Raw genomic sequence first — 113,481 nt, forward strand, 5'->3', positions numbered from 1 at the left:
GTCGAAGGATCTCGTGGCGGCGCGCGGGCAGGTCGAGGACGCGCTCGCCGACATGCTCGACTTCGCGAGGCAAGCCAAACTGCCGCTGGCGATCGAGCCGTTGCATCCGGCCTATGCCGCTGACCGTGCCTGCGTGAACACGACAAAGCAGGCGCTCGACATCTGCGACCGGCTCGATCCCAAGCGTACCGGCATGCTCGGCGTCGCGCTCGACGTCTATCACATCTGGTGGGATCCCGAGCTGATGGACCAGATCGCCCGCGCCGGCAAGGATCGCCTGCTCGCCTTCCACGTCTGCGACTGGCTGGTGCCGACCAAGGACATCCTCAACGACCGCGGCATGATGGGCGACGGCGTCATCGACATCAAATCGGTACGTGCGGCCGTCGAAGCGCAGGGCTTCGCCGGCTATTCCGAGATCGAGATCTTCTCCAACGACTGGTGGGGCAAGCCGATGGAGGAGGTGCTGCGCACCTGCATCGCGCGGCACAGGACGGTGGTATAGTTAACACAAGCGCCACAGCGTTCCCTCGTTCCTCGAAGTGAGAGAACGCTCCGACAAGCACTTTGGAGGCGCCCGAACCGTGCAGCAGGTAGATCGTCTACGAGTGCAGCGGTCGGATGTTCTGGTTCATGTGGAAGAAGTTCATCGGATCGTACTTGGCCTTCAAGGCGGCGAGGCGGTCGTAGTTGTCGCCGTAAGTGGCCTTAAGTCTGCTGTCGTCTCCATCCTCCATCATGAAATTCACATAGCCGCCGTCAGCCGAGTAGGGGTGCACGGCCTCCCAATAGTCCTTGGTCCAGCGCGTGATTTCGCCTGCTTTTTGCGGATTGGGATCGATACCGGCGATGACCATCGACCAGGTCGCGTCGCGCGTGTTCCAGGCGGTCTCGCTCTTGCCGACGCGATGGACGGCGCCATCGATCGGATAGAGATGCATGAGCGACAGCGCGCTCGGTGCTTTGCGGGCCTGCGAGATATGGGCGTCGATTGCTTCGTCGGTCAGTTCCTTCACGAAATCGCCGCGCCAGTACCACTGCAGACCTTTCGGGAAGAACGGATCGAACATGGACTGGAGGGCCGGATAGGGCATTTCGCCCATCCAATTGAAGAGCGGCGGGGGCAGCTCACCGAGCAACCCCGCTATGACCGCCTTGCCGTCTTCTGTCGGACCATTGTAGCAGGCAATGATGGCGCAGGCGCGCTTGCCCTGATGATCCGGCGGGAACGGGTCCATCGGCGGAACGGTCTTCAAGCCGACAAAGGCCCCGAGCTCCTCGGGAGCGCTGCGGAGGAAATCCCTGTACTTCTGCATCACGGTCCGGGCATTTTCGAGATCCCAGAAGATCGGACCGGCATATACCATCGTCACAGGATGAGCCTGGAACAGGAAGCTCGTGACGATGCCGAAATTGCCGCCGCCCCCGCGCAGTCCCCAGTAAAGGTCGGCGTTCTCCGACTTGTTGGCGGTGACGATGCGTCCATCCGCGAGCACGACATCCGCCTCGAGGAGATTGTCGATGGTGAGGCCATGCTTGCGGGTCAGGTATCCCGTGCCGCCGCCGAGCGTAAGGCCGGCGATCCCAGTGGTCGATACAATGCCGGCCGGCACGGCAAGCCCGTAGATGTGCGTGGCGTGGTCGACATCGCCTTGCGAGCAGCCGGGTCCGACGCGGACGGTACGAGCGCCGGGATCGACCCGCACGCCTTTCATCATCGACATGTCGATCATCAGTCCGTCTTCGACACTGCTGAGGCCCGGCCCATTGTGGCCGCCTCCGCGGATCGCGACCTGGAGATCATTGTCCCTTGCAAAATTGACCGCTGCGACGACGTCAGCGACGTCGGCGCATCGCGCGATCATCATTGGACTCTTGTCGATCATACCGTTGTAGAGGCTCCGCACGGCGTCATAGTCGGCATCCATTCGCCTGATAACCGGGCCGCGCATATTGCCGATGAAGGTTTCGGTGGCCATGCTCTGCATGATGTCCTCCTATTCCACCCATGATCGGTCATTGGGTCGGAGGTTGCTCGCAGGGCTCCTCGAGCGTTCTCCGCCCGTTATGAAAAGGTAGATCAAGCGCAGCGCGATAGCCATCGCAAATCGACTACGCGTATGGGCAAGCCGATGAACGAGGTGCTGCGCACCTGCATCGAACGGTACGGGAAGGTGGTGTGCCTCCGCTTTCGGCGGTCGAACGGACATTGGTTGGACTTGCTGTCCGATCGACCCAGTTGCGAATGCGAAGCCGCGAGTTGGTGGGAGTACCACCAATGATGTAGTGACTGCCATCAGCTTTCAGGCAGAATATCATCCCGATGCCGCTGCCCCGCCACAGTCTGTGCCAGATCGGAGGTGGTAATCAGCGGCCTCAACGGTCAGCAGGCGCGGCGGATGCACCCATGCCTGTTGATTTTGCATGGCCCCGACGTGCAACCGTCGGGGCCATTGTTGTGATCGCGTGACGAGGCTGGCGAGCTTTGCCGAACGGCGCACTTTATTGCGGGGAAAGACCGCCAAGGACGATCTTGCAATTTAATGCGCCGGGCCGAACTGGTTTCAGATCAAATTTTGCCGGGGCGCGCTTTGTTCGGTGAATAGTCAGACGATTGCGCTGTCATCGATTCACCGCCAAACACCGGGCTATCACTCGTCAATTCGATCTGCGAAGCTGTGACAACACAAATGCGCTTGTAAGCAAGCAAGCGCGAGGGGAGGTTCGCAGTGGATCAAGTGCGACGCATGCGTGCGATGGGCTCATTGTGCCGCCAACAGGCAGCCTACAACAGCATGAACAAGTGGAAGCTGCTCGCAGAAGCAGAGTACTGGGATCATCTGGCCGATCTTGCGGTGTCGTCTCACTTCCAGCAATGCAACGCCATTGCCTCGAATGAGGCCGAGCAGTCTCAATCGATCACAAACGCGAGTGATGCTGGGTCGACGACGATTTCCGTCGCGTGAGGTCAGAAAGGCCGTGCACCCATGAAAGGAAGGTCGTCTCTGAGTGCTGATCGTCCAGAGCATGACTGCTTGTGACCCCACAGCCGAGTTGACTCGTGTTCAGTTCCAATAACGCAAGTAGAGGGTTGCCGTGTCACCCGTGTGCTTGCTGTGGCAACGTCTGAAGTTTGGAAAAGCGCGATCATGGTCGGGTAAGCTCCTCCATGAGCGCCTTGGCGGAACGAAGGTCCGGCGTTTCGAAGCCTTCCGTAAACCAGCCGTAAACCGAGCCAAGAAGGCGCCGCGCGTCGGCCGTCCTGCCCTGGTCGCGCCAAAGCCGAGCCAAACTCATTGCAGCACGTAATTCAAAGGACTTTGCGCTCTGTCTTTGGGCGACCTTGAGTGCAGTTTGCAAATACCCCTCGACCTCGTCAGCTGGAGCGCCACGAAAGCGGTGCAGTTCACCGTCGATGCATGCAAGTTCTGCCTCCCACATATGCTCGCCGCTGCGCGCGGCAAGGGCCTTTGCTTCGGCAAGGGCAGCGACGCCGTTGTCGTAGTCGCCCAAGTGGAGGTAGGTGGCCGCGAGCATCCACAAGTACCGAACCTGGTACCAGCTGGCTCCGAGCCTGTTCCGCTCGTTCAGACTGAGGCGCATGAGCGCCAGGCCGGCCTCCACGTTGCCCTCTTGCGCCATTGCCCAGCCCCGCAGGATGAGGCCGCTCACGCGCCAATAGTTCAAGCTGTTCTGATCGGCGAGATGGATGATGGCGTCGGCGTGCGCATGTACGGCCGCCACGTTTCCCATTAGCTCCGCAAGAGCCGCCTCGCCATAGACCTGCACATGCGCGGTAAGGTTCGTCTGATTCAACTCCATGGCGTATTGAGATGCGGCACGGCTAGTCCGCTGAGCCTGTTCGGGGTAACCAAGAACCCAAAGCACAATCGCCAAGTAGGGTAGCGCCGAGGCCTTCGGGTCATGTACGTAGTGCACAGGCGGCGGCCGATGCTCCTCTGGCTGATAGCGACTCAAGATCGTTTCGAGCTCCGAGCGTGCGGTCAGAAAATCACCGGAATGCATTGCGGTGAGCGCGGCCAGACGATGCGCAGCCAATTCCAGTGCTGTGTGCCCGGTGCGCTCGGCGGCGCGCTGCGCTTCGGCAACGAGGCTCTGCATGGCAGCAAGGTCGCCGCGCACGAAGTGGAAAATGAATTTGCCGCTAAGGGTGGAAAACAAGGCATCCGTGTCGTCGAGCTCATAGCAGAGCGCATGAGCCCTGCTGAAGGCTGTGCCAAGCTGCGGAGCCGTGTATCCGTGGATGGCAATCAGTGGACCTCCGATTGCTGTTTGCAGAGCGAGTTCCTGGCGATCGCGCTCCGGCCCTTGTGGATTGGACTTGAGTGCCTCCAGTCCCCTTGTGAGATGAGTGATCGCTTCGAGATTGGCGGAACGCGCAGCCGCAATACGGCCGGCCCGCAGCCAGTAGTCCACCGCCTTTCCTGCCAGTCCACCCTCGGTGAGATGCAGAGCGATCGTCTCCGGCTCCGCCTCCGCACGGGCAGGATAATGTTGTTCGAGAGCTGCAGCTATGCGGGCATGGATCTGCTGCCGCTTGCTCTTTAGGAGGCTCTCGTGCGCGATGTCCTGCACCAGCGCATGTTTGAAGCTGTAGCCAACATTCGGAGGTGCGCCACGACGGAATATCAGTTCCGCGGCCAATAGATCATTGAGAGCATGCTGGAGCGCGTGCTCGTCGAGCGCCGTTACAAGGCGCAGAAGATCGTGTCCGAATTCGCGTCCGATGCAAGCTGCAATCTGGGCAACTTCCTTTACCGGCGCCAATCGATCAAGGCGGGCCATCAAGGAGTCCTGCAGCGTCGTCGGGATCGCCAGCGGCGGTAATGGGCCGATCAACTCATAGCGGCTGCCCTGATCTTTTAGCAGCCCGGATTCGACGACGGCCTTGGTGAGCTCCTCGACGAACAACGGCACGCCGTCGGTCTTGGCCAAAATCTGCTCGAGCACCTCCTGAGGGAGCATTTTGCCGCCCGTGATCCGGTCAACGACTGCCGCCCCTTGCCTACGTCCCAGTCGGCTTAGAAAGAGCGCTGTCACGTGTCCATGACCCGTCCAGCGCGGAATGAACTCGGGCCGGAAGGTAACGATCATCAAGATCGGAAGTCGCTGCGCCTCGTCGACAAGCCGATCGAGAAGTTCGAGCATAGAAGGGTCTGCCCAATGGACGTCCTCGTAAACGGCAAGCACTGGCTGTCTTGCCGCTAAGCCTTGTATCTGTTCCAGAAGGGCCTGGAAGGTTCGCTCCTTCTTCTGGTGCGGACTAAGTGCAAGGGGTGGGTATCTCTCTCCGGTCGGGATTGCCAAGAGATCCGCGAGAACCGGCGCGCTCTCATGCACATCGTCCGCACCAAGAGCAAGCATGGCCTCGAGTTTATCGAGTTGTTCGTCGGAAGCGTCCTCCCGCCGTATTGCCGCTGCCCGTTCAAGGAGGCCAACGACGGGATACAAGGCGGTGTTGGTATGAAATGGTGAACAGAAATGGCTCAGCGGCGTGTGCGGCACACGTGCGACCTGGTCGCGTAAGGCTCGCACGAGCCGCGACTTGCCAATGCCGGCCTCGCCGCCGAGCAGGACGATCTGTCCTTCCCGCTCTTTCGCCCGCTCCCAGCGATCCAGGAGCAATGCAAGTTCTTCATTCCGTCCGACCAGTGCGGTCGTTGCCATGCCATGCTGGGCCTCGAACCTGCTCTCTGCTGCGCCTTCACCAATGACAAGCCACGCCTGCACCAGTTCCGGGAAACCCTTGAGAGGCACCGTGCCGAGGTCGTGGTACGTGAAAGCTTCGCCGAGTAGGCGGCGGGTCGACTCGGCAATCACCACATCACTCGGCTTGGCCAGACCTTGCAGTCGGGCGGCTAGGTTTGGTGTTTCGCCGATGACTGCGCGCTCGCGAGCCTCTCCCTCGCCAATCAGCTCGCCGACCACGACCAGACCGGTTGCGATGCCGACGCGGGCGGCGAGCGCTGCACCACCCGGTTCGGTAAGGGATGCGACCGCCTTGGTCACTCGAAGCCCAGCGCGAACGGCGCGCTCCGCCTCATCTTCGTGCGCCCGCGGCCAGCCGAAATAAGCGAGAACGCCATCGCCCAGGAATTTGGCTATGTGGCCTTCGAATCGGTCGATCTCGCCCACCACGGTGTTATGGTAGGCCTGCAAGAGGTCACGCAGCTCCTCGGGATCGCGCCCTGAAGCAAGTGCCGTCGAGCCGACCAGGTCGACGAACATGACTGTGAGCTGCCGACGCTCCGCGTCCGAAGGGATCGATGGCTTCGCGTAGTCGGCAGGTCCATTGGCCTCGACAGCCACCCGAGCAATCGGCGGAGCGAGTGCATGGATTGCCCTTAGCAAAGCCTTGCGCGGGCCGAGTGGCAAGCCAAGCTCCCGCAGGTCGGCTTCGGTCAGTTCTGGCAAAATCTCGGACGTGATTTCAGCGTCGCGAAACGTCTTTATGTAGCGCTCCAGCCCGAGACCGCGAAGCCATTGCGCGATATCCACGATAAGCCTCCTCGTGCCGCATCAGGCAACGGTCAGCTCAATTGAACGTATGCAACTTCAGCTTCAGCGAACCATCTGCCTGACGCTCAAACACGTGGGTTGCTATCCCGCCTGCAGGTTGGCTGGCGCCATCCGCTGTCTTACCGTTGGCGCTCCAATGGGCCGTGCCGTAGACGATATTCTCATCTCCACCGGCGTCGATGACGACTAACCTGTGATCGGTGAATCCGCTTGAAAACAGCCCAGCAAAGAAGCTCTCGATCGCTGTCGGACCGGATATCACTTGATGCGTCGGCGGCAACAATTTGGCGTCTGACACGTAAGTCGCCGCGATAGCCCTGGCATCTGCTTTGTTGAATGCCAAATCCCACGCGGCGTACGCCGCAGCAATGTCGTGTTTTATGGAGGAAGCTAATGCTGTCATGATCCCTCCCTCAATCGCGGGGTTGCCTTCGCAGGAGACCGATTACGTCACCTGACGTCGTTCGACCGCTGCGCAAGATGCAACGAGAGAACGCGACGTCCTCACGGGCCTGCGACCTGTTGCAGCCTGTTGAAGCGCGCCTTCTGCTCGCTGCTCAGCGTGGCATAGAATTCGTCCAGGGCCGGCTCGACCAGCTTCGCGGCCGTCAACATGGCCTCAAGCCGGTGCTGCATCGTCTCGAGCCGTCCAATAGGCGTCAGCGGCGCATCGTTCGGACAGGCCGCCTGGAGGCCCTCAACGCCCTTCGCCGTCGCTTCGCTGAGCCGATCGAGCGCCTCCTTCTGCTTACCAGCGGGGTGGAGCACGGCTTCGATCCTCTGGATCGGCAGCTGCGTCAGGCTGGACTTCGGATCGCCGCAGCCCTCGCTACTCGCCTCCTGCTGCTGCGGAGAGCGCTCGCCGACATTGGGACCGAGCGCGTTGAAGCGGGCCTGCTGCTCGTCACTGAGCGAGTTGTAGAAATTCTCCAGCGCCGGCCTCACGATCTTGACGGCTTCAAGCGTCGCGCTGATGCGGTTCATCATCGCGCGCAAGCGGCCAGGGGGAGTCAGTGCATAGGTCTCCGTGCACGAGTCCTTGAACACACCGGCAGCGTTGGCCGCCGCCGTCTTGAGCTCGTCCAACAATGCGCGTTGCTCCGGCGTCGGCCGCACCGCCTGTGCGATATCGGCAAGCGGCCAGGCGGTCACGCCCTTGTCCGGTGTGGCGCACAATTGCTGAAGCATCTGCGGGCTCACGCTGGCGCGCTGGCGCGCGCGGTAGCTGCCGCCGGCTTGCGGAGTGTCATACGGGTAGGTGCTGGCATAAGCGGAGTAAGGGCCGTCACCGCCCCAGAACACGGTGTCGACGAAGTCGTCATAGGCGTACGCCCAATATCCGGGCTCGTAGGCATAGGACCAGAACGTGTAGTTGAAAATGTCGGAATAGGCGTAAGGCCAGAACACGGGCCCAAGCCAAGCCACGAACACCGCGGGATGACGGTGACGCCAGGCCTGTCGGGGAGCCCAGCCGCTTTGGCGGGCGGCGAGCGCCGCCTGGGTCTGCGGAGTGGCCTGGTCGCGGAAGCGCTCGGCAAACCGGCCGCGCTGGGTGGCCTGCGCAGCCGCAAGTGTCGCAGCGCGCTCCGCCGGGGCCTGCAATCCAAGCCGCTGCTGGCGCGCCAGGTCAATTTGCTGCGCGCGCTGCTCTCGGCCGAGCAAACGGTTCTGCGCCTGGAGCGTCCGTTGCTGCTCGCGCAACGCTCGCACGCCTTCGGGCTTTTGCGACTGCAATTGCTGCACCCGCTGCTGCAGGCGTTCGATGCGGGCCTGGCGCTCCGTTGTCTGGCGCGTCAGCATGTCGCGCTGGCGCTGCTCGACCTGCTGCGAGCGCTGTTGGACACGTTGCTCGCGCTCAAGAAGGCGGCTCTGCGACTGCAGCAACCGTTGCTGCTGTTGTCGCGCCCTTGGGTCTTCCGTCTTCTGCGATTGCAATTGCTGCACGCGCTGCTGCAAGCGGTCGATGCGGTCTTGGCGTTCCGCGGATTGGCGCGAAAGCATCTGGCGCGGCGGTCCCGATCGCTCGCTCACGGCCGGGGGTGCACTTGGGCGCGAAGGGGTGGCGATATGCGGCGTCGGCCGCGGCGCCATGGCCGGACGTTGTGGCGCTGCCGGCGGGGGGTGAAATTCGCGCCGCGGCGCCGCCACCTGCGGGGCGGCTCGCGGGGCACTGAATTGTGGGCTCGGGCGCGGTGGCGGTGATGCGATGTGCGGCGCCGGACGTTGCGCCATTGCCGGCCGCTGCGGCGCGGAAGGGGGATGGAATGCCGGCGCGGCGGGACGCGCCATGGCTGGCGGTGCCGCTGGACGCGCCATGGCTGGCGGTGCCGCCGGACGAGCCATTGCTGGCGGTGCTGCTGGACGAGCCATAGCCGGTGGTGCTGCCGGACGGGCCATGGCCGGTGGTGCTGATGGCGGCGCTGCGGCTGGCCCTGGTGGTCCACCCCGTCCGTGTCCGAGGGGGCCCTGGGCCGACGCGCTCGTCGTCAGCATCGAGACGCCAACCAAAACAGCCGTCAGGCAAACGCCACGCGGAAGCATGATCTTCGCTCCCAGCTCGTAATCGCCCACGACTTTCAACGCACGGCCGGCGGAATCGTTCGTTGCTGGCCACTGCCGGCATTGCGATCTTCCGACGCAGGCAGCCTCAAGAGAGATCCTGCGTCAGGATGGTGGCGAGCCGCTCCAGCGCCCAGTCGATCTCGAGCGGCCGTCCAGGTTTGACCAGCTTGGCGGCCGTCAGTATGGCCGCTCTGAATTTGCGTCCGCGTTCGGCGGCAGAACGGGCATTGGTCGGACTCGCGGCTCGCTGGCCGCGGTTGACCCAACCGATACATTGGCCCGGGGCTTCTGTCCCACGTTTTGCGTTAGGACCACGGCGGCTCTTCGCTCGCCCCGGCTGCCTCGTGGTGGATCGTGAAACCCGCCGAACGCAAGCCGGTCAGCAACACAGTTCTTACAGAGGCAGGATCGAATCCAATATCCTTGGCGTTTGGCGGATGTGCCTCGCTGCCCTTCAATCGGAGCGCCAAGTGCAATTGCTCGCAAAGGTGCTGAACCACGAGATTGACCTGATCGTCAGTCATGATCTGCATTTCCTGCTACCGTTTTGCCTCCCAATTAGTAGCACACATGAAAATAGGCCGGTACGCGATAGTCGAATGATCGGCGCGAACGGGCGCCCGATGATCCGGCGCTGGCCTGTGAGTCGGCCCTGGTTGCAGCGCAGTCAACGCTGGCTGCGCTCCAGGCTTCACCGCCCGACGTCCAGCAACATATTTCCATCGATACTGCTCTGCACTATGGCGATGCCGCATACCGCAATATTGGCTCTGGCAATCGCCTCGACTTCACCGCCGTCGGGCGCGACATCAACATCCTCAGCCGGCTGGGAGGCGATGGGGCGGCTTGAAAAACGCTCTCAGCGGCGGCAATCTTGACATGACTGAGGCCTCGATCTTGAGAATCTCGGCTTATGCCGATCGATGCAAGGATCGACGATGAAGCAGCGGCTTATAATGTGGCTTGCCGTTGTTGCGAGCGTCGCCTTGGTGCTCGCCGTCGCCTGGGCCGCCATCCTCTGGACCCGTCCGGAGCCTATTCGTATCGCATTCGCCAATTCGCTCTCTGGCCCGTCCGCTCCGGCCGGGACGGAAAGCCTGGTCGCGACGCAGCTTGCAATCGACGAGGTGAACGGCAAGGGTGGCGTCAACGGGCGGCCGATTGAACTCGTTCTGTTCGACGACGCAAGCGATCCAGCCGTGGCGCGCGCGAATGCGCAGGCGATCGCCAACAGCCCATGCGTCGCTGTGCTCGGGCACTATCTCAGCTCCGCATCGCTCGCGGCGGCGCCGGTATATAAGGACGCGCGGATCCCGGCACTCACGGGAGGCGCGGCTGCCGACGAGCTGACATCCGGTCATGAATACTACTTTCGTGCGCTGTCACCGGTCTCCGCGCAGGCGCGCTCGATCGCGGAACATCTGCGCGCCGTGATGAAGGAGCCAAAAGTCCGCCTTGTTCACACGCTCGATTCCTATGGCAAGAGCTTTGCGCGCGGATTTGCGGCTACCTATCCGTCGGAGCAGTTGCGTGCATTCGGACTGGACGTCGCCCCGAGTCGGATTGGATCGATGGACGAGGCGCTGGACGCCGCCGCGCAGGAACCTGGCCCTGGCATCATCGTCGTTGGCGCGGCAGCCGATTATATCGCAGCCATCGTCAAGGGGCTGCGCCGCCGCGGCATCAAGGGCACGATCATCACAACCCAGGGGGCGGGTCGCGAAAGCTATTTGAAGAATTTCGTCGACGAGCCCGAGGAAAAAGCGCGTCCGGGTTTCTTTAGTGAGAATCTGTATGCCGCATCGTCGCTGATTTTCGATAGCGCCGGCGAGGCGGCGCAGGTTTTTGCTGCCGACTACAAAGCGAAAGCGGGAACCTCCCCAAGCTGGGTTGGCGGCGGCTCGTATGACGCCGCGCGTCTGATGATCGATGCGCTGAGACGAGCTGCCGTACATCGCCGGTTTATGAGTCAGGGGATTCAGAAACAATCCGACAGCAAGGCTGCAGATCGCGACCGCGTGCGCGTCGCACTGGCCGCAATCGACAGTCCGAAATCGGCGGTCGTCGGGCTGACCGGGCGACTCTATTTCAATCCGAACCGCGACATTCCGCGCCCGATCCGAATGGGCTTCTTCCGCTACGGTCGGTTCGTCACGGCGCCGCTGCAACTCGTGCGGATCGATCAGCCTAGTGGAATCGATCTCGCTGCAGAACAGGAGGCGGGCCATGTCATCGCGTTCGAGGATCGGCGCTACTGGATTCAGCGCGTTGTTTATACCGGCATCGACATCATTCGCGTCGGCCGGATTGACGTGAAGCAAAATTCGTTCAACGTCGACTTCTATCTCTGGATGCGGTTCGCTGGCGACGATGCGGCGGAGACGCACGTCGAATTCCCGGCCTTGCTGGATCGTGGGGCGTTCGATCCGGCTCGGCCGATGCAGGCTGGAAAGGAAGATGGCCTGAGCTATCGGCTCTATCGCGTCAGCGGCGATTTCAAGGCCCGTTTCGATCTCCATGATTATCCGTTCGACACGCAGCAGTTGCGTCTGCATTTCCAGAATACGGAACAGCGGCGGGAACTCATCACCTATGTCATCGATCGGTTCGGCTTGCGCCTCGCCGACGACGGAAGCTCGCGGGCCGAGGACGGGGCCTATTCCGGACTTCAGCTCTGGCGATTTCTCGGACTGAACTATTTCGTCGAATCCCTGTCCAGTGGCTCGACGCTCGGAAAGGCGTCCTTGTTTGGCGCCGAAGCAAGTACGGAATTTGCGGGCTTCGATGCGGTCATCATGCTGCGCCGCAGCTCCGCCATCTACATGCTGAAGAACCTGCTGCCGCTGTTTCTGCTCGTGCTCGTCGTATTCACGACGCTGTTCTTTCCCGAAACCATGTTTCGTGAACGCGTGACGATCCCAGTAACCTCGATCCTGGCGAGCGCGGTGCTGCTCGTAGCGGTGAACAGTCAGATCGGCGATGTCGGATACACGGTGGTGGTCGAAGAGATGTTCTACATCTTCTTTGTACTATGTCTCATGACGGTATTTGCGGGCTACAGGCATGAAAAACTTCGGGACGCCGGCCGAAAGCGCGTCGCAGTTGTTTTGGATCGCGCAGCGCAGGTCGTTTATGCCGGGACGGTGCTCGCTGTCATCGTCGTGCTCTACCGGCGTTATGCCGTGTGAGGCAAGCGTGGATACCTCGCCGACCCGCCACACCTTCTTGAAATTCAGGAGAAATCCTGCGTCAGGGTGGTCGCGAGCCGCTCAAGCGCCCAGTCGACCTGGTCGCTGGTGATCACCAGTGGCGGAGCAATGCGGATCGTTTGCTCATGGGTATCCTTGGCGAGGATGCCCTTGCCCTGGAGCGTCTCGCAGTAGCGGCGAGCGCGGCCGGCCTCGGGATGCAGCTCGACCGCCAGCATCAAGCCGCGCCCGCGCACCTCGCGGATCGTATTGGCGCGGATGGCTTTCAGGCCTTCCAGAAAGCGCGCGCCCTGCAGGGCCGCGTTCTCGATCATGCCTTCCTCGACCAGCACGCGCATCGCCGCGCGTGCCACCGCGCAGGCAAGTGGGTTGCCTCCGAAGGTCGAGCCGTGCTGCCCGGGCCTCAATGTCCCGAGCACTTCGTTGTTCGAGAGCACGGCCGAGACCGGATAGAAGCCGCCGGACAGGGCTTTGCCGAGCAGCGTCACGTCTGCTTCTATACCCTCGTGCTGTTCGGCGAGCAGCTTGCCGGTGCGGCCGAGCCCGGTCTGGATCTCGTCGAGCACCAGCATCACGTTGTTGGCGGTGCAGAGCTCCCGGACCTCAGTGAAATAGCCGGGCGGGGGAATGATGACACCGGCTTCGCCCTGGATCGGCTCGACCAGAAAGGCGACGGTGTTCGGCGTGATTGCGTCCCGCAGCGCTGCGGCGTCGCCGAACGGGATGATCTTGAAGCCCGGCGCGAACGGCCCGAAATGGGCGCGTGTCTCGGGATCGGTCGAAAAGCCGACGATGCCCAGCGTGCGTCCGTGGAAATTGTTGGCGCAGACGATGATCTCGGCCTGGCCGTCCGGCACGCCCTTCACCTCGTAGCCCCATTTGCGGACCGACTTGATCGCGCTTTCGACGGCCTCCGCGCCGCTGTTCATCGGCAGCACCTTGTGGGAGCCGGTGAGCGCCGCGACCTCCTCATAGAACAAGGCGAGCTGGTCGTTGTGGAAGGCGCGCGAGGTGAGCGTCAGCCTGTGCGCCTGTTCGACCATCGCGGCCAGGATCTTGGGGTGGCAGTGGCCCTGGCTGACCGCCGAATAGGCGGACAGGCAATCGAGGTACCGGTTGCCTTCGGTATCCCAGACCCAGACACCTTCGCCGCGCGCAAGGACGACCCCGATCGGCTCGTAATTGTGGGCGCCAAAGCGTGCTTCCGTCGCAACGAAATCAATGACCGACGCGCTCATCTGCCGTCACTCCATTGCTGCGCGGACGTCAACCGACGGCATCGCCGGTCGCGCCCAAATGAATGTGGGTATCGGTTTGCCAGCTCGGAAGCCTTGGTGCGCCGATGGCGCGGCGTGGCCTGATAGTCCCGAAATGTCAGGTGGTTCTGCCGGGCCACAGGGCGCCGTTCGGCGACCCAGGCTCTACGGTGCATGGGGTTGTTTTCGCAGTTTTTGTTGTCGAGCCCGTCAGCGAAGCGCGCAAGGCACGCTCAGGAAGCCGCGGAACCGCACCCGTCCGCCGCGCACCGGCTGGCCGCTCACGGCATAGTTCGGGAAGCGCGCCAGGAAGCGCGAGATCGCAATCGCCCCTTCGAGCCGCGCCAGCGCCATGCCGGCGCATTGATGCGCGCCGGTGGCGAAGGCGAGGTGCCGGTTCGGCGTGCGCGCGATGTCGAAACGCTCGGGGTCGGGAAACTGCGCGGGGTCGCGGTTCGCCGCGCCGATGCACAGCGTCACCGACGTGCCGGCCTCGAGCATAACGCCACCGAGCTCGACCCTCTCGGTGGTCATGCGATTGCCGAGCTGGTTGGAGCTCTCGTAGCGCAGCATCTCCTCGACCGCGGTCTTCATGTCCGGGTTCTCGATCAGCCGCTGCTTCTGGTCGGGATGTCGGTCCAGCGCCACGAGCCCGTTGCCGATCAGGTTGGTGGTGGTCTCGTGGCCGGCATTGAGCAGGAAGATGCAATTGTGCAGCAGCTCCTTCTCGGTCAGCCGCTCGCCGTTCTCCTCGCCCTGGATGAGCCGCGTCAGTACGTCGCGCTCGGGATTGCCGGGCTTGGCGCGCCGGCGCGCGACCAGCGTCTGCAGGTAAGCGAGGAAGTCCGACACCGCCTTGTTGCCGCGCGTCGCAGCCTCCGTCGACACCACCGGTTCGAGCGCGCCCAGGATCGCCAGCGACCAGTCGCGCAGTGGTCCGCGCTCCTCGTGAGGCACGTCGAGCAGATTGCCGATCACCTCGATCGGAATCGAAGCGGCAAAGTCCTCGATCAGTTCGCAAGCGCCCTTGGCGGCAATCGCATCGAGCAGGCCGTCGACGAGCTTGATGAGGTCCCCCTCCATGCTCGCGATCGCGCGCGGCGACAGTGCGCCCATGATCAGGCGGCGCACGCGGGTGTGGGCGGGCGGGTCGTTGAAGACGAGGCTGTTGGTGTGGTGCTCGTAGAGCGGCGTGTCGCCGTATTTCGGTGCGAACTCGCGCTTCTTGTCCGAGCTGAACGATTTCGTGTTCTTGTAGGTGGTGACGAGATCGTCGTAGCGGGTCAGGAACACGGTGCCGCTGCGCAGGCGCTTGACCGGCTCGTTCTCCCGCAGTGCACGATAGGTCGGGTAGGGGTTGTCGTAGAACTCCGGCGTCAGCTTCTCGAGGTCGAAGCTTGCCGCCAGCGTCTTCGCATCTGCGTTCATCCCGTTATACTCGCCGGTTAAAGCCGATATGCCGTTTTTGTTGTTCTGGTCGACGCGTGCATGCGTCTACAGTCTTTGCACCTTGCTAGCCGACCGGACAGGAAAATGCACGCACGCGCTGACGCTGCCGACACGGTGCCGAACTGGCCCGACGATATTTTCGCGACCTTGCAGCGCTTCGACGTCCGGCAGGTGCCTTACGTGCCTGACGCCGGTCATTCCAGGCTGATCCAGCGCGTGCTGGACTCCTCCACCATGCGCGGCATTGCGCTGACGACGGAGGAGGAGGGCGTGGCGCTGCTCGCCGGCGCCTGGGCGGGTGGACAGCGCGGCGTCTTGCTGATGCAGTCGAGCGGCGTCGGCAATTGCATCAACATGCTGTCGCTGATCCCGATCCTGCGCTTCCCGTTCCTGACGCTCGTGACCATGCGCGGCGAGTGGGGCGAGTTCAATCCATGGCAGGTGCCGATGGGCGCGACCACGCAAGGCGTGTTCGAGCTCTCCGGCGTCAAGGTGCTGCGCGCCTCGCACGCAGCCGAGGTGCCGGCGGTGCTGGAAGCCGCCGCAGCCCAGGCCTACAACGCGTTGACCCCTACTGCCGTCCTTCTGTCGCAGCGCCTGATCGGCGCCAAGGTCTTCACCAAATGAGCAAGGCCAATCTCCTCGACCGTCGCCAGGTCGTCTCCACGCTGCTGGCGAACCGCAAGGACGTCGTCGCGATCGGCGGTCTCGGGGCCTCAACCAACGACATGTGCGCCGCCGGCGACCATGCCCGCAACTTTTACCTCTGGGGCGGCATGGGCGGCGCCGCGATGATCGGGCTGGGTCTGGCGCTGGCGCAGCCGAAGCTGCCCGTGCTGGTCATCACCGGCGACGGCGAGATGCTGATGGGAATGGGCAGCCTCGCCACAATCGGCCTGCAGAAGCCGGCCAACCTCTCGATCGCAGTGCTCGACAACGAGGCCTATGGCGAGACCGGCGGCCAGACCAGCCACACCTCCGCGGCCGCCGACCTCGTCGGCATCGCCAGGGCTTGCGGCATTAACGACAGCCGGGCTGTCACGACCATGACCGAAGTCGAAGCCTTCGCCAAAGCCGTCCACGACGTCTCTGCCGGGCCGCGATTTGCCAACGTGAAGATCGACAGCGCCAATCTGGAGCGGATTCTGCCGACCCGGGACGGGACCTACATCGTCAACCGGATCCGCGCTGACCTCGGCTTCCGGCCGATCTAGGCGGTCTGCCCTCCCTTGCCGAACTCCTGCACGCGGGCCGTGCAGGCTTGATCAATTTCCATCGATTCTACGTCGCACGCAGGTTGCGATGCAACATAGTGCTTGACTCCTGCGTGGGTGAGTGCTTACTCACCCAGCATGAGCTCATTGCGTATGACCAGCGACCTGAGGCGTCAATTGATCCTCGGCGCCGCAAAGCGCTGCTTTGCCCGACACGGCTATACCGGCACCACGACGAAGAGCGTGGCGGCCGCGGCTGCGATTTCCGAGGCGCTGCTGTTCAAGCATTTCCCGTCCAAGGCGGCGCTCTATGCCGAGATCCTCAGCGACGAATGCGAGGCCGATCCCGCTCTGATGGAACTGCTCGAACGGGAGCCCTCGACCGCCACGCTGGTCGAAGTGATCCGCGGGATGGTCGAACACTTCCTCCAGATCGCCGACGGTCCCGATCAGGAAGAGGCCCAGCGCCTGCGGCTGATGGCCACGAGCCATTTGGATGATGGCGAATTCGCCCGCTTGCTCTATGCCAAGATCGAGACGCTGATCGGCGCTGTCTTCGTCGCCTCGCTCGAGCGTGCGGTTGCGAGCGGTGACGCGCGGCCCTGCGCTGGCGATCCGCTCAACCTGTTCTGGTTTGCGCATCATGCTGTGATGACCGCGGCGCTGACCAGGCTGCCGGCCACGCCCTGTCTTGCTTACGGCAGGGCGACCGACCTGGAGCGGCAGCTCTGTGAGTTTCTCCTGAGGGGTATCGGACTTAACGACGCCGCAATTGCTTCGCATCTGGGCCGCAATCAGGCCGCGGATGCGAACCAGGCGGCGATTGCAGAAAGTGCATGACATGAACATCGTGGCCGAAAACAAGATTTCGGGGCAACCGATCGACAACAAGGCTCCCAAGCGTCCGGTCCGGCCGGTACGCTGGTTCATCATCGTCGGCACGCTTCTGGCCGTGCTCGTCGGTGGGCTCGTCTGGTTCAATTCCTTCCGCGGCCAGATGATCAAGCAGTTCTTCGCCAACAACAAGCCGCCGCCGACCCCGGTCAGCGCGGCCGAGGCGAAGTCCGAGGTGGTGCCGAACCTGCTCACCGCGGTCGGCAGCCTCGTCGCCGTGCACCAGGTCGACGTCAGCGCCGACGTCAACGGGCGCGTCACGGAGATCAAGTTCGAGCCGGGCACGCGTGTCGAGGCCGGCACGCCGCTGGTGCAGCTGTTCGACGCGCCGGAGCAGGGCGATCTCGCCAATTACAAGGCGCAGGCGACCGTCGCGCAGCTGTCGCTTGATCGCGCCAAGCAGCTGGCCTCGCGCCAGTTCGGTCCGCAGGCGACCGTCGATACCGCGCAGGCTGCTTACGACCAGGCGCAGGCGGGCATCGCCAAGACCGAAGCGTTGATCTCGCAGAAGCTGGTGCGCGCGCCGTTCGCCGGCGATCTCGGTATGCGTAAGGTCGAGGTCGGTCAGTATCTCACCGCCGGCACCGCGATCGTGTCGCTGACCGATCTGTCGGAGCTGTGGGCCAACTTCACGGTGACGGAAAAGGATTCCGGCAGCCTCAAGGTCGGCCAGACCGTCCGCCTGAAGGTCGACGCCTATCCCGGCCGCACCTTCCAGGGCAAGATCACCACGATCGAGCCGCAGATCGCCACAGATACCCGCAACATCCGGGTGCAGGCGACGATCGCCAATCCGGAGAAGATCCTGAAGCCCGGCATGTTCGTGACCACGACGGTGGTTTTGCCGGAAAAGCCGGCCGTGATCACGGTGCCTGAAACGGCGGTCGATTACACGCTGTACGGCGACTCGGTGTTCGTGATCACCGAAAAGAAGGAAGAGGACGGCAAGACCAGCCTGTCGGCGGTGCGCACCTTCGTGCAGACCGGCAACCGGGTCGAGGGTCGGACCGAAATCGTCAAGGGCCTGAAGGCAGGCGACAAGGTCGTCGCCGTCGGCCAGCTCAAGCTGCAATCGGGCGCGCCGGTGTCGATCTCGACTGATCCGGCCCCCCCGATCCCGGCGCAGCCGCCGCGCTACTGACAACATCCTCGCGTGATCCGGCCCGGCCGGATCACGCATCTTGAAAAAAGAAATCGAGATCGCCCGCGATGGCCTTTACCGATATTTTCATCAAACGACCGGTTCTGTCGGTTGTCGTCAGCCTGCTGATCCTGCTGATCGGCCTGCGCGCGGCGATGGTGCTGCCGATCCGGCAATATCCGAAGCTGTCGAACACGGTCATCAACATCACGACCGTCTATCCCGGCGCGTCCGCAGATCTGATCCAGGGCTTCATCACGACGCCGATCGAGCAGGCGGTCGCCTCCGCCGAGGGCGTCGACTACATCACCTCGTCCTCGGTGCTCGGCACCTCTACGATCCAGGTCTACATCAAGCTGAATTTCGATCCGAACCAGGCGCTCACCGAGGTGCTGGCGAAGACCAATTCGGTGAAGTACCTGATCCCGAAGGAATCCAACGACCCGATCGTCACCAAGACCACGGGCCAGACCACGGCCGTGATGTATCTCGGCTTCTCGTCCGAGGAACTGTCGGGTTCGGCGATATCGGACTACCTCACGCGCGTGGTGCAGCCGGTGCTTTCCACCGTCGACGGCGTCGCGTCGGCTGACATTCTCGGCGGCCAGACCTTCGCCATGCGGCTCTGGCTCGATCCTGTGAAGATGGCCGGCCGCAATGTGTCGGCTTCCGACGTTGCGACGGCGATCGCCGCCAACAACTTCCAATCCGCGGCGGGCCAGACCAAGGGCTATCTGATCGTCTCGAATATCTCGACGAACACGGACCTGACCAACGTCGATCAATTCAAGAGAATGATCGTCAAGGCGAAGGACGGCGGCTTCGTGCGGATGGAGGACATCGCCACCGTCGAGCTTGCCGCCCAGAGCACGAACGCCAGCGTCGCCTTCAACGGAGAGCACGCGATCTTCATCGGCGTTCAGGCGACGCCGCAGGGCAACCCGCTGACTCTCGTGAAGGGCGTGCGCGCGCTGTTCCCCGAGCTCGAACGCAACCTGCCGCCGTCGATGAAGATGAAGGTCGCCTACGACTCGACCAAGTTCATTCAGTCCTCGATCGAGGAGGTGGAGAAGACGCTGGGCGAAGCCGTGATCATCGTGATCGTGGTGATCTTCCTGTTCCTGGCCTCGCTGCGTTCGGTCATCATTCCCGTCGTCACCATCCCTCTGTCGATGATCGGCGTCTGCACCTTGATGCTGGCGCTGGGGTTCAGCTTCAATCTCCTGACCCTGCTCGCAATGGTGCTGGCGATCGGCCTCGTCGTCGACGACGCCATCGTGGTAGTGGAGAACATCCACCGCCACCTGGAGGAGGGCAAGACGCCGGTCCAAGCCTCGCTGCAAGGCGCGCGCGAGATCGTGGGCCCCGTCATCTCGATGACGATCACGCTCGCGGCGGTCTACGCGCCGATCGGTTTCCTTGGCGGCCTCACCGGTTCGCTGTTCCGCGAATTCGCCTTCACGCTGGCGGGCTCGGTGATCGTGTCGGGCGTGATCGCGCTGACGTTGTCGCCCATGATGTGCTCGGTGCTGCTGAAGAACACCGAAGAGGGCCGCTTCGCCAAGCTCGTCAACAACGTGTTCGGCGCGATGACGCGCTGGTATGGGCGGAAGCTCGACCGCTCGCTGGACTACAAGGCCATCACTGGCCTGTTCGCGATCACGATCCTCGGGCTCGTCGGCTTCCTCTACATGCACACCTCGAAGGAGCTGGCTCCGGAGGAGGATCAGGGCATCGTCTTCGCGGTGACCAAGGCGCCGAAATACGCCAACATCGATTATCTCGATTTCTACGGCGACAAGCTCGACAAGGAATTCGAAAAATTTCCGGAGACCGATCTGCGCTTCGTCCTGAACGGCATCAACGGCCCGCAAGGCGGCATCGCCGGCATGTTGCTCAAACCCTGGGACGAGCGAAAACGCTCGTCAATCAAGTTGAAGCCGCTGGTGCAGGCCGAACTCTCCAAGATCGAGGGCGTGCAGGCATTCGCATTCAACCTGCCGCCGCTGCCGGGCGGACCTGGCGGCCTGCCGGTGCAGATGGTGATCAACTCCACCGCTGGATTCCAGGCGGTCTATGAGCAGATGGAAAAGCTGAAGGACGCCGCGCGCAAGAGCGGCATGTTCATCGTCTCCGACAGCGACCTGGCCTATAACCAGCCGAACGTTGAGGTCACGATCGACCGCACCAAGGCGCAGGACCTCGGCGTCAACATGCAGAACCTCGGCTCTACGCTCGCGGTCCTGCTGGGCGGCAACTACATCAACCGCTTCAATCTCGAGGGTCGCTCATATCAGGTCATTCCGCAGGTGCCGCGCGTCAATCGGCTCTCGCCGGAAGCCCTCGGCGGCTATTACGTGACCACGAACACCGGCCAGCAGCTTCCGCTGTCGACCGTGGTCTCGATCAGGACCAAGACCGACCCGAATTCGCTGACGCACTACAATCAGCTCAATTCGGCGACGTTCTCGGCCGTGCCGATGCCCGGCGTGACCATCGGCGCTGCGGTCGACTTCCTCGAAGGCGAGGCCAAGAAGCTGCCGCAGGGCTTCAGCCACGATTATCTTGCCGATAGCAGGCAATATGTTCAGGAGGGCAATCAGCTCGCGATCACTTTCTGCTTCGCGCTGATCATCATCTTCCTGGTGCTGGCAGCGCAGTTCGAGAGCTTGCGCGACCCGCTGGTCATCATGATCTCGGTGCCGATGGCGATCGTCGGTGCTCTGATCCCGCTGTTCTTCGGCGCGGCGACCATGAACATCTACACCCAGGTCGGTCTGCTCACCCTGGTCGGACTGATCACCAAGCACGGCATCCTGATGGTGGAGTTCGCCAACGAGCTCCAGGTCAACGAGCGGCTCGACCGCCGCTCGGCCATCGAGATGTCGGCCCGCATCCGCCTGCGGCCGATCCTGATGACCACGGCGGCGATGGTGACCGGCCTGATCCCGCTGCTGACCGCGACGGGCGCGGGCGCGGCCAGCCGCTTCTCGATCGGCCTCGTGGTCGTCGCCGGCATGTCGATCGGCACGCTGTTCACGCTGTTCGTGCTGCCGGCGGTCTATGTGGTGCTGGCGACCGACCATCGCGCGGCGGCCGATTCCGAGCGGAACAAGCAGGTCAACGAGCTCGACCTCGATGCAAAGGTGCTGCGGCCGACCTGAGGCCGCTGGCAAGGCAAGTCCCGAGGGGCGGCAGCGGTCATCCGCTGCCGCCCTTTTCGTTGCGCCCCGGGTGAGCCCTTTTCCCGCGCTTGCGAGAGACAAGGTCCGGGCTTCTTGCTAGGTTCCGCGGGATGAGCCTGTCCCTTCACCCCGACACCCGCCAAGCCGGGACACTGCCGAGCGCGGCCCGAGGCGAGGCCGGCTCCGGTGACACGGCGGGCCGCGGAATCCGGACCCGGCTCTTTGCCAAATACGTCGCGCTGTTCGTGGCCGTCGTCGCCATCGCGCTGCTCGCCAATGGCTTGTTCGAGGTCTACTTCTATTATCGCGAGCACAAGGCCTCGCTGATCCGGGTCCAGCACGAGCAGGCGGAGGCGGCCGCGGCCAAGATCGGCCAGTTCGTCAAGGAGATCGAGAGTCAGCTCGGCTGGACCACGCAGCTGCCCTGGTCGAGCGGTTCGATCGAGCAGCGCCGGTTCGACGCGCTGCGCCTGTTGCGCCAAGTGCCTGCGATCACCGAGCTGGCCCAGGTGGATTCGACCGGCAAGGAGCGGCTGCGGGTCTCGCGGCTGGCGATGGACGCGCTCGATAGCGGAATCGACCTGTCGAGCGACCCGAAGTTCACCGAGGCGGTCGCGCGCAAGGTCTATTACGGACCGGTCTATTTCCGCCGGGAGTCAGAGCCTTACATGACGCTAGCGCTGGCGGGCGCGCGCAAGGATGCCGGCGTCAGCATCGCCGAGGTCAACCTCAAGCTGATCTGGGACGTCGTGTCCCAGATCAAGGTCGGCGAGCACGGCCATGCCTACGTGGTCGGCCCGGAGGGCCGCCTGATCGCGCATCCCGACATCAGTCTCGTGCTGCGCAACACCGACATGTCCGGCCTCGCCCAGGTGAGGGGTGCCCGAGCTGGTGGCGGCACCATGCCGGACTCGTTGCAAGAGGCGAACAACATCCAGGGACAGACGGTCCTGACAGCCTCAGCCCCGATCCCGCCGCTGGGCTGGACCATGTTCGTGGAGCTTCCGGTCGAGGAGGCCTATGCTTCGCTCTACGCCTCGTTGCAGCGGCTCGCCATCGTGCTGCTCGCGGCCTCGATTTTTGCGGTGCTCGCCGGGGTTTTCCTGGCGCGCCGCATGGTCGGGCCGATCCAGGCGCTGCGCAGCGGCGCCGAGCGGATCGGCGGCGGCGACTTCTCCCAACGCATCTCGATCAAGTCCGGCGACGAGCTCGAAGGCCTCGCCGATCAGTTCAACGAGATGGGCGCGCGCCTGCAGGAATCCTATGCCGACTTGGAAAGGAAGGTCGAGCAGCGCACGGCGGAATTGAGCGAATCGCTGCAACAGCAGACCGCAACTTCCGAGGTGCTCCAGGTTATCTCCATTTCCCCCGGACAATTGGGGCCGGTATTTCGCATCATGTTGGAGAACGCCACTCGCATCTGCCAGGCTGAGTTCGGGTCTCTTTATCTGCGGGAGGGAGACACGTTCCGCGCCATCGCGATGCACGGTGTTCCGGCCGAGCTGAAGGACGAGATCTACCAGAAGCCGACACGGCCCGCTCCGAACACCGTCATCGGCCGCATCGTTCGGACCAGGGAAACCGTGCATGTTGTCGATACGAGGACGGAGCCGGACTTCTTCCAAACACCTCAAGGATATGACGGACCAATACTGGCGCTACGCGCCGGGGCGCGGACACTGGTTGGTGTTCCCATGCTCAAGGACGGCGACCTGATCGGCGCGCTTCTGATCTACCGTCAGCGGCCTCTTGCCTTCTCCAGCAAGCAAATCGAGTTGGTGACGAATTTTGCGGCGCAGGCTGTGATCGCGATGGAAAATGCGCGCCTGCTCAACGAATTGAGGGACCGCACGGATGAGCTGTCGCGCTCACTCGAGGACCTGCGCGCCGCTCAGGACCGTCTGATTCAGACCGAGAAGCTCGCCTCGCTCGGCCAGCTCACCGCCGGCATTGCCCATGAGATCAAGAACCCGCTTAATTTCGTCAATAATTTCTCCGCGGTCTCGACCGAGCTGATCGACGAGCTCAACGAGACCCTGCAATCCGCCGCGCTCGACGGCAAGACGAAGCAGGAGATTGACGAGCTGACCGGGATGCTCAGGGCCAATCTGGAGAAGGTGGTGCAGCACGGCAAGCGCGCCGATTCCATCGTCAGGAACATGCTGCTGCATTCGCGTCAGGGTTCCGGCGAACATCGCGCCGTCGACATCAATGCGGTGGTGGAGGAGAGTCTCAATCTCGCCTATCACGGCGCGCGCGCCGAAAGGCCTGCCTTCAACGTTACGCTCCAGCGCGATTTCGACCCGGCTGCCGGCATGATCGATATCTATCCCCAGGAGATCACGCGCGTCTTTCTCAACCTGATCTCGAACGGCTTCTATGCCGCGAACAAGCGCAAGGAGAGCGACGGCGAGGCGTTCGAGCCCACCTTGCGCGCGGCAACGAAGAATCTCGGCGACAGGGTCGAGATCCGGATCCGCGACAACGGCATGGGGATTCCGCCTGAGGTGAAGGAGAAGATGTTCAATCCTTTCTTCACCACCAAGCCGGCCGGCGAAGGCACGGGCCTAGGCCTTTCAATGAGCCACGACATCGTGGTGAAACAACACGGCGGCACGATCGACGTGAACACCACACAAGGTGTATTCACCGAATTCATCATCACGCTGCCGCGGACGATGGCAGCGGCCGACACTTCCGGAGGAAAGTCTTGAACGTTTACATCCTGGTCGTCGATGACGAGCCCGACGTCGAGGCATTGTTTCGGCAGCAGTTCCGGCGCGACCTGCGCGCCGGCCGCTTCCAGATGGAGTTTGCGCTCTCGGCCCCCGAGGCGCTCGAGCGCGCTGCCGAAGTTCGTGATCCCTCGCTGATCCTGATCCTGTCCGACATCAACATGCCCGGCATGAGCGGGCTCGACATGCTGCCGAAAGTGCGTGCCGCGCATCCGGACGTTCCCGTCATCATGATCACGGCCTATGGCGATGCCGAGACGCGCCGCAAGGCGATCGAGCGGGGCGCCGTCGGGCTCCTCACCAAGCCGATCGACTTTGCGCTGCTGCGGCAGGAGATCGATACGAGGCTCGAGCAAGCCGCATGACTGCGACCATCCTCTTCGTCGACGACGAGCCGGACCTCGAGGCGCTGATCCTGCAGAAATTCCGCAGGCAGATCCGCGATGGGCAGCTCGCGCTCATCTTCGCGCGCGACGGCCTGGAGGCGCTGGAATCGCTGGAGCAGAATCCGCATGTCGACATGGTGGTCTCCGACATCAACATGCCGCGGATGGACGGTCTGTCGCTGCTGGCGAAGCTCCAGGAGGCCGAGGAGAAGAAGTCGACCATCATCGTTTCGGCCTACGGCGACATGAGCAACATCCGCACCGCCATGAACCGCGGTGCGTTCGACTTCCTGACCAAGCCGATCGACTTCGCCGACCTCGAAGCTACGATCGAGAAGACCATCCGCCATGTGGAGATGCTGCGCGAGGTGCGGCGGCGCCAGATGGAAGCCGAGCGCGCCCATGCCTCGCTGTCGCGCTTCTTCTCGCCGGAGATCGCAAGGCGGCTGGCCGGCGACGTCGATGGCGACGGCATGGAGGTGCAGTGGCGCGATGTCGCCACCCTCTTCACCGATATCACCGGCTTCACCTCGCTGGTCGAGACCGCCCCTCCGCAGACGCTGGGCGAGCTCCTCAACGAATATGTCGGCGGCATGACCGAGATCGTGTTTGCCCATGAGGGGACGGTCGCCAAGATCATCGGCGATGCGATCCAGGTGCTCTTCAACGCCCCCGGCGACCAGCCGGACTATGCAACGCGTGCGGTCGCCTGTGCCCATGCTCTCGACGCCTGGGCAGAGGACTTCTCGGCGAGCTGGAAAGCAAGAGGTGTGAATTTCGGAGCCACCCGCATCGGTGCCCATGCCGGCCCGGCGCTGGTCGGCAATTTCGGCGGCAACCGCTTCTTCGATTACACGGCCTATGGCGACACCGTCAATACGGCGGCCCGGCTGGAGACAGCGAACAAGCATCTGGGAACGCGCATTTGCGTCAGTGCCAGCGTGGCAAAGGGGGCCGAAAATTTTCGTAGCCGTCCCGTGGGCGACCTGATGCTGCGCGGACGCAGCGAGCCGCTGCGCGCCTTCGAACCGCTGCTGCAGGCGAAATTCGAAGCGCCGGCGACGGCGCAATATGCCGAAGCCTTTGCCAAGATGGAGGCCGGCGATGCCGCCGCCATGCCGGCCTTTGCCGCGCTGGTCGGCATGCACGCCGACGATCCCTTGGCCGGGTTTCACCTCAAGCGCCTGCTCAACGGCGCCAAGGGCACCCGCATGCAACTGGAATAGGAGTCCGTCATGACGCGCGAATTCTCGGCCGGCAACTACCGTTTCATTCCATCCGTATTCCAATATTCCGCAGGTGCCGCCGCGGATGCGGGCTATGAGATCGAGCGGGTCCGGTTCGACCGCCTGGTGCCGCTCGCGGAAGGATTTGCGCTGGCTGCAAAATTCATCCAGGAGGCGGGGCGTCCGCTGACGGCTTTCTGTGCCTGCGAGCTGCGCTCGCCGGCGGCCTTCAGCGAGGAAGGTTTTCGCGCGTTCAACCTGCACTATGTGAAGACGCTGTCGGAATGGGGCATCTTCGACGGCACCACCAATCCGGTGGCGCGCAGCAATGTCTGTCCGGAGATCGATCCGCCGTCCGAGCCGTCGTTCTATGCGTTTTCCTTCACGCGTCCGACGCGGACAGATTTGCCGAGCTTCGTCATCGCCGGCGGCGCCGAGGCGCGCGAGGGCGGCGGCACCTATGTCGAGCGCACGGTGAGCTACCGCGACCTCAGCCCGGAGGGGCTGCGCGAGAAGGTGCGCTTCACCACCACATCGCAGATGGAAAACCGGATGGCGGCCTTCGGCTTCGGCTGGAAGGATACGACCGGCGTGCAGGCCTATTCCGTGCACGATTTTCACCACGCGCTGGTGGACGAGCTGGTCCGCCGCGGCGCGCTCCGGTCCGGCCTGACCTGGCATTTCGCCCGCCCGCCGGTGGTCGATCTGGAATTCGAGATGGATTGCCGCCGCGTGCTGCGGGAGGTGGTGATCTGAGGTCCTCATGCTGAGGAGCGGCCGTGAGGCCGCGTCTCGAAGGATGGCCGCGGGTTGCAGCGGGGCCATCATGGTTCGAGACGCACGTAATAACGCGCTCGTCACCATGAGAAATAATCAACGCTGCCTTGGGTCCAGCGCGTCGCGCAGGCCGTCGCCGAGCAGGTTCAGCGACAGCACGACGAGGAAGATCGCAAGACCCGGCCAGATCGCCATCCAGGGCGCCTGGGTCAGGAAGCGCTGCGCGGCGTTGAGCATGCTGCCCCAGGACGGCGCCGGCGGCTGCTGGCCAAGACCGAGGAAGGAGAGGGCGGCCTCGGCGATGATGGCCGCTGCGATCGAGAGCGTCGCCTGCACCAGCAGCGCCGGCAGGATGTTCGGCAGGATGTGCGAGAACGCGATCCGCCACGGCGGATTGCCGAGCGCGCGCGCGGCCTCGACATAGTCTTCGGCCTTGACGACGAGCACCTGGCCGCGGGTCAGGCGGATGAAGATCGGCGTCGCCGAGATGCCGATCGCGATCATGGCGTTGCCGAGGCTCGGGCCAAGGAACGCGGCGAGCGCGATCGCCAGGATCAGGAACGGGCAGGCCAGCATCGCATCGGTGATGCGGCTGATCAGTGCGTCGGTGAAGCCGCCGCGATAGCCGGCGAGCAGGCCGAGCGGCACGCCGATGCCGAGCGCGATCGCGACCGAGATCAGACCCGCGAGCAGGGAGGCGCGCGCGCCGTAGACGATGCGGCTCAGGATGTCGCGGCCGAGCTCGTCGGTGCCGAACCAGTGTGCCAAGGTCGGCGGTTTGCGCACCAGGCTCCAGCTCGTCCCGATGGGATCATAGGGCACGATGAGCGGGGCGAGCACGGCAAGGATGATGAACATCGTGAGCACGACGAGCCCAAACACCGCCGCCTTGCGCTTGAACAGCCGCCGACGCGCGCGGCGGGCCGGGCTATCCAGCTCGTCGGCTTTCGTGAGGGGGCGGGGCAGCGCGGCGTCGGTCATGGATCAGCCCCGAAGCCGTGGATTAACGAGAATATAGGCGATGTCAGCCACGAGATTCAGCGTGATGTAGACCGTGGCCGTCACCAGGACGACGCCTTGCACCACCGCATAATCGCGGTTGAATACGGCATCCACTATCAGCTTGCCGAAGCCGGGAATGGAGAAGATCTGCTCGGTCAGGACCGCGCCGGAGAGCAGCGTGCCGAGCTCGAGCGCGCCGAGCGTGATGACGGGGGTCAGCGCATTGCGCATGGCGTGCTTGAGGATCACCGTGCGCTCCAACAGTCCTTTGGCGCGCGCGGTGCGCACGTAGTCGCTTTCCAGCACCTGAAGCATGGCGCTGCGCGTATGCCGCATGAGGATCGCGGCGATCGCATTGCCGAGCACGAAGGCTGGCATGATGGTGACGGCGAGGCTCGCGCGCCAGTTCTCGCTGAGCGGCACGTAGCCGGAAGCCGGCAGCCATCCAAGCTGGATCGAGAACAGGAAGATCAGCATGATCCCGAGCCAGAAGTTCGGCGTCGAGATGCCCCACAGCGCAAATAGGTTGGCGCCGTAGTCCCAGGCCGAACCTTTCTTGACGGCGGCGACGATGCCGGCGGGAATACCGATCAGGAACGCGATCAGGATTGCCATCGAGCCGAGCTGCAGCGTCACCGGCAGCTTCTGCGCGATCAGCTCGCGCACCGGCATCTTGTTGCGCAGCGACTCGCCGAAATCGCCCGCGAGCACGCCCTTGATCCAGTAGGCGTATTGCACCGGGACGGGCTGATCGAGCCGGTACTGGCGACGGATCTGCTCGATCACGGCCGGGTCGCGCTCTTCCCCCGCCATCACCAGCGCGGGATCGCCCGGCAGCAATTGCTGCAGCGAGAAGATTAGCACCGAGACGAAGAACAGCGTCGGCACGATCTGCACAAGTCGGCGGGCGAGGAAGCTCAGCATGGTCCCACTCGTGTCCCGGGCGAAGCGCAACATGCAATGTTGCGCTGCTGAACCGGGACCCAGCTGCCACGGTTCGTTGTTGCCATGGGTCCCGGCTCTGCGGAGCAGCGCTTCCGCGCTGCGCCGCATCCGGGACACGGACTAAATGTCAGGCCGATCACTTCAGCTTGAGTCCGATGACCCGGACGAGGCCGTCGGGCATCTGCCTGTAGCCTTCCAGCTTGGTCGTATGCGCGATGATGATGCGGCGGTGATAGAGGTACAGCAGCGGCTCTTCGTCCTGGACCAGCTTGGCCAGGATTTCATAGCTCGCCTTGCGCTTGGTGGGATCGGTGACGAGCCGCGCCTCCTCCAGCGCCTTGTCGGCTTGCGGATTGTTCCACCCGCCATAGTTCTGCGGCGCGCCATTGTGCAGGAACACGAAGGTGTTGCCGTCAGGGTCGACGCGGCCGCTCCAGGCGAGCATGTAGGCCTGGTAGTCACCGGCCTCCGCTTGCTTGAGTCCGGTCGCGAACTCGGTGACTCGGATCTTCATGTCGAACCCGGCTTCCGCCGCCATCGATTGGATCACCTGCGCGGGCGTCTCGGTTTCCGCGCCCTTGGGCACCAGGAAGTCGACGCTGACCGGCGGCGTCACGCCGGCCTCCTTCAGCAGCGCTTTGGCCTTGTCGACGTTGCGGGGACGGACCGGAAGCGATTTCTGATAATAGGGATGATCGGGATTGACCCATTGGTTGCCGACCTGGAACTCGCCGTTGAACACGACCTGATTGATCGCATCGCGGTCGATGGCGAGGTCGAGCGCCTGCCGCACCTTAGCGGATTGGCTGAGCGGGCCCTTGGCCTTGTCTTTGCCGATGTTGAGGGTGATGCCCTGATAGCCGAGCTCGATGGCGGTCGCGACCTTCAGCCGCGAGTCGGCGCGCACCTCCTTCAGATCGGTGGCGAGCACGCGCTCGATCAGGTCGAGGCCGCCGGATTTCAGGTTTGCGAGCCGCACCGTGGCATCGACGATCGGCTGGAACACGATCTTGTCGATGAAGACATTGTCCTTGTTCCAGTAGTCGGCGAACTTCTCGAATACCATGCGGTCCTGCTGCACGCGCTCGACGAACTTGTAGGGGCCGGCGCAGACCGGGCGCAGGCCGAACTTGTCGCCGGCCTCCTTCGCCGCCTTCGGCGACATCATCATCCCGGCGCGGTCGGTGAGCTGAGCGAGCAGCGGCGAGAACGGCGACTTCAGCACCAGTTTGATCGTGAGGGGATCGACGACCTCGACGTGATCGACCGAGGCGAGCTCCGGTTTCCGGAACGAGCCGGGGAACGTCAGATGCCGTTCCAGCGAGAACTTTGCGGCCTCGGCATCGAGCGGCTCGCCGTCGTGGAATTTCACGCCGGGCCGCAGCTTGATGACCAGCGCCTTGCCGTCGTCGGCGGTTTCGCTCGACAGGGCGAGCTGCGGCACGATGTTGAGCTTCTCATCGATGTCGAACAGCTTGTCGCAGAAGGCGGAGAACACGATGCGGCCGACATAGGTGCGCGCCATCGTGGGATCGAGGATATCGGGATCTTCGGCAAGGCCGATGCGCAGCGTGGTCTGGGCCTGCGCGGCTCCGAGGGACATCAGGACGGCGGCGGCCGTTGCGGCCAGGCGAGACATCTTCATCGGACAATCCCCATTGCTTCGGCTATTTCGTTGCGGACGCGGCGCCCTGTATACCAACCCCGGCGGGACTTCTGCCTTCCGTCTTTTGGCTGAAGGCCGCGACCAATTTTGCAAGCGCCGGCGAAAACCCGCCGGCGGTGGGCAGAATGGCGTCCGCGGACGGCAGCTCCGCGGTGCGATGACAGGCGGTGGCGTGGCCCGTGCCGTCGGCTAGAAGCGCAGGCGCCTCGTTGCGGCAGCGCTCGATCACGAACGGGCAGCGGGTGCGAAACCGGCAGCCGGCGGGCGGATTGAGCGCGCTCGGGATCTCGCCCTCCAGCAGCACCGTCGTTCGTTTCGCCTTCGGCTGTGGCAGCGGGATCGCCGACAGCAGCGCGCGGCTGTAAGGATGGCGCGGTGCGGCGAATAGCGCGTCGGCTTCCGCCGTCTCGACGATCTGGCCGAGATTCATCACCGCGACGTGGTCGGCGATGTGCTTGACGACGGCGAGGTCGTGCGAAACGAAGATGTAGGCGAGGCCGAGCCGGTCCTGCAGCTCGCGCAGCAGATTCAGGATCTGCGAGCGGATCGAGACGTCGAGCGCCGAGACCGGCTCGTCGCAGATGATGAGCTTCGGCTCGACCGCGAGCGCGCGGGCGATGGCGATGCGCTGGCGCTGACCGCCGGAGAATTCGTGCGGATAGCGCCGGGCGAGGCGCGGCTCCAGCCCGACCAGCCGCAGCAGCTCGGCGACGCGCTCTGCCCGTCGGGCCGGCGGCACCAGATCGTGCAGGGCCAGCGGCTCGGTCAGGATCTGGCCGACTGTCATGCGCGGATTGAGCGAGGCGTAGGGATCCTGGAAGATGATCTGCGCCTCGCGGCGGAAGGCGCGCAAGCCGGCGGCGTCGAGCGCGAGCAGGTCGCGGCCGTCGAAGCGGATCGTGCCGGCATCCGGCTCGATCAGCCGCAGCACCAGCCGGCTCACGGTGGACTTGCCGCAGCCGGACTCGCCGACGAGGGCGAGCGTCCTGCCGGCTTCGAGCGAGAAGGACACGCCATCGACCGCCTTCACATGCGCCAGCGGCCGGCCGAACAGCGAGCGCTGCGCGACGAAATGCTTGACCAGGCCGTTGACTTCGAGCAGCGCCATCACGACACCAAGAGTTCGAGCGGCGCGCGGATGCAGCGCGAGAGGTGGCCGGGGCTGACTGCCACCAGCGGCGGTGGCGTCTTGGTGCAGACCTCCAGCACGAAGGGACAACGCGCGGCGAAGCGGCAACCGGCGGGCGGCTGCGCCATGTTCGGCACCATGCCTTCGATCGTTGCAAGCTGCTCGGCGCGGTGGTCGAGCCGCGGGATCGAGCCGAGCAGGCCGACCGTGTAGGGATGCTGTGGCGCGGAGAACAATTCATCCACCGGCGCGCGCTCGACGATCTCGCCGGCATACATCACCGCGACCTCGTCGCAGACCTCGGCGACGACGCCGAGATCGTGGGTGATCAGGATGATTGCGGCGCCGCTTGCGGCCTTCAGCTCTCGCATCAGCTCCAGGATCTGGGCCTGCAGGGTGACGTCGAGTGCGGTGGTCGGCTCGTCCGCGATCAGCAGGCGCGGGTCGCAGGCGAGTGCCATCGCGATCATGACGCGCTGGCGCATGCCGCCGGAGAGCTTGTGCGGGTAGTCGTCGATCCGCCGCTCGGGCGAGGGGATATGGACGCGGCGCAACAGCTCGATCGCGCGCTCGCGCGCGCTTCTCCGCGAACCGCCCCGGTGACGCAGGATCGTCTCGATGATCTGGTCGCCGATCGTAAAGCTCGGATTGAGCGAGGTCATCGGTTCCTGGAAGATCATCGCCAGCCGGTTGCCGCGCAGATCACGCAACGTCTGGTCCGGCGTCGTCAGCAGGTCGAAACCGTCGAAGCGGATCGCGCCACTTATTTCCGCGCTTTGCTTCGGCAGCAGGCCCATGATCGCCAGCGACGTCACGCTCTTGCCGCAGCCGGATTCGCCGACGAGACCGAGCGTGGCGCCATTGGCGACGCTGAGATCGACGCTGTCGACCGCGTGGGTGATGCGGCCGTCGTCGCCGTGAAAGCGGATACGCAGATCCTTGATCTCGATAAGGGGGCTGGCACTCATGATCGTCTCGCGCGCGCCGCAGCGATGCTGGCGTCGATGACGCTGCGATCGGTGTTGCCGGCCGGGTTCTGCCGCGTCGGCATGGACGGCCGGAAGTGGACCCACAGCTCGTGGCTGACGCGCTCCAGGCGCTCGAGCTCACTGATCGGATCGGGATGGTCGTCGGCGCGAATGTCGAGGGCCGGCCATTCCTCTTCGCCGTGGATCAGGAGCGCCGCCGACTGCTTGCCGCGCTTGTCGCCGCCGGCGGCTTCGCCGGCGCGCATTGCCGCGAGCAGGCGGCGCGGGAACGGCAGGCTGTCATTGGCGATGTAGGTCTTGGCGGTCTCGTCGAGCACATCGGCCCCGGTGAGCATGTTGCCGGCGATCGAGAACCCGCTGCCAGCGACGTGGCCGCACCAATCGACGCAGTCGCGCCCGGTATGCGCGGCGTTTGCGCCGCTAGCATCCATGATGTGGATCTGGCGGCTCTCGCGGCCCTCGTCGGTCGCCAGCAGCGCGGCGAGCACGTCGTGCGCGTTGAGGCCCTCTCGCAACAGCTTGAGGCCGTCGATGCCGTAATAGGGATTGACGAAGGCCTGCGTTGCGATGGCGCCGAGGCCGGCCGCGATATAGGGCACGCGCGCGCCGACGGCGAAGAAGCGGGTTGCGACCGCGATGCCGAACTGGCCGGTGGCAGGATCGCGCGCGATGATCGACCAGGTCATGTGCTGCCTTCAGCGCCCCGCCGCGTAGCCCTGCATGCCGCGCGGATTGGCGGCGGCGCGGCGGCGGCGACCGACGCGTGAGGCCGCGGTGAGGCGGCCTTCCGACCAGTCGGGACCGACCTCGACGATATGCCCGCGCTCGCGCAGGTTCTCGATCGTCGCCTTCGGCACGCGGTTCTCGACCACGAGCACGCCGGGACGCGCGGTGCGCGGCCAGAACGAGATCGGGAAATGCTCGGAATGCCAGGCCGGCGCGTCGATCGCTTCCTGGAGATTGAGGTTGCAATGGACGTGACGCAGGAAGAATTGCGTGATCCACTGGTCCTGCTGGTCGCCGCCGGGCGAGCCCCAGGCGAGATACGGCTCGCCGTCGCGCAGCGCCATGGTCGGAGAGAGCGTCGTGCGCGGCCGCTTGCCCGGCGCGAGCGAGCCCGGTTGGTTCTCCTCCAAATCGAACATTTGTGCGCGGCTGCCGAGGCAGAAGCCCAGCTCGGGAATGACCGGCGAGGATTGCAGCCAGCCCCCTGAAGGCGTCGAGGACACCATGTTGCCAGCCTTATCGATGATGTCGAAATGCACGGTGTCGCCGCGCACCTCGCCGAATCGCCCCACGGTCGGCTCGCCGGCGCCGAGCGCGCCAACAGCCTCGCGTTGGCCCTCAGCGCGGCGCAGCTTGACTACGCCGCCGAAGCCCTCGACTGCGCCGGGCCGGAGATCGAGCGAAGCCTTTTCGGTGACCAGCTTGCGGCGCTCGTCGTTGTAGGCATCCGACAGCAGCGTCGCGATCGGGATCTCGCTGAACTTGGGATCGCCGTAGAATTTTTCGCGATCGGCGAAGGCGAGCTTGGCGCATTCGATCTGGAGATGGATCAACTCCGGCCCGGTCGGGTCGAGGCCGTCGAGCGCAAAGCCCTTCAGCAGCGCGAGCTGCTGCAGCGTCACCGGGCCCTGGCTCCAGACGCCGGCCTTGCAGACGGTGTAGCGGCCGTAGTCGTAGGTGAGTGGCGCCTCGACCGTCGGCTGCCAGCGCGCCATGTCGTCGGCGGAGAGCACGCCGCGATGCGGCGAGCCGCTGACGTCCATCACCTCCCGGGTCCGGCAGAACTTGTCGATGGCCTCCGCGACGAAGCCTTGCGACCAGGCTTTGCGCGCGCGCTCGATTTCGGCGTCGCGGCCGCCGCCGCTCTCGGCCTCGCTGAGAATGCGGGCGTAGGTCGCGGCCAGCGTCTTGTTGGTGAACAGCGTGCCCGGCTTCGGCACTTCGCCGTTCGGAAGGTAGACGGCGGCCGAGGTTGGCCAGTGCTTGCGGAACAATTGCTCGACGGTCTGGATCGTGGCGCAGGCGCGCTCCACCAACGGATAACCGTCGCGGGCGTAGGAGATCGCCGGCTCCAGCACGTCGCGCACGCGCATCGTGCCGTAGTCGCGCAGCAGCATCATCCAGGATTCGAACGTGCCGGGGACGCAGGCGGCAAGCAGGCCCGTGCCCGGCACCATGTCGAGGCCTTCGCTCTTGTAATGCGCGATGGTGGCGCGCGCCGGCGCCGGGCCCTGGCCGCAGATCACCTCGGTGCGGCCGCGCTTGACGTCATGAACGATCACAGGGACATCGCCGCCTGGACCGTTCAGATGCGGCTCGACCACCTGGAGCGTGAAGGCGGTGGCGACGCCGGCATCGAAGGCATTGCCGCCCTTTTCCAGGATGCCCATGCCCACGGCCGTCGCGATCCAGTGCGTGGTGGCGACGACCCCGAACGTGCCCTCGATCTCGGGCCTCGTCGTGAACGGATCGGGATTGATATTGCCCATGGGACTTCACCACCTTATTTTCGGCGCGCGCAATTGATCACAGGGCCACGCCGCCGCCAAATGCGCAGGCTGCATGGCACGGGCGCGTCACGCCGGGACCGGCGCGGTGTTGACGGCGTGGCAGGCGACGCCGTCGATCAGTTCCGGCGTCTCCCTGCGGCAGAGATCGAACGCCAGCGGGCAGCGCGGATTGAAGGCGCAGCCGGGAGGCGGATTGATCGGATTCGGGATCTCGCCCTTGACCGGAATGCGCTGGCGGCCGCTCATGGCAAGATCAGGCACGGCACCCAGCAGCATCTTGGTGTAGGGCATGCGCGGATTGGCGAACAGCTCGCGTCCGTCCGCGATCTCGACGATGCGGCCGAGATACATCACGCCGACGCGGCTCGCCATGTGACGGACCACGGCGAGGTTGTGGCTGATGAACATGTAGGTCAGGCCGAACTTGTCCTGGAGGTCGCGCATCAGGTTCAGGATCTGCGCCTGCACGGAGACGTCGAGGGCCGAGGTCGGCTCGTCGCAGACGATGAATTCGGCGTCCGATGCGAGCGCCCGCGCGATCGCGATACGCTGGCGCTGGCCGCCGGAGAATTCGTGCGGGTATTTCAACCGGTCGTCCGGATGCAGGCCGACGAGGCTGAGCAGCTCGCCGACGCGGGCCTGGATGTCGCGCTCGCCCTGGATCAGGTCGAAGGCACGGATCGGCTCGGAGATGATGGCATCGACCCGGAAGCGCGGATTCAGGCTCGCATAGGGGTCTTGGAAGATCATCTGGATCCGGCGGCGCAGCTTTCGCCGCGCAGGCGCCTGCCGCGGGTCGGTCATGGAGACGCCGTCGATCAGCACGTCGCCGGAGCTCGGCGGCAGCAGGCCGACGACCATGCGTGCCACCGTGGTCTTGCCAGATCCGGACTCGCCGACCAGGGCAAACGTCTCGCCCTTCCTGATGTCGAAAGTGACGTGATCGACCGCCTTGAGATATTCGAGATGTCCGCCTTCGAGCACACGGTTGAGCCAGGGCTTCGAGACATCGAAGACGCGGCGCAGGTTTGTGGCCTGGACGAAGGGAGCGCTCATGCCACGCTCTCCGCCGGCACGTCGTCATAGAGGTGGCAGGCGACGGATTGCGCGCCGCGCGGCAGCGGCTCCGGCCGGTCGACCCGGCAGCGATCGAAGGCGAAGGCGCAGCGCGGATTGAACGAGCAGCCGCGCGGGATTGCCGACAGGCGCGGCATCGAGCCCGGGATCTGCACCAGGCGCTTGTCCTCGCCGGCAAGCGTCGGGATCGCGCCCATCAGGCCCTTGGCGTAAGGGTGCAGCGGATTCTTCACGACGTCCTGCACCGGGCCGATCTCGGCGACACGGCCGGCATACATCACGGCCACGCGGTCCGAGGTCTCCGCGATCACGCCCATGTCGTGGGTCACCAGCATCACGGCGGTGCCGTGGTCGCGGCCGAGGCGCTTGATCAGCGAGATGATCTGCGCCTGTACGGAGACGTCGAGCGCGGTGGTCGGCTCGTCGGCGATGATCAGCTCCGGCTCGGCGCAGATCGCGAGCGCAATCACGACGCGCTGGCGCATGCCTCCGGAAAACTCGTGGGGATAGCCGTCGATGCGCTTTTCCGGCGCGGGAATGCCGACCTCGGCGAGCAGATCGATGGCGCGGCGGCGGGCGGCCGACTCGGACAGATTGAGATGGGTGCGGATCGTCTCCACGATCTGGTCGCCGACCTTGTACAGCGGGTTCAGCGATGTCAGCGGATCCTGGAAGATCATCCCGATGCGCTTGCCGCGCACGCGGCGCATCTCCTCCGGCGGCAGATTGTCGATGCGCAGGCCCGCGAGACGAATCTCGCCGCCGGCGATGCGGCCCGGCGGATCGATCAGGCCGATCACCGCGAGGCCGGTGACGGACTTGCCGGCTCCGGACTCGCCGACGACCCCGAGCACCTCGCCCTTGGCGATATCGAAGGAGACGCCGTCGATGGCGCGCAGCGTGCCGCGGCGGGAGGCGAACTCCACGTGAAGATCGCGTACGGAAAGGACGGGTTCGGTCATGGACGAGGCGTATTCATCGAAGCTTCGGATTGAGCGCATCGCGCAGCCAGTCGCCGAGCAGATTGATCGACAGGATCAGCGCCGCGAGCGCGAGCCCCGGGAAGGCGACGATCCACCATTCGCCGGCGAACAGATAATTGTTGCCGATGCGGATCAGCGTGCCGAGCGAGGGCATGGTGTCGGGCAGGCCGACGCCGAGGAAGGACAGCGTCGCCTCGGTGATGATGGCGAGCGCGAGGTTGATGGTGGCGATGACCAGGATCGGGCCCATCGTGTTCGGCAGCACGTGCCGCAGCATGATCTTCGGGGCGGGCAGGCCGATCAGCTGCGCGGCGGCCACGTAGTCCTTGTTCTTCTCGACCATCACGGAGCTGCGCACGGTCCGGGCATAGCCCACCCAGAAGCTCAAGCCGATCGAGATCACCAGCACCGCCAGCATGCTGGTGGCGTCCAGCCGGTTGCCGAGGATCGACTTCGCGATGCCGTTGACCAGGAGCGCGATCAGGATGGCGGGGAAGGTGAGCTGCACGTCGGCGATCCGCATGATCACGCCGTCGACTGCGCCGCCGAAATAGCCGGCGATCAGGCCGAGCGCGATGCCGAGCGCGCCGGCGAAGATCACGCCGGCGACGCCCACGGCGAGCGAGATGCGCATGCCATAGAGAATGGCGGAGAACACGTCGCGGCCCTGCTCGTCGGTGCCGAGCAAAAACGGGCTCTGACCGTCCGCGGTCCACAGCGGTGAAATCCGCGAATTCATCAATTGCAATTGTGCCGGATCGAACGGGTTCTGCACCGCGAGCACGGAGGCAAAGATCGCAAGCAGGAAGAACAGGACCGTGATGGCCGCGGCCACCATGGTGAGCTTGGAGCGGCGGAACGAATAGAACAGGTCGCTGTCGAGCGTGCGGCTGAACCAGCCATGCGCGGCCTGCACCGGCTGTGCGCTTTGCTTGTCGGAATTGGAGACGACTGCGTCGGACATGCAGGCTGCCTTATGCGGCGCGACCGACGGTCGAGCGCAGGCGCGGATCGACCACGGTGTAGAGAATGTCGACCACCAGGTTGATGGTGACGAAAATCAGTGAAACCATCAGCAGGTAGGCGGCCATGATCGGAATGTCGACGTTTTGCACGGCCTGGACGAACAGAAGCCCCATGCCGGGCCATTGGAACACGGTTTCGGTGATGATCGAAAATGCAATAACCGAGCCAAATTGAAGCCCGGCCACGGTGATCACCGGAATCAGCGTGTTCTTCAGCGCGTGGCCGAAATGGATCGCACGCGTGGTCAGTCCCCTCGCGCGGGCGAAACGGATATAGTCGGTCCGCAACACTTCCAGCATTTCCGCGCGCACCAGGCGCATGATCAGGGTCATCTGGAACAGGCCGAGCGTGATCGAAGGCATGATCAGCGCCTTCAGTCCCGATAGCGTCAGCAGGCCCGTCGTCCACCAGCCGAGCTTGACCACCTCACCGCGGCCGAACGAGGGCAACCAGCCCAATGTCACCGCGAACAGATAGATCAGGAGGATGCCGATCAGGAAGGTCGGCAGCGAGATGCCGATCAGCGAAACCGCCTGGAATAATTTGGCGAGCACGGTGTCGCGCTTCAGTGCGGAATAGACGCCCATCAGGATGCCGCAAACCATTGCAAACACGGTCGCACAGATCGCAAGTTCCAGCGTCGCGGGCATGCGCTCCATCAACAGGGTCGCGACCGGCTGGCGAAACTGGTAGGAGACGCCGAACTTGAACTGCGCCGCATCGGCGAAATAGCGCACGAACTGCACCGGCACGGGGTCGTCGAGGCCGAGCGACTTGCGCACGATCGCGCGTTCGGCTGCCGAGGTGTCGATCGAGACGATCTGATTGACGGGGTCGCCGGCGAAACGGAACATCGAGAACGCGATGATGCCGACGGCGAACATGACGCCGATGGCCTGAACGGCGCGGCGAAGCGTGAAAGCGAGCATGCCTTCCACTTTCCTTGGGTGAGCGTACGGCCGACGTCCTTGTCGGCCGGAAGGAAAGGTCCCGGAAGGCAGATGCCGCCGGGACCTCGTGTTTCAAGCGACGCTATTCCTTCTTGGTTGCCCAGTGGAACATGACGAGATTGTCGGCGCGCTGCGGCAGGTTGACCTTCTTCGAGACGCCCCAGGCCAGCGCCTGCTGGTGCAGCGGGATGTAGGACCAGTCCTTCATGCCGATCTCGTAGGCCTCCTTGATCAGCTGGTTGCGCTTCTCGGCGTCGGTTTCGACCAGCACCTTGTCGGTGATGGCGTCGAACTCCTTGTTGCAATAGCCGCCGAGATTGGCCTCGCCGCGCGAGGATTTCGCATCGTCGCGGCAGCCCATGATGTCGTAGAGCACGTTGTGGGAGTCCATCGTGCTCGGGGTCCAGCCCAGCAGGTAGAACGAGGTCTGGTAGCCGCCCTGCTTGAGCACCTTGGCGAAGTACTGCGCCTTCGGCTGGGCCAGGAGATTGATCTTGACGCCAATGCGGGCAAGCATGCCGACCACGGCCTGGCAGATCGCGGCGTCGTTGACGTAGCGGTCGTTCGGGCAGTCCATGGTGACCTCGAAGCCGTCGGGGTAGCCGGCTTCGGTCAGCAGCTTCTTGGCGCCGTCGGGATCGAATTTCGGCCGCGTGAAGCTCTTGGACAGTGCGAACAGCTCCGGCGCGATCATCAGCGCGGACGGCGTCGACAGGCCACGCATCACGCGCGTCTTGATCAGCTCGATGTCGATCGCCTTGTAGAAGGCCTCACGGACGCGGGCGTCCTTGAACGGGTTCTTGCCCTTGATGTTGGAGTAGAGCAGCTCATCGCGCATCTGGTCGAAGCCGATGAAGATGGTGCGCAGCTCCGGCCCCTTCAGCACCTGGGCATTCGGGCTGGAATCGACGCGGGAGATGTCCTGGATCGGAACCGGCTCGATGACGTCAACCTCGCCCGAGAGCAGCGCCGCGACGCGGGTGGCGTCGGAGGAGATCGGCGTGAAGATGATCTCCTTCAAATTGCCTTCGACCTTGCCCCAGTAATTGGGATTGGCCTTGAACACGGTCTTCACGCCGGGCTGGTGGCTTTCGATGATGAAGGGGCCGGTGCCGTTCTCATGGAGCGAGGCGTAGCTCGGCGTGGTCGCCGCTACCGGCGTCGGGTCGACGACGTTGTTCTCCTCGGCCCATTTCTTGTCCATGATGTACCAGACATCCCACGAATTATGCAGGATGGGATTGGGCGAGGGCAGGACGAAATCGACGGTGTAGTCGTCGACCTTGACGACCTTGACGTCGGGCGCAAGACGGGTCTGCATGTTGGACCCCTTCTTGCGGACGCGATCGGCCGAGAACACCACGTCGTCGGCGGTGAAGGGATCGCCGTTGTGGAATTTCACGCCCTTGCGCAGATGAAAGCGCCAGCGGGTCGGCTCCGGAGTTTCCCAGCTTTCCGCCAGTGCCGGAATGATCTTGAGGTCCTTGTCGCGCGCGGTGAGGCCCTGATAGACGTGGCCGAGATGGGCGTGGGTGGTGCTCTCGTTCAGGGTATAGGGATCGAGCGACTTCAGGTCACCCTGATTGGCATAACGTAGCGTCTGGCTGGCTGCTGGCGAGATCGCCAACGCAAGCGTACCGGCGAGCGTCGCCGCAAACAGACTTTGACCGACTGACATTCTTGACCCTCTCCACACTGCCGCGCCGGTGATTTTTGATTGTTCGGCGGGGCTTACTGATCCATGTTGCCCAGAGTTCTCGACCCGTGCAAGCGTCATTCCAGCAAGGAACGCGCCAAGTTGCACCGCTGTGCAGCAATGCTGCCCGGCAATCCCGGCCAGGCCGGCGAGCTTCTGCGCGGGGGCGCGGGCCGGACAATTTGATTGACCATACCCGTCGATCGGGGGAGCCGGTCCTAACGGCTTCCCCTCAGGTCGCTTGCGTTGCAGACCTTCTCGCGGTGATACTCCGACAGGCCGCTCGAATCTCATCTGGAGGGGACATGAAGGTTAACATCGAAATCGACTGCACCCCCCTTGAGGCCCGCCAGTTCTTCGGTCTGCCTGACGTGGGGCCGATGCAGACGGCGGTGATGGACAAGCTGCAGCAGCAGGTGCTCAGTAACATCGAGAAGGTCTCGCCGGAATCGCTGATCCAGAGCTGGTTCACCTTCGATCCCAAGATCGCCGAGCGGTTTCAGGACATGTTCGTCGCGATGGCCGGCCTCGGCGGCCCGCGCAGCGGCGACAAGAAAAAATAGTGTCGCCGGGGCCGGACGGGGCGCTGCAAGAAGGCCGGCTTCGTCCGCCGGGTCTCGGCCTGCTGCTCGCCGAGGCCCGTGGGCTGTTCGAGTTGAATGCGAGCCTCTTGCTGTCGCCGCTCCTGATGCGGGCGCCGCGGGGCGACGGCCATCCGGTGCTGGCGCTGCCGGGCTTTCTCGCCAGCGACCTCTCGATGGTGCCGCTGCGGCGCTATCTCAGCGAGCTCGGTTATGAGGCGCATGCCTGGCGGATGGGCCGCAATCTCGGCGGGCTCGGGCGCATGCGGGATTCGCTGCGCATGCGCCTGGCCGAAATCCATGCCGCCACGGGACGCAAGGTCAGCCTGGTCGGGTGGAGCCTCGGCGGCGTCTATGCCCGCGATCTCGCGCTTTGGGCACCGGACAAGGTCCGCTACGTCGTCACGCTCGGCAGCCCTTTTGCCAACGACGTACGAGCGACCAACGCGACGCGGCTCTACGAGACGCTGTCCGGCGAGCGGGTCGATGATTTTGTGGAAGCGCGCGACGCTATCGCCGGCGATCTGCCGGTGCCGGCGACGTCGATCTATTCGCGCGCCGACGGTGTTGTGAACTGGCGGACCTGTCTGCTCCGCCCCTCCGAGCGTGCCGAGAACATCGAGGTGCTGCTGGCGAGCCATATCGGGCTCGGCGTGAACCCGGCGGTGCTGTGGGCCGTGGCGGACCGCCTGGCGCAACCGGAGGGAGACTTCTGGCCATTTGACCGGGCGGGGCCCTTTGCCATTGCATATGCCCCGCCGGAGCGGGCAGTATCGGCCTGACGAGAAGCGCCGCCAAGGCGCCCGTCGAATATACGGGAGGGAACCATGGCTGACGGTAAGAAGCTGTCGTCGCTTGACGCGTCGTTTCTCTATCTGGAAACACCGGAGATGCCGATGCATGTCGGCAGCATGGCGATCTTCCGCCTGCCTGACGACTACGAGGGCGATTTCTTCGAAGACTTCAAGGCGATGATCGTCTCGCGCCTGCACATCGCGCCGATTCTCAAGGCGCGGCTGGAGAAGGCGCCGCTCGACATCGATCATCCCTCCTGGGTCGAGGACGACCAGTTCGACATCGACCGCCACATCTTCCGCGCCAGCCTGCCGCAGCCGCGCGACCGCGCCACGCTCGAGCGCATCGTCGGCTGGATGCATGCCAAGCTGCTCAACCGCGCCCGCCCACTCTGGGAGTTCTACGTATTCGAGGGCATGAAGGACAATGAGGTCGGGCTCTATTCCAAGATGCACCATGCCGCGATCGACGGCGGCGCCGGTGCGGCGCTGACCAACATGATCTACGACATCTCGCCGATCCCGCGGAAGGTCGATCCGCCGACCGCGGGCAGCAAGCCCGGACAGGAGCCGCGCGACATCGCGGCGAACCTGCTCGATTCCTATCAGCAGCTGTTCAGCCAGCCGCTGGAGGCTTCGCAAGCGGCGAAGAACCTGCAGCTGCCGCGCACCGGCAAGAGCGATATCGGCTCGATCCTGTTCGACAACGCGATGTACCAGATCGAGAGCGCGGTGCGCTTCGCCGGCAACATCCCGACCGTGCTCAAGAGCGTCTCCGACGTGCTCGGCAAGATCGCCGATCCGAAGTCGCGCGAGAGCCTCGCCAGCATGGTGTCGCCGCCGACCATGCTCAACAAGACGATCTCCTCGGAGCGGAGCTTTGCCGGCGTGTCGATCCCGCTGTCGCGGGCCAAGGCGTTGGCCAAGCAGGCCGGCGGCAAGCTCAACGACGTCGTGCTGGCGCTCGCCTCCGGCGTGGTTCGCCGCTATCTCCTGCAATATGGCACGCTGCCGGCGAAATCCCTGACCGCCGCCGTGCCGATCTCGCTGCGTGAGGAGGGCAACACCGAGGCCAACAACCAGGTGTTCGGCATGATCTGCTCGATCGCCACCAACATCGAGGATCCCAAGGCGCGCCTTGAGGCCATCATCGCGCAATCGACCAAGTCCAAGGAGATGTCGCATCCCTTGCGCGCCTTGATGCCGCAGGTCTCCAACATCTCGATGCTGGGCGCGCCGATCATGGTGCAGATCCTGGCGTTGCTCTACAGCCGCTCGAATCTTTCCGACGTGCTGCCGCCCGCGGCCAACATCACCGTGTCCAACGTGCCCGGGCCGCGCCAGACGCTCTATGCCGCCGGCGCCGAGCTCTTGCACATCTTCCCGGTGTCGATCTCGACCCACGGGCAGGCGCTCAACATCACCGTGCAGAGCTATCGCGACCAGCTCGATTTCGGCTTCATCGTCGGTGCCAACATCATTCCGCACGTCCAGGTGATGTGCGACATGCTGCCCGAGGAGTTCGCCGCGCTGGAGGCGGCCTACACGCCGCCGGCCACCGATATCAAGGGCGCTGCGGAGTAAGGAATTTGCAATGATTGAAATGCCCCCGCTCAAGTTCGCGACGACGAACGGAATCCGCATGGGCTATTACGAGGCAGGCCCCGCCGACGACAAGCCGCCGGTCGTACTGTGCCACGGCTGGCCCGAGCTCGCCTTCTCCTGGCGCCATCAGATCAAGACGCTGAGCGAGGCCGGCATCCGCGTGATCGCGCCCGACCAGCGCGGCTACGGCGCGACCGACCGGCCCGAGCCGGTCGAAGCCTATGACATGGAGCACTTGACCGGCGATCTCGTCGGTTTGCTCGATCATCTCGGAATCGACAAGGCGATCTTTGTCGGTCACGACTGGGGCGGCTTCGTCGTCTGGCAGATGCCGCTACGGCATCCCACGCGCGTCGCCGGCGTCGTTGGGGTCAACACCCCGCACTGGGACCGCGCGCCGATCGACCCGATCGCGCTGTTCCGCCAGCGCTTTGGCGACCAGATGTACATCGTCCAGTTCCAGGACCCCGCGCGCGGACCGGACAAGATCTTCAGCAGCCGTGTCGAGCAGACTTTTGACGCCTTCATGCGCAAACCGGCCGCGCGCCCTCCGGGTGCGCCCGAGGAACAGCCGATTGCCGGCATTGGTGCTTCGCCCCGCATCAACCTGGCGTTCCCGCAGATGATCGCGAATTACGACGCCAGACATGATCCGCGCACGCCGATCCTGTCGGCTGACGAGAAGAAAGTGTTCGTCGATACGTTCACGAAGACCGGTTTTACCGGCGGCATCAACTGGTACCGCAATTTCACCCGTAACTGGGAGCGCGCGAACGGGCTGGACCATCACGTCCACGTGCCGTCGCTGATGATCATGGCCGAGAACGATGCGGTGCTGCCGCCATCGGCGGCCGACGGCATGGAGAAGCTGATCGATGACCTCGAGAAGTATCTGGTGAAGGACAGCGGCCATTGGACGCAGCAGGAGAAGCCGGAAGAGGTCAGCGCCAAGCTGATCGAATGGCGTAGAAGGCGGTTTGGCTAGCGCCCGTCATTGCGAACGCGTCATTGCGAGGAGCGGAGCGACGAAGCAATCCAGACTGCCTCCGCGGATATATTTCTGGATTGCTTCGCTTCGCTCGCAATGACGACATTGAGGCAGGGGGACTACATTTCGATGTCATCCAAGAACCGTCTGGACCCGATTCCGCAGCCGCCGACCAAACCGGTGGTCGGCAACATGCTGTCGCTGGACGCGGCCGCTCCCGTGCAGCACCTGACGCGGCTGGCCAAGGAGCTCGGTCCGATCTTCTGGCTCGACATGATGGGCTCGCCGATCGTCGTCGCCTCCGGCCACGATCTCGTCGACGAGCTCTCGGACGAGAAGCGGTTCGACAAGACGGTGCGCGGCGCGCTGCGGCGTGTGCGTGCGGTCGGCGGCGACGGCCTGTTCACCGCCGACACCCGCGAGCCGAACTGGAGCAAGGCGCACAACATCCTGCTGCAGCCCTTCGGCAACCGCGCCATGCAGTCCTATCACCCGAGCATGGTCGACATCGCCGAGCAGCTCGTCCAGAAATGGGAGCGACTCAACGCCGACGACGAGATCGACGTCGTCCATGACATGACAGCGCTGACGCTGGATACGATCGGCCTGTGCGGCTTCGAGTACCGCTTCAATTCGTTCTATCGGCGCGACTACCATCCTTTCGTCGAGTCGCTGGTGCGCTCGCTCGAAACCATCATGATGACGCGCGGCCTGCCGTTCGAGCAGCTCTGGATGCAGAAGCGCCGCAAGACGCTGGCCGAAGACGTCGCCTTCATGAACAAGATGGTCGACGAGATCATCGCCGAGCGGCGCAAGAGCGCGGAGGCCATCGACGACAAGAAGGACATGCTCGCCGCGATGATGACCGGCGTCGACCGTTCCACCGGCGAGCAGCTCGACGACGTCAACATCCGCTACCAGATCAACACGTTTCTGATCGCAGGGCACGAGACCACCAGCGGCCTGTTGTCCTATACGCTCTATGCGCTGCTCAAGCATCCGGAGATTCTCAAGAAGGCCTATGACGAGGTCGACCGCGTCTTCGGTCCCGACGTCAACGCCAAGCCGACCTATCAGCAGGTGACGCAGCTCACCTACATCACGCAGATCCTGAAAGAGTCGCTGCGGCTGTGGCCGCCGGCGCCGGCTTACGGCATCTCGCCGCTGAACGACGAGACCATCGGCGGCGGCAAGTACAAGCTCAGGAAGGGAACGTTCGTCACCATCCTGGTGACGGCGCTGCATCGTGATCCCAGCGTGTGGGGTCCCAACCCCGACGCGTTCGATCCCGAGAATTTCAGCCGCGAGGCGGAGGCGAAACGGCCGATCAATGCCTGGAAGCCGTTCGGCAACGGCCAGCGCGCCTGCATCGGCCGCGGCTTCGCCATGCACGAGGCCGCGCTCGCGCTCGGCATGATCCTGCAGCGCTTCAAGCTGATCGACCACCAGCGCTACCAGATGCATCTGAAGGAGACGCTGACGATCAAGCCGGAAGGCTTCAAAATCAAGGTGCGGCCGCGTGCCGATCGCGAGCGTGGCGCCTATGGCGGGCCGGTTGCGGCTGCGTCCTCGGCGCCAATGACGCAGCGCAAGCCCACAACGCGGCCCGGCCACAACACGCCGATGCTGGTGCTCTACGGCTCCAATCTCGGCACCGCCGAGGAGCTCGCGACGCGCATGGCCGATCTTGCCGAGATCAACGGCTTCGCCGTGCATCTCGGCGCGCTCGACGACTATGTCGGCAAGCTGCCGCAGGAGGGCGGCGTGCTGATCATCTGCGCCTCCTACAACGGGGCGCCGCCCGACAACGCCACGCAATTCGTCAAATGGATCGGTGGCGATTTGCCGAAGGACGCTTTCGCTGGCGTGCGCTATGCCGTGTTCGGCTGCGGCAACAGCGACTGGGCCGCGACCTATCAATCGGTGCCGCGCTTCATCGACGAGCAATTGTCGAAGCATGGCGCGCGCGCGGTCTATCCGCGCGGCGAGGGCGATGCGCGCAGCGATCTCGACGGCCAGTTCCAGAAATGGTTCCCCGCAGCCGCGCAAGTCGCGACCAAGGAATTCGGCATCGACTGGAACTTCACCCGGACCGCCGAGGACGATCCGCTTTACGCGATCGAGCCTGTCGCGGTGACCGCGGTCAACACCATCGTCGCCCAGGGTGGTGCGGTGGCGATGAAGGTGCTGGTCAACGACGAGCTCCAGAACAAGGCCGGACCTTATCCATCGGAGCGCTCGACGCGCCACATCGAGGTGGAGCTGCCGGCCAACGTCGCCTATCGCGTCGGCGACCATTTGAGCGTCGTCCCGCGCAACGATCCGACGCTGGTGGATTCAGTTGCCCGCCGCTTCGGCTTCCTGCCGGCCGATCAGATCAGGCTCCAGGTGGCTGAAGGCCGGCGCGCGCAGTTGCCGGTCGGCGCGGCCGTGTCGGTCGGCCGCCTGCTCAGCGAGTTCGTCGAGCTGCAACAGGTGGCGAGCCGCAAGCAGATCCAGATCATGGCCGAGCACACCCGCTGCCCCGTCACCAAGCCGAAGCTGGTGGCCTTCGTCGGCGAGGAGGCAGAGCCGCTCGAGCGTTATCGCACCGAGATCCTCGCCAAGCGCAAATCGGTGTTCGACATGCTGCTCGAATATCCGGCCTGCGAATTGCCGTTCCACGTCTATCTGGAAATGCTCTCGCTGCTGGCGCCGCGCTATTACTCGATCTCGTCCTCGCCGTCGGTCGACCCGGCGCGTTGCAGCGTCACGGTCGGCGTGGTCGAGGGGCCGGCGGCCTCCGGCCGCGGTACCTACAAGGGCATCTGCTCGAACTATCTCGCCAACCGGCGGCCGGGCGATACGATCTATGCCACCGTGCGCGAGACCAAGGCAGGCTTCCGCCTGCCGGATGATCCATCCGTGCCGATCATCATGATCGGTCCGGGCACGGGACTTGCGCCGTTCCGCGGCTTTATCCAGGAGCGCGCCGCGCGCAAGGCGAAAGGGACCACGCTCGGCCCGGCCGTGCTGTTCTTCGGCTGTCGCCATCCCGATCAGGATTTTCTCTATGCGGACGAGCTGAAAGCGCTGGCGGCTGCTGGCATCACCGAGCTGTTCACCGCATTCTCGCGCGCGGACGGGCCGAAGACCTATGTGCAGCACGTGCTCGCCGCGCAGAAGGACAAGGTCTGGCCGCTGATCGAGCGGGGCGCGATCATCTATGTCTGCGGCGATGGTGGAAAAATGGAGCCCGACGTGAAGGCCGCGCTCGTCGCGATCCAGCGCGAGAAGAGCGGCAGCGATGCCGCCGCCGGTGCCCGGTGGATCGAGGAGATGGGCGCGAACAACCGCTATGTGCTGGACGTCTGGGCGGGCGGGTGATTGCTCGCCCTTTCGTGCTAAAGCACTCCCATGATTCCCTGGGAAAAGCTCGACACCGCCAAAGTCCCCGGTTCCGACGAGGAGCTCCGCCTGATGCGGCGGGGCAAGGAGTTCTCCATCAAGCTCGGCACCAACGAGCTGATGAACAGCCGCCTGTCGGGGTCGGAAGCGGCGCTCGCCACGCTTGCCGCGAAGCAGATCGAGAAAGTCGCAAAACCCGTCGTTCTCATCGGCGGTCTCGGCATGGGTTTCACGCTACGTGCGGCGCTGGCCGTGCTCGGAGCCCAGGCGAAGATCGTCGTCTCCGAGTTGGTCCCGTCGGTCGTCGCCTGGGCGCGGGGTCCGATGGCGGAGGTGTTCGGCGACAGCCTCGATGATGCCAGGGTGAGCATTCGCGAGATCGACGTCGGCGAAGTCATCCGGGCGAAGCGTTCGGCTTTCGACGCCATCCTGCTCGACGTCGACAACGGGCCCGAGGGACTGACCCGGAAGGGCAATGACGCGCTCTACGATGCGAGCGGGCTGCAGGTCGCGAAGACGGCGCTGCGGCCGGGAGGCGTGCTGGCCGTCTGGTCGTCGGGACCCAATCCGGAGTTCACAGGGCGTCTCAAGCGCGCCGGCTTCGACGTCAACGAAGTCAACGTTCGCGCCACCGGCAGAGGCGGCGGCGCGCGCCACATGATCTGGATCGCGCGGAAGGGCTAGGCAACGACCCAGGGCTAGAACATCGTGTTGCCGTTCGCGGGGTTTTCAGGAATCTCCTGAACGACGTCCCAGTGCTCGACGATCTTGCCGTTCTCCAGCTTGAAGATGTCCACGATTGCGCGGCCTCTGGTGCCGGGCTCGCGAACGGAATGAACGTGCAAGATGACGAAGTCACCCTCCGCAAAACTGCGCTTGATCTCGCTGCGCGAGTTCGGAAACTTCTCGCGCAGGAAGCCGATGAACTTCCGGAAGCCGTCGGGCCCGTCGGGAGCGGTTGGATTGTGCTGGACGTAGCGGTTGCCGACATAGGCGAGGGCGGCGTCGGCGTCCTTCTGATTGAGGCCTTTCTCATAGAAGGCCAGCACGGTTTGGCGGTTGGCTTCTTCCTGCGCGCTGGCGGCCATCGCGGCGCCGCCGGCAAGAGACAATATGAGAATGGAAGCGGCCATCATTGCCGCGGATCGGATGATGAAATTCATGTGAGCTCCGAGAGGCCGCGCCTCTGTTTGGCGTCTGAGACGGCTTGTATAGCCTTCATCGGAACCCACGTTAAGACGGGCACCGGCAGCTCACATGGTCACCGAGAGGAGACTGGCCGGCCTAGGCCGCCTGCGCCGCCGCGCCGTGCGCGTGCTTGTCGATCGCGTCGATGATCTCCGGCCAGAAGCGCATGGGCAGCGCGTGGCCCATGCCCTCGATCATCAGCAGCTTTGCGTTCGGGATCGACGCGGCCGTGTCCTTGCCGCCTTCGGGGCGGACCAACGGATCGACGGTGCCGTGAATCACGAGCGTCGGTGCCCTCACGCCGTGCAGCCGCTCCTTGCGGCTGCCGGAGGCGAGCACGGCGCGCAGCTGGCGGCCGACGCCGGCGGGATTGAGCCCGCGTGCGAACACGCGCTCGGCGCGGCCAGGGTCGAGCGCTTCCTCTTCCGGGAAGTGCCCGGCGCGCAACACGTTCCAGGTCTGGCCGTAGCGGACGATGAACTCCTCCTTGCTGCGCGGCGGCGGCGCCATCAGCATCGCGGCGGCCTCGCGGGTCGGGGGCGGCACGCGCGGATTGCCCGTCGTCGACATGATCGAGGTCAGCGAGCGCACGCGGTGCGGAAACGACAGCGTCACCTCCTGCGCGATCATGCCGCCCATGGACGCCCCGACGAGATGCGCCGACTTGATGCCGAGCGCATCCATCAGGCCGACCGTGTCCTTGGCCATGTCGATCAGCTTGTAGGTGGCGGCCACGGGGATCCGCAAGAAGCGCAGCTTCAGCAGCTCGAACGGCGTCAGGCGCTTGCCGCCGCTGAGATGGCTCGACTTGCCGATATCGCGGTTGTCGAAACGGATCACGCGGAAGCCGCGGGCGGCGAGCTGCTCGCAGAACGCATCGTCCCAATGGATCATCTGTGCGCCGAGGCCCATGATCAGCAGCAGCGGCTCGGCATTGTCATTGCCGAAGATCTCGTAGCAGATGTCGATGCCGTTGGCGCGGACGGTCTGGGGCGGCTGATGGGCGGTCACGGGTCCCTCCTGCTGACCGATGCTGTATCGCACGGTTTCGTTCCGCGAAGAAGCGGCGTGTCCGACGCCGCGCCTGCTGCTTGCCGGTTGACCGGCACCGCGCAACGGTGTGGTATGGCGGGACAAGAAGGGTGCAAAGCCCTCCGCATTGGGAGGACGCTGATGACCGACAAGATCACCGATCCGGTCGCCTTGTGGCAGAAGATGGTTGGCGAAATGGAGAAGGGTTTCAACTCCTTCGCGACCAAGGCGATGGATACGCCCGAATTCTCGCAGGCCATGAACCGCGCCGGCGGCGTTGCTGCAGGTGCTCAGAAGCAGTTCGGCGATCTCATGGAGAGATACCTGCTCTCGATGAACCTGCCGAGCCGCGAGCAGATGACCGGCATCGCGGAACGGCTCCAGTCGATCGAGGGCCAGCTCGGCGAGATCAAGTCGATGCTGAGCCAGATGTCGGCCAATTCGGGCGCGCAGCAACCCGGCGCCGCGCCGCGGCCGCCGCGCACCAAGCGTCCGCCATCCGAAGGCGGAGACCAAAAATGAACGCGCCGGCGGGACTTGATCTTGCCTCGATCCCGGAGCGCATCCAGTCCGAGGTGCAGCGCGCGATTCAGCGCAGCATCAAGGGCGTCGAATATTTCTCGACCTCCGGCCCCACGCTCGGCTCGACGCCAAAGGATGTGCTGCATTCGCGCGGCACGATGAGCCTCTATCACTATCGGCCGATGTCGGATGAGATCTACCGCGTGCCGGTTCTGATCGTGATGGCCACGACCAACCGCGGCTACATCCTCGATCTCGTGCCCGGCCAGAGCTTCATCGAATTCCTGCTGAGGCGTGGCTACGACGTCTACATGCTGGACTGGAGCGCGCCGCGGCCGGAGGAGAAGAGCCTGCGCATGGAGGACTATGTCCTCGACTTCATCCCCGACTGCGTCCGCCGCGTGCAGGCCGATTCCGGCGAGCAGGACGTCTCCGTCATCGGCTATTGCTTTGGCGGCGTGCTGTCGCTGCTCTACGGCTCGATCCACCAGGACGGGCCGATGAAGAACCTGATCTGCTTCACCACGCCGATCGACTTCCGCGAGATGAAGCTGTTCTCGAATTTCTCCGACCGCCGCTATTTCGACGTCGACCACCTCGTCGACAGCGTCGGCAACGTGCCGCCGGAGATGATCCTGTCCTCGTTCGAGATGCTGCGCCCGGCCTCGCGCACGGTGAGCCAGATCCAGCTCTGGGAAAACATCTGGAACGACGAGTTCGTGAAGTCGTACCGCATGTTCGACCGCTGGGCGACCGACACGCTGCCGCTGGCCGGCGAATATTTCCGCACCATCACCAAGGACCTGATGTGGGACAACAAGCTGTTCAACGACACCATGTCGGTCGGAGGTCGCGCGGCGAAGCTCGAGAACATCACAGTGCCGATCCTGCATGCGGTCGCCGAGCACGACCACATCGTGCCCTATGACGCCGCCAAGCACCTGATCGCCAAGATCGGCTCGACTGACAAGGAAGAGGTGATGCTGAAGGGCGGTCACGTCTCGCTCGTTGCCGGCGCCAATGCGGTGAAGCGGCTGTGGCCGAAACTGGATTCCTGGCTGGGAAAGAGATCGACATGAGCGAGCAGCGTTCCTATCCGCGCCACGTCAAGACCGACGCCGGCGATATCGAGATCCGCCTGATGTCGCCCGCGGACGAGGCCGCCGTGCTGGCCTTCGGCAAGGGCCTGCCGACCCATGATCTGCTGTTCCTCCCCCGCAACATCAGCGAGCCGAAGGTGCTCTCCGCCTGGGTCAAGGAGATCGAGCGGGGTGCGATCACGAGCCTGCTCGCGGTCAGGGATGACAAGGTCGTCGGCTGCGGCACGCTGGTGCGTGATCCCCATTCCTGGTCGCCTCATGTCGGCGAGATCCGCATGGTGGTTTCGCCCGAGGTCCGCGGCAAGGGCGTGGGCAAGGCGTTGTCGCAGGAGACCTTTGCCCTCGCGCTCGGGGCAGGCCTGGAAAAGCTCTCGGTCCAGATGACGGTGGATCAGCAGGCAGCGATCGCCTTGTTCGAGAGTCTCGGCTTCAAGGCCGAGGCCCTGCTGCGGGACCATGTGCGGGACGTCGACGGCAAGACCCATGACATCGTCGTGCTCGGCCATAACATTGCGCAGGTCCAGGCTCAGATGGAGGCCTATGGGCTGCCAGGCGCCGTCCAGCACTAGCAGCGCCGTCCGGCATTAGGGCCGGATCGGGCCGATTCTGAAGCCCAATGGCTAGGGAGGCACCACGATGCCTCCGGCTAAGGCTCTTCACGATTTCGTGATATCGCAGTGCAATACGAATATTGCATCGCACAATTAACCGTGCCATATAAGCCGTGCCCCGGGCCAATGCGGACGGGGTGAGCCCATAGCTCAGACCTTTGAGGATGGAGAGAACCCCATGACCACTGAAACCAACACCGCTTTCGAGGGCTTCAAGGACGCTTTCAAGAACATCCAGAACCTGGAAGTTCCCGAGGCCGCCCGCGAATTCGTCAAGAAGACCGCCAACACCGCCAAGGACCGTGCTGCCGAGGTGTTCGCTGGCTCCGAGCGCGTGACCGCCGCCGTCGAGAACGCGGTGACCGAGTCCGTCACCGAAGCCGGCAAGATCAGCCGCAACATCCAGCAGGCGATCTATGAGGACGCCGAGGCGTTCTTCTCGGGCATCGACAAGCTCGCGTCCGCCAAGTCGGTCAGCGAAGCCGTCGAGATCCAGTCGAGCATGCTCCGCGCCCGCGGTGAAGTGTTCGTCTCGCGCGCCAAGGCGACCGCCGACTATCTCGGCAAGCTCGCCGCCAACGGTGCGAAGTCCGCTCAGGACAACTTTGCCAAGGTCTACAACAAGACCGCCTGATCTGGTGCCTGAGCACAAACTGAATTTGAGGCCCGCTTCGGCGGGCCTTTTGTTTGGCGCCGCCGTCATTGCGAGCGAAGCTAAGCAATCCAGAGTCTTTCCGCGGAGGCGGACTGGATTGCTTCGCTTCGCTCGCAATGACGAGTACTGTGATGCAGTCATGGACTCATCTGCCACCTTCTCCTTCGACACTCCGGGCGATGCCGAACGAGCGGCCGAGCTGCGCCGCGTGAAAGCGCTGGCGACGTTGGTGCTGGCCTCGACGCTGGCACTGTTCGTCTTCGCAAAGTGGCTGCTGCCCGTGCATCCCGTGTTCGGCTTCATTGCCGCCTTCGCCGAAGCTGCGACCATCGGCGGGCTCGCCGATTGGTATGCGGTGGTGGCGCTGTTCAAGCGGCCGCTCGGCCTGCCGATCCCGCACACGGCGATCATCCAGAGCAACCAGGCCCGCATCGCCGACAAGCTCGGCGAATTCATCCAGGTGCATTTCCTGGAGGCGGGTCCCGTCGAGGCCAAGCTGAAAGAGATCGATTTCGGCTCCTTCGTTGCCGACTGGCTGCGCGACCGCAAACGCAGTAACGACCTTGCGCGCTTCGCACTGCGTCTGTTGCCGGAGGCGGTGTCGGCAACCGAAAGCTCCGGCTTGATGACCTTCATCATCCGCCGCATGTCCTCACAGCTCCAGGCGATCGACCTCGCGCCGCTCGCGGCCGGCACGCTGCGGGGCTTCGTCGCGGAGGGACGGCACCAGATCCTGTTCGACGATCTCCTGCGCGTGATGCACGAGACCTTGAACCAGACAGAGACGATGGCGATGATCCGCGAGAAGGTGCGCGCGGAATTGCCGACCCTGCTCAAGCTCTATCGCGCCGACAAGTTTCTGGTGAACAAGATCGTGGCCTCCGCGACGGCCTTCTTCAACGAAGTGCGCAGCGATCCCAAGCATCCGTTCCGCGGCGAGTTCGACCGCATGGTGCTGGGCTTCGTCGACCGGCTCGGCACCGACCAGGCCTATATCGACCGCATTGACAGCTTGAAGCGCGATCTGCTGGCGCGGCCGGAGCTTGCCGACCTCGCCCGCACCGTCTGGGCCAATACGCGCTCCTTCATCGAGCGCAGCGCGAGCGGCGAGACGCAGGTGCTGCAACATCATCTCGCCGGGATGTTCGTCTCCGCCGGCGAGGCGCTCGCCAGCGATGCCGAGCTGCGCGGCGAGATCAACAAGGGTCTCGTGACCGTGCTGCGCAGCTTCGTCGCGGACCAGAAGAGCGGCGTCTCGACCTTCATCTCCGATCAGGTCAAGGCGTGGAATATGACGCAGCTGATTTCGCTGATCGAAATCAACATCGGCCGCGACCTGCAATACATCCGCTTCAACGGCTCGTTGATCGGTGGGCTCGCCGGGCTCGTGCTCTACACCGTAGAATCCCTGCTCCGATTGTTGTGACTTTTGCGTCACGGCCGTTAGCATTAACGCGCGGGCCTATTGTCGCCTCGCGTCTGTCCCGCTTGAATGTCGGGAACCGGCTGCCTAGCTGATTCATGTTGCGCTGCGGAACGATCAAGAAGCCGGTGCATTGGAATTCATGCCGATTTGCCGGTCCCAGCGCCGGCGGCCTTTCCAGGAATTCTTCCCAGGGGAAACATTGATGACCGCAACTGCCCAGATGCTGCGCCCGCCGTCCCGCACCTTGATGTTTCTGGAGGGGCGGGCGATTCACGAGTTCGGCGCATTCCTCGGCGCGCTGCCGCTGTTGAGCCTTGCGCCGCGCGGCGATGGGCATCCGGTGCTGGTGCTTCCGGGCCTCGTGGCGTCCGATGTCTCCACACGCGCGCTGCGCGCGTTTCTGACCAGCAAGGGCTATGCGGTCAGCGGCTGGCGCCAGGGGCGCAACTATGGCCTGCGCGAGGGCGTTCAGGACGCGATGGTCGATCTGGTCCATGAGCTCACCGACACGCATGGCCGCAAGATCAGCCTGGTCGGCTGGAGCCTCGGCGGTCTCTACGCGCGCCAGCTCGCCAAGATGATGCCGGAGCGCGTACGCCAGGTGATCACCCTCGGCAGTCCCTTTGCCGGCGATCCGCGCTCGACCAATGCCTGGCGCGTCTACGAATGGGCGAGCGGGCGCAAGGCCGACGAGGTCGATCCGCGCTTTGGCGGCGAGCTCGCCGTGCCGCCGCCGGTGCCGACCACCGCCATCTTCAGCCGCACCGACGGCGTCTGCGCCTGGCAGGGCTGCATGGAGAAGTCGGGCGCACAGACCGAGAGCATCGAGGTCGAAAGCAGCCATTGCGGCATGGGCCATCATCCCGCCGCGGTCTATGCCGTGGCCGATCGCCTCGCGCAGAAGGAAGGCCAATGGCGCCCGTTCGATCGCAGCGGCTGGCGCAGCCTGGCCTATCCCGACCCGCACAGGTGATCCTTCGCCTCTCCCCGCTTGCGGGGAGAGGCCGGATTGCATCGAAGAATGCAATCCGGGTGAGGGGGCTCTCCACGAATCCATCTACCAATGTGTTTGCTGATGCAGCCCCTCACCCCAGCCCTCTCCCCGTAAGAACGGGGAGAGGGAGAGCAAGAGCCGTCGCTTCCCTCCATTGTCGCGCCCGCACCAAACGCGCTATGCCTCGTGCATGGCGCATCCGCTCTCACGCATCATCGACCAGCTCAAGCGCGAGCCCTCGCGCACCGGCTCCATCGTCATCACCGTGTTCGGCGACGCCATCGTGCCGCGCGGTGGTTCGGTGTGGCTCGGCACGCTCTTGGAATTCTTCGAGAGCCTCGATATCGACAGCGGCGTGGTGCGCACCGCGATGTCGCGCCTTGCTGCCGACGGCTGGCTGACGCGCGAGAAGGTCGGCCGCAACAGTTTCTATCGCCTGGCGGACAAGGGCCGCCAGACGTTCGAGGCCGCGACGCGCCACATCTACGATCCGCCGCCGTCCGACTGGACCGGGCGCTTCGAGCTGCTGCTGATCGGCAATGGCGAGGATCGCGACGCCTCGCGCGAAGCGTTGCGCAATGCTGGCTTCGGCAGCCCGCTGCCGGGCGTGTGGGTGGCGCCGTCAGGTGTGCCGATGCCGGAGGAGGCAGCGGGCGCGATCCGCCTCGAGGTCTCCGCGGAGAATGACAGCGGCCGCCGTCTGCTCAGCGCGAGCTGGCCGCTCGATCGCACCGCCGATGCCTACCTGAAATTCATGAAGACCTTCGAGCCGCTGCGCGCCGCGATTGCGCGCGGCACCGATTTGTCCGACGCCGACGCCTTCACCGCGCGGATCCTCTTGATCCACTATTACCGCCGCGTCGTGCTGCGCGATCCGCTGCTGCCCGAGAGCCTGCTGCCGCCGGATTGGCCGGGCAGGGCTGCACGCGAACTCTGCGGCGCGATCTACCGCGCGCTGCTTGCTCCGTCTGAACAATGGCTCGACAGCCATGGAACCAATGAAAAAGGGGCGTTGCCAGCGGCGCGAAAGCTGCTGGAACGGAGGTTCGGCGCCTGACCGTTATGTTACAGAAATATCTTGCATGACGTGAATCTTGTTATATATTATCTCCCAATAAAACGGGAGGATGCGCATGTACACCCAGGCGCTGAACACGGCCGAGACCGCTGACCGCGATCTGGAGGATGCAGGCAAAGCTGCGCAATTCCAGGCCCGCATCGATGTCGAGGAGCGCATCGAGCCGAACGACTGGATGCCGGCGGCCTATCGCAAGACGCTCACTCGCCAGATCTCCCAGCACGCCCATTCCGAAATCGTCGGCATGCTGCCCGAAGGCAATTGGATCACGCGCGCGCCGACCTTGCGCCGCAAGGCCGCGCTGCTTGCCAAGGTGCAGGACGAGTGCGGCCACGGGCTCTATCTCTACGCCGCCGCCGAGACGCTCGGCTCCTCGCGTGAGGAGCTGGTCGACGCCATGCTCGCGGGGAAGGCAAAATACTCCTCGATCTTCAACTATCCGACGCTGACCTGGGCGGACATCGGCACGATCGGCTGGCTGGTCGACGGCGCCGCGATCATGAACCAGATCCCGCTGTGCCGCTGCTCCTACGGACCGTATGCGCGTGCGATGATCCGCGTCTGCAAGGAGGAGTCGTTCCACCAGCGCCAGGGTTACGAGATCATGGTGACGCTGTGCCGCGGCTCGGACGAGCAGAAGGCGATGGCGCAGGATGCGCTGAACCGCTGGTGGTGGCCGGTGCTGATGATGTTCGGTCCCCCGGATGCGACGAGCCAGCACAGCGACACCTCGACGAAGTGGAAGATCAAGCGCTTCTCCAATGACGAACTGCGCCAGAAGTTCGTCGACGCCACCGTGCCCCAGGCGCAATATCTCGGCCTCACCATTCCCGATCCCGGAATGATTCAGGATGCCGACGGGCACTGGCGCTACAGCGAGATCGACTGGAGCGAGTTCAAGCAGGTGCTCGCCGGCAACGGCCCCTGCAACCGCGAGCGCATCGCCGCGCGCCGCAAGGCGCATGAGGAGGGCGCCTGGGTGCGCGAGGCGGCCGCCGTCTATGTCGCCAAGCGCGCCCAGCGTCAGACCGCCCAAGCTGCAGAATAGGAGATCGAAATGGCCACGCCGAACACGCCGCTGTGGGAAGTCTTCGTTCGCAGCCGCAATGGGCTCGCGCACAAGCATGTGGGATCGCTGCATGCGAACGACGCGACGATGGCGCTGCAGGCCGCCCGCGATATCTACACCCGCCGCGGCGAGGGCCTGTCGATCTGGGTCGTGCCCTCGAGCGCGATCACCGCGAGCGATCCAGCCGAGAAGGGCATGATGTTCGAGCCGGCGGAATCCAAGATCTACCGGCACCCGACGTTCTACGAAGTGCCGGAAGAAGTGGGGCACATGTGATGGCGGTCGCCAACATCCAGGTCTCGGAAACGCCGCTGGTGCTCTACGCGCTGCGCCGCGCCGACGATGCGCTGATCCTCGGTCATCGGCTGTCGGAATGGTGCGGGCATGCGCCGATGCTGGAAGAGGACATGGCGCTCTCCAACATCGCGCTGGACCTCATCGGTCAGGCGCGGGAGCTCTACAGCTTTGCCGCCAAGGCCGAAGGCAGGGATAACGACGAGGACAAGTTCGCTTACTTGCGCGACGTGCGGCAGTACCGAAACCTGCTGCTGGTCGAGCAGCCCAACGGCGATTTTGCCCAGACCCTGGTGCGGCAGTTCTTCTATTCCGCCTTCGCCGATCTCTATTGGCGCACGATGATGAGCTCGCGCGATGCGACGCTGGCGGCGATTGCTGCGAAATCGGAGAAGGAGAGCGCCTACCATCTGCGCCATGCCTCGGAATGGATCATCCGGCTCGGCGACGGCACTGAGGAGAGTCACCGGCGCGCGCAGGCTGCGATCGAAAATCTCTGGGCTTTTACCGGCGAGATGTTTGCCGTCGATGACGGCGAGCGCGCCCTGATCGATGCCGGCATTGCTGTCGATCCCGGGAGCTTGCGCGCGCGCTGGTTGACGACGCTCACCGATGTCGCCCGCGAGGCAACGCTCGCGCTGCCGCAGAACGATTGGATGCAGCAGGGCGGCCGCTCCGGCCGCCACAGCGAGCATCTCGGCCATCTCCTGTCGGAGCTGCAATCGATGCAGCGAACGTTTCCGGGGCTGACATGGTGACGGTGCTGGAGCGTGATGGCGAGCTGCGCCAGCGTGCCTGGAACGCTGCGGCTAGCGTGGTCGATCCCGAAATCCCGGTGCTGACCATCGCCGATCTCGGCGTCCTCCGCGACGTCGTTCTCGACGGCGATCATGTCGAGGTCGCGATCACGCCGACTTATTCAGGCTGCCCGGCCATGAACATGATCGCGCTCGAAATCGAGGTCGCGCTGGAGAGCGCCGGCTTCCATCAGCCCAAGGTCCGCACCGTGCTGTCGCCGGCCTGGACCACGGACTGGATGAGCGAGGAGGGGCGCGAGAAGCTGCGCGCCTACGGCATCGCGCCGCCGCAAGCCTCGAGCTCGCGCCGCGCGCTGTTCGGCGCGCAGACGGTGGCGTGCCCGCAATGCGGCTCGGACAAGACCGAGCTGCTGTCCGAGTTCGGCTCGACCTCCTGCAAGGCGCTCTGGCGCTGCAAGGCCTGCCGCGAACCCTTCGACTATTTCAAATGTCATTGAGGCGCACGATGCCAGCCCCGCCGTCATTGCGAGGAGCTCTTGCGACGAAGCAATCCAGACTGCTTCCGCGGAAAGACTCTGGGTTGCTTCGCTTCGCTCGCAATGACGACTTAGAGACCGAACGAGGGTGCCCGTGATGTCCGCAGCCGCACCGCGCTTCCATCGCCTCGCCGTCAGCGACCTCCGCCGCGAGGCCACGGACGCCGTGTCGATGACCTTCGCAATCCCCAACGAACTCGCCGGCGATTACGCCTTCACGCCCGGCCAGTACCTGACGCTGCGCACCATGCTCGACGGCGAAGAGGTGCGCCGCTCCTATTCGATCTGTTCCGGTCCCGATGACGGCGAGATCCGTATCGCCGTGAAGAAGGTCGATGGCGGCGCGTTTTCGAGCTGGGCAGCCGACGATCTCAAATGCGGCGACGAGCTCGACGTGATGACGCCAACCGGCCGCTTTGGCGTGGTCCCGCCGGCAGATGGGGCGTGCATTCACGTCGGTTTCGCTGCCGGCTCCGGCATCACGCCGATCCTGTCGATCGTGAAGGGCGTGCTGGCGCGCGAGCCGGACAGTCGCTTCTTCCTGTTCTACGGCAACCGCACCACCGACAACATCATGTTCCTCGAAGCGCTCGAGGAACTCAAGGACCGGTTCATCGATCGTCTCTCGATCTTTCACGTCATCTCCGGCGAGGAGCAGGACATCCCGATCCTGCATGGCCGGCTCGACGGCGAGAAGGTGAGGGTGCTGCTCCGCTCGCTGGTGCCGGCGGAAAGCGTCGATCATGTCTTCATCTGCGGTCCCCTTGGCATGAGCGAGGACATCGAGGCGACCTGCCGCGATCTCGGCATCGCGGACGAACGCATCCATGTCGAGCGCTTCGTGTCCGAATTCGGCGGCAAGCCGCGGCCGAGAAGGGCGGTTGCGCCCGACGCGCCGCCGAAGGCGATCGCCTCGTTGATCATCGATGGCAAGCGCCGCGACGTGCCCGTCGCCGAGGACGAGGCGATCCTCGATGCCGCCCTGCGCGCCGGCGTCGATCTGCCCTTCGCCTGCAAGGGCGGCATGTGCTCGACCTGCCGCGCCAAGCTGGTCGAGGGTGAGGCGCCGATGGACATCAACTATTCGCTGGAACCGTGGGAGCTGAAGGCCGGTTTTGTTCTCACCTGCCAGGCCAAGCCTTCTACGGAGCGGGTCGTCGTCGATTACGACCATGTTTGACAGTGTTGTCCAACCAGCAGAACATTGCGTGCAAACAGCCGGGAGAAGCGCGTGAACGTCAAAGCCGCCCTGTCGCCTGAGGATATCGCCCGCGCCTGCGCCGATGCGATGTGGGCCGAGGACGATGCCTCCAAGGGCCTCGGCATGGAGATCGTCGAGATCGGCCCGGGCTTTGCGACGCTCGCAATGATGGTGCGGCCGGACATGGTCAACGGCCAGCGCATTGCCCATGGCGGCTTCATCTTCACGCTCGCCGATTCCGCCTTCGCGTTCGCGTGCAATTCGCACAATGAGCGCGTCGTGGCGGCGCAGGGCCAGATCACCTTCATCAAGCCCGGCAAGCTTGGCGATCGTCTCATCGCCAAGGGACGGGAAATCACCCGCGCCGGCCGCTCCGGCATCTACGACGTGCGTGTCACGGCGGGCGAGGTCGTCATCGCGGAATTCCGCGGACATTCGCGCGTCATTCCCGGCAAATGGCTGCCGGCGCAAGATCAATAAGACCAAAAAGAAGAAAAGAACAGACAACGTGGGGAAACGAGGATGGCTCTGACGAGGCTCAAGGAAGGTGGCAGCGCCTATAACGCCGAGATGGACGCGCACGAGCGCGCCTCGCGCGACGAGATCATGGCGCTGCAGAAGCAGCGGCTGGCCTGGTCGCTGAAGCACGCCTACGACAACGTCGCGCATTACCGCAAGGCCTTCGACACGGCGGGCGTGCATCCGTCCGATTTTCGCGAGCTCTCCGATCTCGCGAAATTTCCGTTCACGGTGAAGACGGACCTGCGCGACAACTATCCCTTCAACATGTTCGCCGTGCCGCGCGAAAAACTGGTGCGGGTGCATGCCTCTTCCGGCACGACCGGAAAGCCGATCGTGGTTGGCTACACGCAACGCGACATCGACACCTGGTCCGAGGTGATGGCGCGCTCGATCCGCGCCGCTGGCGGCCGCACCGGCATGATCATCCACAATGCCTACGGCTATGGCCTGTTCACCGGCGGTCTCGGCGTGCATTACGGCGCTGAGAAGCTCGGCTGCACGGTGGTGCCGATCTCCGGCGGCATGACCGAGCGGCAGGTGCAGCTCATCAACGATTTCCGGCCCGACATCATCACGGTAACGCCGAGCTACATGCTCGCGATCCTCGACGAGTTCAAGCGCCAGAAGCTCGATCCGCGCCAGTGCTCGCTCAAGATCGGCATCTTCGGCGCCGAGCCCTGGACCAACGCGATGCGCGCCGAGATCGAGGACGCCTTCGACATGGACGCGACCGACATCTACGGCCTGTCCGAGGTGATCGGCCCCGGCGTCGCGCAGGAGTGCATCGAGACCAAGGATGGCCTGCACATCTGGGAGGATCATTTCTACCCGGAAGTGATCGACCCCGAGACCGGCGCTGTGCTGCCGGACGGCGAGAAGGGCGAGCTGGTCTTCACCTCGCTCACCAAGGAAGCCTTTCCGGTGATCCGCTATCGCACCCGCGACCTGACGCGGCTGCTTCCGGGCACGGCGCGGCCGGGCATGCGGCGCATGGAGAAGGTGACGGGCCGCTCCGACGACATGATCATCCTGCGGGGCGTCAACCTGTTCCCGACCCAGATCGAGGAGGTGCTGCTCGCGACCGACTGGTGCGGCGGCCACTTCATCCTGGAACTCACCCGCGAGGGCCGCATGGACGAGCTGACCATCATCGCCGAGGCACGGCCCGAGAGCTGGGACGGCCGCGGGCTCGTCGATCATGCGGACCGGATTTCGACCCACATCAAGAACACGATCGGCGTCAGCTCCAGGGTGCAGGTGGTTGCGCCCGCGACGCTGGAGCGCTCGCTCGGCAAGGCCAAGCGGCTCTACGACAAGCGGCCCAAGGACTGACGGGACGGATTGACTCGACTGGCTCCAGAGGCGACAAGGCCCGCGAGAAATCGCGGGTCTTTTCATGTCAGCCGATGCCAAAACCGTCGAAGCGCGCTGCGTGCGCCTCAACGCCAAAGCTGAAAATGCCGCTGCGCTTGCACCGATCGTTGAGCGCCGGATGCTCGCGCGTGGGCCGAACGATCTGCTGATCGAAGTGAAGGCCGCCGCCGTCAATCCGTCCGACGTCAAGGCTGCGACCGGGCTGATGCCCTATGCCGTGTTCCCCCGGACCCCCGGCCGCGATTACGCCGGCGTGGTGATCGACGGGCCCACCGGCACAATCGGGCGCGAAGTGTTCGGCTCCTCCGGCGATCTCGGCATCCGTCGTGACGGCACCCATGCGAGCCATCTCGTGGTCGAAGCCGATGCGGTCGTGGAGAAGCCGAAGACGGTGTCCTGGGAGGAGGCCGCCGGCATCGGCGTGCCCTTCGTCACCGCGATGGAAGGCTTTCGCCGCGCCGGCGTGCCGAAGAGCGGCGAGACTGTCCTGGTGTTCGGCGTCAACGGCAAGGTCGGCCAGGCCGCGGTGCAGATCGCGACTTGGCAGGGCGCGCGCGTCATAGGCGTGGTGCGCAAGGCGGAAGCCTATGAAGGCCACGCCAACGCGCCCATCGAGGTGATCGACGCCTCCGTCACCGACGTCGCCGCGCGCGTGCGCGAATTGACCGGCGGCAAGGGCGCCGACATCGTCTTCAACACGGTCGGCGATCCCTATTTTCAGGCCGCGCACAAGTCGCTGGCCTTGCGCGGCCGCCAGATTCTGATCGCCGCGATCGATCGCATCGTGCAGTTCAACATCCTCGAATTCTATCGCGGACAGCACACCTATGTCGGCATCGACACGCTTGGCCTGTCGTCGGCCGCAACGGGCGCGGTGCTGCGCGACCTTGGGCCGGGTTTTGCGAGCGGCCATCTGAAACCGTTTCCGATCAAGGCGAACGCGATCTATCCGCTGGAGCGCGCGAAGGAGGCGTACGTCGCCGTCGCCGGTTCTTCGCGCGACAGGGTGATACTGAAGCCGTAATCCACCATCATTGCGAGCGCAGCGAAGCAACCCAGAAAATGCATCCGCGAAGACAGACTGGATTGCTTCGCTGCGCTCGCAATGACGGAGAAAGGCGAGAGGTCTGAGAACAACCGATGGAATCCACGCAACTTGTCATCCTCGCCGGTCTCGTCATCGGCCTCGTCTACGGCGCTGTCGGCCTGCTCAGCGGCTTCTGCCTGATGAGCAGCATGCGCGGGTGGCTGGCGGAGGGTGATGGGCGACTGGTGCGGAGCTATGCGCTGGCGATTGCGGTTGCGATCGCCGCCAGCCAGCTCCTTGCCGGCAGCGGCACGGTCGATCTCGGCAAGTCGATCTATCTGCAGCCGTCGTTTTCGCCGGCGGTGCTGTTCCTCGGCGGCCTGCTGTTCGGTTACGGCATGGTGCTGTCGAACGGCTGCGGCTCGCGGGCGCTGGTGCTGCTCGGCCGCGGCAATCTCCGCTCTTTCGTGGTCGTGATCGTGCTGGCGATCGCCGCGCAGATGACGCTGAAGGGCTTGATCGCGCCGGGGCGTCTCGCGCTGGTCCAGGCTTCGCAAACTACGGTCAACGCGAATTCGCTGCCGTCCTTGCTCGCGACGCTCGGACTCACCGAGGCGGCTGCGCGCGCACTGGCAGCCGCGACGATCGTCGTCGCGCTGATCCTGTTTGCTATCGCGCATCCGGCGTTCCGCCGCTCGCCCGGTCAGATCGTAGCGGGCGTCATCGTGGGCCTCCTCGTCGCCGGCGGCTGGTTGGTTACCGGCTATCTCGGTACCGACGACTTCAATCCGGTCCCCGTGACCTCCCTTACGTTCGTCGCGCCGATCGCGGATGCCCTGCAATATGCCATGCTCTCGACCGGGCTGACGCTCAACTTCGGCATCGCGACGGTCGCCGGCGTCTTCACTGGCAGTCTGGTGACGGCAGTCGCAACTCGCCGCTTCAAGCTCGAGGGCTATTCGTCGCCACGCCACATGCTGCGCTCAGGGGCCGGCGCTGCGCTGATGGGGATCGGCGGCGTGATGGCATTCGGCTGCTCGATCGGGCAGGGGCTCACGGGCGTGTCTACGCTCGCGCTTGGCTCGTTCGTCGCGGTTGCCGGCATCCTGCTCGGCACCGCGGCAGGGCTGCGCGGTGCGCTGCGGGTTCAACCGCTCCAGGCCGCCGAAGCCGACTCGCGGGCCGCTTGAGCTACTCCACCGCCTTGGTCACGATGCGGATCTCCGATGTCAGGGTGCGGTGCACCGGGCACTTGTCGGCGATCTCCATCAGCTTCTTGCGCTGCTCGGCATCGAGCGCGCCGTCGATCGCGATGTCGCGCTCGATCTGGTCGAGCATGCCCTCGCGGGTCTCGCATTCCGCACAATCCTTGGCGTAGATCTTGGAATGCTTCAGCGTGACCGTGACGCGGTCGAGCGGCAGCGACTTGCGGTCGGCATAAAGGCGCATGGTCATGGAGGTGCAGGCACCCAAGCCGGCGAGCAGGAAATCGTACGGGCCGGGTCCGGCATCGGCGCCGCCGGCCGCGAGCGGCTCGTCAGCCACCAGATGATGTGGGCCGACCGTGATGGCCTGGTTGAATTTGCTCTTGCGGGTCTCCTGCACCACGACCTTCCGCGGCTCCTCAGGTAGATCCATCGCCTTCGCGGGCTTCGCTGCATCGACATAACGGCTCGCCCAGGCCACGATCACGTCGGCCGCATAGAGCGCGTCGGCAGGCTTGGTCAGAAGATGATCGGCATGGTCGAGCGAGACGAAGCTCTTGGGGTGTCTTGCCGCAACGAAGATCTTCGTCGCGTTGTCGATGCCGACGGTGTCGTCGACGGGCGAATGCATCACCAGCAGCGCCTTGTGTAGGCCGGTGGCGTCCTTCATCAGCGCTTGCTCGGCGATGTCGTCGAGGAATTCGCGCTTGATCCGGAACGGCCGTCCCGCGAGCGAGACTTCGACCTCGCCCTGCGCGCGGATGTCGTCGAGATGCTCCCTGAACAGGCCGGTGACGTGGGCGGGATCCGAGGGCGCCGCGATGGTGGCCACCGCTCTCGCCTCCGGAATCTGTCCCGCGGCGGCGAGGATCGCGGCGCCACCGAGGCTATGGCCGATCAGGATCGAGGGTGCCTTGCGGATGTCACGCAGATGATCGGCTGCGCGCACGAGGTCGGCAACGTTGGAGGAGAACGTCGAATTGGCGAAATCGCCTTCGCTCGAGCCGAGCCCGGTAAAGTCGAAGCGCAGCACAGCGATGCCCCTGGCCGCCAGTGCCACGGAAATCCGCTTTGCTGCCAGCGTGTCCTTGCCGCAGGCGAAGCAGTGCGCGAACAGCGCGAAAGCCGCGGGCTCGCCGTCGGGCAGCTCCAGCGCGGCCGCGAGCTGATGGCCGCCTTCGCCGGTGAATTGAAAGCGTTCCGTCGGCATGGGCTTCCCCCGTTCTTGCTCGAATTTAATCGCCCGAATAGCGCTGCTCGGCCCAGGGATCGCCGCGGTTATGGTAGCCGCGGACTTCCCAGAAGCCCGGCGCGTCCTCGGTCAGGAATTCGATGGCCTGGAGCCATTTCGCGCTCTTCCAGAAATAGAGGTGCGGCACCACCAGCCGCACCGGGCCACCATGCTCCTCCGTCAGCGGCTGGCCGGACCAGCTGTGGGCGAGCAGCGCGTCCTCGGCGGCAAAATCCTCCAGCGCGAGGTTGGTGGTGTAACCGTCGTAGGAATGCAGCACGACGAAGCGGGCATCCTCGCGCGGCTGGCAGGCTGCCAGCAGCTCACGCGTGGCGAGCCCTTCCCACTCGTTGTCATAGCGCGACCAGGTCGTGACGCAATGGATGTCCGAGGTGAACCGGGACTGCTTCTGCGCGGCGAACTCGGCAAATGTCCAGAACACGGGCACCTCGACCGCGCCATAGACGTCGAGCCGCCAGCGCTCGCGCGAGACCGGCGGGGTGACCCCGAGATCGAGCACCGGCCAGTCCTTGGTGAGGTGCTGCCCGGGTGGAAGCCGTTGATCCTCCGGCCGTGTGATCTTGCCGGTGAGAAAGCGGCCCTCGCGCGCCCATTTCTCCTTGGTGCGCGTCAGCTTGCTGTCGGATGGCGTCTCGTCGGTCATGGCCTGCTCGTGGCGATGCATGGCGGAGGCGTGCTTGGTGTCGCGCATGCCATGACAGGCCTGTCCGCTTCCTTCGCTTCGGGAAGGCTTACATCGCCTTTCCGAGCAAAAATGGCAACTGGCGTGGGCCTCGGACCGTTCCCTGTGACCAGGTCACGGTGCCTGCCGGATCGAGCCGGAAGTCGGGAATCCGCTTCAGCCATTCCTCCAGCGCCACCTGCATTTCCATGCGCGCGAGGTTGGAGCCGACACAGCGGTGGATGCCGAGACCGAAGGCGGCGTGGCGATTCTCACGCCGGTCGATCACGACTTTGTCAGCGTCCGGAAACATCTTGGGGTCGCGGTTGGCGGCCGGGAAGGACAGCAGCACCATGTTGCCAGGCTTGACCGGACAGCCGGACACCGTGGTCTCCTTGACCACCTCGCGCGCCATCGTCACCGGTGAATAGGCGCGCAGCAGCTCCTCCACGGCGGTCGGTATCAGCCCGGGCTCGGCGATCAGCCGCTCGCGGTCGGCCGGCGTCTTCGCAAGATGCCAGAGCGAGGAGCCGATCGCGCTCCAGGTGGTGTCGATGCCGGCGATCAGCAGCAGGCGCAGCGAGCCCATTACATGGCTGTCCTCGAGCGGATTGCCGTTCTTGTCCCTGGCGTTCATCAGGTAGGAGATCAGGTCGTCGGTGGGCTTGTTCTTGCGCGCTTCGATGTGGCCGCCGAAATAGGCCGTCATCTCCTGCACGGCCTGGAGCAGCTTGCTTTCGTCCCTGATGCCGAGTTCGAGGATCATGTGGATCCAATTGATGAAAAGGTCGCTGTCGCTCTCGGGAATGCCGAGCATGTGCGCGATCGCCCGAACCGGAATGTGCTTGGTGTAGCGCGCCGCAGCGTCCACTCGCCGCTCGGCGATGAAGTCGTCGATCAGCTCGTTGCAGATGGCGCGGACCCGCGGCTCGAGCTTCTTCATCGCGTCCGGCGTGAAGGGCGGCAGCAACAATTGCTTGGCCGGCTTGTGCTCGGGCGGATCGGAGGTGATCGGCGGGGCCGCGTTCCGGCTGGTGATTTCCGGCCGCACGTCACGGACGATGATGCGGCGTGAGGAGAAGTGCTCGGAGTCGTTGGCGATCTCGCGCACGGCCTCATAGGTCGTCGGAAGGTAGCAGCCGAGGAAGCGTTTCGTGTGCACCACGGGGCTTGCGGCTCGCAGCTCGTCCCAGATCGGGAAGGGGTCCTCCGTCCATTGCGGATCGGTGTGGTCGAAGTCATGGACCCAGTCGGTCACGGGCGGATGGGCGGCGGGCTGGTCGACATCGGACATGGCAGGGAATCCCTTGGCTCGTGTTCGCTGAAAGCACGCGGGGCGGCCGCGGCCGCGTTATTCCTCGATCACATCGATTGCGATTTCCGGACAGTTGGACTTCGCAAGCCAGGCCTTGTCCTCGAGCCCCGGCGGGACGGTGCCGTCGCCGGCTTCGTGCGCGTTGCCGTATTCGTCGAGCTCGAAAAGCTCCGGCGCGAGCGCCTTGCAGCGGGCATGGCCCTGGCATTTGTCCGGATCGACGTGAACCTTCAGTCGCTCTGCCATTTTCGGCTTCCTTGGTCGTGTGCGCGCGAGGGCCCGAAGGGCGGCGCGTTCCCTCATCCCGGTTTTGTTTAAGTTATATGCTATTACATTCGCGGCGGGCTTCCCCTGTCAAGCGCAAACTTATAGGCTTCGCCCCGACATGCGTTCACGACCAGCCCGCAAGCCCGAGAAGACCTACCACCATGGCGATCTCCGCGATGCGTTGATCGAGGCCGCGCTGCACGAGGCGGAGCAGGGCGGCGCCGAGGCGATCAGCATCAAGGCACTTGCCAAGAAGCTCGGCGTCTCGCAGCCGGCGCCGTACCGGCATTTTGCCGACCGCGAGGCGCTGCTCGCCGCCGTCACCGCGGAAGCATTCCGGCAGCTCTCAGCGCTATTGCGCGAAGCGATGGCAAAGTCGTCGAAGCAATCGAAGCTCTCGCGGCTCGCACAGGCGACGCTCGATTTCGGTCTGCGCCGGAATGGCATTTACCGCTTGATGTTCGCCTCACGCACGGTGTCCTGCGCGGCCAAGGGCAGCGAGTTGCACGCAGCGACGCGGGAGACCTTTGCGCTCGTCATCGAAGCTTTGGAAGCGCCCGCCGTGGGTTATTTGCGCGAGCGGCAGGCGCTCAAGATCTGGGCGGCGCTGCACGGGGTGGTGATGCTGGCCGAGCAGGGCCTGTTCACCGGCGAGGCGGCGCACGCCACGCGCGAGGAGCTGGTCGAGGATTTCGTCAACGAGACCAAGGCTGCGCTTGCGGTCGCGATCAAGGATGCGCGGCGTCGGACCAAGGCCGGCGCTTAGGCCTTCGCCTTCAGGAATCTCATCAGCTTCTCGACCGCGCTGTCCGGCGTGGTCACGACGGGGCGGCCCGTGGCCTCGGCAACCAGCGGCGCGGTCGCGGCGATGCTGAATTGCGCCAGCGCGATGACGTCGCAATCGCGCAAGCTCCTTGAGGCGTCTGCGATCAGCCGGTCATGCGTGGTGCGGTCGCCGTGGTCGAGCGCTGCCAGCGCGCCTTCGGCAAGTTTCGGCACGACCTCGACCGAAGCGGGAAACTCGGGCGGCATCGACGCCAGCGTCGGCGGAAAGGTCGAGAGCAGGCCGATGCGCTGGCCCATGGTCACCGCCCTCTCGATCATGGCCTCGTTCGGCTTGAGCACCGGCATCGGCGCATGCGCGCGCGCGACGGCCTCGATGCAAGGGCCGAAGGCGGAGCAGGTGAACAGGATGCCATCCGCTCCCGTCGCCGCCGCGTAATCGCCGAGCGCCAGGAAGCGTTCGGTCATGGCATCAGTGAGCGTGCCGTCGCGCGCCAGGTCTGCAGACAGGCTGTCGTCGAGCAGGTTCATCAGCCGCGCCTCGGGCCACGCCTGCGCAAACGCCGCCTCGATCGGGGCGATGGAATGCTTGAGGGCGTGGATAAGGGCGATGCGAGGGGGCGTCGTCATGGAAGGTGACTACCTGGGAGGTCTCGTGCCCCGGACGCAGCGCAATGCGCAGTATTGCGCTGCAGAGCCGGGGCCCATTGTCGTTGCTGGGTCGCGGCCCTGCGCAGCAGCGTTGCACGCTGCAGCGCGTCCGGGACACGGAGCACCTTTACTTGAACGGAATGGCGTACATCAAGCCGCCCTTGCTCCAGAGGCCGTTGAGGCCGCGATCGAGCTTGAGCGGGCTCGCCTTGCCGACATTGCGCTCGAAAATCTCGCCGTAATTGCCGCCGGCCCTGATCGCCGTGACCAGCCATTTGTTGTCGAGCCCGAGCCGCGAGCCGAGATCGCCGCTGGCGCCCAGCAGCCGCTGGATCGCGGGCGTCTGCGACTTCGTCATCTCCTCGACATTGGCTTGCGTGACGCCGAGCTCCTCGGCCTCGATCAGGCCGTAATGCAGCCAGGTGATGATGTCGCTCCAGACCTCGTCGCCGTTTCGGGTGAAGGGTCCGAGCGGCTCCTTGCTGATGGTCTGCGGCAGCACGATGTAGTCGGCCGCGTTCGGCGCCGCCGTGGTCACCGCGCCGGCGAGGGCGGAAGCGTCCTGGGTCATGGCATCACAGCGGCCGCCGAAGAAGGTCTGGTACATGGTGTCGATGCGGTCGAACACCAGCGGCTTCCAGTCGATGCCGTTGGCGCGGCCGTAATCGCCGAGCGTGACCTCGTGCGTGGTGCCCTGCGCGACGCAGACGGTGGCACCCTTGAGGTCCTTCAGCTCCTTCACGCCGAGGTCCTTCTTCACGACAAAACCCTGGCCGTCGTAGAAGTTGATCGGGCCCTGCCGCAGGCCGAGCGTTACGCCGCGCAAATAGGTCTGCGTCGAGTTGCGGTAGAGCACGTCGATCTCGCCCGATTGCAAGGCGGTGAAGCGGTTCTGTGCCGTCAACGAGACGTAGCGCACCTTGGTGGGGTCGCCGAGCACGCTCGCCGCCAGCGCGCGGCAATAATCGACGTCGAGACCCTTGTAATTGCCCTGCGAGTCCGGTGCCGAGAAGCCGGCAAAGCCGGCGCTGACGCCGCACACCAGGGTGCCGCGGCTCTTCACCGTATCGAGCGTCGCCGCCGACGCCATCACCGTCGATGCCGCGAGCAGGCCCGCTGCGATAACCACTTTCCTCATACTACTCTCCCCTCAGTGATTGACACTACGCAACACGTTGTCGACGGCCGTGCCGAGCTTGTCGACGATCAGGTCGATTTCGTCCGCCGAGGCGATATAGGGCGGTGCGAGCAGCACGTGGTCGCCGCGCACACCATCGACGGTGCCGCCGCCCGGATAGCAGCCGAGCCCGTTCGCGAAGGCTTCGGCCTTGATCTTCTGGTGCAGCTTGAGCGCCGGATCGAACGCGGCGCGGCTAGCGCGATCGGCGACGAGCTCGATTGCCCAGAACAGGCCTCGGCCCCTGATGTCGCCGACATGGCGGTGATTGCCGAAACGCTCCGTCAGGCGCTGCTCGAGCTGCTTGCCGCGCTCCTTCACGCGGTCGAGCAGACCGTCGTCGCGGATCACATCCTGCACCGCGAGCGCGGCGGCGCAGGCGAGGGGGTGTGCCAGATAAGTGTGGCCGTGCTGAAATGCGCCCGAGCCCGAGCGGATGGCGTCGATGATCTTGCCGCTTGCGAGCATGGCCCCGATCGGCTGATAGCCGCCACCGAGCCCCTTTGCGATTGCCTGGATATCGGGTGCGACACCTTCCTGCTCCCAGGCATGCGTCGTGCCGGTGCGGCCCATGCCGCACATGACCTCGTCGAGAATGAGCAGCGCACCGTGCCGGTCGCAGATCTCGCGCACCGCTTTGAAGTAGCCGTCCGGGGCGGTCACGGCGCCGGCGGTGGCGCCGACGACGGGCTCGGCGAGGAAGGCCGCCACGGTGTCGGAGCCGAGCCGCTGGAACTCGGCGTCGAGCTCGGCGGCGAGGCGGGCGACGAACTGCGCATCCGACTCGCCCTCGCGCTTCTCGTGATAGGCGAACGCCGGCGTGACGTGGCTGAAAGCGCTCGACAGCAGCGGCGCATAGGGCGCGCGACGCCAGGCATTGCCGCCGGCGGCGAGCGCGCCGAGCGTGTTGCCGTGATAGCTCTGCCGCCGCGCGATGAAATGCTGCCGCTGCGGCTGGCCGCGCTCGATGAAATATTGCCGCGCCAGCTTGATGCTGGCTTCGATCGCCTCCGATCCGCCGCTGACGAAATAGGCGTAGGCGAGACCGCCGGGCTCATGCCCGACCAGCCGCTCGGCCAGCGCTTCGGCCGGCTCGGAAGAGAAGAAGGCGGTGTGGGCATAGGCCAGCGTCGAGGCCTGCCTGGCCATCGCCGCGATGACGCGCGGATGCTGGTGGCCGAGGCAGGAGACCGCCGCGCCGCCGGAGGCATCGATGATGCGACGCCCGTCCTCGGCGAAGAGATAAACGCCTTCGCCGCCGATCGCCTTGGGCGGCGTTTCGCGCAGCGAGCGATGCAGCACGCGGCTGGTGCGGGTGCTCATGGGTCAACCTTTCTCCGAGACGTAGGTGGAGGCAGCACTGAGCCGCAACTCGGTATTTTCCAGACGCTTTTTCGCGGCGGCGCCGCCGAGCGAGAACGTGACCGCCGCGAGCGACTGCGCGATCGCGATCGCGCCGGTGAGGCTGGGGAAAAAGCCGGGCGAGGACGCTGCCTCGAACAGCAGCACGTGATCGGCGCCCTCGGCCATCGGTGCCGCGAGGCTGTCCGCGATCGCGACCAGCGTTGCGCCGCTGCGATGAGCGGCCTGCGCGACGCGGACGCTGGCATGGGTGTAGGGCAGGAAGCCGATGACGATGACGGCTTCGCCGGGCCTGATAGCGCCGAGATCGAGATCATCAGGCCCGGACGTGCCGACGAGCTGCACCTGTTCGGGCCGGAACAGGCGCAGCTCATAATTCAGGAGCTCCGCGACGCTGCGGCAGCTGCGGTAGCCCGCGATCCAGATCCGCTTGGCCTCGTGCAGCGCGCGCGCCGCTTCCGCGATCGGCTGGGCCGGGATGCGTGGAAGGCCCGCGGCCTCGGCCTCGAGCTTGTCGATGACGAGCGTAACATCGGCGTTCGGCCCGTGACGGCGGCCTCTTGTGCGGCCGGAGAAGGGCGCGGTCTGCGATGGCCGGCGCGCCTCGGTCAGCGCCGCGCGCAGCTCGTCCCATCCGGAATAGCCGATCGCCTTCGCAAGCCGCGTGAACGCGGCGGGATCGGCGCCGGCTTCCGCCGCGAGATCGCGCATCGAACGTGTGGTGGCGTCGTAATCATTGGCGGCGACGAAACGGCCGACCTCCTGCAAGCGCAGGGGGAGCGATGGCAATGCGATGCGCAGTTCGCTCAGGGGCGAGGATTTCGCGGGCTCGGCCATGAAACATTTGTTGCATGAATTTCAGTTCGGTGCAACACTTGACGTGCGTCGCCGGAAATCGCTGCATTTGAAGAAGGATTTTTGTGCTGTGACCGCCGATCATCCCAGAGCACCGCCGCGTCGCCGCTTCGTGCTCGGGCGCAACGAATTGAAGGGCCTGTTCTGGCAGGCCTTGGTGGTCGGCATCGCGGTCGGGGTGATCGCCTTCCTCTGGTCCAACACCGTCACCAATCTCTCGGCCCGGCGCATCACCACCGGCTTCGCCTTTCTCGGTCGCGAGGCCGGCATGCCGATTGCCGACAGCCTGCTCGCCTACAATCCGAGGGATAGTTATCTCTGGGCCTTCGTCGTCGGCGTCGCCAACACCTTGCGCGTCGCCGTGATTGGCATCGTGCTCGCGACGATCCTGGGCACGCTGATCGGGATCTCGCGGCTGTCGGCCAACTGGCTGTTGTCGCGGCTTGCGGCGGTCTATGTCGAAACGCTCCGCGACATCCCGCTGCTGCTGCAGCTGCTGTTCTGGTACGTGATGATGCAGGCGCTGCCGGCTGCACGCGCCGCGTGGCGGCCCGTCGAGGGCGTGTTCCTGTCCAATCGCGGCCTGATCCTGCCGGCGATGCCGTTCGGGCCGCCGCAGCTCACGGTGCTCGGCACCGCGCTGCTGGGCTGCGCAGTGTTCTTCCTCTTCCGTCGGTGGCTGGTCGCGCAGCAGATGCGCGACGGCAAGCCGCGGCCGGTCTGGCCGTCTGCGCTCGGTCTCGTCGTCGTGGCGCCGGCCGCGGTCTCGCTGGTGCTCGGCGTGTCCTGGACGATCGAGTGGCCGCAGCTGCGCGGCTTCAATTTCGTCGGCGGGCTGACGCTCGCGCCGGAATATTTCGCGCTGCTGATCGCACTGGTGACCTACACCTCGGCCTTCATCGCAGAGATCGTGCGCAGCGGCATCCAGTCCGTGCCGCGCGGCCAGTGGGATGCCGCCAACGCGCTTGGCCTGCGCCGCAGCTTCATGCTGCGGCAGATCATCCTGCCGCAGGCGCTGCGCGTCATCGTGCCGCCGATGACGAGCCAGTATCTCAACCTGACCAAGAACTCCTCGCTCGCGGTCGCGATCGGCTACCAGGACGTCGTCTCGATCGCCAACACCACGCTGAACCAGACCGGGCAGGCGATCGAAGCAATCGCGCTGATCATGGCGGTGTTCCTGACCATCAGCCTGTCCATCAGCTTCTTCATGAACTGGTACAATTCGCGTATCGCGCTGGTGGAGCGCTGATCATGACGGCCATCACCGACATGCCGGAGGCGCCTCGAGCTGCCCGCCGTCCGCAGCGTGGCAATCCGGTGCTGCACTGGCTGCGCAAGAACCTGTTCTCCTCGATCCCGAACGGGATCCTCACCGTCCTGCTGCTGGCGCTGCTCGCCAAGGGCATTTTCAGCTTCGTGCAATGGGGTATCGCCAACGCGGTCTGGCTGACGCCCACAAACGATTCCAGCGCCTGTCGCGCCGCGCGCGGCCTCGGCGCCTGCTGGGCCATCATCCCCGAAAAGTACCGCTTCATCCTGTTCGGCACCTATCCGTTCGACGAGCAGTGGCGGCCGGCGCTATCGGTCGTGCTGTTCATTGCGCTGTACACCCTCTCGACCCGCCGCGCGCTGTGGCGGCGCGAGCTGGTCTATCTCTGGATCGGTGCACTGGCGCTGATCAGCGTGCTGATGTGGGGCGGCGTGTTCGGCCTGTCCTTCGTCTCGCAGGATCGCTGGGGCGGCTTGCCGGTCACGCTGATCCTGGCGACGTTCGGCCTCGCCTTCGGCTTTCCGCTCGGCATCCTGGTCGCGCTCGGCCGGCGCTCAAAACTGCCGGCGATCCGCTCGCTCAGCGTGCTCTATGTCGAGCTGATCCGTGGCGTGCCGCTGGTGAGCCTGCTGTTCATGGCCAGCGTGATGTTTCCGCTGTTCATGCCGGCCGGATTCAACATCGACAAGCTGCTGCGCGCGCAGATCGCGATCATCCTGTTCGCCGGCGCCTACCTCGCCGAAGTGATCCGCGGCGGGCTTCAGGCGGTGCCGCGTGGGCAATATGAAGCCGCCGACGCGCTCGGCCTGTCCTACTGGCGCAAGCACCGGCTGATCATCCTGCCGCAGGCGATCCGCCACGTCATCCCGCCGCTGGTCAACACCTTCATCGCCTTCTTCAAGGACACCAGCTTGGTGCTGATCATCGGCATATTCGACCTGCTGACGACGGCCAAGACCGCGATCATCGATCCCGCCTGGCAGCAGTTTTCCGTCGAAGTCTATATCTTCGTTGCCGCGATCTACTTCGTCTTCTGCTTTGCGATGTCGCGCTACAGCCGGAGCCTGGAGGCGACGCGCGGGAGGTGAGGCCTCGTGTCCCGGACAAGGTGCAGCGCTTCAGCGCTGCGCCGCAGAGCCGGGACCCAGGGCTGCAGGGGAGGTCGCGGAGAGATGGGCCCCGGCTCTGCAGCGCAACGCTGACCGGACGATGCTTCGCATCGCCGGGATAGCGCTGCACTGCGTCCGGGGCACGAAAGCGCGGCTAGTTCTTCACCTTCGGATCGATCGGCGTCGTGGCGCGCAGGCCCAGAATATCCTCCAGCACCTTCGCGCCGGCAATCACCTGCGCATCGGCGCGCGGCGCGCCGACCACCTGAACGCCGACCGGCAGGCCCGAGGCCGTGAAGCCGCAGGGTAGCGAGAGAGACGGGCAGCAGGCCAGCGTGATGGCGTATACGATGCCGAGCCATTCGATGTAATTGTCGAACCTCTTGCCGGCGCATTCGGCGACATAGCGATGCTCGATCGGAAAGGGCGGCACGATCGTGGTCGGCGTCAGCAACAGATCGTAGCTCTTGAAGAACTCGACCGCCCGCGCCGTCATACCGACGCGCTGCGCCTCGGCACGCGCGAGCTGCTCGACCGTGAGCTTGAGGCCTTCCTCGATGTTCCAGATCACTTCGGGCTTGAGCAGGTCGCGCTTGGTGCGCAGCAGATTGGCCTTGGTGATTGCAAAATCGAAGGCGCGCAGCACGTGGAAGCATTCGTGCGCCTCGCGCCAGTCCGGATGCGCCTCCTCGACGATGGCGCCCGCCTCCGCGAAACGTTGGGCGGCCCTGCGCGTGATCGCCTTCACCTCGGGGTCGACCGGGGTAATGCCGAGATCGGGCGAATAGGCGATGCGCTTCGGCCTCTTGCCCGCCTGGGCCGCCGACAGGAACGAGGTTGCCGGAGCCGGCAGCGACAGCGGATCGTCGGCATAGTCGCCGCTCATCGCGTCCAGCAGCAGCGCGAGGTCCTCGACGTTGCGCGCCATCGGGCCGACCACGCCGAGATTGCGATCGATGCCGGACTTCGGAGTATGTGCGACGCGGCCAATGCTCGGCCGCATGCCGACGACGCCGCAGAAGGCCGCCGGGCTGCGCAACGACCCGCCCATGTCGGAGCCCTGGGCGAGCCAGGCCATGCCGGTCGCCAGTGCCACCGCCGCGCCGCCGGAGGAGCCTGCGGCCGATTTCGTCGTATCCCAGGGATTGAGCGTCGCGCCGAACACCTCGTTGAACGTGTTGGCGCCGGCGCCGAATTCCGGCGTGTTCGACTTGGCGTAGACGACCGCGCCGTTGGCCTCGAGGTTCTCGACCATGAGGTCGGACTTCGCGGGGATGTTGTCCTTGAAGATCGGCGAGCCCTGCGTGTTCAACACGCCCGCGACATCGGTCAAATCCTTGATCGGAACCGGCAGCCCGGCGAGCAGTCCGCGCGCACCCGCCGGCTTCTGCATAAGTGTCTTCGCGCTCTCCCGCGCGCGATCGAAGCACAGCGTCGGCAGCGCGTTGACCTTGCCGTCGACCTGCTTGATGCGCTTCTCCAGCACGTCCAAGAGCTCGAGCGGCGAGACGTCGCCGGAGCGCAGCTTGTCGACGACGGTGCAGGCGGTTTCGCGGATCAGATCTTGGGACAATTAGCTTACTCCTGTGCTTATTCGAAGCTCGTCATTGCGAGGAGCGAAGCGACGAAGCAATCCAGACTGGTTGCTACAGAGGCATTCCTGGATTGCTTCGCTGCGCTCGCAATGACGAGGATAATGTTATCCCCACCCCGCGCTGATGCCGCCGTCGACCGTGTAGATCACGCCCGAGGTATAGCCGGCGCGATCCGAGGCGAGGACCGCCATGAGGTCGCCGATCTCGCGCGCATGCGCGGGCCTGCCGAGCGGCAGGCTCTTCTGGAATTCCTTGTAGCGGGTCTCGTCGCCGAACTGGTGCTTGGCCCGCGTCTTGAGCAGGGTGACGTGGCGGTCGGTGCCGACGGGGCCGGGATTGATGCCGACGACGCGGATGTTGTCGGCGAGGCTCTTGCCGCCGAGCGCACGGGTGAACGCCATCAGCGCCGCATTGCCGGCGCTGCCGCAGATGTAGTTGGCGTCGAACTTTTCGCCGGCCGCGCCGATGTCGTTGACGATGACGCCGCCGCCCCTGGCTTTCATCTGCGCGTAGATGTGGCGCGTCAGGTTGATATAGCCGAACACCTTCAATTCCCAGGCGTGCCGCCAGGCCGCCTCGTCGATCTTGTCGATCGAGCCGCCGGGGATGTCGCCGGCATTGTTGACGAGCACGTCGATGTCGGCGGCTTCTTTCGCCAGCCGGGCCACGTCGTCCTCCTTGCGCAGATCGACGATGCTCGTTGCGGCGTCGATCTGGTGCGCGGCGCGCAAGCGGTCGGCCAGCGCCTTGAGCTGATCGCCGCTGCGCGCCGCGAGGAGGAGATGCGCGCCTTCCTCGGCGAAGGCCTCGGCAGCGGCTGCGCCAATGCCCTTGGACGCGCCGGTGATCAGGACGCGCTTGCCGCGCAGATGCAGATCCATTGGGGTACTCGTTCGTGGGAACAGGATCAAATCAGTAGGCGCTCGCCCGCGCCATGGTCAACATTGCAGTGCAGCGTTGCACTGCCGCCGCGTTTGGTCCATTGCAGTGCGGTCAAAACGCGGCGGCTGCCGGACCAACCAAGGACGTTCTCGATGAGCAAGAAACAATACCGGATCGCGGTCATTCCCGGCGATGGCATCGGCAAGGAGGTGATGCCGGAGGGCCTGCGCGTTTTGGAGGCGGCGGCGAAGAAGCACAACGTCTCGCTGCATTTCGACCATTTCGACTTCTCGTCCTGGGACTATTACGAGAAGCACGGCCAGATGATGCCTGACGACTGGAAGGAGAAGATCGGCAAGCACGATGCGATCTATTTCGGTGCGGTCGGCTGGCCGGCCAAGATCCCGGACCACGTCTCGCTGTGGGGCTCGCTGATCAAGTTCCGCCGCGAGTTCGACCAGTACGTCAACCTGCGCCCGGTCCGGCTGATGCCCGGCGTGCCGTCGCCGCTGGCGGGGCGCAAGCCCGGCGACATCGATTTCTGGGTGGTGCGCGAAAACACCGAAGGCGAATATTCCTCGGTCGGCGGCCGCATGTTCCCGGACACCGACCGCGAGTTCGTGACGCAGCAGACGGTGATGACCCGCACCGGCGTCGACCGCATCCTGAAATTCGCCTTCGAGCTCGCGCAGTCGCGGCCCAAGAAGCACCTGACCTCGGCGACCAAGTCCAACGGCATCTCCATCACCATGCCCTATTGGGACGAGCGCGTGGAGGCGATGGCCAAGAAGTTTCCGGGCGTGAAGTGGGACAAGTACCACATCGACATCTTGACGGCGAACTTCGTGCTGCATCCGGACTGGTTCGACGTCGTGGTCGGCTCGAATTTGTTCGGTGACATCCTCTCCGATCTCGGCCCGGCCTGCACCGGCACGATCGGCATCGCGCCGTCAGGCAACATCAATCCCGAAGGCGATTTTCCCTCGGTGTTCGAGCCGGTGCACGGCTCGGCACCCGACATCGCAGGTCAGGGCATCGCCAACCCGATCGGCGCGATCTGGTCCGGCGCGATGATGTTCGAGCATCTCGGCGAGAAGGAAGCCGGCAAGTCGATCGTCGAGGCGATCGAGCGCACGCTGGCTGAACGCACGCTGCGCACCAAGGATCTCGGCGGCAATGCCGACACGACCACGTGCGGCAAGGCGGTCGCCGAGATGGTGGACTGAGGCGTCGATCTTTCCCTCTCCCCTTGTGGGAGAGGGTGGCTCGCCGCGCAGCGGCGAGACGGGTGAGGGGTCTGTCTCCGCGGAGACAGATCTATCATTCGCAGAATTGCTCGCCGAGAGAACCCCTCATCCGGCGCTTCGCGCCACCTTCTCCCGCAAGGGGAGAAGGGAAGGGCAGCAGTGCTTTTGGCTTAGGCCTCAAACATACGATTTCCGCGCCGGATCGAAGATCGGCGGGTAGTCGTTGTCATCGAGCAGGTCGAGAAACGGGTCGAGTCCCCTGGACTTGATCAGCGCGAGCTCCTGCTGCGAGATCAGGTTCACGGTCAAGATCTCCACGGGATCGCCCGCGATCTCCAACGCCTCGGCGATCTCCTTGTCGGGGCCGATGATCGGTGTGAGAAACAGGAACGTCTGGAAGTCTGTTCCCGCAACCGGCGGCCACGGAAGCGCGACGCGATGGCCGAAGCCCAACCAGGTCGTGTCGATGAACGGCAGATTGGCCAGCCAGCGCAGATTGGCCCAGACCTCCTCGGTCGGCTCGCGGACGTACCACATCAGCTCGGCTCGTGGCATCGCGTCCCCTGGGACACCGTGCATCCGTTGCTCGCTCATGCCGTTGGTCAGGAGGACATAGCCTTCGTCGGAGCCCTCCCGGCAGACCGGGACGAAATCGCGGCCGAAGGCGTGGATGTCGATCCGGCGCTCTGCGTTGTCCGCGAACGTGTGCTCGGGCTCGCCAAGCTCGCTCTCATAGATGGCGAGCCGTTGCCGGTAGAGGTCGGCTGCGGGTGATGGCTCGGCGGAGCCGGACATGAACTTTGCGAGACGGGAGAGCATGTGAACCTCGAAAGCGGATATGAGCCGGGATATCCGCGTTGTCGCGAGGCAACGCGGGCCGGTTCAAATCCGCCCCGCGGGCGAGCCGATGCTTCGCCGTCGTCCACACTCCCGTGCGCAATCATCCATGAGGTCGTAACGACGCCGAGGATGCGCTGCGGTCGCAACTAGCCTGCGATCTTCTCGATCGCAGCCTGATCCAGCCCGAACTTCTTCCCGGCCTCCAGAATCTCCTGCCACGTCGTTGGATCGACTGGAATGCCTTCGGCAAGGCGCTTCTTCCTGGTCTCGCGTTCCGGGTCGCCGGCGATCAGCACCTTGTCGACCCCGGGCGCGGGCGGTGAGCCGGTGTGCCAGGCGACGAAACTTTCGACCTCGCGCGCGAGGTTTTCGGCGGTGCCGAGCTTGGTCGGGTCGATGACGATCGAGAGCATGCCGTTGAGGACGTTGTACTTGCCCTCGGACGGACCCTTGACCACCTGTCCGCCGGAGAGCGCACCGCCGAGGATCTCGCACACGAGCGCGAGTCCCGAACCCTTGTGCTCGCCGAAGGGGAGGATGGCGCCGTACGGCGGAATCACGGTGTAGCGCGGGTTGGTCGTCTGCTTGCCTTCATTGTCGATGATGGTGCCGGGCTCCAGCGCGACGCCCTTGTTGTGGGCGACGCGGGTCTTGCCCTGCGCGATCCTGCTGGTGGCGAAGTCGAGCACGATGGGATCCTTGCCGGCGCGCGGGATTCCGACGCAGAACGGATTGGTACCGTGACGCGCATCGCTGCCGCCCCAGGGCGCCACGATCGGCCGCGAGATCACGTTGACGAAGTGGATCGAGACCAGCCCGTGGTCGATGCACTGCTCGGCCCAGTGGCCGATGCGGCCGATATGGTGCGAGTTGGAGAGGCCGACGAGACACACGCCGTTGCGCTTGGCGCGCTCAGCCGCCAACTCCATCGCCTCATGACCGATCACCTGGCCATAGCCGGTGAGGCCGTCGAGCGTGAGGAGCGGACCGGTGTCGAGCACGATCTTGACGTGCTGGTTCACGGCAAGGCCGCCATTGGTGACGCTCTGGACATAGCGCGGGATCATGCCGACGCCGTGGGAGTCATGTCCCCTCAGATTGGCCTCGACCAGATTGGTCGATACGAGCTCGGCCTCGCGCTCCGAGGAGCCGCCGGCCTTGACGATGGCGCGGACCACATTGGTGAGCGGCTCAGCCTTGATGATGCGATAGTCGGCCATTGTTGTTGCTCTTATCCCTTCACGATCCGGCGGCAGTGAACCAGCGCCGCCTCAATCAGGTTCTCGCTCGCCTCCGGCGTGCGGAAGGCCGAATGCGCCGACAGCGTCACGTTCGGCAGCTTCGTCAGCGGATGATCGCCGGGCAGGGGCTCGATGTTGAAGACGTCGAGGCCGGCGTGGCGGATATGGCCCGACTTCAGCGCGTCGATCATGGCGGCCTCGTCGACCACGGCGGCGCGGGCGGTGTTGATGAGGATGACGCCGCGTTTCATGGCGAAGATCTTCTCGCGCGTGATCATGCCGCGCGTCTCGTCGTTGAGCAGCAGGTGCAACGACACGACGTCGCTTCTGGCCAGCACGCTGTCGAGGTCGGTGAATTCGACGCTCGCGTGGCTCTTCGGCGAGCGGTTCCAGGCGATCACCTTCATGCCGCTACCGGACGCAATGCGCGCGACCTCCGCGGCGATGCCGCCGAAGCCGATCAGGCCGAGCGTCTTGCCGGTGAGCTGCATGCCGTCCTCGCGCAGCCAGTTCCCGGCCCGCATCTCGCGGTCCATCATCGCGATGACGCGGGCCGACGCCCACATCAGCGCGATCGCGGATTCCGCAACCGCCGTGTCGCCGTAGCCCTTGATCAGATGCACGGAGATGCCGAGCTCGGCGAGCTCTTCCGGATTCATGTAGCTGCGCGCGCCGGTGCCGAGGAACACGACGTGCTTCAGCCCGGTACATTTCTTCGCGACCTCCGTCGGCAGTGCGGTGTGGTCGACGATCGCGATCTCGGCGCCGTCGAGAACTTCCGGATATTGCTCGGGTGTGATGTCGGGGTTCCTGTTGATCCGCACTTTGGGGTCACCGGGCTTCTCCAGCCGTTCCATGATCACGGCCAGCGATTCATTGGCGTCGACGAAAACTCCGCGCATAATTCTCTCCGGTCAGGACGCGACGCCGGCGATCGCCAGCACGGTATGCATGAGGACGTTGGTGCCCGCGGCGCAGTCGCCTTGCGTCGCATCCTCCAGCTCGTTGTGGCTGATGCCGTCCTTGCAGGGCACGAACACCATCGCGGCCGGCATGACCGTGTTGAGGTTGCAGGCGTCGTGGCCGGCGCCGGAGGTGATGCGGCGCGAGGAATAGCCGAGCGTCGTCGCGGCATTCTCGACGGCAGCAATCAGCTTCGGATCGAAATGCGTCGGCGGCTTGCGCCAGACGAGATCGATCTTGACCTCGACCTTGCGGCGCGCGCCGATCTCGGCGATTGCCGCACGCAGATCGCGATCGAGCGCATCCATGATGGCGCCGTCGGCACTGCGGCAATCCATGGTGAAGGCGATCTCCCCGGGAATGACGTTGCGCGAGGGATTGGCGATCACGGCCTCGCCGATGGTGCCGACCGCGTTCGGTCCGTGCTTCTTCGCAATGGACTCCATCGCCAGCACGATTTCGGACAAGGTCGCCAGCGCATCGCGCCGCAGCGGCATCGGCGTCGAGCCCGCATGGCTCTCGAAGCCGGAGATCTTGCCGTCGTACCAGAGCACGCCCTGGCCGGAATCGACCACGCCGATGGTCTTGCCTTCCGCCTCCAGAATTGGACCCTGCTCGATGTGCAGCTCGACGAAGCAGCCGAGCTTCTGGAAGCCGACCGGCTTGTCGCCGCGATAGCCGATGCTGTCGAGCGCCTGGCCGACGGTCGTGCCATCGATATCCTTGCGCGACAAAATGTCGTCGGTGGTGAAGTCGCCGACATAGGCGGCGGAGGCCATCATCGCAGGTGCGAAGCGCGAGCCTTCCTCGTTGGTCCAGTTGACGACGCAGATCGGCGCCTCGGTCTCGATGCCGGCATCGTTCAGCGTGCGGATCACCTCCAGCGCGCCGAGCGTTCCCAGGATGCCGTCATACTTGCCGCCGGTCGGCTGGGTGTCGAGGTGCGAGCCGATGCCGACGGGCAGCTTCGACATGTCGCGGCCCTTGCGCAGGCCGAACTGTGATCCGAGCGCATCGACGTGGACGTCCAGTCCGGCATCCTCGCAGGCCTTGCGGAACCAATCGCGCACCTGCTTGTCTTCGCTGCTCAGCGTCAGCCGCCGCACGCCGCCTTTGGCCGTCGCGCCGAATTGCGCGGTCTCGTGGATGGAGCCCCACAGGCGGGCGGAATCGATTTGCAGGTTGGTGGCGGCTCGGCTCATGCGGTCGTTCTCTCTTTTTGTCCGGCGCCTTTTTCAATGACGCGCCTGTGCGGGCGCGTCAACCGCGAGGCTGCTCTGCGCAATTTGCCGTGCAAGCTCGGCGACGCGCTCCACGGCGACGACGTCGGGAGAGGCGAGCCAGCTCGCGGTGAACGTCAGCGGTGCGATGGCGAGGTCGGTGTCGAGCAGCTGCAGGCGCCCGTCGGCGAGCTCGTTCTCGACGATGGCGTCGGGAATCACGGCGATGCCGAGTCCCTCGACCGCCATGTGGATGACGGTCGCCAGCGAGGCGGACGCGTGCAGGCGGATCGGCGGCAGCTCGGGCCGGTCGAACACCTCCCGCACGACCTCGTAAGGCTTGGTCTTGCGCGGGAAGGTGATGATCGGAAACCGCGCGAGCTCCGCCGGCGTCAGCGGGCCCTTGCCGAGCCCGAGCGAGGGACTTGCGAGAAAGCCGATCGGATAATCGGCGAGCACGCGGTTGTGCACGCCGGAGGCGGACAGCGGTCCGACGACGAAAGCGAGCTCGATCTCCTGCGCGAGCAGGCGCGCGGTGAGATTCGGCGTGATGTCGACCTCGATCTCCAGCGACAGGTTCGGATAGATTTCGTTCACGCTCTTGACCAGCCGCGGCAGCCAGGTGTGCACGATGGTCTCGGCGACGCCGAGCCGCATCACGCCGCGCATCGCCGAGCGGTCGCCGATCTCCGCCATCATCGCAGCGCGCAGGCCGATCAGCTTCTCCGCGTAGACCATCATCTGCCGGCCGCTCGGTGTCGGTGACGCCACGCGATGATCGCGGTTCAGCAGCTTCACGCCCATCTCGCGCTCGAGCTGGGCGATGCGCTGGGAGATCGCCGGCTGGGTGGTGTTGAGCCGTTGCGCGGCGCCGCGGAAGCTGCCGAGCTTCACAACCCACAGGAACGTCTCAATCGACCTGAAGTCCAGCATTGGAAGGATTTTCCCGATCGATAAATCATATTTATCGAGATTGATTAGAAACGACGATTAGACTTTATAGCACGCTTGGTGTTGGTTTGTCTTTGTCGAGTTTATAGGCAGGTCGATCACATGACTGTTTTGGTGGCAGCGCAGCAAACTGAAACACCCGACACCCTCCCGAGCCGCAAGGCCCGGCTCGCCTACCGCGAGGGGCTGGTTGCCTCCACCGCCGGCGTCGCCCCCGGATGTGTCCAGGGCAATCTGGCGATCCTGCCGGCGGAATATGCCGGCGCCTTTCACCGCTTCTGCCAGCTCAATCCCAAGCCGTGCCCGATCATCGGCATGTCCGACGTCGGCAGTCCTTACATCCCCTCGCTCGGCACCGACCTCGACATCCGCACCGACGTGCCACGCTACCGTGTCTGGCGCGACGGCGAGGTCGTGGACGAGCCGACCGACGTGAAGAGCTACTGGCGCGACGACCTCGTTACCTTCGTGCTCGGCTGCTCGTTCTCATTCGAGGAGGCGCTGCTCGAGGAGGGCATGCCGATCCGCCACATCGAGAAGAACGTGCGCGTGCCGATGTACCGCACCAACATCGCCTGCGGCGAGGCCGGTCCGTTCGCCGGCCCCATGGTGGTGTCGATGCGCCCGTTCAAGCCGGCCGATGCGATCCGCGCGGTGCAGATCACCTCGCGCTATCCCGCCGTGCACGGTGCGCCCGTGCATCTCGGCCATCCGCATCTGATCGGCATCAAGGATATTGCCAAGCCGGACTACGGCGATCCCGTACCTGTTGCCGAAGACGAGATTCCGGTATTCTGGGCCTGCGGCGTGACGCCGCAATCGGTTATCAACGCCGCGAAGCTGCCGTTCGCGATCACGCATTCGCCCGGCCTGATGCTGGTGACGGATCTGAAGAACAAGACCATGGCCGTGATTTAGTAGGCAGCGTTTGCTGTTTCTTCGGGCTTTACGCTCTTTGCCAATCGCTTCATTCGATACGCGCAAAAATTCGGATAACAGGGGACTTTAGCCAATGACGATGACTCGCCGCGATGTACTGCTCGGAGCCACCGCCGCCGCTGCGCTGCTGCCATTAGCTGCGCGCGCGCAAACGTCTGAAGTGGTGATTGGCGCAACCTATCCCCTGTCGGGCTCCGGCGCGCAGGTGGGTGTCGATGCGCAGCGTGCTTTCGAGACCGCGATCGACATCATCAATAACGACCAGGATTTCGATCTTCCGCTGGCAAAGGGCGTAGGTTTGCCCGGTCTCGGCGGTGCCAAGATCCGTATTGTCTATGCCGACACCCAGGGCGATCCGCAGAAGGGGCGCGCCGAAGCCGAGCGGCTGATTACGCAGGAAAAGGTCTGCGCCATCCTCGGTTCCTATCAGAGCGCGGTTGCGGTGACGATCAGCCAGATCTGCGAACGCTACCAGACCCCGTTCATCTCGGCGGACAACTCCTCGCCTAGCCTGCATCGCCGCGGCCTGAAGTATTATTTCCGCGCCTCGCCGCATGACGAGATGTTCTCGGCCGGGATGTTCGACTTCCTCGATGCGATGAAGAAGAAGGGCGCCAAGGCCAACACGCTGGCGCTGTTCCACGAAGATACGATCTTCGGCACCGACTCCGCCAACGCGCAGACCAAGCTCGCGACCGAGCGCGGCTACAACATCGTCGCCGACATCAAGTACCGCGCCAACTCGCCGTCGCTGTCGGCCGAGGTGCAGCAGCTCAAGGCCGCCAATGCCGACGTGCTGATGCCTTCCAGCTACACCACCGACGGCATCCTCTTGGTCAAGACCATGGCCGAACTCGGCTACAAGCCGAACGCCATCGTGGCGCAGGCCGCCGGCTTCTCCGAGAAGGCGCTGTACGACGCAGTCGGCGACAAGCTCGAGGGTGCGATCACCCGCGGCAGCTTCTCGCTCGATCTCGCCGCCAAGCGGCCGATGGTCGGCAAGATCAACGACCTGTTCAAGGCGAAGTCGGGCAAGGACCTCAACGACAACACGTCGCGCCAGTTCATGGCCATGATCATCATGGCGGACGCCATCAACCGTGCCAAATCGACCGAGGGCGAGAAGATCCGTGACGCGCTGGCCGCGACCGAGATGCCGGGCGAGCAGACCATCATGCCCTGGAAGCGCGTCAAGTTCGACGAGATGGGCCAGAACAACGATGCCGATCCGGTCCTGCTGCAATATGTCGGCGGCAAGTTCGTCACCATCTTCCCGTCGCAGGCGGCGGTGGCCGATGCAGTCTGGCCGATGAAGTAAGCGATCAGGTTGCGGGCGGGGGACGAAGCGACGTGACAGCAGAAACGATTATCCAGAGTCTTGCGAGCGGCCTGCTGATGGGGCTGCTTTACGGACTGATCGCCGTCGGCCTGGCGTTGATCTTTGGCCTGATGGACGTCGTCAACTTCGCCCATGGCGAATTCCTGATGCTGGCGATGTACGTGACATTCTTCCTGTTCACGTTCTTCGCGATCGATCCACTGCTGTCGGCGCCGCTGGCCGCCGCCGCCCTGTTTGTCCTGGGGGCGGCGGTCTATCTCCTGATCGTGCGGTTTGCGATGCGTGCCAAGGCCAATGTCGGCATGGTGCAGATCTTCGCCACCTTCGGCCTCGCCATTGTGATGCGGGGCCTCGCGCAGCTGTTCTTCACTGCCGACTACCGCAGCGTTCCCAACTCATGGCTCGGCGGCAAGACGGTATCGGTCGCCGGGATCTACCTGCCGCAGCCGCAGCTGTTCGGCGCGCTAGTCGCGATCGCCGCGTTCGGTGGGCTCTATCTGTTCATCAACCGCACCGATTTCGGCCGCGCGCTGGAAGCGACCCGTGAAGATCCCGGCGCGGTGGCCCTCGTCGGCATCGACAAGAACCGCGTGTTCGCGCTCGGCTGGGGCCTCGGCGGTGCGCTGGTCGGGCTTGCCGGCGCCATCATGGCAACCTTCTTCTACATCTATCCCGACGTCGGCGCGTCCTTTGCGCTGATCGCCTATGTCACAGTCGCGCTCGGCGGCTTTGGTAGCGTGTTCGGCGCCTTCGCCGGCGGCATCGTCGTCGGCCTGGTCGAAGCCACCACCGCGTTGATCCTGCCGCCATCGCTGAAGTCGGTCGGCATTTACGCGGTCTATCTGCTCGTCGTGTTCATTCGGCCGCGTGGCCTGTTCGGGTCGATGTGATGGACAAGCAATTCGTCGCGCGGCGCCGCCGCGACCTCATTACCGCCGCCGGACTTGCGGCCGTCGCCGCGATCGTGCCGCTGTTCGTCAAGGACGTCTACGTCCAGAACATCATGGTGCTGACGCTGATGTACGCGGCGTTATCGCAGAGCTGGAACATCCTGTCCGGCTATTGCGGGCAGATATCGCTCGGACACGCGCTGTATTTCGGGCTCGGTGCCTACACCACCGCGCTGCTGTTCACCAAGTTCGGCGTGCTGCCCTGGTTCGGCATGATCGCCGGCGGGTTGATCTCCGCCGCAATCGCGATGGCGCTGGGCTATCCTTGCTTCCGCCTCGGCGGCCACTACTTTGCGATCGCCACCATCGTGATTGCCGAGATCGGATTGCTGCTGATCCAGAACTGGGACTGGGCCGGTGCGGCCCTCGGCATCGACATTCCCGTGCGCGGCGACAGCTGGCTGAAATTCCAGTTCACGCGCTCGAAACTGCCATACTTCTACTTCGCGCTGGTGCTCGCCTGCGTCGCCTGGTTCGTCACCTGGTGGCTGGAAGATTCCAAATGGGGCTATTGGTGGCGCGCGGTGAAAGACAACCCGCAGGCGGCCGAGAGCCTCGGCGTCGTCGTGTTCAATTCGAAGATGGGCGCGGCGGCGGTCTCCGCCTTCCTGGTCGCGGTCGGCGGCAGCTTCTATGCGCAGTTCGTTTCCTACATCGATCCCGGAAGCGTCATGGGCTTCCAGTTCTCGCTCTTGATGGCGCTGCCGGCAGTGCTTGGCGGCATCGGCACGCTGTGGGGGCCGCTGCTTGGCGCCGTCATCCTGATCCCGATCACCGAGTTGACGCGCTCCTATATCGGCGGCTCCGGCCGCGGCGTCGACCTCATCGTCTACGGCGCGCTGATCATCCTGATCGCGCTCGCGCGGCCGGAAGGGCTGGTCGGCCTGTTCTCGCGCCGGCGCAAGGAGGCCACGCGATGACCGCGCTGCTCGAAACCCGCGGCGTCTGGCAGCGCTTCGGCGGTCTGATCGCCAACAGCGACGTCTCGATCTCGGTCGGCCGCGGCGAGATCGTCGGCCTGATCGGCCCGAACGGCGCTGGAAAGTCGACGTTGTTCAATCTGATCGCCGGCGTGTTGCCGCCAACCCAGGGCTCGATCATCTTCGACGGCGAGGACGTCACCACTCTGCCGGCGGCCGCGCGCTGCCAGCGCGGGATCGGGCGCACCTTCCAGGTGGTCAAAAGCTTCGAGACGATGACGGTCATCGACAACGTCATCGTCGGCGCTCTCGTGCGCAACACCGTGATGCGTGAGGCGCGGCGCAAGGCGCATGAGGTGCTGGAATTCACCGGGCTCGCCGCGCGCGCCGACGTGCTCGCGAGCGACCTGGTGCCGGCCGAAAAGCGCCGCCTCGAAGTCGCACGGGCGCTTGCGACCGAACCGAAGCTGCTGCTGCTCGACGAGTGCCTCACTGGCCTCACGCCGACCGAGGCGCAGACCGGCGTTGCCCTGGTGCGCAAGGTGCGCGATGCCGGTATCACCGTGCTGATGGTCGAGCACGTCATGGAGATCGTGATGCCACTGGTCGACCGAGCCATTGTGCTCGACCTCGGCAAGGTGCTGGTCGAGGGCAAGCCCGCCGACGTCGTGCGCGATCCCAAGGTGATCAAGGCATATCTGGGAGATCGTCATGCTGTCGGTGCGTGAAGTCACCACCGCCTATCAGGGCCTGGTCGCGATCTCCGCGGTCTCGATCGAGGTGGAGAAGGGCGAGATCGTCTGCGTCGCCGGCGCCAACGGCGCGGGCAAGTCGACGTTGCTCAAATCCATCGCCGGTGCCGAACGCCCGCGTTCGGGCACCGTGACGTTCGACGGCAAACGCCTCGACGGCATGGCGCAGCATCACATCACGGCCACCGGCATCGCCTATGTGCCGGAAAACCGCCGCCTGTTCCCGCGCCTGTCGGTCCGCGACAATCTTCGCCTCGGCAGCTATCTCTACCGCGGCGAGGCGGACCGCGAAGGGCCGCTCGATCTCGTCTTCAACCTGTTTCCGCGCCTTCAGGAGCGTTTGGAGCAGCGCGCCGAGACGCTCTCTGGCGGCGAGCAGCAGATGCTCGCCATCGGCCGCGCCCTGATGACGCGACCGCGGCTGTTGATGCTGGACGAGCCCTCGCAAGGAATCATGCCGAAACTGGTGGACGAGATCTTCCAGGCGGTGAAGCGCATCCGCGACGCCGGAATGACGGTGCTGATCGTCGAGCAGCGCATGGCCGAGTGCCTGGAGATCGCCGACCGCGCCTACATCCTGCAGACCGGCCGCGTGCTGATGCAGGGCCGGTCCGCGGAGATCAAGGGCAATCCCGACGTGAGGAAGGCGTATCTCGGATTGTAGCCGCTCGCTACGATCCCTATCCCGATTGCTTCTTGTTCCGATTCTTGCTTGCGCCGCGCAGCGTTGACGCGGGTGCCGAAGGTTGCCCGAAGCCATACATCTGAATGCAGGAGAGCAGGTCGACATAGCTTTCGATGCCACCGGCGGAGGCCTCGGTGGTGCATTGGGTGCGAATTGTCTCCGGCGTTGTTGGCCAAATGGGCCCGAGCTGTTGCTGTGCGGTTTGCTCGTCGCTCATGCAGGCCTCGTAGGACTGCGGTTCAGTCAGCGACTTGTCGATCTCCTGAGTTGCCTTGCAGTTGGCCTCGACCTTGAGATCGGGGACGCCGCGCGTAGACGTCTGCGCGCTTGCGGAAAGTGGCAGGGCAATAAAGCAGGCGGCAGAGAGGAGGGTGCAGGATACTTTGAAATCCATGACAATTCTCCTGGCGATCGATGAAACAACTCCTTCAGTCAATTACAGGGGGATCATGTGCTCGAGATCCCGGTTATGCAAATCAATTCCGGCAGTGTCAGACGGTGTCGTAGCCGATGAGCAAAGCGATATCCGGGGCCGCTGGTCCCACATATCGCTCCGCTCATGCGGGCTTCTCCGTCGCCACATCCTACGTCATTGCGAGCGTAGCGAAGCAATCCAGAGTCTTTCCGCGGAGGGATTCTGGATTGCTTCGCTGCGCTCGCAGGAGCGGGGCTCAATCGTCGTGCCCATGCTCCGGCAGCGTCACCCCGAACACCTTCACCAGATCCTTCACCTGCTCCGGCGACAGATACCGCGGGTTCATCCCGCGCAGCAGCAGGTACAGCTTCGCCGTCTCCTCCAGCTCCTCCGTGGCGAACACGGCGGCTTCCAGCGTGTCGCCGGCAACGACCGGACCGTGATTGGCGAGCAGCACGGATGAATATTTCCCCGCCAGCCCCTTGATCGCATCCGCGACCGCGGGATCGCCGGGGCGGTAATAGGGCACGAGTGCGGTGGCGCCGCATTTCATCAGGTAATAGGCCGTCATCGGCGGCAGCGCGGCGCGCGGGTCGATCTCGGGGAGCATCGAGAGCGCGACCGAATGCGTGGAGTGCAGATGCACGATGGCCCGCGCGCTTCCGCGCGTATCGTAGAGGGCCGTGTGCAGCGGAACTTCCTTGGTCGGCGCATCGCCCGAGACCAGCCGGCTCCCGCTATCCAGCCGTGACAGTTTTGCGGGATCGAGGAAACCGAGCGAGGCGTTGGTCGGCGTCACCAGCCAGCCTCCGTCGTCCAGCTTGACGCTGATATTGCCGGAGGAGCCCGGCGTCAGCCCGCGCTCGAACAGGGATCGTCCGAAGCGGCAAATCTCCTCGCGCAGCCTTGTTTCGTTGCTCGTTTCGGTTCTCATGGCCGTCATGCCTGCTTGTCTCACGCTTTGGCAGCGCGGCCAAGCCGTGTTATTCGGTTGCCAAGCTGCCGCAAAAGGGCGGCCATCCGGGAAACGTTCGCAAGGGTCAGTTGCATATGTCCGCCTCCACGTCACAAAGTCAGCGTATCGCCGTCGTCGGGCTCGGTTCGATGGGATTTGGCATGGCGACCTCGCTCAAGCGCGCCGGCCACGCCGTGACCGGCTGCGACGTCTCGGCGGATGCCGTCGCGCGCTTCGTGAAGGACGGCGGCGCGGGAGCCAAGACGCCGGCCGAAGCGGCCAAGGACGCCGATATCGTCGTCAGCGTCGTCGTCAATGCCGCGCAGACCGAGGCGATCCTGTTCGGCAAGGATGGCGCCGCCGAGACCATGCCGAAGGACAGCGTCTTCGTCTCCTCGGCGACCATGGACCCGGATGTGGCGCGGCGCCTGGCCAAGCAGCTGGAGGCGACCGGCCGGCATTATCTGGATGCGCCGATCTCCGGCGGAGCACAGCGCGCCGCGCAAGGCGAATTGACGATTCTTGCCTCCGGCAGCCCGGCTGCCTTTGTCAAAGCGCGGCCGGCGCTCGATGCCATGGCTGCCAAGCTCTACGAGCTCGGCGATGCCGCCGGGCAGGGCGCTGCGTTCAAGATGATCAATCAGCTGCTCGCCGGCGTTCACATCGCCGCCGCCAGCGAAGCGATGGCCTTCGCGGCCAAGCAGGGCCTCGACATCCGCAAGGTCTACGAGGTGATCACCGCCTCCGCCGGCAATTCATGGATGTTCGAGAACCGCATGCCGCACGTGCTCGACGGCGACTACACGCCGCGCAGCGCGGTGGAGATCTTCGTCAAGGATCTCGGCATCATCCAGGACATGGCGCGCAGCGCCCGATTCCCCGTGCCGGTCTCCGCCGCCGCGCTCCAGATGTTCCTGATGACGTCGGCTGCCGGCATGGGCCGGGACGATGACGCATCGGTGGCGCGGATGTATGCGCAGGTCACCGGCGTCAAGCTGCCCGGCGACAAGTAAGAGGACCTCCAATGCCCCGTTTCGCCGCCAATCTCTCGATGATGTTCACCGAGGTGCCGTTCCTCGACCGCTTCGACGCCGCTGCGCAAGCGGGCTTCACCGCGGTCGAGTTCCTGTTTCCCTACGAGCATCCCGCCGAGGCCGTCGGCGAGCGGCTCAAGCGCAACGGCCTGACCCAGGCGCTGTTCAACATGCCGCCGGGCGACTGGAACGCCGGCGAGAAGGGCTTTGCCGCGCTGCCATCACGCTTCTCCGATCTCAAGGCGAGCCTGGAGACGGCACTGCCTTATGCCAAGGCGACTGGCGTCAAGCGCCTGCACCTGATGGCCGGCATCGCCAACCGCAGCGAGCGCGCCGCGATCGAGGCCTTCTACAAATCGGTGGCCTGGGCTGCGGAATTCTTCGCGCCGCACGGCATCGACGTCGTGATCGAGCCGATCAATGCGCGCAACGTGCCCGGCTACTTCCTCAACGATTTCGGCTTCGCGCGGGATCTGATCCAGGAGCTGAGGCTTGCGAACCTGAAACTCCAGTTCGACATCTATCACTGCCAGATCATCCACGGCGACGTCACCATGCGGCTGCGCGAGATGATGCCGATCATCGGCCACATCCAGATCGCCAGCATTCCCTCGCGCAACGAGCCGGACGGCGAGGAGCTGAACTATCCGTTCCTGTTCGATGAGCTCGACCGGCTCGGCTATGCCGGCTTCGTCGGCTGCGAATACAATCCACGCGGCAAGACCACCGATGGCCTCGCCTGGTTCAAGCCCTATGCGGGAGTGAAGCCGTGACACTTGCATTGGGCTGCATCGCCGACGATTACACCGGCGCCTCCGACCTCGCCAACACGCTGACGCGCGCGGGCCTGCGCACCGTCCAGACCATCGGCATACCTGCCGACGATCTGGCGCTGCCCGAGGTCGATGCCGTCGTGGTGTCCTTGAAGAGCCGTTCGATCGAGGCCGGCCTTGCCGTGTCGCGCTCGCGCGCGGCGGACAAATGGCTGCGCGGCCGCGGCGCGGGCCACGTGCTGTTCAAGATCTGCTCGACCTTCGATTCCACCGATGCCGGCAATATCGGCCCCGTCATGGACGCGCTGCGTGCCGATTGCGGCGAGGGAGCCGTGCTGGTGACGCCGGCTTTTCCGGAGACCGGGCGCACCGTCTATCAGGGCAATTTGTTCGTCGGCGCCGTGCCGCTCAACGAGAGCCCGCTCAAGGACCATCCCCTCAACCCCATGCATGATTCCAACCTGGTGCGCGTGCTGGCGCGCCAGAGCAGGACGCAGATCGGCCTCGTCGATCTCGCCACCGTCACGCGCGGCGCGGAGGCGGTGCGGGCACGTTTGGCCGAACTCGCCGCCAAGGGCATCGGTGCCGCGATCATCGACGCCGTGTTCGACCGCGACCTCGAGACCATCGGTCTCGTCGCCGCCGAACACCTTCTGTCGGTCGGCGCGTCCGGCATGGGCCTCGGGCTTGCGCGCGCGCTGGTGTCGACGGGCAAGGTGAAGTCGGCGCCGCCGAGCAGCGAAACCGGCGCTGCGGTCGGCGGACCGGCCGCATGCCTTGCCGGCAGCTGCTCGCAGGCGACGCTTCAGCAGATTGCCGTCGCCGAGCGCATCATGCCGGTGCTCCATCTCGATCCCGAGCAGATCGTCGCGGGCGCCGGCGAAGCGCAGCGCGCGCTGGACTGGGCAAGGCCGCGGCTTGCGGAAGGTCCGGTGCTGATCGCTTCGAGCGCGACGCCGGAAGCCGTTGCCGCCGTACAGGCACGCCACGGCCGGGATGCCGCCGGCCACGCCATCGAGCAGGCCATGGCCGATATCGCCGAGGGCTTGGTTCAGGCCGGCGTCCGGCGCCTGGTCGTCGCCGGTGGCGAGACATCCGGCGCCGTGGTCGATCGGTTGAGGATTCCCGGATTTCTCGTAGGAGTGGAAATCGCTGCGGGAGTTCCGGTGCTGCGCGCGGTCGGCTCGGAAGCTGGCGACATGTTGCTAGCCCTGAAGTCCGGAAATTTCGGCGGCGCGGAGTTCTTCACGGATGCGCTTGGGCTCATGCGCTGAGCGCAGGGCGTTCTTAGCCGCCTGTTCACTTGTTTCGGGCTCCGTAACTCGCACGGAGTCGTCGCTGACACCTGCACGGGTGCTCTGCTGTCGGATGTCGGTGCTGCTCCCTTTGGTTGATTCGTAGAACTTCCGGGCGCGGCACCGCCGCCAGCACAAAGAGACTCCTATTATGCTCGCCACCATTTCCATCCGCGCCAAGATCATCAGTGTCGTGGCGTTCCTGCTGGTCGCGATGGCCGGCATGGGCCTGCTCGCCGTCATGAAGATGCGGTCGATGAACGCCAACACGGTCGACATCACGACGAGCTGGATGCCGAGCGTGCGGGTGCTGGGCGAGATCCGGGCCGCCGTCATCACCTACCGCAACGTGGTCCGCGAGCACATGCTGTCCGAGACGCTGGATGACAAGCTGGCGGCAGAGCAGACTGCGGCGACCGTCACGGAGATGCTGGCCAAGGCTCGAAAGAACTACGAGCCGATGATCACCTCGCCGGAAGAGCGGGCGCTCTATGGCGAATGGTCGAAGTTGTGGGCTGAGTACCAGAAGGGCGCCGAGGACGTCATGGAACTGTCGCGCATGGAGGCGGGCAAAGTTCCGCATGCGTCCCATGAGCTCAATACCAAGACCGTCAACAAGATCGGCCTGAAGTCCGACGAGGTCCTGCAGAAGGACATTGATCTCAACACCAGGGGCGGCAATCAGGCCGCCAGCGACGCCGCCGAGAGCTACTATCATGCGTTCATGCTGGTTTCGATCATTCTCGGCGCTGCCGTCGTCAGCGGCGTCGGCGTCGGCTTCTATCTCGTCCGTGACGTCTCCAGCGGCATCAACTCGATCACCCTGCCGATGCAGGCGCTGGGCCGGGGCGACCTCTCCGCCGAAGTCCCGCATCGCGGTGAGAGGACCGAGATCGGCGCTATGGCCGACGTGCTCCAGATCTTCAAGGAGGCGTTGATCGCCAAGAAGGCGGCCGACGAAGCCGCCGCAGCCGATGCCGAAGCCAAGATCGAGCGCGGCCGCCGCGTCGACAACATCACCCGCGAATTCGAAACCATGATCGGCGAGATTGTGCAGACCGTGTCGTCGGCCTCGAGCCAGTTAGAGGCCTCCGCCTCGACCCTGACCGCGACCGCCGACCGCTCGCAGCGGCTGGCGACCACGGTGGCCGGCGCTTCGGAGGAAGCCTCGACAAACGTGCAATCGGTGGCCTCAGCCACGGAGGAGATGGCCTCGTCGGTCGGCGAGATCAGCCGCCAGGTGCAGGAATCGGCGCGGATGGCGGGCGATGCCGTCGGTCAGGCCCGTGCCACCACCGAGCGCGTCAGCGAATTGTCCAAAGCCGCCGCGCGCATTGGCGACGTGGTCGAGCTGATCAACACCATCGCTGGCCAGACCAACCTGCTGGCGCTGAACGCTACGATCGAGGCGGCGCGCGCGGGCGAAGCCGGCCGCGGCTTTGCCGTCGTCGCCTCCGAGGTGAAGGCGCTCGCCGAGCAGACCGCGAAGGCGACCGGCGAGATCGGCCAGCAGATTTCCGGCATCCAGGCGGCGACCAATGATTCGGTCGGCGCGATCAAGGAGATCTCCTCGACCATCGAGCGCCTATCGGAGATCTCGTCCGCCATCGCCGCTGCGGTGGAAGAGCAGGGCGCCGCGACGCAGGAGATTGCCCGCAACGTGCAGCAGGCGGTGCAGGGAACCCAGCAGGTATCGTCCAACATCACCGACGTGCAGCGCGGCGCGACCGAGACCGGCACGGCGTCATCGCAGGTGCTGTCCGCGGCGCAGATGCTGTCGAACGATTCGAACCGGCTGAAGACCGAGGTCGGCAGGTTCCTGACGAGCGTCCGCGCTGCCTGAGTCTCGACCGCGTCGGAAAAACAGGCGCCGAAGGGCTGAGATCTCGTAGGGTGGGCAAAGGCGCTCTTGCGCCGTGCCCACCATTCTTTCCGGATCACACGAAGGTCGTGGGCACGCTTCGCTTTGCCCACCCTACGAGATCACGCCGCGCGCCACTCCGGCACGCCATCTTCTGCCATAGCGATCTCGCCGAGCGAGCCGACCGGGGTGCGGTCCATGTCGAGCAGATGCGCCAGCGTCGCGCCATCGCTTGCCGGAATCCGCGCTAGCGTGCGGCGATCGTCCTCTGTCCGCAGCATCACGACGCCGTGCTCGACGTCGCCGCCGCGGCCGTAAAGCACGGTAAAGCTTTCGACCTTGCCCTTGCCCGAAGCCTCGGTGACGAACTCCGGCACCGCGCGCTTGTTGCGATCGGCCTCGTCCTGCACGCTCGTCTCCTGCGCCAGCGCCTCGCGCGGCGGCGTCTTCGACACCACCAGCGCGTGGTGCTTGGTGACGAAGCCGCCCTGGCCGTAGAGCAGGCCGAGCCTGGCGCCGTCGCGCACACGCCGCACCATCGCACAGGCCGCATGCGTCATGTAGGTGTTGAGCGGCGCGCCGAAGAAGGTGAGGCCGCCGGTCACGGTCGGCTGCACGTCGGGTCCCAAGCCCAGCGTCCGCCGCGCCATCTTGGGCACGCAGGGGAAGCAGCTGTAGAGCTCGATCGCGTCGAACCTGTTGCCGTCGCCGCCCGCGAGGTCCATCACGCTCTTGAGCACGGCGTTCTGCGGGTGGCTCTCGTAAAACTGGTCGCGCAGCAGATAGTCGCGCGGCTCTTCCGCCGAAGCACCGCCGAGCGGGTAGACCAGTTTGTCCTCGGCGACCCCGGCCGCCCGCGCCTTGGCGAGGCTGGTGAGCAGCAGCGCGCCGCCCATGTTGACGCTGGGGTTGGCCACCATCAGCTTGTTATAGGGCCAGGCGATCAGGCGGTTGTCCGCCGTTGCGGTCGTGATCTCCTCAGGCGCGTAGCGCCGCTTCAGCCAGGCATTGGGATTTTGCGCGGCGGCTTCCGAATAGCGCGACCACAGCGTGCCTGATTCCGCCATCGCTTCGCGCGGCCTCTGGCCCCAATGCGCCGAGGAGGCAGCTTCATAGAATGGATAGACGGTCACGGGCCGAAACACGCCGAGCTTCACTGCCAAGGGCTTCTGGAACGCCGCGCCGCGCTTGGGCTCCTCGACGTCATGGGCGAATGGCGTCCACGGCAGCTTGATGCCGGCGCGCTCCGCCTTGGTCGCGGTCGATTGCGCCTCCGCGCCGCACACCGCCGCAACGCTGCACTCGCCGCGCGCGATGCGCTTGGCCGCCTCGTGGATGTAGCGTATCGGGCTCTCGCCGCCGACCGGGCCGTAATAGCAATGCGCAGGCGAGATGCCGAGGCGCTGCGCCAATAGCTGCTCCGGATCGCGATAGCGCCAGCTCAGGAAATTGACGACGTCGAGCGATTGCACCTCGCCGAGCAGCTTTGCACCGGCGTCCGCCTCCGCGCGCCGCAGCGCCTGTTCGAGCAGGTCGAGCGGCTCGAGACCGTCGGTGATCTCCTTCGGGCGGTCGACGATCTCGCCGATGCCGACGATGACGGGGATGCGGTCTTCGGGATTCTTGTTCTTATCTGTCATGCTTCAATTCACGATGTCATTTGTTTCGTCATTGCGAGCGCAGCGAAGCAATCCAGGATCTTTCCGCGGAGGCAGTCCGGATTGCTTCGCTGCGCTCGCAATGACGAGGTCGTGACTAGTCCGCCACCAGCGCATTCATGTGCTCGACGGCTTCGGCGAAATCTTGCTTGAACTCCTGGACCACGGCACCAGCTGATTTCACGCTGTCGATCAGGCCGACGCCCTGGCCGACGAAATAGCTGACGAGATCGCGCGCCCTCGCGTTGCCGCTTGCGGCGGCCCGGTCGATCGAATGGAAGGCGTCGCGGCTGATGATGCTTTGCAGCGGCATCGGCAGCGCGCCCGGGCTGTCCGGCGCGCGGTCCCAGGCATCGGTCCAGACCGAGCGGAGCTGCCGCGCCGGCTTGCCGGTGCGGCCCTTCGAGCGCACCGCATCGCGCGAGGAGGCCGCGATCATCTTCTCGCGAAAGATCTCCGTGGTCTCGGCCTCCACGGTCGCAAGCCACACCGAGCCGGTCCAGGCGCCGGCCGCGCCCATCGCCATGCAGGCCGCCATCTGCCGTCCCGTCATGATGCCGCCGGCCGCCAGCACCGGCACGTCGCGAATGGGCTTGATCGCCTTGATCACCTCCGGCACCAGCACCATGGTCGAGACCTCGCCGCAATGGCCGCCGGCCTCGGTGCCCTGCACCACGAGGATGTCGACCCCGGCCGCGACCTGGCGCAGCGCGTGCTCCTTGGCGCCGACCAGCGCTGCGACCGGCACGCCATGCTTCTTGCCCATCTCGATCATCGCCTTCGGCGGCACGCCCAGCGCGTTGGCGATCAGGCGGATCGGATGATCGAAGGAGACCTCGAGCAGCTGAAGCGCGGTCTTGCCGTCGAACGGCTGCGGCTGGTTGTCCGCGACCTCGCTGCTGGTCAGCTCGATGTCGTACTTCTTCAGCAGATCGCGCGTGTAGTTGCGGTGCTCCTGCGGCACCCGCGCTTCCAGGCTCTTCCAGGTGACGTCCTTCTCGCCGGCGGTCGAGATGTTTTCCGGGATCAGCACGTCGATGCCGTAGGGCTTGCCGTCGACGTGATCGTCGATCCACTTCAGCTCACGCTCGAGCGTATCCGGCGTATGCACCGTCGCGCCCAACACACCAAACCCGCCGGCGCGGCTGACGGCGGCAACGACGTCGCGGCAATGGCTGAAGGCGAGCAGCGGGAAATCGATCCCCAGCATGTCGCAGATCGGCGATTTCATGGCTCTCTCCCGGCGGCAGGCTTCGCATTCTCGTTGCTTTCGCTGGCAAAGCAAAGTGACGCGAGCCGATCGATGACATGCCGGATTCGACGAGGCATCTTGTGTGTAGACGTCGCGCTCTATCCCCGGGCCGCAGGCCGCGGCGTCCTGAGTGGCGTCGTCATTCCGGGGCTCGGCAAGCGAGAACCCGGCCCCGGAATGACGGCGGGGAGGGGCTGCCATGACAAAACGCAGAGTTGTCCCGTCCGGCAATGCATTTCGGCGCCCTTGCCATCGGCCGTTTGCGGGCTAATTAATGCAGGCGCATCTTTTTGCCGGAGCCCCCGCATGACCGACGCCCCCTACGTGCCGCCTAAAGTCTGGACCTGGAACAAGGAGAACGGCGGTCAGTTCGCCAACATCAACCGGCCCATTGCCGGCCCCACTCACGACAAGGAGCTGCCGGTCGGCAAGCATCCCCTTCAGCTCTACTCGCTGGCGACGCCGAACGGGGTGAAGGTCACCGTGATGCTGGAGGAGCTCCTCGCGCTCGGCCACAAGGGCGCCGAATACGACGCTTGGCTGATCAGGATCGGCAACGGCGACCAGTTCGGCAGCGGCTTCGTCGACATCAATCCGAATTCCAAGATCCCGGCGCTCATGGATCGCTCCGGCCCGGAGCCGATCCGGGTGTTCGAGTCAGGCTCGATCCTGTTCTACCTCGCCGAGAAGTTCGGCGCCTTCCTGCCGAAGGACATCAAGACCCGCACCGAGGCGATGTCCTGGCTGTTCTGGCAAATGGGCAGCGCGCCCTATCTCGGCGGCGGCTTCGGCCATTTCTACGCCTATGCCCCGACCAAGATCGAATACGCCATCGACCGTTTCGCCATGGAGACCAAGCGCCAGCTCGATGTGCTCGACCGGCGTCTCGCCGACAACGAATATCTCGCGGGCAAGGACTACACGATCGCCGACATCGCGGTGTGGCCCTGGTACGGCGCGCTCGCCAAGGGGCTGGTCTATGGCGCCGGCGAATTCTTGTCGGTGCAGGACTACAAGAACGTGCAGCGCTGGACCGACCAGATCGCCAAGCGTCCGGCCGTGAAGCGCGGCCGCATGGTCAACCGCGTCTCCGGCGATCCCGCCAGCCAGCTCCACGAGCGCCACGACGCGTCCGATTTCGAGACCAAGACGCAGGACAAGCTCGTGCCCGCGACGTAGGCGCTTCACCTCTCCCCGCTTGCGGGGAGAGGTCGAATTCGATCGAAGATCGAATTCGGGTGAGGGGGTACAGGTCCCTCGATCACCTCGCGTGTGGAGAGAGGCCCCTCACCCCGACCCTCTCCCCGTAAGAACGGGGAGAGGGGGAGGAGAGAGTCTTCACGCCATGCTCAGCTCGTGGCGGCCCACCACCATCCAGTGCACCTCGTCCGGACCGTCGGCGAAGCGCAGGTGCCGCACGTCCTGATACATTTCGGCGAGCGGGGTCCAGTGCGAGATGCCGGTGGCGCCGTGCATCTGGATGGCCTGATCGATGATCCTGCAGGCGCGCTCGGGCACCATGGCCTTGACCATGGAGACCCAGACGCGGGCCTCCTTGTTGCCGAGCACGTCCATCGCCTTGGCTGCCTTCAGCACCATCAGCCGCATCGCCTCGATCTCGCAGCGCGCCTGCGCGATGATCTGCATGTTGCCGCCGAGATGGGCGATCTTCTTGCCGAAGGCCTCGCGGGTCAGGCCCCGCTGCACCATCAGGTCGAGCGCCTTCTCGGCCTTGCCGATGGTGCGCATGCAGTGATGGATGCGCCCCGGTCCGAGCCGCAGCTGCGAGATCTCGAAGCCGCGGCCCTCGCCGAGCAGGATGTTCTCCTTCGGCACCCGCACATTGTTGAAGCGCATATGCATGTGGCCGCGGGGGGCGTGGTCCTGGCCGAACACGTACATGGGACCGAGCACCTCGACGCCGGGCGTGTCACGCGGCACCAGGATCTGCGACTGCTGCTTGCTCGGTGCCGCGTCCGGATTGGTCTTCACCATCACGATGAGGATCTTGCAGCGGGGATCGCCGAGGCCGGAGATGTAATACTTCTCGCCGTTGATCACCCATTCGTCGCCGACGAGCTTTGCGGTGGTCGAGATGTTCTTGGCGTCGGAGGAGGCGACGTTCGGCTCGGTCATGACATAGGCCGAACGGATATCGCCGTTGAGCAGCGGCTTCAGCCACGTCTCCTTCTGCTCCTTGGTGCCGACGCGCTCCAGCACCTCCATGTTGCCGGTGTCGGGCGCCGAGCAGTTCATGGTCTCGGACGCCAGCGGACTCTTGCCGAGCTCGGCGGCGATATAGGCGTAGTCGAGATTCTTCAGGCCCTGGCCGGTCTCGTCATCGGGCAGGAAGAAGTTCCAGAGGCCTTCCTGCTTGGCCTTGTTCTTGGCCTTCTCCAGCACTTCGAGCTGCTTCGGCGTAAAACTCCAGCGATCTTCCTTGCTTTCGCCGGCCTTGGCGAACTCGATCGACATCGGCTCGATGGTGTCGCGGATGAACTTCTTGACGTGATCGTAGAGCGGCCGGACCTGGTCCGACATCCGCAGATCGTTGAGCTCGTCGCCGGGATTGAGCGTGTAGTTGGTGGTGCGGGGAATGTAGGTGTGTTTTGTCATTGGTCCTCCCGGGATCGCTGAGTTCAGTTTGGGCCGGAGAATAGACGCAGCGCCGCCAAAGCGCGAGCGCGCATTTTCACGCGCGGGCCATGCCATGCGATGGAATATCGCGAGGTCGTTTGAAATGTTGTTTGAATGGGGTGTGGAAGGCGGCAGGCTCGCGCCTCACTCTCCGCTGTCATCGCCCGACTTGATCGGGCGATCCAGTATTCCGAGACGTCGGTCGTTTATCGAGAGGCCGCGGCGTACTGGATTCCCCGCTTGCGCGGGGAATGACAGCTGTGGGTGGGTCTACGTCAATTCGGCATCCGATGCATCGCGCAGATCTTGTTGCCGTCGAGGTCGCGCAGATAGGCGAGATAAAGCTTAACCCCGGAGCCCTCGCGGATGCCCGGCGGATCCTCGATCGGCTTGCCGCCGGCCGCGACGCCCGCCGCGTGCCACGCATCGACCTGTTCCGGCGAATTGGCGGCAAAGCCGATCGTGCCGCCATTCGCGCATGTCGCCGGCTCGCCGTTGATCGGCTTCGACACCGAGAACACGCCGTTCTTGGTGATGTAGAAGATGCGATGGCCGTCGACCCTGGCCGGCCGCACCTCGAGCGTGCCGAGCAGCTTGTCGTAGAACGTCTTGGCTTTGTCGAGATCGTTGGTGCCGATCATCACGTGCGAGAACATTTGCCCATTCCCTTCTGCGCTGACAAAACGAGGAGCCGTAGGGTGGGCAAAGCGCAGCGTGCCCACCACGACATTCGAAAAATGCTTACGGTGGGCACGGCGCAAGAGCGCCTTTGCCCACCCTACGAAATCTCAAAACGCGGTATAGCCGCCGTCGATCACGAACGTGTCCGCGGTGTGATACGACGACGCCTTGCTCATCAGATACACCGCGATGCCGCCGAAATCTGACGCCTCGCCGAACCGCCGCATCGGAATCCGCGGCATCACGTTGGCGACGAACTTGTCGTTGGCCATGAGCCCTGCGGTCATGTCGCTCTTGATCCAGCCGGGCAGGATCGCATTGGCGGTGACGCCGTAACGCGCCAGTTCGACGCCGAGCGCGCGCACCAGCGCGTTGATGGCGGCCTTGGTCGCGGCATAATGCTCGTTGCGCGCGGTGCCGAAGATCGAGGCGAGGCTCGAGGTCGCAACGAGGCGGCCGAAGGGATCGCCGGCATTGGCGCGATCCGTCATGTGCTTCGCCGCGGCCTGGAAGGCGTGGAACACGCCGTCGAGATTGGTCGCGAACATCGTGCGCCATTCCTCCTCGGTGCGCTCGATGAAGGCGCGCCGGCCGCCGCCGCCGATGCCGGCATTGGCGAAGCAGCCATCGACCCGGCCGAAGGTGTCGAGCGTGGCCTTCATCGCTGAAGCGACCGAGGCCGGGTCGCTGACGTCGCAGACGCGGCTGTCGACCTTGCCCGAGAGGCCCGCCATGCTCGCGGCAGCGGCCTTGTTCTTGTCAGCATTGCGACCCCAGATCGAGACGTTGCAGCCCTGGCCCGCGAGCGCCTGCGCGATGCCGAGGCCGATGCCGCCATTGCCACCGGTGATCACGGCCACGCGGCCGGAGAGGTCGAAAAGGTTCATGGCGCGTTTCCTGTATTTTGGTCTGCGGCCCATCAGCCGCTGCGCACAAGATTGCTTGCTATGCTCCGATCACCATGGACAAGACCGCGCCAAAAATCAAATATGCGCCCCGACAAAACCAAATTCCGGTCTGCGAAACTGACGCGGGCCGCAACTGACGAGGAAACCATGCAGTTCAAACACGTCACGCTCGACTTCGATGGTTCGGTCGCGATCCTCAAGCTCGACCATCAGGAGGTGATGAACGCGGTCTCCGTGGACATGCTGGGGGGCCTTGCCGAAGCGCTCGATACGATCGAGGAGAAGAAAGGCGAGGTGCGCTGCGTCGTGCTGACCGGCGCGGGGCGCGCGTTCTGCACCGGCGCTAATCTGCAGGGCCGCAACAACCAGTCGAAGAAGACCAAGGCCGGCCTGACGCTGGAGACCGGCTTTCATCCCTTCCTGCGCCGCATCCGCAACCTGCATTGCCCGATCATCACCGCAGTCAACGGTCCCGCCGCCGGCGCCGGCATGAGCTTCGCGCTGCTCGGCGACATGATTTTGTGCGCGCGCTCGTCCTATTTCCTGCAGGCCTTCCGCCGCATCGGCCTCGTGCCGGATTGCGGCTCGACCTGGCTCTTGCCGCGGCTCGTCGGACGCGCGCGCTCGATCGAATTGTCGCTGATGGGCGAGCGGCTGCCGGCCGAGAAGGCGCTGGAATGGGGTCTCGTCAACCGTGTCTACGATGACGGCGTGCTGATGGAGGAAGCGATGAAGCTGGCGCGCGATCTCGCCAGCGGGCCGACCGTCGCACTGTCCCTGATCCGCAAGCTCTATTGGGACAGCCCGGAAAACTCCTTCGAGGATCAGCTCAATCTGGAATTCCAGTGCCAGCTCCGCGCCGGCGACACCGAGGATTTCCGCGAGGGCGTCGGCGCCTTCCTTGAGAAGCGGCCCGCGCAGTTCAAGGGCAAATGATCGAGGCGGCGCTTTCACGCACCGTCCAGCGCTGGTGCGAAGGGGCGACCGGCGTCACCTCTGCGGCAAAACTGTCCGGCGGCGCCAGCCAGGAAACCTGGCGCTTCGACATCACGCATCCCAACGGGCCAATCGGCGCCATCCTGCGCCGCTCGCCAAAAGGCTATGGCGCCGCGCCAACCCGTGCGGCCGGTCTTGCCGCGGAAGCTCAGCTGATGCAGCTCGCCTTCGAAGCCGGCGTGCCGTCGCCGCGCGTGATGCATGTGCTCATGCCGGAAGACGATCTCGGCACCGGCTTCATCATGCAAAGGGTCGAGGGCGAGACCATCGCGCGCAAGATTCTTCGCGATGAGGAGTTTGCTGCGGCGCGCCCCATTCTGGCGCGGCAGATCGGCGGAATTCTCGCAGGTCTCCATCGGCTGCCGCACGACAAATTGCCTCAGCTGCGCAGCAGGGGCGCGACCCAGGAGATCGCCGAGTTCGAGCGCGACTATCGCAGCCTGAACTGGCCCAAGCCTGTGTTCGAGCTGGCGCTGCGCTGGCTGCGCGACCACGATCCCGGTCCCGCGGCCGAGACCACGCTGGTGCATGGCGATTTCCGCAACGGCAATCTCATCATCGGTCGGGATGGTGTCCGCGCCGTGCTCGACTGGGAGCTCGCCCATCTCGGCGACCCCATGGAGGACCTCGGCTGGGTCTGCGTCAACTCCTGGCGCTTCGGCGAGATCGACAAGCCCGTCGGCGGCTTTGGCACACGCGAGGAACTGTTCGCCGGTTACGAGGTGGCGGGCCGCAAGGTCGACCCCGAACGCGTGAAATTCTGGGAAGTGATGGGCACGCTGCGCTGGGGCATCATGTGCGGCGGCATGATGCAGCGTTTTCGCGAGGGGCCCGACCATTCCATGGAGCGCGCCATGATCGGCCGCCGCGCCAGCGAGACCGAGATCGATCTGTTGCGCCTCCTGGCGCCGCGCGGGAGCTGACACATGCAGGACGAGCCGACCCCGATCGAGCTGACCAAGTCGGTCGCCGATTTCCTCCGCAACGACATCACGCCGCTGATCTCCGGCCACCAAGCCTTCAAGCTGCGCGTCGCCATCAACATCCTCGACCTCGTGACGCGGCAGCTGACGCGGGAGGCGGGGAGCGACGCGAAGGAGGTGGAGCGCCTGCGCGCGCTGCTCGGCATCGACGGCTCGGTCATGGAGCTCAACCGCGCGCTCGCCGATCGCATCGCCAAGGGCGAGGTCGATCTGGCAACCCCCGGTCTCACCGAGCATCTGTGGGCAACCACGATGGACAAGCTTGCGGTCGATCAGCCGAACTATGCGTCCTACAAGCGGGAGCTATCGCGAGGCGAGTAGGGCGCGATGCTCTCTTGCTGTCATTCCGGGGCGTCGCGAAGCGACGAGCCCGGAATCCATTCATCCACCGCCTCGGACCCTCGATGGATTCCGGGTTCGCGCCCAAGCGGGGCGCGCCCCGGAATGACCGCGCAGAGCGCGGTCACTTCCCCACCCATTTCGGCGGCCGCTTATCGGAAAACGCCTTCGGGCCCTCGATGTAATCCTGCGAGGCGACCATCGCCTGCACGGCCGGGTAGTCGCGCTGCTCCGCGATGGCCTGCTCCAGCGACACGCCGAGTCCCTTCTGGATCGCCTGCTTCGAGGCCCGGATCGACATCGGCGAATTCTTGGCGATCATCTCCGCCCAGCGCAGCGCAGCCGTCAGCGCCTCGCCCTGCGGCACCACCTCGTTGACGAAGCCGAGCTCAAGACCTTCCTTGGCGCTGACATGGCGCGCGGTGAGGATCATGCCCATGGCGCGCTTCAGCCCGATCTGGCGCGGCAGCCGATGCAGGCCGCCGGCGAGTGCGGCTAGTCCAACGCGCGGCTCGGGCAGGGCGAAGGTTGCGTTCTCCGCGGCGATGATGAGGTCGCAGGCCAGCGCGATCTCGAAGCCGCCGCCCATAGCGACGCCGTTCACGGCGGCGATGATCGGCTTGTCGCAGTCGAAGCGTGAGGTGAGGCCGGCAAAGCCGCCCTTGTCCCAGCCGCGTTTTCCCCCCGCTGCCTGCCACTTCAAATCATTGCCGGCGCAGAACGCCTTGTCGCCGGCGCCGGTGACGACCGCGATCCACTGTTCGGGATCTCCGGAGAAATCGTCGAACACTTTCTGCAATTCGAAATGCGCGTCGGTGTGCAGCGCGTTGTAGACCTCGGGGCGCGACAGCGTCACGATCGTGATCGGCCCCTTGCGTTCCACCTTTGAGAATTTCAGCTCCATCGCGCGCTCCCGGATTTTCTTTCGAAGGAATATTGGCGCCATACTACCGTGCGGGTGCGTCTGAGCACCATCGAATTGCGCTGGTGCGCCTTGCGCCATCGTCACGTCTCGGCTTGCTTGACTTGCACGCGCTCTTCTCACCTTAATCGTGCCAAGCAAGAATGCGCCTAGCGCCTTAACGCAAAACGATAAAATCAATCCGGGAGAGAACCTGTGGATTTCTCATTGCCTGCCGATCTCGTCGCCTATCTCGGAGAGCTCGACCGTTTCATCGAGCGCGAGATCAAGCCGCTCGAACAAGCCGACGACAACATCCGCTTCTTCGACCACCGCCGCGAATGGGCGCGCACCGATTTCGAGAATGGCGGTCTGCCGCGCCACGAATGGGAGGCGCTGCTGCGCAAGGCCAAGGATCTTGCGGATGCCGCCGGGCATTTGCGCTTTCCGGTGCCGAAGCAATATGGCGGCAAGGACGGCTCCAACCTCTGGATGGCCGTGATCCGCGAGCACTTCGCCGCAAAGGGTCTCGGCCTGCACAACGACCTCCAGAACGAGCACTCCATTGTCGGCAACTTTCCCGTCGTCACCATGCTCGACCGCTACGGCCGCGACGACCAGAAGGCGATGATCGACGGCTCGATCAGGGGCAAGTACCGCATCACCTTCGGCCTGACCGAGCCGCATCACGGCTCGGACGCAACCCACATGGAGACGCGCGCAGTGCCCGCGACCCGCGACAACGTCAAGGGCTGGATCATCAACGGCGAGAAGATGTGGACCACGGGCATGCACGTCGCCACGCACTGCGCGCTGTTCGCGCGCACCAGCGGCAATGACGGCGATGCGCGCGGCATCACTTGCTTCCTGGTGCCGGCGAAAAGCGCTGGCGTGAAGGTCGAGGAGTATATGTGGACCTTCAACATGCCGACCGACCATCCGCGCGTGAGCTTTACCGACGTGTTCGTGCCCGAAGATGCGCAGTTCGGCGAGGTCGGCCGCGGTCTATCCTTGGCGCAATGCTTCGTGCACCAGAACCGCGTCCGCCAGGCCGCAAGCTCGCTCGGCGCCGCCGTCTACTGCATCAACGAGAGCGTCAAATACGCGCGCGAGCGCAAACCCTTCGGCAAGGCGCTCGCCGAGAACCAGGCGATCCAGTTCCCGCTGGTCGAGCTCGCCACGCAGGCCGAGATGCTACGCCTCTTGATCCGCAAGACCGCCTGGGAAATGGACCAGCTCAACGAGGAGCAGATCGAGCGCACACTCTCCGACCGCGTCTCGATGTGCAACTATTGGGCAAACCGTCTCTGCTGCGAATCCGCCGACCGCGCCATGCAGGTCCATGGCGGCATGGGCTATTCACGCCACAAGCCGTTCGAGCACATCTATCGCCATCACCGCCGTTATCGGATCACCGAAGGCAGCGAGGAGATCCAGATGCGGAAAGTGGCAGGGTTCTTGTTCGGCTATATGGGGCCGGGGAAGCGTTGAGGCTGGCACGGATCTCGTAGGGTGGGTTAGCGCTGCGATTGCGCGAAGCGTGATCGCAGGGCGTAACCCACCGGCGCCATCCGCGTGGTGAGCAAAAAGGTGAGTTACGCCTGCGGCTAACCCACCCTACGGCATCACGGATCAATTCACCCGTCGATCCTTCCCCGCCCAATACGGCTCGCGCAGCTGCCGCCGCAGGATCTTGCCTGACGGATTCCGCGGCAGCGCCGGCAGGAACTCCACGCTCTTCGGCGTCTTGTAGCCGGCGATGCGCGTCCGGGTGAAGTTGATGATGTCGGTGGCGGTCGCCTGTTTGCCGGGCTTCATCACCACGACCGCCTTCACCGCCTCGCCCCATTGCTCGTCGGGCACGCCGATCACGGCGGCTTCCGCGACGTCGGGATGGTCGCACAGCGCGCTCTCGACCTCGGCCGGGTAGATGTTCTCGCCGCCGGAGATGATCATGTCCTTGATGCGGTCGTGGATGTAGAGATAGCCGTCCTCGTCCATGTAGCCGGCATCGCCGGTGCGCAGCCAGCCGTCGCCGCGCAGCGTCGCGGCGGTCGCTTCCGGCAGATTCCAATAGCCCGCCATGTTGGAGCCCGAGCGCGTCGCGATCTCGCCGACCTGGCGCGGCGGCAGCGGCTTGCCGTCGGCGTCGAGAATTGCGATTTCGACCCCCGGCAGCGCCTTGCCGGCCGAGCGCATCCGCTCCAGCCCCTCGATATGGTCCTCCGGCGGCAGCGCGACGATGGTGCCTGTCGTCTCGGTCATGCCATACATCTGGACGAAGCCGCATTTGAAGACCTCGATGCATTCCTTCAGCAGTGCTGCGGGAATCGGCGAGGCGCCGTACAGCATGTATTTCAGTCGCGAGAAGTCGACCGTCCTGGCGCGCGGCTGCCGCACCACGAACTGCATCGCCGCCGGTACCATGAACAGCTTTGTGATGCCCGACTGCTCGAAGAAATCCAAAACCTTGGTCGGATCGAACTCGCGCGCGATCACGCCGCGGGCGCCGTGGTAGAGACCCATCACGCCCCATCCGGAGCCGCCGATGTGGAAGATCGGCATCGCCACCAGCGAGACGTCGTCGGTCGACCACCGGTTCCATTCCGGCTTGTCCTCGGCGTTGCCGGTCTGCACCAGGTTGAGGAAGTTCGCGTGGGTCAGCATTGCGCCCTTCGGCTTGCCCGTGGTGCCCGAGGTGTAGAGCTGGATCGCGATGTCCTTGGTGTCGATCGGCACCTTGGGATCGTCGCCGCGCTGCGCATCGCGCCACGCCGTGAAATCTGGCCATTCCGGCACGCCGCCCTCGGCGGTGATGATGGTGCGCACGCCCGGTATCTGGTCCCTGATCTGGCGCACCTGCGTGATGAACTCCGGCCCGACGAACAAAACCGGCGCCTTGCAATCCGAAACGATGAAGGCGACCTCAGGGCCGGCGAGCCGCCAGTTTACCGGTGCCATGACGACGCCGGCCTTCATCGCACCCATCAGGAGCTCGAAATAGATGTCGCTGTTCTTGCCGAGATAGGCGATGCGGTCGCCCTTCGTCACGCCCATTGCGAGGAGCGCGTTCGCGACCTTGTTGGTCTTGATGTCGAACGCGGCAAAGCTGGTGGTGCGGCCTTCGAACTCGTAGGCGATGGCGCTGCCGCGGCTCTTCGCACGCTCGCGCACCATGTCGGCGAGGTTCGCCAATGGCTGTGTGGACATGTTTCTCCCGTAGCTCTTGTTTTTATGCGGGGGAGTGTGGTCTCATCGGCGGATGAAGACAAGATGGCAGGAGAATGCCGCCGTCTCGTGTCCCGGACGCTGCGCAGCACGAAGTGATGCGCTGCTGAGCCGGGACCCAGCATGCTGCGACATGGGCCCCGGCTCTGCAGCGCACCACGCCGAAGGCGGCGCGCTGCGCTGCGTCCGGGGCACGAGAAAGCATCATCCCCGCTTCGCGCGGTCCTTCTCGTTCTGCGCCATGATGCTCTCGCGCGCCGTTTTCCAGTCGTCGTCGCTCCAGTCACGGAGCTGGTAGAAGTTGCCGCCCATCGCGAGCGCCTGGGCGCCGTCCATGGCGATGGTCTCGCCGTTGATCCAGTCGCAGCCGCCGGAGATCAGGAACACGGCAACGTTCTGCAGTTCCTCCATGGTGCCGACGCGGCCCATTGGGTTCATCGCCTTGGTGCGCACGCCGGCCTCGTCGCCCGGCTTGATGCGCTTGCTCATGCCCTCGGTCGGGATCTCGCCCGGGGCGATGGTGTTGAGGCGGATGCCGTGTCGTCCCCATTCGGTGGCAAGCGACATCGTCATGGCGTGGATCGCCGACTTGCTCATTGCCGACGGCACCACGTAGGGCGAGCCGTTGCGCACCCAGGTCGTGGTGATCGAGACGACGTTGCCGGGCTGCTTCAAGGCGATCCAGCGCTTGCCGACCGCATGGGTCACGTAGAACGTGCCGTGCATGACGATGTTGGCGACCGCATCGAAGCCGCGCGGCGAGAGCTCCTCGGTGCGCGAGATGAAATTGCCGGCCGCATTGTTGATGAGATCGGTGAGGGGACCATCGCGGAAGATGGTCTCGATCATCTCCTCGACCGCAAGCGCGTTTCGGATGTCGACGCCGTGGCTGGTGACGCGGCCGCCGTAGCGATCCATCAGCTCGGTCGCGGTCTCGTCGCAGACGATCTTGCGCCGGCCGCAAATGTGCACCTCGGCGCCGAGCTGGAGGAATCGCTCCGCCATCGATTTGCCGAGGCCGGTGCCGCCGCCGGTCACGAGGATGCGCCGGCCGGCCAGAAGATTTTCCTTGAACATGGCTGTTTCCCCCGTAGGGATTGTCAGTTAATTGGTCGATTGACTAAATCCGGCCGCCGTCGTCCTGTAAAGCGGCACCGAACAAGAACAGGGGAGAATTGATCCATGGAAGATCGCGTCTCGATCTCGATCTCGGAAGGCGTCGCCGATGTGCGCCTGGTGCGCGCGGACAAGATGAACGCGCTGGATCAGCCCATGTTCGAGGCCCTCGCCGCCGCAACCGATCGGCTTTCGAAGGAAAAAGGCGTGCGCGCCGTCGTGCTCTCAGGTGAAGGCCGCGCCTTCTGCGCCGGGCTGGACATGGGGCGTTTTGCCGCCATGAAGGAGAAGGGCGGCAACGGAATTCCGGGTGGCGAAAATCGCGATCTCACGGTGCGCACCTATGGCAAGGCCAACCTCGCGCAACAGGCGGTGTGGGGCTGGCGTCAGCTTCCGATGCCCGTGATCGCGGCCGTGCACGGCGTCGCTTTCGGCGGCGGTTTCCAGCTCTCGCTCGGCGCCGACATGCGCTTTCTCAGCGCGGATGCGCGAATGTCGATCATGGAGATCAAATGGGGCCTGGTGCCCGACATGGCGGGCACGCCGATCCTGGCCTCGCTGGTGCGCGACGACATCCTGCGCGATCTCACCTACACGGGCCGCATCTTCTCCGCGCAGGAGGCGCTGGCCTACGGCCTTGCCACGCGCATCTGCGACGATCCGCGTGCTGTGGCGCTGGACGTCGCGCGCGAGATCGCAGGGAAAAGCCCCGATGCGATCCGCGCGGCCAAGCGGATGCTGAACAATCTCTCGGTCGATCCGGGCCCGGCACTGCTCGCCGAATCCGTCGAGCAGCAGAAGCTGATCGGCAGCCCCAACCAGACCGAGGCGGTCCGCGCCAACCTGGAAAAGCGCGTGGCGAAGTATGTGGATTAGCCTCCTGTCATTCCGGGGCGCCGCGTAAGCGGCGTGCCCGGAATCCATAACCCCGACTCGTGGTTATGGATTCTCAGATGCGCAATTGCGCATCGTAGCCTGCGCCTTCGGCGCATCCCGGAATGACGAGGGTGCTCGTGGCTAAAGTCTTCAACCCGACGAAAGATCGGAACTCAACAAATGAACGAAACGTCTCACTTCCTCGGCATCGTCTCCGGCGACCGCCGCCGTTCTCACGCCGAGGTCGCTGACCGCACGGGCCGCATCGCCGCCGGCCTCGCCAAAATCGGCGTCCGCCAGGGCGATTGCGTCTGCATGCTGATGCGCAACGACATCGCCTTCCTGGAAGCTGCCTACGCCGCGATGCGGCTGGGCGCCTATGGCGTGCCGATCAACTGGCACTTCAAGCCGGAGGAGATCACCTACATCCTCGAAGATTCCGGCACAGCCGTCCTGATCGCTCATGCCGACATGCTGCATGGTTTGCGCGATGCGATCCCGCGTGGCGTCACCGTGCTCAGCGTGCCGACGCCGCCCGAAATCCGCTCCAACTACAGGATCGATCCGGATCATCTGACGACGCCGAGTTTTGCGACCGATTTCGAAGCCTGGCTCACGCAACATGAGCCCTATGACGGTCCGATCGTGCCGCAGCCCATGAACATGATCTATACCTCGGGCACGACGGGCCATCCCAAGGGCGTCCGCCGCAACGCGCCGACGCCGGAGCAGCAGGCCGCGGGTGAGCGCATGCGCGAGATGATCTATGGGCTCAAGCCCGGCGCCCGCGCGCTGCTGCCGGGCCCGCTCTATCATTCCGCGCCGAACTCGTTCGGCATCCGCGCCGGCAAGCTCGGCGGGGTGCTGGTACTGATGCCACGCTTCGAGGCGGAGGAATTTCTGCAGGCGATCGAGCGCTTTGAGATCGACACCATCTTCATGGTGCCGACCATGTTCATCCGCCTGATGAAGCTGCCCGAGGAGGTGCGCAGGAGGTACGACATCTCCTCGCTGCGCCACGTCATCCATGCCGCCGCGCCGTGCCCGGCCGACGTCAAGCGCGCCATGATCGATTGGTGGGGGCCGGTGATCTACGAATTCTACGGCTCTACCGAATCCAGCGCCGTGACCTTCGCGACCTCCGAGGATGCGCTGAAGAAGCCCGGCACCGTCGGCAAGATCTCGCCCGGCGCCGAGCTGCGCTTCATCGGCGAGGACGGCCGCGTGCTCGGCGTCGGCGAAATCGGCGAGATCTATTCCCGCATGGCCGAGATGGCCGACTTCACCTATCACAACAAGCCGGAGAAGCGCGCCGAGATCGACCGCGACGGCTTCATCACCTCCGGCGACGTCGGCTATATCGACGAAGACGGCTACGTCTTCATCTGCGACCGCAAGCGCGACATGGTGATCTCGGGCGGCGTCAACATCTATCCGGCCGAGATCGAATCCGTGCTGCACGCCGTATCAGGCGTGCATGATTGCGCCGTGTTCGGCATCCCCGATGCCGAGTTCGGCGAAGCGCTGATGGCGGTGGTGGAGCCGCAACCCGGGATCACGCTCGCTGCCTCCGATGTCCGCGCCGCGCTGAAGGCGCATCTGGCCGATTACAAGGTGCCCAAGCACATCGAGATCCGCAGCGGCCTGCCGCGCGAAGACTCTGGAAAGATCTTCAAGCGCCGCCTGCGCGATCCCTATTGGGAGCAGGCGGGCCGGAAAATCTGACGATATCGTAGGGTGGGCAAAGCGGAAGCGTGCCCACCAAATTCGCTTGCGGAGACAAGATCGTGGGCACGGCGCAAGGGCGCCTTTGCCCACCCTACGGGACCACGCTCATCCGGCTA

At 64.8% G+C, this 113,481-nt stretch carries 103 protein-coding genes (1 of these 103 running past the window's edge); 57 read left to right on the top strand and 46 right to left on the bottom strand.

The genetic code is table 11. The annotated features are described in order from the left end of the window. A protein-coding gene (locus N2602_RS12195) for a sugar phosphate isomerase/epimerase (protein WP_260382770.1) crosses the window boundary here: on the top strand, nt 1–505 show its 3' portion. Its footprint begins 359 nt before the window's first position; the window shows 505 of its 864 coding nt (coding positions 360–864); the start codon falls outside the window, past its left edge; the stop codon is at nt 503–505. A gap of 97 nt (nt 506–602) precedes the next feature. Here N2602_RS12195 and N2602_RS12200 read toward each other — a convergent pair whose 3' ends face one another. Further along, nucleotides 603–1,988, bottom strand: a complete 1,386-nt coding sequence (locus N2602_RS12200) for an FAD-binding oxidoreductase (protein ID WP_260382771.1) — start codon at nt 1,986–1,988, stop codon at nt 603–605. A gap of 741 nt (nt 1,989–2,729) precedes the next feature. Between N2602_RS12200 and N2602_RS12205 the strand changes: the two genes are divergently transcribed. Next, entirely contained in the window at nt 2,730–2,966 is a 237-nt protein-coding gene (locus N2602_RS12205) for a hypothetical protein (protein ID WP_172783993.1), read from the top strand. Between the two features lie 181 nt (nt 2,967–3,147). Here N2602_RS12205 and N2602_RS12210 read toward each other — a convergent pair whose 3' ends face one another. From N2602_RS12210 to N2602_RS12220, 3 genes are all read right to left on the bottom strand, one after another. Then, on the bottom strand, nt 3,148–6,519 hold the full coding sequence (locus N2602_RS12210) for an AAA family ATPase (protein WP_260382772.1): 3,372 nt from the start codon (nt 6,517–6,519) through the stop codon (nt 3,148–3,150). A 37-nt stretch (nt 6,520–6,556) separates the two neighbouring features. Further along, nucleotides 6,557–6,943, bottom strand: coding sequence for a nuclear transport factor 2 family protein (locus N2602_RS12215; RefSeq protein ID WP_260382773.1), 387 nt, complete (start codon nt 6,941–6,943; stop codon nt 6,557–6,559). 101 nt (nt 6,944–7,044) lie between these two features. Next, on the bottom strand, nt 7,045–7,965 hold the full coding sequence (locus tag N2602_RS12220; RefSeq protein ID WP_257187586.1) for a Spy/CpxP family protein refolding chaperone: 921 nt from the start codon (nt 7,963–7,965) through the stop codon (nt 7,045–7,047). Nucleotides 7,966–7,977: 12 nt separating this feature from the next. Between N2602_RS12220 and N2602_RS12225 the strand changes: the two genes are divergently transcribed. Further along, nucleotides 7,978–8,742 carry a hypothetical protein gene (locus N2602_RS12225; protein WP_260382774.1) on the top strand — a complete coding sequence of 255 codons (765 nt, stop codon included), beginning with the start codon at nt 7,978–7,980 and terminating at the stop codon, nt 8,740–8,742. Continuing rightward, nucleotides 8,742–8,912, top strand: coding sequence for a hypothetical protein (locus N2602_RS12230; RefSeq protein ID WP_260382775.1), 171 nt, complete (start codon nt 8,742–8,744; stop codon nt 8,910–8,912). Before N2602_RS12225 ends, N2602_RS12230 begins: the two co-directional genes overlap by 1 nt. A 495-nt stretch (nt 8,913–9,407) precedes the next feature. Here N2602_RS12230 and N2602_RS12235 read toward each other — a convergent pair whose 3' ends face one another. Next, on the bottom strand, nt 9,408–9,626 hold the full coding sequence (locus N2602_RS12235; protein WP_172783998.1) for a hypothetical protein: 219 nt from the start codon (nt 9,624–9,626) through the stop codon (nt 9,408–9,410). A 414-nt stretch (nt 9,627–10,040) separates the two neighbouring features. Here N2602_RS12235 and N2602_RS12240 point away from each other — a divergent pair, with 414 nt between their 5' ends. Beyond that, nucleotides 10,041–12,290 carry an ABC transporter substrate-binding protein gene (locus N2602_RS12240; protein WP_260382776.1) on the top strand — a complete coding sequence of 750 codons (2,250 nt, stop codon included), beginning with the start codon at nt 10,041–10,043 and terminating at the stop codon, nt 12,288–12,290. A 44-nt stretch (nt 12,291–12,334) separates the two neighbouring features. Here the strand turns inward: N2602_RS12240 and rocD are convergent, their stop codons facing one another. Together rocD and N2602_RS12250 are read right to left on the bottom strand one after the other, a co-directional pair. Continuing rightward, a complete protein-coding gene (rocD, locus tag N2602_RS12245; protein ID WP_172784000.1) occupies nt 12,335–13,549 on the bottom strand; it encodes an ornithine--oxo-acid transaminase in 1,215 nt (404 codons plus the stop codon). Nucleotides 13,550–13,777: 228 nt separating this feature from the next. Further along, nucleotides 13,778–14,995 (bottom strand): cytochrome P450, encoded by a 1,218-nt coding sequence (locus N2602_RS12250; RefSeq protein ID WP_260382777.1) that lies wholly within the window; start codon nt 14,993–14,995, stop codon nt 13,778–13,780. 105 nt (nt 14,996–15,100) lie between these two features. On the opposite strand from N2602_RS12250, the gene N2602_RS12255 reads away from it, so the two are divergent. The 9 genes from N2602_RS12255 to N2602_RS12295 all read left to right on the top strand — a co-directional run bounded on the left by N2602_RS12255 (nt 15,101) and on the right by N2602_RS12295 (nt 26,553). After that, complete coding sequence (locus tag N2602_RS12255) at nt 15,101–15,643, top strand: phosphonopyruvate decarboxylase (RefSeq protein ID WP_260382778.1); 543 nt, start codon at nt 15,101–15,103, stop codon at nt 15,641–15,643. Then, nucleotides 15,640–16,230: a thiamine pyrophosphate-dependent enzyme gene (locus N2602_RS12260; protein ID WP_260382779.1), complete on the top strand. Its 591-nt coding sequence runs from the start codon at nt 15,640–15,642 to the stop codon at nt 16,228–16,230. Before N2602_RS12255 ends, N2602_RS12260 begins: the two co-directional genes overlap by 4 nt. Before the next feature lie 138 nt (nt 16,231–16,368). Beyond that, nucleotides 16,369–17,070 (top strand): TetR/AcrR family transcriptional regulator, encoded by a 702-nt coding sequence (locus tag N2602_RS12265; protein ID WP_172784004.1) that lies wholly within the window; start codon nt 16,369–16,371, stop codon nt 17,068–17,070. Nucleotide 17,071: 1 nt separating this feature from the next. Further along, on the top strand, nt 17,072–18,265 hold the full coding sequence (locus tag N2602_RS12270; protein WP_260382780.1) for an efflux RND transporter periplasmic adaptor subunit: 1,194 nt from the start codon (nt 17,072–17,074) through the stop codon (nt 18,263–18,265). A 68-nt stretch (nt 18,266–18,333) separates the two neighbouring features. Further along, entirely contained in the window at nt 18,334–21,429 is a 3,096-nt protein-coding gene (locus N2602_RS12275) for a MexW/MexI family multidrug efflux RND transporter permease subunit (RefSeq protein WP_172784006.1), read from the top strand. Between the two features lie 131 nt (nt 21,430–21,560). Beyond that, on the top strand, nt 21,561–24,164 hold the full coding sequence (locus tag N2602_RS12280) for an ATP-binding protein (RefSeq protein ID WP_260382781.1): 2,604 nt from the start codon (nt 21,561–21,563) through the stop codon (nt 24,162–24,164). Then, nucleotides 24,161–24,550 (top strand): response regulator, encoded by a 390-nt coding sequence (locus tag N2602_RS12285; protein WP_025034870.1) that lies wholly within the window; start codon nt 24,161–24,163, stop codon nt 24,548–24,550. Before N2602_RS12280 ends, N2602_RS12285 begins: the two co-directional genes overlap by 4 nt. Then, entirely contained in the window at nt 24,547–25,797 is a 1,251-nt protein-coding gene (locus tag N2602_RS12290; RefSeq protein ID WP_260382782.1) for an adenylate/guanylate cyclase domain-containing protein, read from the top strand. Before N2602_RS12285 ends, N2602_RS12290 begins: the two co-directional genes overlap by 4 nt. 9 nt (nt 25,798–25,806) lie before the next feature. Continuing rightward, nucleotides 25,807–26,553 carry a hypothetical protein gene (locus N2602_RS12295; protein ID WP_260382783.1) on the top strand — a complete coding sequence of 249 codons (747 nt, stop codon included), beginning with the start codon at nt 25,807–25,809 and terminating at the stop codon, nt 26,551–26,553. Between the two features lie 117 nt (nt 26,554–26,670). Here N2602_RS12295 and N2602_RS12300 read toward each other — a convergent pair whose 3' ends face one another. From N2602_RS12300 to N2602_RS12355, 12 genes are all read right to left on the bottom strand, one after another. Further along, nucleotides 26,671–27,555, bottom strand: coding sequence for an ABC transporter permease (locus N2602_RS12300; protein WP_172784010.1), 885 nt, complete (start codon nt 27,553–27,555; stop codon nt 26,671–26,673). Nucleotides 27,556–27,558: 3 nt separating this feature from the next. Then, entirely contained in the window at nt 27,559–28,500 is a 942-nt protein-coding gene (locus N2602_RS12305; protein ID WP_260382784.1) for an ABC transporter permease, read from the bottom strand. Between the two features lie 157 nt (nt 28,501–28,657). Beyond that, complete coding sequence (locus tag N2602_RS12310; protein ID WP_260382785.1) at nt 28,658–30,166, bottom strand: ABC transporter substrate-binding protein; 1,509 nt, start codon at nt 30,164–30,166, stop codon at nt 28,658–28,660. Between the two features lie 22 nt (nt 30,167–30,188). Then, on the bottom strand, nt 30,189–31,295 hold the full coding sequence (locus N2602_RS12315) for an ABC transporter ATP-binding protein (protein ID WP_260382786.1): 1,107 nt from the start codon (nt 31,293–31,295) through the stop codon (nt 30,189–30,191). Then, nucleotides 31,295–32,284: an ABC transporter ATP-binding protein gene (locus N2602_RS12320; RefSeq protein WP_260382787.1), complete on the bottom strand. Its 990-nt coding sequence runs from the start codon at nt 32,282–32,284 to the stop codon at nt 31,295–31,297. The genes N2602_RS12315 and N2602_RS12320 overlap by 1 nt, the downstream gene beginning before the upstream one ends. Continuing rightward, complete coding sequence (locus tag N2602_RS12325; protein WP_260382788.1) at nt 32,281–32,991, bottom strand: DUF1028 domain-containing protein; 711 nt, start codon at nt 32,989–32,991, stop codon at nt 32,281–32,283. The genes N2602_RS12320 and N2602_RS12325 overlap by 4 nt, the downstream gene beginning before the upstream one ends. A 9-nt stretch (nt 32,992–33,000) precedes the next feature. Next, nucleotides 33,001–34,800, bottom strand: a complete 1,800-nt coding sequence (locus N2602_RS12330) for a gamma-glutamyltransferase family protein (RefSeq protein ID WP_260382789.1) — start codon at nt 34,798–34,800, stop codon at nt 33,001–33,003. Nucleotides 34,801–34,887: 87 nt separating this feature from the next. Next, entirely contained in the window at nt 34,888–35,877 is a 990-nt protein-coding gene (locus N2602_RS12335; protein ID WP_260382790.1) for an ABC transporter ATP-binding protein, read from the bottom strand. Further along, nucleotides 35,874–36,860 (bottom strand): ABC transporter ATP-binding protein, encoded by a 987-nt coding sequence (locus N2602_RS12340; RefSeq protein ID WP_260382791.1) that lies wholly within the window; start codon nt 36,858–36,860, stop codon nt 35,874–35,876. The genes N2602_RS12335 and N2602_RS12340 overlap by 4 nt, the downstream gene beginning before the upstream one ends. 13 nt (nt 36,861–36,873) lie before the next feature. Then, nucleotides 36,874–37,845: an ABC transporter permease gene (locus N2602_RS12345; protein WP_212254837.1), complete on the bottom strand. Its 972-nt coding sequence runs from the start codon at nt 37,843–37,845 to the stop codon at nt 36,874–36,876. A 10-nt stretch (nt 37,846–37,855) separates the two neighbouring features. Then, nucleotides 37,856–38,836, bottom strand: a complete 981-nt coding sequence (locus N2602_RS12350) for an ABC transporter permease (protein ID WP_260382792.1) — start codon at nt 38,834–38,836, stop codon at nt 37,856–37,858. Nucleotides 38,837–38,939: 103 nt separating this feature from the next. Beyond that, nucleotides 38,940–40,535, bottom strand: coding sequence for an ABC transporter substrate-binding protein (locus N2602_RS12355; protein WP_172784020.1), 1,596 nt, complete (start codon nt 40,533–40,535; stop codon nt 38,940–38,942). Between the two features lie 323 nt (nt 40,536–40,858). Between N2602_RS12355 and N2602_RS12360 the strand changes: the two genes are divergently transcribed. From N2602_RS12360 to N2602_RS12385, 6 genes are all read left to right on the top strand, one after another. Continuing rightward, a complete protein-coding gene (locus N2602_RS12360) occupies nt 40,859–41,116 on the top strand; it encodes a DUF6489 family protein (protein WP_172784021.1) in 258 nt (85 codons plus the stop codon). After that, entirely contained in the window at nt 41,116–41,916 is an 801-nt protein-coding gene (locus N2602_RS12365) for a triacylglycerol lipase (protein ID WP_260382793.1), read from the top strand. Before N2602_RS12360 ends, N2602_RS12365 begins: the two co-directional genes overlap by 1 nt. Before the next feature lie 45 nt (nt 41,917–41,961). Continuing rightward, entirely contained in the window at nt 41,962–43,512 is a 1,551-nt protein-coding gene (locus tag N2602_RS12370; RefSeq protein WP_172784023.1) for a wax ester/triacylglycerol synthase family O-acyltransferase, read from the top strand. A 10-nt stretch (nt 43,513–43,522) separates the two neighbouring features. Continuing rightward, complete coding sequence (locus tag N2602_RS12375) at nt 43,523–44,518, top strand: alpha/beta fold hydrolase (RefSeq protein ID WP_172784024.1); 996 nt, start codon at nt 43,523–43,525, stop codon at nt 44,516–44,518. A 132-nt stretch (nt 44,519–44,650) separates the two neighbouring features. Further along, nucleotides 44,651–47,887, top strand: a complete 3,237-nt coding sequence (locus N2602_RS12380; protein ID WP_260382794.1) for a bifunctional cytochrome P450/NADPH--P450 reductase — start codon at nt 44,651–44,653, stop codon at nt 47,885–47,887. A 30-nt stretch (nt 47,888–47,917) separates the two neighbouring features. After that, the gene (locus N2602_RS12385) at nt 47,918–48,592 is read left to right on the top strand and encodes a spermidine synthase (RefSeq protein WP_172784026.1); all 675 of its coding nucleotides are present in this window, start codon (nt 47,918–47,920) and stop codon (nt 48,590–48,592) included. Nucleotides 48,593–48,606: 14 nt separating this feature from the next. Here the strand turns inward: N2602_RS12385 and N2602_RS12390 are convergent, their stop codons facing one another. After that, nucleotides 48,607–49,071 (bottom strand): ester cyclase, encoded by a 465-nt coding sequence (locus N2602_RS12390; protein WP_260382795.1) that lies wholly within the window; start codon nt 49,069–49,071, stop codon nt 48,607–48,609. A 121-nt stretch (nt 49,072–49,192) separates the two neighbouring features. Then, nucleotides 49,193–50,107 (bottom strand): alpha/beta fold hydrolase, encoded by a 915-nt coding sequence (locus tag N2602_RS12395; RefSeq protein WP_172784028.1) that lies wholly within the window; start codon nt 50,105–50,107, stop codon nt 49,193–49,195. A gap of 162 nt (nt 50,108–50,269) precedes the next feature. On the opposite strand from N2602_RS12395, the gene N2602_RS12400 reads away from it, so the two are divergent. The 16 genes from N2602_RS12400 to N2602_RS12475 all read left to right on the top strand — a co-directional run bounded on the left by N2602_RS12400 (nt 50,270) and on the right by N2602_RS12475 (nt 64,485). Beyond that, nucleotides 50,270–50,650, top strand: a complete 381-nt coding sequence (locus N2602_RS12400; protein WP_260382796.1) for a hypothetical protein — start codon at nt 50,270–50,272, stop codon at nt 50,648–50,650. Next, the gene (locus tag N2602_RS12405) at nt 50,647–51,729 is read left to right on the top strand and encodes an alpha/beta hydrolase (protein WP_260382797.1); all 1,083 of its coding nucleotides are present in this window, start codon (nt 50,647–50,649) and stop codon (nt 51,727–51,729) included. Before N2602_RS12400 ends, N2602_RS12405 begins: the two co-directional genes overlap by 4 nt. Next, nucleotides 51,726–52,319 carry a GNAT family N-acetyltransferase gene (locus N2602_RS12410; RefSeq protein WP_172784031.1) on the top strand — a complete coding sequence of 198 codons (594 nt, stop codon included), beginning with the start codon at nt 51,726–51,728 and terminating at the stop codon, nt 52,317–52,319. The genes N2602_RS12405 and N2602_RS12410 overlap by 4 nt, the downstream gene beginning before the upstream one ends. 220 nt (nt 52,320–52,539) lie before the next feature. Beyond that, nucleotides 52,540–52,995, top strand: coding sequence for a phasin (locus N2602_RS12415; protein ID WP_212254845.1), 456 nt, complete (start codon nt 52,540–52,542; stop codon nt 52,993–52,995). 160 nt (nt 52,996–53,155) lie between these two features. Further along, nucleotides 53,156–54,442, top strand: a complete 1,287-nt coding sequence (locus N2602_RS12420) for a DUF445 domain-containing protein (RefSeq protein ID WP_260382798.1) — start codon at nt 53,156–53,158, stop codon at nt 54,440–54,442. 202 nt (nt 54,443–54,644) lie between these two features. Continuing rightward, a complete protein-coding gene (locus N2602_RS12425; protein ID WP_172784033.1) occupies nt 54,645–55,415 on the top strand; it encodes a triacylglycerol lipase in 771 nt (256 codons plus the stop codon). A 211-nt stretch (nt 55,416–55,626) separates the two neighbouring features. Then, nucleotides 55,627–56,493, top strand: coding sequence for a phenylacetic acid degradation operon negative regulatory protein PaaX (paaX, locus tag N2602_RS12430; RefSeq protein ID WP_260382799.1), 867 nt, complete (start codon nt 55,627–55,629; stop codon nt 56,491–56,493). Nucleotides 56,494–56,569: 76 nt separating this feature from the next. After that, nucleotides 56,570–57,562, top strand: coding sequence for a 1,2-phenylacetyl-CoA epoxidase subunit PaaA (gene paaA / locus N2602_RS12435; RefSeq protein WP_260382800.1), 993 nt, complete (start codon nt 56,570–56,572; stop codon nt 57,560–57,562). A gap of 9 nt (nt 57,563–57,571) precedes the next feature. After that, on the top strand, nt 57,572–57,859 hold the full coding sequence (gene paaB / locus N2602_RS12440) for a 1,2-phenylacetyl-CoA epoxidase subunit PaaB (protein ID WP_260382801.1): 288 nt from the start codon (nt 57,572–57,574) through the stop codon (nt 57,857–57,859). Further along, nucleotides 57,859–58,635 (top strand): 1,2-phenylacetyl-CoA epoxidase subunit PaaC, encoded by a 777-nt coding sequence (gene paaC, locus N2602_RS12445; RefSeq protein WP_260382802.1) that lies wholly within the window; start codon nt 57,859–57,861, stop codon nt 58,633–58,635. The genes paaB and paaC overlap by 1 nt, the downstream gene beginning before the upstream one ends. Then, nucleotides 58,629–59,132: a 1,2-phenylacetyl-CoA epoxidase subunit PaaD gene (paaD, locus tag N2602_RS12450; protein ID WP_260382803.1), complete on the top strand. Its 504-nt coding sequence runs from the start codon at nt 58,629–58,631 to the stop codon at nt 59,130–59,132. Before paaC ends, paaD begins: the two co-directional genes overlap by 7 nt. Nucleotides 59,133–59,268: 136 nt before the next feature. Next, on the top strand, nt 59,269–60,351 hold the full coding sequence (gene paaE / locus N2602_RS12455) for a 1,2-phenylacetyl-CoA epoxidase subunit PaaE (RefSeq protein WP_212254852.1): 1,083 nt from the start codon (nt 59,269–59,271) through the stop codon (nt 60,349–60,351). Nucleotides 60,352–60,402: 51 nt separating this feature from the next. Then, a complete protein-coding gene (paaI, locus tag N2602_RS12460) occupies nt 60,403–60,852 on the top strand; it encodes a hydroxyphenylacetyl-CoA thioesterase PaaI (protein ID WP_260382804.1) in 450 nt (149 codons plus the stop codon). A 42-nt stretch (nt 60,853–60,894) separates the two neighbouring features. Next, nucleotides 60,895–62,226 (top strand): phenylacetate--CoA ligase PaaK, encoded by a 1,332-nt coding sequence (paaK, locus tag N2602_RS12465; RefSeq protein WP_172784040.1) that lies wholly within the window; start codon nt 60,895–60,897, stop codon nt 62,224–62,226. Nucleotides 62,227–62,290: 64 nt separating this feature from the next. Then, nucleotides 62,291–63,292: a zinc-binding alcohol dehydrogenase family protein gene (locus tag N2602_RS12470; RefSeq protein ID WP_260382805.1), complete on the top strand. Its 1,002-nt coding sequence runs from the start codon at nt 62,291–62,293 to the stop codon at nt 63,290–63,292. 116 nt (nt 63,293–63,408) lie between these two features. Next, nucleotides 63,409–64,485, top strand: coding sequence for a YeeE/YedE family protein (locus N2602_RS12475; RefSeq protein WP_260382806.1), 1,077 nt, complete (start codon nt 63,409–63,411; stop codon nt 64,483–64,485). Nucleotide 64,486: 1 nt separating this feature from the next. On the opposite strand, the gene N2602_RS12480 is transcribed toward N2602_RS12475, so the two are convergent. From N2602_RS12480 to N2602_RS12495, 4 genes are all read right to left on the bottom strand, one after another. Next, the gene (locus N2602_RS12480; RefSeq protein ID WP_260382807.1) at nt 64,487–65,710 is read right to left on the bottom strand and encodes an alpha/beta fold hydrolase; all 1,224 of its coding nucleotides are present in this window, start codon (nt 65,708–65,710) and stop codon (nt 64,487–64,489) included. Nucleotides 65,711–65,735: 25 nt separating this feature from the next. Next, nucleotides 65,736–66,395, bottom strand: a complete 660-nt coding sequence (locus tag N2602_RS12485) for a sulfite oxidase-like oxidoreductase (RefSeq protein WP_260383645.1) — start codon at nt 66,393–66,395, stop codon at nt 65,736–65,738. A gap of 88 nt (nt 66,396–66,483) precedes the next feature. After that, nucleotides 66,484–67,707 carry a cytochrome P450 gene (locus N2602_RS12490; protein ID WP_172784044.1) on the bottom strand — a complete coding sequence of 408 codons (1,224 nt, stop codon included), beginning with the start codon at nt 67,705–67,707 and terminating at the stop codon, nt 66,484–66,486. A gap of 57 nt (nt 67,708–67,764) precedes the next feature. Then, nucleotides 67,765–67,974 carry a ferredoxin gene (locus N2602_RS12495; protein WP_018648108.1) on the bottom strand — a complete coding sequence of 70 codons (210 nt, stop codon included), beginning with the start codon at nt 67,972–67,974 and terminating at the stop codon, nt 67,765–67,767. 139 nt (nt 67,975–68,113) lie between these two features. On the opposite strand from N2602_RS12495, the gene N2602_RS12500 reads away from it, so the two are divergent. After that, the gene (locus tag N2602_RS12500) at nt 68,114–68,761 is read left to right on the top strand and encodes a TetR/AcrR family transcriptional regulator (protein ID WP_260382808.1); all 648 of its coding nucleotides are present in this window, start codon (nt 68,114–68,116) and stop codon (nt 68,759–68,761) included. Here N2602_RS12500 and N2602_RS12505 read toward each other — a convergent pair. The 4 genes from N2602_RS12505 to N2602_RS12520 form a co-directional block, all read right to left on the bottom strand. Further along, nucleotides 68,758–69,408: an aspartate/glutamate racemase family protein gene (locus tag N2602_RS12505; protein WP_260382809.1), complete on the bottom strand. Its 651-nt coding sequence runs from the start codon at nt 69,406–69,408 to the stop codon at nt 68,758–68,760. The two genes, N2602_RS12500 and N2602_RS12505, sit on opposite strands and share 4 nt — an antisense overlap. A gap of 148 nt (nt 69,409–69,556) precedes the next feature. Further along, nucleotides 69,557–70,567, bottom strand: coding sequence for an amino acid ABC transporter substrate-binding protein (locus N2602_RS12510; protein ID WP_260382810.1), 1,011 nt, complete (start codon nt 70,565–70,567; stop codon nt 69,557–69,559). Nucleotides 70,568–70,579: 12 nt separating this feature from the next. Next, on the bottom strand, nt 70,580–71,929 hold the full coding sequence (locus N2602_RS12515; RefSeq protein ID WP_260382811.1) for an aspartate aminotransferase family protein: 1,350 nt from the start codon (nt 71,927–71,929) through the stop codon (nt 70,580–70,582). A 3-nt stretch (nt 71,930–71,932) separates the two neighbouring features. After that, entirely contained in the window at nt 71,933–72,805 is an 873-nt protein-coding gene (locus N2602_RS12520) for a MurR/RpiR family transcriptional regulator (protein ID WP_260382812.1), read from the bottom strand. Between the two features lie 88 nt (nt 72,806–72,893). Here N2602_RS12520 and N2602_RS12525 point away from each other — a divergent pair, with 88 nt between their 5' ends. Both N2602_RS12525 and N2602_RS12530 read left to right on the top strand, forming a co-directional pair. Beyond that, complete coding sequence (locus N2602_RS12525) at nt 72,894–74,075, top strand: amino acid ABC transporter permease (RefSeq protein ID WP_260383646.1); 1,182 nt, start codon at nt 72,894–72,896, stop codon at nt 74,073–74,075. 2 nt (nt 74,076–74,077) lie between these two features. Then, nucleotides 74,078–75,184 carry an amino acid ABC transporter permease gene (locus tag N2602_RS12530; protein ID WP_260382813.1) on the top strand — a complete coding sequence of 369 codons (1,107 nt, stop codon included), beginning with the start codon at nt 74,078–74,080 and terminating at the stop codon, nt 75,182–75,184. 175 nt (nt 75,185–75,359) lie between these two features. On the opposite strand, the gene N2602_RS12535 is transcribed toward N2602_RS12530, so the two are convergent. Both N2602_RS12535 and N2602_RS12540 read right to left on the bottom strand, forming a co-directional pair. Beyond that, on the bottom strand, nt 75,360–76,778 hold the full coding sequence (locus N2602_RS12535; protein ID WP_260382814.1) for an amidase: 1,419 nt from the start codon (nt 76,776–76,778) through the stop codon (nt 75,360–75,362). Nucleotides 76,779–76,904: 126 nt separating this feature from the next. Further along, complete coding sequence (locus N2602_RS12540; RefSeq protein WP_260382815.1) at nt 76,905–77,681, bottom strand: SDR family oxidoreductase; 777 nt, start codon at nt 77,679–77,681, stop codon at nt 76,905–76,907. A 153-nt stretch (nt 77,682–77,834) separates the two neighbouring features. Here N2602_RS12540 and N2602_RS12545 point away from each other — a divergent pair, with 153 nt between their 5' ends. After that, nucleotides 77,835–78,908, top strand: coding sequence for a tartrate dehydrogenase (locus N2602_RS12545; RefSeq protein ID WP_260382816.1), 1,074 nt, complete (start codon nt 77,835–77,837; stop codon nt 78,906–78,908). Between the two features lie 198 nt (nt 78,909–79,106). Here the strand turns inward: N2602_RS12545 and N2602_RS12550 are convergent, their stop codons facing one another. The 5 genes from N2602_RS12550 to N2602_RS12570 form a co-directional block, all read right to left on the bottom strand. Further along, complete coding sequence (locus tag N2602_RS12550; RefSeq protein ID WP_260382817.1) at nt 79,107–79,748, bottom strand: suppressor of fused domain protein; 642 nt, start codon at nt 79,746–79,748, stop codon at nt 79,107–79,109. A gap of 167 nt (nt 79,749–79,915) precedes the next feature. Further along, nucleotides 79,916–80,989: a malate/lactate/ureidoglycolate dehydrogenase gene (locus tag N2602_RS12555; RefSeq protein ID WP_260382818.1), complete on the bottom strand. Its 1,074-nt coding sequence runs from the start codon at nt 80,987–80,989 to the stop codon at nt 79,916–79,918. Between the two features lie 11 nt (nt 80,990–81,000). Further along, entirely contained in the window at nt 81,001–81,912 is a 912-nt protein-coding gene (locus N2602_RS12560) for an NAD(P)-dependent oxidoreductase (RefSeq protein ID WP_260382819.1), read from the bottom strand. A gap of 12 nt (nt 81,913–81,924) precedes the next feature. After that, on the bottom strand, nt 81,925–83,175 hold the full coding sequence (locus tag N2602_RS12565) for a Zn-dependent hydrolase (RefSeq protein ID WP_172784057.1): 1,251 nt from the start codon (nt 83,173–83,175) through the stop codon (nt 81,925–81,927). 33 nt (nt 83,176–83,208) lie between these two features. After that, complete coding sequence (locus tag N2602_RS12570) at nt 83,209–84,126, bottom strand: LysR family transcriptional regulator (RefSeq protein WP_172784058.1); 918 nt, start codon at nt 84,124–84,126, stop codon at nt 83,209–83,211. A gap of 120 nt (nt 84,127–84,246) precedes the next feature. Between N2602_RS12570 and N2602_RS12575 the strand changes: the two genes are divergently transcribed. From N2602_RS12575 to N2602_RS12600, 6 genes are all read left to right on the top strand, one after another. Beyond that, complete coding sequence (locus tag N2602_RS12575) at nt 84,247–85,062, top strand: putative hydro-lyase (protein WP_172784059.1); 816 nt, start codon at nt 84,247–84,249, stop codon at nt 85,060–85,062. Between the two features lie 94 nt (nt 85,063–85,156). Next, entirely contained in the window at nt 85,157–86,401 is a 1,245-nt protein-coding gene (locus N2602_RS12580; protein WP_260382820.1) for an ABC transporter substrate-binding protein, read from the top strand. 77 nt (nt 86,402–86,478) lie between these two features. Next, the gene (locus N2602_RS12585) at nt 86,479–87,312 is read left to right on the top strand and encodes a branched-chain amino acid ABC transporter permease (RefSeq protein WP_245266275.1); all 834 of its coding nucleotides are present in this window, start codon (nt 86,479–86,481) and stop codon (nt 87,310–87,312) included. Then, nucleotides 87,312–88,292, top strand: a complete 981-nt coding sequence (locus tag N2602_RS12590) for a branched-chain amino acid ABC transporter permease (RefSeq protein ID WP_172784061.1) — start codon at nt 87,312–87,314, stop codon at nt 88,290–88,292. Before N2602_RS12585 ends, N2602_RS12590 begins: the two co-directional genes overlap by 1 nt. Continuing rightward, nucleotides 88,289–89,020: an ABC transporter ATP-binding protein gene (locus N2602_RS12595; protein WP_172784062.1), complete on the top strand. Its 732-nt coding sequence runs from the start codon at nt 88,289–88,291 to the stop codon at nt 89,018–89,020. The genes N2602_RS12590 and N2602_RS12595 overlap by 4 nt, the downstream gene beginning before the upstream one ends. Beyond that, nucleotides 89,004–89,708, top strand: a complete 705-nt coding sequence (locus N2602_RS12600; RefSeq protein ID WP_260382821.1) for an ABC transporter ATP-binding protein — start codon at nt 89,004–89,006, stop codon at nt 89,706–89,708. The genes N2602_RS12595 and N2602_RS12600 overlap by 17 nt, the downstream gene beginning before the upstream one ends. A 16-nt stretch (nt 89,709–89,724) precedes the next feature. Here the strand turns inward: N2602_RS12600 and N2602_RS12605 are convergent, their stop codons facing one another. Continuing rightward, nucleotides 89,725–90,123, bottom strand: a complete 399-nt coding sequence (locus tag N2602_RS12605) for a hypothetical protein (RefSeq protein WP_172784064.1) — start codon at nt 90,121–90,123, stop codon at nt 89,725–89,727. A gap of 277 nt (nt 90,124–90,400) precedes the next feature. Further along, entirely contained in the window at nt 90,401–91,087 is a 687-nt protein-coding gene (locus N2602_RS12610) for an aldolase (protein ID WP_172784065.1), read from the bottom strand. Nucleotides 91,088–91,194: 107 nt separating this feature from the next. On the opposite strand from N2602_RS12610, the gene ltnD reads away from it, so the two are divergent. The 4 genes from ltnD to N2602_RS12630 all read left to right on the top strand — a co-directional run bounded on the left by ltnD (nt 91,195) and on the right by N2602_RS12630 (nt 96,044). Continuing rightward, a complete protein-coding gene (gene ltnD, locus N2602_RS12615; protein WP_260382822.1) occupies nt 91,195–92,112 on the top strand; it encodes an L-threonate dehydrogenase in 918 nt (305 codons plus the stop codon). Between the two features lie 11 nt (nt 92,113–92,123). Beyond that, the gene (gene otnI / locus N2602_RS12620; RefSeq protein WP_172784067.1) at nt 92,124–92,906 is read left to right on the top strand and encodes a 2-oxo-tetronate isomerase; all 783 of its coding nucleotides are present in this window, start codon (nt 92,124–92,126) and stop codon (nt 92,904–92,906) included. Next, nucleotides 92,903–94,180, top strand: coding sequence for a 3-oxo-tetronate kinase (gene otnK / locus N2602_RS12625; RefSeq protein ID WP_260382823.1), 1,278 nt, complete (start codon nt 92,903–92,905; stop codon nt 94,178–94,180). Before otnI ends, otnK begins: the two co-directional genes overlap by 4 nt. 172 nt (nt 94,181–94,352) lie before the next feature. Then, the gene (locus tag N2602_RS12630; protein ID WP_260382824.1) at nt 94,353–96,044 is read left to right on the top strand and encodes a methyl-accepting chemotaxis protein; all 1,692 of its coding nucleotides are present in this window, start codon (nt 94,353–94,355) and stop codon (nt 96,042–96,044) included. A 140-nt stretch (nt 96,045–96,184) separates the two neighbouring features. Here the strand turns inward: N2602_RS12630 and N2602_RS12635 are convergent, their stop codons facing one another. Both N2602_RS12635 and N2602_RS12640 read right to left on the bottom strand, forming a co-directional pair. Then, nucleotides 96,185–97,702, bottom strand: coding sequence for an acetyl-CoA acetyltransferase (locus N2602_RS12635; protein WP_260382825.1), 1,518 nt, complete (start codon nt 97,700–97,702; stop codon nt 96,185–96,187). A gap of 115 nt (nt 97,703–97,817) precedes the next feature. Further along, nucleotides 97,818–98,951, bottom strand: a complete 1,134-nt coding sequence (locus tag N2602_RS12640; RefSeq protein ID WP_260382826.1) for a nitronate monooxygenase — start codon at nt 98,949–98,951, stop codon at nt 97,818–97,820. A gap of 327 nt (nt 98,952–99,278) precedes the next feature. On the opposite strand from N2602_RS12640, the gene yghU reads away from it, so the two are divergent. Next, nucleotides 99,279–100,151: a glutathione-dependent disulfide-bond oxidoreductase gene (gene yghU / locus N2602_RS12645; RefSeq protein ID WP_172784072.1), complete on the top strand. Its 873-nt coding sequence runs from the start codon at nt 99,279–99,281 to the stop codon at nt 100,149–100,151. Between the two features lie 159 nt (nt 100,152–100,310). Here yghU and N2602_RS12650 read toward each other — a convergent pair whose 3' ends face one another. The 3 genes from N2602_RS12650 to N2602_RS12660 all read right to left on the bottom strand — a co-directional run bounded on the left by N2602_RS12650 (nt 100,311) and on the right by N2602_RS12660 (nt 103,177). After that, nucleotides 100,311–101,588: an acyl-CoA dehydrogenase family protein gene (locus N2602_RS12650; protein WP_260382827.1), complete on the bottom strand. Its 1,278-nt coding sequence runs from the start codon at nt 101,586–101,588 to the stop codon at nt 100,311–100,313. 296 nt (nt 101,589–101,884) lie between these two features. Then, nucleotides 101,885–102,265, bottom strand: coding sequence for a VOC family protein (locus tag N2602_RS12655; protein ID WP_260382828.1), 381 nt, complete (start codon nt 102,263–102,265; stop codon nt 101,885–101,887). A gap of 132 nt (nt 102,266–102,397) precedes the next feature. Continuing rightward, nucleotides 102,398–103,177 (bottom strand): SDR family NAD(P)-dependent oxidoreductase, encoded by a 780-nt coding sequence (locus N2602_RS12660; protein WP_172784075.1) that lies wholly within the window; start codon nt 103,175–103,177, stop codon nt 102,398–102,400. A 168-nt stretch (nt 103,178–103,345) separates the two neighbouring features. Between N2602_RS12660 and N2602_RS12665 the strand changes: the two genes are divergently transcribed. From N2602_RS12665 to N2602_RS12675, 3 genes are read left to right on the top strand one after another with little or no spacing between them, the layout of a single operon-like run. Further along, nucleotides 103,346–104,134 (top strand): enoyl-CoA hydratase/isomerase, encoded by a 789-nt coding sequence (locus N2602_RS12665; RefSeq protein ID WP_260382829.1) that lies wholly within the window; start codon nt 103,346–103,348, stop codon nt 104,132–104,134. Then, nucleotides 104,131–105,117, top strand: coding sequence for a phosphotransferase family protein (locus N2602_RS12670; RefSeq protein WP_260382830.1), 987 nt, complete (start codon nt 104,131–104,133; stop codon nt 105,115–105,117). Before N2602_RS12665 ends, N2602_RS12670 begins: the two co-directional genes overlap by 4 nt. Nucleotides 105,118–105,120: 3 nt before the next feature. Further along, nucleotides 105,121–105,498 (top strand): DUF6285 domain-containing protein, encoded by a 378-nt coding sequence (locus tag N2602_RS12675; protein ID WP_260382831.1) that lies wholly within the window; start codon nt 105,121–105,123, stop codon nt 105,496–105,498. A 142-nt stretch (nt 105,499–105,640) separates the two neighbouring features. Here the strand turns inward: N2602_RS12675 and N2602_RS12680 are convergent, their stop codons facing one another. Beyond that, the gene (locus tag N2602_RS12680) at nt 105,641–106,420 is read right to left on the bottom strand and encodes an enoyl-CoA hydratase-related protein (protein WP_260382832.1); all 780 of its coding nucleotides are present in this window, start codon (nt 106,418–106,420) and stop codon (nt 105,641–105,643) included. Between the two features lie 213 nt (nt 106,421–106,633). On the opposite strand from N2602_RS12680, the gene N2602_RS12685 reads away from it, so the two are divergent. After that, nucleotides 106,634–107,908: an acyl-CoA dehydrogenase family protein gene (locus N2602_RS12685; protein WP_260382833.1), complete on the top strand. Its 1,275-nt coding sequence runs from the start codon at nt 106,634–106,636 to the stop codon at nt 107,906–107,908. A gap of 141 nt (nt 107,909–108,049) precedes the next feature. Here the strand turns inward: N2602_RS12685 and N2602_RS12690 are convergent, their stop codons facing one another. Beyond that, nucleotides 108,050–109,627, bottom strand: coding sequence for a fatty acid--CoA ligase (locus N2602_RS12690; protein ID WP_260382834.1), 1,578 nt, complete (start codon nt 109,625–109,627; stop codon nt 108,050–108,052). A gap of 222 nt (nt 109,628–109,849) precedes the next feature. Further along, nucleotides 109,850–110,722, bottom strand: coding sequence for an SDR family oxidoreductase (locus tag N2602_RS12695; protein WP_260382835.1), 873 nt, complete (start codon nt 110,720–110,722; stop codon nt 109,850–109,852). 105 nt (nt 110,723–110,827) lie between these two features. Here N2602_RS12695 and N2602_RS12700 point away from each other — a divergent pair, with 105 nt between their 5' ends. Together N2602_RS12700 and N2602_RS12705 are read left to right on the top strand one after the other, a co-directional pair. Continuing rightward, nucleotides 110,828–111,637: a crotonase/enoyl-CoA hydratase family protein gene (locus N2602_RS12700; protein WP_260382836.1), complete on the top strand. Its 810-nt coding sequence runs from the start codon at nt 110,828–110,830 to the stop codon at nt 111,635–111,637. Between the two features lie 180 nt (nt 111,638–111,817). Then, the gene (locus tag N2602_RS12705; RefSeq protein WP_260382837.1) at nt 111,818–113,362 is read left to right on the top strand and encodes an acyl-CoA synthetase; all 1,545 of its coding nucleotides are present in this window, start codon (nt 111,818–111,820) and stop codon (nt 113,360–113,362) included. Nucleotides 113,363–113,481 lie beyond the last annotated feature (119 nt).

It is taken from the genome of Bradyrhizobium sp. NC92 (assembly GCF_025200865.1).
Taxonomy (GTDB): Bacteria; Pseudomonadota; Alphaproteobacteria; order Rhizobiales; family Xanthobacteraceae; genus Bradyrhizobium.

What these genes read in the sequence shown, in the direction of transcription:
- N2602_RS12200 (WP_260382771.1), bottom strand. Translation starts at nt 1,988, where the DNA reads ATGCAGAGCATGGCCACCGAAACCTTCATCGGCAATATGCGCGGCCCG.
- N2602_RS12215 (WP_260382773.1), bottom strand. Translation starts at nt 6,943, where the DNA reads ATGACAGCATTAGCTTCCTCCATAAAACACGACATTGCTGCGGCGTAC.
- N2602_RS12225 (WP_260382774.1), top strand. Translation starts at nt 7,978, where the DNA reads ATGACGGTGACGCCAGGCCTGTCGGGGAGCCCAGCCGCTTTGGCGGGC.
- N2602_RS12230 (WP_260382775.1), top strand. Translation starts at nt 8,742, where the DNA reads ATGCGATGTGCGGCGCCGGACGTTGCGCCATTGCCGGCCGCTGCGGCG.
- N2602_RS12235 (WP_172783998.1), bottom strand. Translation starts at nt 9,626, where the DNA reads ATGACTGACGATCAGGTCAATCTCGTGGTTCAGCACCTTTGCGAGCAA.
- N2602_RS12240 (WP_260382776.1), top strand. Translation starts at nt 10,041, where the DNA reads ATGAAGCAGCGGCTTATAATGTGGCTTGCCGTTGTTGCGAGCGTCGCC.
- rocD (WP_172784000.1), bottom strand. Translation starts at nt 13,549, where the DNA reads ATGAGCGCGTCGGTCATTGATTTCGTTGCGACGGAAGCACGCTTTGGC.
- N2602_RS12250 (WP_260382777.1), bottom strand. Translation starts at nt 14,995, where the DNA reads ATGAACGCAGATGCGAAGACGCTGGCGGCAAGCTTCGACCTCGAGAAG.
- N2602_RS12255 (WP_260382778.1), top strand. Translation starts at nt 15,101, where the DNA reads ATGCACGCACGCGCTGACGCTGCCGACACGGTGCCGAACTGGCCCGAC.
- N2602_RS12260 (WP_260382779.1), top strand. Translation starts at nt 15,640, where the DNA reads ATGAGCAAGGCCAATCTCCTCGACCGTCGCCAGGTCGTCTCCACGCTG.
- N2602_RS12265 (WP_172784004.1), top strand. Translation starts at nt 16,369, where the DNA reads ATGAGCTCATTGCGTATGACCAGCGACCTGAGGCGTCAATTGATCCTC.
- N2602_RS12270 (WP_260382780.1), top strand. Translation starts at nt 17,072, where the DNA reads ATGAACATCGTGGCCGAAAACAAGATTTCGGGGCAACCGATCGACAAC.
- N2602_RS12275 (WP_172784006.1), top strand. Translation starts at nt 18,334, where the DNA reads ATGGCCTTTACCGATATTTTCATCAAACGACCGGTTCTGTCGGTTGTC.
- N2602_RS12280 (WP_260382781.1), top strand. Translation starts at nt 21,561, where the DNA reads ATGAGCCTGTCCCTTCACCCCGACACCCGCCAAGCCGGGACACTGCCG.
- N2602_RS12290 (WP_260382782.1), top strand. Translation starts at nt 24,547, where the DNA reads ATGACTGCGACCATCCTCTTCGTCGACGACGAGCCGGACCTCGAGGCG.
- N2602_RS12295 (WP_260382783.1), top strand. Translation starts at nt 25,807, where the DNA reads ATGACGCGCGAATTCTCGGCCGGCAACTACCGTTTCATTCCATCCGTA.
- N2602_RS12300 (WP_172784010.1), bottom strand. Translation starts at nt 27,555, where the DNA reads ATGACCGACGCCGCGCTGCCCCGCCCCCTCACGAAAGCCGACGAGCTG.
- N2602_RS12305 (WP_260382784.1), bottom strand. Translation starts at nt 28,500, where the DNA reads ATGCTGAGCTTCCTCGCCCGCCGACTTGTGCAGATCGTGCCGACGCTG.
- N2602_RS12310 (WP_260382785.1), bottom strand. Translation starts at nt 30,166, where the DNA reads ATGAAGATGTCTCGCCTGGCCGCAACGGCCGCCGCCGTCCTGATGTCC.
- N2602_RS12315 (WP_260382786.1), bottom strand. Translation starts at nt 31,295, where the DNA reads ATGGCGCTGCTCGAAGTCAACGGCCTGGTCAAGCATTTCGTCGCGCAG.
- N2602_RS12320 (WP_260382787.1), bottom strand. Translation starts at nt 32,284, where the DNA reads ATGAGTGCCAGCCCCCTTATCGAGATCAAGGATCTGCGTATCCGCTTT.
- N2602_RS12325 (WP_260382788.1), bottom strand. Translation starts at nt 32,991, where the DNA reads ATGACCTGGTCGATCATCGCGCGCGATCCTGCCACCGGCCAGTTCGGC.
- N2602_RS12330 (WP_260382789.1), bottom strand. Translation starts at nt 34,800, where the DNA reads ATGGGCAATATCAATCCCGATCCGTTCACGACGAGGCCCGAGATCGAG.
- N2602_RS12335 (WP_260382790.1), bottom strand. Translation starts at nt 35,877, where the DNA reads ATGAGCGCTCCCTTCGTCCAGGCCACAAACCTGCGCCGCGTCTTCGAT.
- N2602_RS12340 (WP_260382791.1), bottom strand. Translation starts at nt 36,860, where the DNA reads ATGACCGAACCCGTCCTTTCCGTACGCGATCTTCACGTGGAGTTCGCC.
- N2602_RS12345 (WP_212254837.1), bottom strand. Translation starts at nt 37,845, where the DNA reads ATGTCCGACGCAGTCGTCTCCAATTCCGACAAGCAAAGCGCACAGCCG.
- N2602_RS12350 (WP_260382792.1), bottom strand. Translation starts at nt 38,836, where the DNA reads ATGCTCGCTTTCACGCTTCGCCGCGCCGTTCAGGCCATCGGCGTCATG.
- N2602_RS12355 (WP_172784020.1), bottom strand. Translation starts at nt 40,535, where the DNA reads ATGTCAGTCGGTCAAAGTCTGTTTGCGGCGACGCTCGCCGGTACGCTT.
- N2602_RS12360 (WP_172784021.1), top strand. Translation starts at nt 40,859, where the DNA reads ATGAAGGTTAACATCGAAATCGACTGCACCCCCCTTGAGGCCCGCCAG.
- N2602_RS12370 (WP_172784023.1), top strand. Translation starts at nt 41,962, where the DNA reads ATGGCTGACGGTAAGAAGCTGTCGTCGCTTGACGCGTCGTTTCTCTAT.
- N2602_RS12375 (WP_172784024.1), top strand. Translation starts at nt 43,523, where the DNA reads ATGATTGAAATGCCCCCGCTCAAGTTCGCGACGACGAACGGAATCCGC.
- N2602_RS12380 (WP_260382794.1), top strand. Translation starts at nt 44,651, where the DNA reads ATGTCATCCAAGAACCGTCTGGACCCGATTCCGCAGCCGCCGACCAAA.
- N2602_RS12385 (WP_172784026.1), top strand. Translation starts at nt 47,918, where the DNA reads ATGATTCCCTGGGAAAAGCTCGACACCGCCAAAGTCCCCGGTTCCGAC.
- N2602_RS12390 (WP_260382795.1), bottom strand. Translation starts at nt 49,071, where the DNA reads ATGAATTTCATCATCCGATCCGCGGCAATGATGGCCGCTTCCATTCTC.
- N2602_RS12400 (WP_260382796.1), top strand. Translation starts at nt 50,270, where the DNA reads ATGACCGACAAGATCACCGATCCGGTCGCCTTGTGGCAGAAGATGGTT.
- N2602_RS12405 (WP_260382797.1), top strand. Translation starts at nt 50,647, where the DNA reads ATGAACGCGCCGGCGGGACTTGATCTTGCCTCGATCCCGGAGCGCATC.
- N2602_RS12410 (WP_172784031.1), top strand. Translation starts at nt 51,726, where the DNA reads ATGAGCGAGCAGCGTTCCTATCCGCGCCACGTCAAGACCGACGCCGGC.
- N2602_RS12415 (WP_212254845.1), top strand. Translation starts at nt 52,540, where the DNA reads ATGACCACTGAAACCAACACCGCTTTCGAGGGCTTCAAGGACGCTTTC.
- N2602_RS12420 (WP_260382798.1), top strand. Translation starts at nt 53,156, where the DNA reads ATGGACTCATCTGCCACCTTCTCCTTCGACACTCCGGGCGATGCCGAA.
- N2602_RS12425 (WP_172784033.1), top strand. Translation starts at nt 54,645, where the DNA reads ATGACCGCAACTGCCCAGATGCTGCGCCCGCCGTCCCGCACCTTGATG.
- paaX (WP_260382799.1), top strand. Translation starts at nt 55,627, where the DNA reads ATGGCGCATCCGCTCTCACGCATCATCGACCAGCTCAAGCGCGAGCCC.
- paaA (WP_260382800.1), top strand. Translation starts at nt 56,570, where the DNA reads ATGTACACCCAGGCGCTGAACACGGCCGAGACCGCTGACCGCGATCTG.
- paaB (WP_260382801.1), top strand. Translation starts at nt 57,572, where the DNA reads ATGGCCACGCCGAACACGCCGCTGTGGGAAGTCTTCGTTCGCAGCCGC.
- paaC (WP_260382802.1), top strand. Translation starts at nt 57,859, where the DNA reads ATGGCGGTCGCCAACATCCAGGTCTCGGAAACGCCGCTGGTGCTCTAC.
- paaD (WP_260382803.1), top strand. Translation starts at nt 58,629, where the DNA reads ATGGTGACGGTGCTGGAGCGTGATGGCGAGCTGCGCCAGCGTGCCTGG.
- paaE (WP_212254852.1), top strand. Translation starts at nt 59,269, where the DNA reads ATGTCCGCAGCCGCACCGCGCTTCCATCGCCTCGCCGTCAGCGACCTC.
- paaK (WP_172784040.1), top strand. Translation starts at nt 60,895, where the DNA reads ATGGCTCTGACGAGGCTCAAGGAAGGTGGCAGCGCCTATAACGCCGAG.
- N2602_RS12470 (WP_260382805.1), top strand. Translation starts at nt 62,291, where the DNA reads ATGTCAGCCGATGCCAAAACCGTCGAAGCGCGCTGCGTGCGCCTCAAC.
- N2602_RS12475 (WP_260382806.1), top strand. Translation starts at nt 63,409, where the DNA reads ATGGAATCCACGCAACTTGTCATCCTCGCCGGTCTCGTCATCGGCCTC.
- N2602_RS12480 (WP_260382807.1), bottom strand. Translation starts at nt 65,710, where the DNA reads ATGCCGACGGAACGCTTTCAATTCACCGGCGAAGGCGGCCATCAGCTC.
- N2602_RS12485 (WP_260383645.1), bottom strand. Translation starts at nt 66,395, where the DNA reads ATGACCGACGAGACGCCATCCGACAGCAAGCTGACGCGCACCAAGGAG.
- N2602_RS12490 (WP_172784044.1), bottom strand. Translation starts at nt 67,707, where the DNA reads ATGTCCGATGTCGACCAGCCCGCCGCCCATCCGCCCGTGACCGACTGG.
- N2602_RS12495 (WP_018648108.1), bottom strand. Translation starts at nt 67,974, where the DNA reads ATGGCAGAGCGACTGAAGGTTCACGTCGATCCGGACAAATGCCAGGGC.
- N2602_RS12500 (WP_260382808.1), top strand. Translation starts at nt 68,114, where the DNA reads ATGCGTTCACGACCAGCCCGCAAGCCCGAGAAGACCTACCACCATGGC.
- N2602_RS12505 (WP_260382809.1), bottom strand. Translation starts at nt 69,408, where the DNA reads ATGACGACGCCCCCTCGCATCGCCCTTATCCACGCCCTCAAGCATTCC.
- N2602_RS12510 (WP_260382810.1), bottom strand. Translation starts at nt 70,567, where the DNA reads ATGAGGAAAGTGGTTATCGCAGCGGGCCTGCTCGCGGCATCGACGGTG.
- N2602_RS12515 (WP_260382811.1), bottom strand. Translation starts at nt 71,929, where the DNA reads ATGAGCACCCGCACCAGCCGCGTGCTGCATCGCTCGCTGCGCGAAACG.
- N2602_RS12520 (WP_260382812.1), bottom strand. Translation starts at nt 72,805, where the DNA reads ATGGCCGAGCCCGCGAAATCCTCGCCCCTGAGCGAACTGCGCATCGCA.
- N2602_RS12530 (WP_260382813.1), top strand. Translation starts at nt 74,078, where the DNA reads ATGACGGCCATCACCGACATGCCGGAGGCGCCTCGAGCTGCCCGCCGT.
- N2602_RS12540 (WP_260382815.1), bottom strand. Translation starts at nt 77,681, where the DNA reads ATGGATCTGCATCTGCGCGGCAAGCGCGTCCTGATCACCGGCGCGTCC.
- N2602_RS12545 (WP_260382816.1), top strand. Translation starts at nt 77,835, where the DNA reads ATGAGCAAGAAACAATACCGGATCGCGGTCATTCCCGGCGATGGCATC.
- N2602_RS12550 (WP_260382817.1), bottom strand. Translation starts at nt 79,748, where the DNA reads ATGCTCTCCCGTCTCGCAAAGTTCATGTCCGGCTCCGCCGAGCCATCA.
- N2602_RS12555 (WP_260382818.1), bottom strand. Translation starts at nt 80,989, where the DNA reads ATGGCCGACTATCGCATCATCAAGGCTGAGCCGCTCACCAATGTGGTC.
- N2602_RS12560 (WP_260382819.1), bottom strand. Translation starts at nt 81,912, where the DNA reads ATGCGCGGAGTTTTCGTCGACGCCAATGAATCGCTGGCCGTGATCATG.
- N2602_RS12565 (WP_172784057.1), bottom strand. Translation starts at nt 83,175, where the DNA reads ATGAGCCGAGCCGCCACCAACCTGCAAATCGATTCCGCCCGCCTGTGG.
- N2602_RS12570 (WP_172784058.1), bottom strand. Translation starts at nt 84,126, where the DNA reads ATGCTGGACTTCAGGTCGATTGAGACGTTCCTGTGGGTTGTGAAGCTC.
- N2602_RS12575 (WP_172784059.1), top strand. Translation starts at nt 84,247, where the DNA reads ATGACTGTTTTGGTGGCAGCGCAGCAAACTGAAACACCCGACACCCTC.
- N2602_RS12580 (WP_260382820.1), top strand. Translation starts at nt 85,157, where the DNA reads ATGACGATGACTCGCCGCGATGTACTGCTCGGAGCCACCGCCGCCGCT.
- N2602_RS12585 (WP_245266275.1), top strand. Translation starts at nt 86,479, where the DNA reads ATGGGGCTGCTTTACGGACTGATCGCCGTCGGCCTGGCGTTGATCTTT.
- N2602_RS12590 (WP_172784061.1), top strand. Translation starts at nt 87,312, where the DNA reads ATGGACAAGCAATTCGTCGCGCGGCGCCGCCGCGACCTCATTACCGCC.
- N2602_RS12595 (WP_172784062.1), top strand. Translation starts at nt 88,289, where the DNA reads ATGACCGCGCTGCTCGAAACCCGCGGCGTCTGGCAGCGCTTCGGCGGT.
- N2602_RS12600 (WP_260382821.1), top strand. Translation starts at nt 89,004, where the DNA reads ATGCTGTCGGTGCGTGAAGTCACCACCGCCTATCAGGGCCTGGTCGCG.
- N2602_RS12605 (WP_172784064.1), bottom strand. Translation starts at nt 90,123, where the DNA reads ATGGATTTCAAAGTATCCTGCACCCTCCTCTCTGCCGCCTGCTTTATT.
- N2602_RS12610 (WP_172784065.1), bottom strand. Translation starts at nt 91,087, where the DNA reads ATGACGGCCATGAGAACCGAAACGAGCAACGAAACAAGGCTGCGCGAG.
- ltnD (WP_260382822.1), top strand. Translation starts at nt 91,195, where the DNA reads ATGTCCGCCTCCACGTCACAAAGTCAGCGTATCGCCGTCGTCGGGCTC.
- otnI (WP_172784067.1), top strand. Translation starts at nt 92,124, where the DNA reads ATGCCCCGTTTCGCCGCCAATCTCTCGATGATGTTCACCGAGGTGCCG.
- N2602_RS12630 (WP_260382824.1), top strand. Translation starts at nt 94,353, where the DNA reads ATGCTCGCCACCATTTCCATCCGCGCCAAGATCATCAGTGTCGTGGCG.
- N2602_RS12635 (WP_260382825.1), bottom strand. Translation starts at nt 97,702, where the DNA reads ATGACAGATAAGAACAAGAATCCCGAAGACCGCATCCCCGTCATCGTC.
- N2602_RS12640 (WP_260382826.1), bottom strand. Translation starts at nt 98,951, where the DNA reads ATGAAATCGCCGATCTGCGACATGCTGGGGATCGATTTCCCGCTGCTC.
- yghU (WP_172784072.1), top strand. Translation starts at nt 99,279, where the DNA reads ATGACCGACGCCCCCTACGTGCCGCCTAAAGTCTGGACCTGGAACAAG.
- N2602_RS12650 (WP_260382827.1), bottom strand. Translation starts at nt 101,588, where the DNA reads ATGACAAAACACACCTACATTCCCCGCACCACCAACTACACGCTCAAT.
- N2602_RS12655 (WP_260382828.1), bottom strand. Translation starts at nt 102,265, where the DNA reads ATGTTCTCGCACGTGATGATCGGCACCAACGATCTCGACAAAGCCAAG.
- N2602_RS12660 (WP_172784075.1), bottom strand. Translation starts at nt 103,177, where the DNA reads ATGAACCTTTTCGACCTCTCCGGCCGCGTGGCCGTGATCACCGGTGGC.
- N2602_RS12665 (WP_260382829.1), top strand. Translation starts at nt 103,346, where the DNA reads ATGCAGTTCAAACACGTCACGCTCGACTTCGATGGTTCGGTCGCGATC.
- N2602_RS12670 (WP_260382830.1), top strand. Translation starts at nt 104,131, where the DNA reads ATGATCGAGGCGGCGCTTTCACGCACCGTCCAGCGCTGGTGCGAAGGG.
- N2602_RS12675 (WP_260382831.1), top strand. Translation starts at nt 105,121, where the DNA reads ATGCAGGACGAGCCGACCCCGATCGAGCTGACCAAGTCGGTCGCCGAT.
- N2602_RS12680 (WP_260382832.1), bottom strand. Translation starts at nt 106,420, where the DNA reads ATGGAGCTGAAATTCTCAAAGGTGGAACGCAAGGGGCCGATCACGATC.
- N2602_RS12690 (WP_260382834.1), bottom strand. Translation starts at nt 109,627, where the DNA reads ATGTCCACACAGCCATTGGCGAACCTCGCCGACATGGTGCGCGAGCGT.
- N2602_RS12695 (WP_260382835.1), bottom strand. Translation starts at nt 110,722, where the DNA reads ATGTTCAAGGAAAATCTTCTGGCCGGCCGGCGCATCCTCGTGACCGGC.
- N2602_RS12700 (WP_260382836.1), top strand. Translation starts at nt 110,828, where the DNA reads ATGGAAGATCGCGTCTCGATCTCGATCTCGGAAGGCGTCGCCGATGTG.
- N2602_RS12705 (WP_260382837.1), top strand. Translation starts at nt 111,818, where the DNA reads ATGAACGAAACGTCTCACTTCCTCGGCATCGTCTCCGGCGACCGCCGC.